The 115343-nt window shown below is 71.3% G+C and carries 95 protein-coding genes, 1 tRNA gene, 1 other RNA gene and 2 pseudogenes (2 of these 99 running past the window's edge); 63 read left to right on the top strand and 36 right to left on the bottom strand.

The features are described 5' to 3' along the window. Positions 1 to 1346: the 3' end of an NAD-glutamate dehydrogenase gene (locus tag ACFQZ6_RS14145; RefSeq protein ID WP_381608265.1), read on the top strand. Its footprint begins 3592 nt before the window's first position; the window shows 1346 of its 4938 coding nt (coding positions 3593-4938); its start codon lies off the left edge, out of view; it ends in the stop codon at positions 1344 to 1346. A 79-nt stretch (positions 1347 to 1425) separates the two neighbouring features. On the opposite strand, the gene ACFQZ6_RS14140 is transcribed toward ACFQZ6_RS14145, so the two are convergent. Together ACFQZ6_RS14140 and ACFQZ6_RS14135 are read right to left on the bottom strand one after the other, a co-directional pair. Then, positions 1426 to 2271, bottom strand: coding sequence for an ABC transporter ATP-binding protein (locus ACFQZ6_RS14140; RefSeq protein WP_381608262.1), 846 nt, complete (start codon positions 2269 to 2271; stop codon positions 1426 to 1428). Beyond that, positions 2264 to 3205, bottom strand: a complete 942-nt coding sequence (locus ACFQZ6_RS14135; RefSeq protein ID WP_381608259.1) for an ABC transporter permease — start codon at positions 3203 to 3205, stop codon at positions 2264 to 2266. Before ACFQZ6_RS14135 ends, ACFQZ6_RS14140 begins: the two co-directional genes overlap by 8 nt. Positions 3206 to 3534: 329 nt before the next feature. Between ACFQZ6_RS14135 and ACFQZ6_RS14130 the strand changes: the two genes are divergently transcribed. Beyond that, entirely contained in the window at positions 3535 to 4161 is a 627-nt protein-coding gene (locus tag ACFQZ6_RS14130; protein WP_381608256.1) for a TetR/AcrR family transcriptional regulator, read from the top strand. Here the strand turns inward: ACFQZ6_RS14130 and galE are convergent. Both galE and ACFQZ6_RS14120 read right to left on the bottom strand, forming a co-directional pair. Beyond that, the gene (gene galE, locus ACFQZ6_RS14125; protein ID WP_381608253.1) at positions 4148 to 5152 is read right to left on the bottom strand and encodes a UDP-glucose 4-epimerase GalE; all 1005 of its coding nucleotides are present in this window, start codon (positions 5150 to 5152) and stop codon (positions 4148 to 4150) included. The two genes, ACFQZ6_RS14130 and galE, sit on opposite strands and share 14 nt — an antisense overlap. Further along, entirely contained in the window at positions 5149 to 5622 is a 474-nt protein-coding gene (locus ACFQZ6_RS14120) for a MarR family winged helix-turn-helix transcriptional regulator (RefSeq protein ID WP_381608250.1), read from the bottom strand. Before ACFQZ6_RS14120 ends, galE begins: the two co-directional genes overlap by 4 nt. A gap of 104 nt (positions 5623 to 5726) precedes the next feature. Between ACFQZ6_RS14120 and ACFQZ6_RS14115 the strand changes: the two genes are divergently transcribed. After that, positions 5727 to 6140, top strand: coding sequence for an organic hydroperoxide resistance protein (locus ACFQZ6_RS14115; RefSeq protein WP_381608247.1), 414 nt, complete (start codon positions 5727 to 5729; stop codon positions 6138 to 6140). A gap of 100 nt (positions 6141 to 6240) precedes the next feature. On the opposite strand, the pseudogene ACFQZ6_RS14110 reads toward ACFQZ6_RS14115, so the two are convergent. The 5 genes and pseudogenes from ACFQZ6_RS14110 to ACFQZ6_RS14090 all read right to left on the bottom strand — a co-directional run. Continuing rightward, positions 6241 to 8202, bottom strand: a pseudogene (locus ACFQZ6_RS14110) (bifunctional glycosyltransferase/CDP-glycerol:glycerophosphate glycerophosphotransferase); the annotation flags it as partial. A 135-nt stretch (positions 8203 to 8337) separates the two neighbouring features. Beyond that, positions 8338 to 9249: a carbohydrate ABC transporter permease gene (locus ACFQZ6_RS14105; protein WP_381608243.1), complete on the bottom strand. Its 912-nt coding sequence runs from the start codon at positions 9247 to 9249 to the stop codon at positions 8338 to 8340. After that, positions 9246 to 10529, bottom strand: coding sequence for a carbohydrate ABC transporter permease (locus ACFQZ6_RS14100; protein WP_381608240.1), 1284 nt, complete (start codon positions 10527 to 10529; stop codon positions 9246 to 9248). Before ACFQZ6_RS14100 ends, ACFQZ6_RS14105 begins: the two co-directional genes overlap by 4 nt. 82 nt (positions 10530 to 10611) lie before the next feature. Next, positions 10612 to 12021: an ABC transporter substrate-binding protein gene (locus tag ACFQZ6_RS14095; protein ID WP_381608236.1), complete on the bottom strand. Its 1410-nt coding sequence runs from the start codon at positions 12019 to 12021 to the stop codon at positions 10612 to 10614. Between the two features lie 154 nt (positions 12022 to 12175). Further along, positions 12176 to 15733, bottom strand: a complete 3558-nt coding sequence (locus ACFQZ6_RS14090) for an FHA domain-containing protein (RefSeq protein ID WP_381608233.1) — start codon at positions 15731 to 15733, stop codon at positions 12176 to 12178. Between the two features lie 348 nt (positions 15734 to 16081). On the opposite strand from ACFQZ6_RS14090, the gene ACFQZ6_RS14085 reads away from it, so the two are divergent. From ACFQZ6_RS14085 to ACFQZ6_RS14070, 4 genes are all read left to right on the top strand, one after another. After that, positions 16082 to 17758: a serine/threonine-protein kinase gene (locus tag ACFQZ6_RS14085; protein WP_381608230.1), complete on the top strand. Its 1677-nt coding sequence runs from the start codon at positions 16082 to 16084 to the stop codon at positions 17756 to 17758. A gap of 112 nt (positions 17759 to 17870) precedes the next feature. Continuing rightward, positions 17871 to 19124, top strand: a complete 1254-nt coding sequence (locus ACFQZ6_RS14080) for a serine/threonine-protein kinase (RefSeq protein WP_381608229.1) — start codon at positions 17871 to 17873, stop codon at positions 19122 to 19124. Positions 19125 to 19194: 70 nt separating this feature from the next. Then, complete coding sequence (gene prfB, locus ACFQZ6_RS14075) at positions 19195 to 20301, top strand: peptide chain release factor 2 (RefSeq protein WP_381608227.1); 1107 nt, start codon at positions 19195 to 19197, stop codon at positions 20299 to 20301. A 273-nt stretch (positions 20302 to 20574) separates the two neighbouring features. Beyond that, on the top strand, positions 20575 to 21195 hold the full coding sequence (locus ACFQZ6_RS14070; RefSeq protein ID WP_381608225.1) for a hypothetical protein: 621 nt from the start codon (positions 20575 to 20577) through the stop codon (positions 21193 to 21195). Positions 21196 to 21267: 72 nt separating this feature from the next. Here the strand turns inward: ACFQZ6_RS14070 and ACFQZ6_RS14065 are convergent, their stop codons facing one another. Continuing rightward, entirely contained in the window at positions 21268 to 21462 is a 195-nt protein-coding gene (locus tag ACFQZ6_RS14065) for a hypothetical protein (RefSeq protein WP_381608223.1), read from the bottom strand. A gap of 223 nt (positions 21463 to 21685) precedes the next feature. Between ACFQZ6_RS14065 and ftsE the strand changes: the two genes are divergently transcribed. From ftsE to ACFQZ6_RS14035, 6 genes are all read left to right on the top strand, one after another. Then, positions 21686 to 22375, top strand: a complete 690-nt coding sequence (gene ftsE / locus ACFQZ6_RS14060; protein WP_360225503.1) for a cell division ATP-binding protein FtsE — start codon at positions 21686 to 21688, stop codon at positions 22373 to 22375. Between the two features lie 84 nt (positions 22376 to 22459). Beyond that, positions 22460 to 23377 (top strand): permease-like cell division protein FtsX, encoded by a 918-nt coding sequence (gene ftsX, locus ACFQZ6_RS14055; protein WP_381608220.1) that lies wholly within the window; start codon positions 22460 to 22462, stop codon positions 23375 to 23377. Between the two features lie 67 nt (positions 23378 to 23444). Continuing rightward, positions 23445 to 24635, top strand: coding sequence for a S41 family peptidase (locus tag ACFQZ6_RS14050; protein WP_381608218.1), 1191 nt, complete (start codon positions 23445 to 23447; stop codon positions 24633 to 24635). A gap of 45 nt (positions 24636 to 24680) precedes the next feature. Then, the gene (gene smpB / locus ACFQZ6_RS14045) at positions 24681 to 25160 is read left to right on the top strand and encodes an SsrA-binding protein SmpB (RefSeq protein WP_381608216.1); all 480 of its coding nucleotides are present in this window, start codon (positions 24681 to 24683) and stop codon (positions 25158 to 25160) included. 115 nt (positions 25161 to 25275) lie between these two features. After that, positions 25276 to 25675, top strand: a transfer-messenger RNA (tmRNA) gene (gene ssrA / locus ACFQZ6_RS14040). A gap of 117 nt (positions 25676 to 25792) precedes the next feature. Beyond that, positions 25793 to 26764 carry an extracellular catalytic domain type 1 short-chain-length polyhydroxyalkanoate depolymerase gene (locus tag ACFQZ6_RS14035; protein ID WP_381608214.1) on the top strand — a complete coding sequence of 324 codons (972 nt, stop codon included), beginning with the start codon at positions 25793 to 25795 and terminating at the stop codon, positions 26762 to 26764. A gap of 6 nt (positions 26765 to 26770) precedes the next feature. Here ACFQZ6_RS14035 and ACFQZ6_RS14030 read toward each other — a convergent pair whose 3' ends face one another. From ACFQZ6_RS14030 to ACFQZ6_RS14005, 6 genes are all read right to left on the bottom strand, one after another. Then, positions 26771 to 27781, bottom strand: a complete 1011-nt coding sequence (locus ACFQZ6_RS14030) for a LacI family DNA-binding transcriptional regulator (protein ID WP_381608212.1) — start codon at positions 27779 to 27781, stop codon at positions 26771 to 26773. After that, complete coding sequence (gene yicI / locus ACFQZ6_RS14025) at positions 27781 to 30030, bottom strand: alpha-xylosidase (RefSeq protein ID WP_381608210.1); 2250 nt, start codon at positions 30028 to 30030, stop codon at positions 27781 to 27783. The genes ACFQZ6_RS14030 and yicI overlap by 1 nt, the downstream gene beginning before the upstream one ends. A gap of 26 nt (positions 30031 to 30056) precedes the next feature. Then, complete coding sequence (locus tag ACFQZ6_RS14020) at positions 30057 to 30881, bottom strand: carbohydrate ABC transporter permease (protein ID WP_381608208.1); 825 nt, start codon at positions 30879 to 30881, stop codon at positions 30057 to 30059. Continuing rightward, positions 30878 to 31843, bottom strand: a complete 966-nt coding sequence (locus tag ACFQZ6_RS14015; protein ID WP_381608206.1) for a carbohydrate ABC transporter permease — start codon at positions 31841 to 31843, stop codon at positions 30878 to 30880. The genes ACFQZ6_RS14020 and ACFQZ6_RS14015 overlap by 4 nt, the downstream gene beginning before the upstream one ends. Beyond that, complete coding sequence (locus ACFQZ6_RS14010) at positions 31840 to 33135, bottom strand: ABC transporter substrate-binding protein (protein WP_381608204.1); 1296 nt, start codon at positions 33133 to 33135, stop codon at positions 31840 to 31842. Before ACFQZ6_RS14010 ends, ACFQZ6_RS14015 begins: the two co-directional genes overlap by 4 nt. A 111-nt stretch (positions 33136 to 33246) precedes the next feature. Then, positions 33247 to 34488 carry an MFS transporter gene (locus tag ACFQZ6_RS14005; protein ID WP_381608202.1) on the bottom strand — a complete coding sequence of 414 codons (1242 nt, stop codon included), beginning with the start codon at positions 34486 to 34488 and terminating at the stop codon, positions 33247 to 33249. Between the two features lie 120 nt (positions 34489 to 34608). Between ACFQZ6_RS14005 and ACFQZ6_RS14000 the strand changes: the two genes are divergently transcribed. The 4 genes from ACFQZ6_RS14000 to ACFQZ6_RS13985 all read left to right on the top strand — a co-directional run bounded on the left by ACFQZ6_RS14000 (position 34609) and on the right by ACFQZ6_RS13985 (position 40240). Further along, entirely contained in the window at positions 34609 to 35574 is a 966-nt protein-coding gene (locus ACFQZ6_RS14000) for a LysR family transcriptional regulator (RefSeq protein WP_381608200.1), read from the top strand. Positions 35575 to 35877: 303 nt separating this feature from the next. After that, positions 35878 to 36783, top strand: a complete 906-nt coding sequence (locus tag ACFQZ6_RS13995) for a hypothetical protein (RefSeq protein ID WP_381608199.1) — start codon at positions 35878 to 35880, stop codon at positions 36781 to 36783. Further along, entirely contained in the window at positions 36783 to 38978 is a 2196-nt protein-coding gene (locus ACFQZ6_RS13990; RefSeq protein ID WP_381608197.1) for a glycosyltransferase, read from the top strand. Before ACFQZ6_RS13995 ends, ACFQZ6_RS13990 begins: the two co-directional genes overlap by 1 nt. Continuing rightward, positions 38975 to 40240: an acyltransferase family protein gene (locus ACFQZ6_RS13985; RefSeq protein WP_381608195.1), complete on the top strand. Its 1266-nt coding sequence runs from the start codon at positions 38975 to 38977 to the stop codon at positions 40238 to 40240. The genes ACFQZ6_RS13990 and ACFQZ6_RS13985 overlap by 4 nt, the downstream gene beginning before the upstream one ends. On the opposite strand, the gene ACFQZ6_RS13980 is transcribed toward ACFQZ6_RS13985, so the two are convergent. Then, positions 40194 to 43661, bottom strand: coding sequence for a DNRLRE domain-containing protein (locus tag ACFQZ6_RS13980; RefSeq protein ID WP_381608193.1), 3468 nt, complete (start codon positions 43659 to 43661; stop codon positions 40194 to 40196). The two genes, ACFQZ6_RS13985 and ACFQZ6_RS13980, sit on opposite strands and share 47 nt — an antisense overlap. Positions 43662 to 44234: 573 nt before the next feature. Between ACFQZ6_RS13980 and ACFQZ6_RS13975 the strand changes: the two genes are divergently transcribed. From ACFQZ6_RS13975 to ACFQZ6_RS13965, 3 genes and pseudogenes are all read left to right on the top strand, one after another. Beyond that, positions 44235 to 51353: a polymorphic toxin-type HINT domain-containing protein gene (locus tag ACFQZ6_RS13975; RefSeq protein WP_381608191.1), complete on the top strand. Its 7119-nt coding sequence runs from the start codon at positions 44235 to 44237 to the stop codon at positions 51351 to 51353. Next, positions 51322 to 51810, top strand: coding sequence for a hypothetical protein (locus ACFQZ6_RS13970; protein WP_381608189.1), 489 nt, complete (start codon positions 51322 to 51324; stop codon positions 51808 to 51810). The genes ACFQZ6_RS13975 and ACFQZ6_RS13970 overlap by 32 nt, the downstream gene beginning before the upstream one ends. Before the next feature lie 318 nt (positions 51811 to 52128). Beyond that, positions 52129 to 52385: pseudogene (locus ACFQZ6_RS13965) on the top strand (XRE family transcriptional regulator); the annotation flags it as partial. 199 nt (positions 52386 to 52584) lie between these two features. Here ACFQZ6_RS13965 and ACFQZ6_RS13960 read toward each other — a convergent pair. Both ACFQZ6_RS13960 and ACFQZ6_RS13955 read right to left on the bottom strand, forming a co-directional pair. Further along, positions 52585 to 52779, bottom strand: a complete 195-nt coding sequence (locus ACFQZ6_RS13960) for a DUF397 domain-containing protein (protein ID WP_381608187.1) — start codon at positions 52777 to 52779, stop codon at positions 52585 to 52587. A gap of 11 nt (positions 52780 to 52790) precedes the next feature. Then, positions 52791 to 53642: a helix-turn-helix domain-containing protein gene (locus ACFQZ6_RS13955; protein WP_381608185.1), complete on the bottom strand. Its 852-nt coding sequence runs from the start codon at positions 53640 to 53642 to the stop codon at positions 52791 to 52793. A 74-nt stretch (positions 53643 to 53716) separates the two neighbouring features. Between ACFQZ6_RS13955 and ACFQZ6_RS13950 the strand changes: the two genes are divergently transcribed. From ACFQZ6_RS13950 to ACFQZ6_RS13910, 9 genes are all read left to right on the top strand, one after another. Beyond that, on the top strand, positions 53717 to 54259 hold the full coding sequence (locus ACFQZ6_RS13950) for an ATP-binding protein (protein WP_381608183.1): 543 nt from the start codon (positions 53717 to 53719) through the stop codon (positions 54257 to 54259). A 268-nt stretch (positions 54260 to 54527) separates the two neighbouring features. After that, entirely contained in the window at positions 54528 to 55913 is a 1386-nt protein-coding gene (locus ACFQZ6_RS13945) for a nitrate/nitrite transporter (protein WP_381608181.1), read from the top strand. Positions 55914 to 56058: 145 nt separating this feature from the next. Continuing rightward, complete coding sequence (locus ACFQZ6_RS13940; RefSeq protein ID WP_381608179.1) at positions 56059 to 57399, top strand: uroporphyrinogen-III synthase; 1341 nt, start codon at positions 56059 to 56061, stop codon at positions 57397 to 57399. Positions 57400 to 57536: 137 nt separating this feature from the next. After that, positions 57537 to 58118: a CGNR zinc finger domain-containing protein gene (locus ACFQZ6_RS13935; RefSeq protein ID WP_381618306.1), complete on the top strand. Its 582-nt coding sequence runs from the start codon at positions 57537 to 57539 to the stop codon at positions 58116 to 58118. Between the two features lie 252 nt (positions 58119 to 58370). Continuing rightward, positions 58371 to 58895 (top strand): sigma-70 family RNA polymerase sigma factor, encoded by a 525-nt coding sequence (locus tag ACFQZ6_RS13930; RefSeq protein WP_360212849.1) that lies wholly within the window; start codon positions 58371 to 58373, stop codon positions 58893 to 58895. A gap of 59 nt (positions 58896 to 58954) precedes the next feature. Continuing rightward, positions 58955 to 59755 carry an anti-sigma factor family protein gene (locus ACFQZ6_RS13925; RefSeq protein WP_381608176.1) on the top strand — a complete coding sequence of 267 codons (801 nt, stop codon included), beginning with the start codon at positions 58955 to 58957 and terminating at the stop codon, positions 59753 to 59755. A gap of 74 nt (positions 59756 to 59829) precedes the next feature. Next, positions 59830 to 62178: a HelD family protein gene (locus ACFQZ6_RS13920; protein ID WP_381608174.1), complete on the top strand. Its 2349-nt coding sequence runs from the start codon at positions 59830 to 59832 to the stop codon at positions 62176 to 62178. Between the two features lie 352 nt (positions 62179 to 62530). Next, positions 62531 to 63955, top strand: coding sequence for an NAD-dependent malic enzyme (locus ACFQZ6_RS13915; protein ID WP_381608172.1), 1425 nt, complete (start codon positions 62531 to 62533; stop codon positions 63953 to 63955). Between the two features lie 367 nt (positions 63956 to 64322). Then, positions 64323 to 64604: an HU family DNA-binding protein gene (locus tag ACFQZ6_RS13910; RefSeq protein ID WP_210925055.1), complete on the top strand. Its 282-nt coding sequence runs from the start codon at positions 64323 to 64325 to the stop codon at positions 64602 to 64604. Positions 64605 to 64721: 117 nt separating this feature from the next. On the opposite strand, the gene murA is transcribed toward ACFQZ6_RS13910, so the two are convergent. Next, on the bottom strand, positions 64722 to 66068 hold the full coding sequence (gene murA, locus ACFQZ6_RS13905) for a UDP-N-acetylglucosamine 1-carboxyvinyltransferase (RefSeq protein ID WP_381608169.1): 1347 nt from the start codon (positions 66066 to 66068) through the stop codon (positions 64722 to 64724). 264 nt (positions 66069 to 66332) lie between these two features. Here murA and ACFQZ6_RS13900 point away from each other — a divergent pair, with 264 nt between their 5' ends. From ACFQZ6_RS13900 to ACFQZ6_RS13835, 14 genes are all read left to right on the top strand, one after another. Next, on the top strand, positions 66333 to 66905 hold the full coding sequence (locus ACFQZ6_RS13900; RefSeq protein ID WP_381608167.1) for a YqgE/AlgH family protein: 573 nt from the start codon (positions 66333 to 66335) through the stop codon (positions 66903 to 66905). Between the two features lie 30 nt (positions 66906 to 66935). Beyond that, positions 66936 to 67220, top strand: a complete 285-nt coding sequence (locus ACFQZ6_RS13895; protein ID WP_381608165.1) for a DUF3039 domain-containing protein — start codon at positions 66936 to 66938, stop codon at positions 67218 to 67220. Between the two features lie 246 nt (positions 67221 to 67466). Then, positions 67467 to 68765 carry an extracellular solute-binding protein gene (locus tag ACFQZ6_RS13890; protein WP_381608163.1) on the top strand — a complete coding sequence of 433 codons (1299 nt, stop codon included), beginning with the start codon at positions 67467 to 67469 and terminating at the stop codon, positions 68763 to 68765. A 4-nt stretch (positions 68766 to 68769) separates the two neighbouring features. After that, positions 68770 to 69651, top strand: a complete 882-nt coding sequence (locus ACFQZ6_RS13885; RefSeq protein ID WP_381608161.1) for a carbohydrate ABC transporter permease — start codon at positions 68770 to 68772, stop codon at positions 69649 to 69651. A gap of 16 nt (positions 69652 to 69667) precedes the next feature. After that, positions 69668 to 70501, top strand: coding sequence for a carbohydrate ABC transporter permease (locus ACFQZ6_RS13880; RefSeq protein WP_381608158.1), 834 nt, complete (start codon positions 69668 to 69670; stop codon positions 70499 to 70501). Between the two features lies 1 nt (position 70502). After that, entirely contained in the window at positions 70503 to 72137 is a 1635-nt protein-coding gene (locus ACFQZ6_RS13875) for a beta-N-acetylhexosaminidase (RefSeq protein WP_381608156.1), read from the top strand. Between the two features lie 299 nt (positions 72138 to 72436). Then, the gene (locus ACFQZ6_RS13870) at positions 72437 to 73330 is read left to right on the top strand and encodes an FAD binding domain-containing protein (protein WP_381608154.1); all 894 of its coding nucleotides are present in this window, start codon (positions 72437 to 72439) and stop codon (positions 73328 to 73330) included. Continuing rightward, entirely contained in the window at positions 73327 to 74931 is a 1605-nt protein-coding gene (locus ACFQZ6_RS13865) for a 2Fe-2S iron-sulfur cluster-binding protein (RefSeq protein WP_381608152.1), read from the top strand. The genes ACFQZ6_RS13870 and ACFQZ6_RS13865 overlap by 4 nt, the downstream gene beginning before the upstream one ends. Then, positions 74928 to 77237, top strand: a complete 2310-nt coding sequence (locus ACFQZ6_RS13860) for a xanthine dehydrogenase family protein molybdopterin-binding subunit (RefSeq protein ID WP_381608150.1) — start codon at positions 74928 to 74930, stop codon at positions 77235 to 77237. Before ACFQZ6_RS13865 ends, ACFQZ6_RS13860 begins: the two co-directional genes overlap by 4 nt. A 131-nt stretch (positions 77238 to 77368) precedes the next feature. Continuing rightward, positions 77369 to 78625 carry an SUKH-4 family immunity protein gene (locus ACFQZ6_RS13855; RefSeq protein ID WP_381608148.1) on the top strand — a complete coding sequence of 419 codons (1257 nt, stop codon included), beginning with the start codon at positions 77369 to 77371 and terminating at the stop codon, positions 78623 to 78625. A gap of 118 nt (positions 78626 to 78743) precedes the next feature. Continuing rightward, positions 78744 to 80204: an MFS transporter gene (locus ACFQZ6_RS13850; RefSeq protein WP_381608146.1), complete on the top strand. Its 1461-nt coding sequence runs from the start codon at positions 78744 to 78746 to the stop codon at positions 80202 to 80204. A gap of 161 nt (positions 80205 to 80365) precedes the next feature. Next, positions 80366 to 82168 carry a DEAD/DEAH box helicase gene (locus ACFQZ6_RS13845; RefSeq protein ID WP_381608144.1) on the top strand — a complete coding sequence of 601 codons (1803 nt, stop codon included), beginning with the start codon at positions 80366 to 80368 and terminating at the stop codon, positions 82166 to 82168. Between the two features lie 368 nt (positions 82169 to 82536). Then, on the top strand, positions 82537 to 83178 hold the full coding sequence (locus ACFQZ6_RS13840) for an IclR family transcriptional regulator (RefSeq protein ID WP_360212879.1): 642 nt from the start codon (positions 82537 to 82539) through the stop codon (positions 83176 to 83178). A gap of 174 nt (positions 83179 to 83352) precedes the next feature. Continuing rightward, on the top strand, positions 83353 to 84144 hold the full coding sequence (locus tag ACFQZ6_RS13835; protein WP_381608141.1) for a S16 family serine protease: 792 nt from the start codon (positions 83353 to 83355) through the stop codon (positions 84142 to 84144). A 29-nt stretch (positions 84145 to 84173) separates the two neighbouring features. Here ACFQZ6_RS13835 and ACFQZ6_RS13830 read toward each other — a convergent pair whose 3' ends face one another. From ACFQZ6_RS13830 to ACFQZ6_RS13810, 5 genes are all read right to left on the bottom strand, one after another. Further along, positions 84174 to 85061, bottom strand: a complete 888-nt coding sequence (locus ACFQZ6_RS13830) for a glycine betaine ABC transporter substrate-binding protein (RefSeq protein ID WP_381618303.1) — start codon at positions 85059 to 85061, stop codon at positions 84174 to 84176. An 89-nt stretch (positions 85062 to 85150) separates the two neighbouring features. Then, positions 85151 to 85960 carry an ABC transporter permease gene (locus ACFQZ6_RS13825; protein WP_381608139.1) on the bottom strand — a complete coding sequence of 270 codons (810 nt, stop codon included), beginning with the start codon at positions 85958 to 85960 and terminating at the stop codon, positions 85151 to 85153. Beyond that, positions 85957 to 87204, bottom strand: a complete 1248-nt coding sequence (locus ACFQZ6_RS13820) for a betaine/proline/choline family ABC transporter ATP-binding protein (RefSeq protein ID WP_381608137.1) — start codon at positions 87202 to 87204, stop codon at positions 85957 to 85959. The genes ACFQZ6_RS13825 and ACFQZ6_RS13820 overlap by 4 nt, the downstream gene beginning before the upstream one ends. After that, positions 87197 to 87844 (bottom strand): ABC transporter permease, encoded by a 648-nt coding sequence (locus ACFQZ6_RS13815; RefSeq protein WP_381608135.1) that lies wholly within the window; start codon positions 87842 to 87844, stop codon positions 87197 to 87199. The genes ACFQZ6_RS13820 and ACFQZ6_RS13815 overlap by 8 nt, the downstream gene beginning before the upstream one ends. A gap of 20 nt (positions 87845 to 87864) precedes the next feature. Next, positions 87865 to 88344 carry an Lrp/AsnC family transcriptional regulator gene (locus ACFQZ6_RS13810; RefSeq protein ID WP_381608133.1) on the bottom strand — a complete coding sequence of 160 codons (480 nt, stop codon included), beginning with the start codon at positions 88342 to 88344 and terminating at the stop codon, positions 87865 to 87867. Between the two features lie 137 nt (positions 88345 to 88481). Here ACFQZ6_RS13810 and hppD point away from each other — a divergent pair, with 137 nt between their 5' ends. After that, a complete protein-coding gene (gene hppD / locus ACFQZ6_RS13805; protein WP_381608131.1) occupies positions 88482 to 89627 on the top strand; it encodes a 4-hydroxyphenylpyruvate dioxygenase in 1146 nt (381 codons plus the stop codon). 36 nt (positions 89628 to 89663) lie between these two features. Here hppD and ACFQZ6_RS13800 read toward each other — a convergent pair whose 3' ends face one another. After that, positions 89664 to 91079 (bottom strand): tetratricopeptide repeat protein, encoded by a 1416-nt coding sequence (locus tag ACFQZ6_RS13800; protein ID WP_381608128.1) that lies wholly within the window; start codon positions 91077 to 91079, stop codon positions 89664 to 89666. Between the two features lie 97 nt (positions 91080 to 91176). On the opposite strand from ACFQZ6_RS13800, the gene ACFQZ6_RS13795 reads away from it, so the two are divergent. Further along, positions 91177 to 92544 carry an FAD-binding oxidoreductase gene (locus tag ACFQZ6_RS13795; RefSeq protein ID WP_381608126.1) on the top strand — a complete coding sequence of 456 codons (1368 nt, stop codon included), beginning with the start codon at positions 91177 to 91179 and terminating at the stop codon, positions 92542 to 92544. Between the two features lie 44 nt (positions 92545 to 92588). Here ACFQZ6_RS13795 and ACFQZ6_RS13790 read toward each other — a convergent pair whose 3' ends face one another. After that, on the bottom strand, positions 92589 to 92999 hold the full coding sequence (locus ACFQZ6_RS13790) for an SsgA family sporulation/cell division regulator (RefSeq protein WP_381608124.1): 411 nt from the start codon (positions 92997 to 92999) through the stop codon (positions 92589 to 92591). 240 nt (positions 93000 to 93239) lie between these two features. Here ACFQZ6_RS13790 and ACFQZ6_RS13785 point away from each other — a divergent pair, with 240 nt between their 5' ends. Then, positions 93240 to 94649, top strand: a complete 1410-nt coding sequence (locus ACFQZ6_RS13785) for an RDD family protein (RefSeq protein WP_381608122.1) — start codon at positions 93240 to 93242, stop codon at positions 94647 to 94649. Positions 94650 to 94738: 89 nt separating this feature from the next. Further along, positions 94739 to 95416: an RDD family protein gene (locus ACFQZ6_RS13780; RefSeq protein WP_381608120.1), complete on the top strand. Its 678-nt coding sequence runs from the start codon at positions 94739 to 94741 to the stop codon at positions 95414 to 95416. Positions 95417 to 95450: 34 nt separating this feature from the next. On the opposite strand, the gene ACFQZ6_RS13775 is transcribed toward ACFQZ6_RS13780, so the two are convergent. Beyond that, a complete protein-coding gene (locus ACFQZ6_RS13775) occupies positions 95451 to 95729 on the bottom strand; it encodes a hypothetical protein (protein ID WP_381608118.1) in 279 nt (92 codons plus the stop codon). Positions 95730 to 96142: 413 nt separating this feature from the next. On the opposite strand from ACFQZ6_RS13775, the gene ACFQZ6_RS13770 reads away from it, so the two are divergent. After that, positions 96143 to 98485: an immune inhibitor A domain-containing protein gene (locus ACFQZ6_RS13770; RefSeq protein ID WP_381608116.1), complete on the top strand. Its 2343-nt coding sequence runs from the start codon at positions 96143 to 96145 to the stop codon at positions 98483 to 98485. Positions 98486 to 98606: 121 nt separating this feature from the next. Next, positions 98607 to 98948 (top strand): hypothetical protein, encoded by a 342-nt coding sequence (locus ACFQZ6_RS13765; protein WP_381608114.1) that lies wholly within the window; start codon positions 98607 to 98609, stop codon positions 98946 to 98948. Positions 98949 to 98979: 31 nt separating this feature from the next. Here ACFQZ6_RS13765 and ACFQZ6_RS13760 read toward each other — a convergent pair whose 3' ends face one another. Next, positions 98980 to 99567, bottom strand: coding sequence for an isochorismatase family protein (locus ACFQZ6_RS13760; protein WP_381608112.1), 588 nt, complete (start codon positions 99565 to 99567; stop codon positions 98980 to 98982). Positions 99568 to 99733: 166 nt separating this feature from the next. Beyond that, positions 99734 to 101080: a nicotinate phosphoribosyltransferase gene (locus ACFQZ6_RS13755; protein WP_381608110.1), complete on the bottom strand. Its 1347-nt coding sequence runs from the start codon at positions 101078 to 101080 to the stop codon at positions 99734 to 99736. An 8-nt stretch (positions 101081 to 101088) separates the two neighbouring features. On the opposite strand from ACFQZ6_RS13755, the gene clpS reads away from it, so the two are divergent. The 7 genes from clpS (at position 101089) to ACFQZ6_RS13720 (ending at position 106026) form a co-directional block, all read left to right on the top strand. Further along, positions 101089 to 101454 (top strand): ATP-dependent Clp protease adapter ClpS, encoded by a 366-nt coding sequence (gene clpS, locus ACFQZ6_RS13750; protein WP_381608107.1) that lies wholly within the window; start codon positions 101089 to 101091, stop codon positions 101452 to 101454. A 31-nt stretch (positions 101455 to 101485) separates the two neighbouring features. Next, positions 101486 to 102091 carry a DUF2017 domain-containing protein gene (locus ACFQZ6_RS13745; RefSeq protein ID WP_381608105.1) on the top strand — a complete coding sequence of 202 codons (606 nt, stop codon included), beginning with the start codon at positions 101486 to 101488 and terminating at the stop codon, positions 102089 to 102091. 371 nt (positions 102092 to 102462) lie between these two features. Continuing rightward, entirely contained in the window at positions 102463 to 104001 is a 1539-nt protein-coding gene (locus tag ACFQZ6_RS13740; protein WP_381608103.1) for an alanine/glycine:cation symporter family protein, read from the top strand. Between the two features lie 81 nt (positions 104002 to 104082). Then, positions 104083 to 104505, top strand: coding sequence for a Mov34/MPN/PAD-1 family protein (locus tag ACFQZ6_RS13735; protein WP_381608101.1), 423 nt, complete (start codon positions 104083 to 104085; stop codon positions 104503 to 104505). An 89-nt stretch (positions 104506 to 104594) separates the two neighbouring features. Beyond that, positions 104595 to 104693 carry a putative leader peptide gene (locus ACFQZ6_RS13730; protein ID WP_360212919.1) on the top strand — a complete coding sequence of 33 codons (99 nt, stop codon included), beginning with the start codon at positions 104595 to 104597 and terminating at the stop codon, positions 104691 to 104693. A gap of 97 nt (positions 104694 to 104790) precedes the next feature. Further along, entirely contained in the window at positions 104791 to 105069 is a 279-nt protein-coding gene (locus ACFQZ6_RS13725) for a MoaD/ThiS family protein (protein WP_381608099.1), read from the top strand. Positions 105070 to 105075: 6 nt separating this feature from the next. Continuing rightward, positions 105076 to 106026, top strand: a complete 951-nt coding sequence (locus tag ACFQZ6_RS13720; RefSeq protein WP_381608097.1) for a PLP-dependent cysteine synthase family protein — start codon at positions 105076 to 105078, stop codon at positions 106024 to 106026. Between the two features lie 25 nt (positions 106027 to 106051). On the opposite strand, the gene ACFQZ6_RS13715 is transcribed toward ACFQZ6_RS13720, so the two are convergent. Further along, positions 106052 to 106498, bottom strand: a complete 447-nt coding sequence (locus tag ACFQZ6_RS13715; RefSeq protein WP_381608095.1) for a type II toxin-antitoxin system PemK/MazF family toxin — start codon at positions 106496 to 106498, stop codon at positions 106052 to 106054. A 205-nt stretch (positions 106499 to 106703) separates the two neighbouring features. On the opposite strand from ACFQZ6_RS13715, the gene ACFQZ6_RS13710 reads away from it, so the two are divergent. Further along, a complete protein-coding gene (locus tag ACFQZ6_RS13710) occupies positions 106704 to 107456 on the top strand; it encodes an MBL fold metallo-hydrolase (RefSeq protein WP_381608093.1) in 753 nt (250 codons plus the stop codon). Between the two features lie 61 nt (positions 107457 to 107517). Here the strand turns inward: ACFQZ6_RS13710 and ACFQZ6_RS13705 are convergent, their stop codons facing one another. Together ACFQZ6_RS13705 and ACFQZ6_RS13700 are read right to left on the bottom strand one after the other, a co-directional pair. Next, positions 107518 to 108765 carry a PTS transporter subunit EIIC gene (locus tag ACFQZ6_RS13705; protein WP_381608091.1) on the bottom strand — a complete coding sequence of 416 codons (1248 nt, stop codon included), beginning with the start codon at positions 108763 to 108765 and terminating at the stop codon, positions 107518 to 107520. 125 nt (positions 108766 to 108890) lie between these two features. Next, positions 108891 to 110180: a PTS transporter subunit EIIC gene (locus ACFQZ6_RS13700; RefSeq protein ID WP_381608089.1), complete on the bottom strand. Its 1290-nt coding sequence runs from the start codon at positions 110178 to 110180 to the stop codon at positions 108891 to 108893. A gap of 173 nt (positions 110181 to 110353) precedes the next feature. Between ACFQZ6_RS13700 and ACFQZ6_RS13695 the strand changes: the two genes are divergently transcribed. The 4 genes from ACFQZ6_RS13695 to rdgB all read left to right on the top strand — a co-directional run bounded on the left by ACFQZ6_RS13695 (position 110354) and on the right by rdgB (position 112619). Beyond that, positions 110354 to 110602, top strand: coding sequence for a glucose PTS transporter subunit EIIB (locus ACFQZ6_RS13695; protein ID WP_381618300.1), 249 nt, complete (start codon positions 110354 to 110356; stop codon positions 110600 to 110602). 83 nt (positions 110603 to 110685) lie between these two features. Further along, on the top strand, positions 110686 to 111423 hold the full coding sequence (gene rph, locus ACFQZ6_RS13690) for a ribonuclease PH (protein WP_381608087.1): 738 nt from the start codon (positions 110686 to 110688) through the stop codon (positions 111421 to 111423). Positions 111424 to 111565: 142 nt separating this feature from the next. Further along, positions 111566 to 111967, top strand: coding sequence for a hypothetical protein (locus ACFQZ6_RS13685; protein WP_381608085.1), 402 nt, complete (start codon positions 111566 to 111568; stop codon positions 111965 to 111967). 49 nt (positions 111968 to 112016) lie between these two features. Then, positions 112017 to 112619, top strand: a complete 603-nt coding sequence (gene rdgB, locus ACFQZ6_RS13680) for an RdgB/HAM1 family non-canonical purine NTP pyrophosphatase (protein WP_381608083.1) — start codon at positions 112017 to 112019, stop codon at positions 112617 to 112619. A gap of 54 nt (positions 112620 to 112673) precedes the next feature. Here rdgB and ACFQZ6_RS13675 read toward each other — a convergent pair. The 3 genes from ACFQZ6_RS13675 to bcp all read right to left on the bottom strand — a co-directional run bounded on the left by ACFQZ6_RS13675 (position 112674) and on the right by bcp (position 114729). Then, a tRNA-Leu gene (locus ACFQZ6_RS13675) sits at positions 112674 to 112757 on the bottom strand. A 684-nt stretch (positions 112758 to 113441) separates the two neighbouring features. Continuing rightward, a complete protein-coding gene (locus tag ACFQZ6_RS13670; RefSeq protein WP_381608081.1) occupies positions 113442 to 114104 on the bottom strand; it encodes an HNH endonuclease signature motif containing protein in 663 nt (220 codons plus the stop codon). 157 nt (positions 114105 to 114261) lie between these two features. After that, positions 114262 to 114729 carry a thioredoxin-dependent thiol peroxidase gene (bcp, locus tag ACFQZ6_RS13665; RefSeq protein WP_381608079.1) on the bottom strand — a complete coding sequence of 156 codons (468 nt, stop codon included), beginning with the start codon at positions 114727 to 114729 and terminating at the stop codon, positions 114262 to 114264. A 101-nt stretch (positions 114730 to 114830) separates the two neighbouring features. Between bcp and ACFQZ6_RS13660 the strand changes: the two genes are divergently transcribed. Both ACFQZ6_RS13660 and ACFQZ6_RS13655 read left to right on the top strand, forming a co-directional pair. Then, a complete protein-coding gene (locus ACFQZ6_RS13660; RefSeq protein WP_381608077.1) occupies positions 114831 to 115163 on the top strand; it encodes a DUF3618 domain-containing protein in 333 nt (110 codons plus the stop codon). A gap of 44 nt (positions 115164 to 115207) precedes the next feature. After that, on the top strand, positions 115208 to 115343 hold the beginning of the coding sequence (locus tag ACFQZ6_RS13655; protein WP_360212947.1) for a GroES family chaperonin. The gene runs 224 nt beyond the window's last position; 136 of the gene's 360 nt are visible here — the first part of the coding sequence; its start codon is at positions 115208 to 115210; the stop codon falls past the right edge of the window.

The following is a 115343-nucleotide window of genomic DNA, read 5'->3' as shown; positions in this document are numbered from 1 at the left end:
GCGCGGGCGTGGACACCTCCGACCACGAGGTGAACATCAAGATCCTGCTCAACGGCCTGGTCACCGACGGCGACATGACCGTCAAGCAGCGCAACAAGCTGCTCGCGGAGATGACCGACGAGGTCGGACGGCTCGTCCTGCGCAACAACTACGCGCAGAACACCGCCATCGCCAACGCCCTCGCCCAGTCCAAGGACATGCTCCACGCCCAGCAGCGCTTCCTGCGCCACCTGGTGCGCGAGGGCCACCTCGACCGGGCGCTTGAGTTCCTGCCGACCGACCGCCAGATCCGCGAACGCCTCGGCACCGGACAGGGCCTGACCGGCCCGGAGACGGCCGTCCTGCTGGCGTACACGAAGATCACGGTCGCGGAGGAGCTGCTGCACACCTCACTCCCCGACGACCCCTACCTGCGCGGGCTGCTGCACACCTACTTCCCGAGCGCGCTGCGCGAACGGTTCGGCGACCGCATCGACAGCCACCCGCTGCGCCGCGAGATCACCACAACCGTGCTGGTCAACGACACGGTCAACACCGGTGGTACGACGTATCTGCACCGGCTGCGCGAGGAGACCGGCGCCTCGCTGGAGGAGATCGTGCGGGCGCAGACCGCGGCCCGGGTGATCTTCCGCGCCGCGGCGGTGTGGGACGGCGTGGAGGCCCTGGACACCAAGGTCGACGCCGCCGTGCAGACCCGCATCCGGCTGCACTCGCGCCGACTGGTGGAGCGCGGCACGCGCTGGCTGCTCAACAACCGGCCGCAGCCGATCCAGCTCGCCGAGACGGTGGACTTCTTCGCGGAGCGGGTCGCCCAGGTCTGGTCCGCGCTGCCCAAGCTGATGCGCGGCGCCGACCTGGAGTGGTGGCAGAAGATCTACGACGAGCTGACCGGCGCCGGTGTCCCCGACGAACTCGCCACCCGCGTCGCCGGGTTCTCCTCCGCCTTCCCGGCGCTCGACATCGTCTCGGTGGCCGACCGCATGGGCAAGGACCCGATGGACGTCGCCGAGGTCTACTACGACCTCGCGAACCGGCTCGGCATCACCCAGCTCATGGACCGCATCATCGAGCTGCCCCGCGCCGACCGCTGGCAGTCCATGGCCCGCGCCGCCATCCGCGAGGACCTGTACGCCGCCCACGCCGCCCTCACCGCGGACGTGCTGGCGGCGGGCAACGGCACCTCGACGCCGGAGCAGCGGTTCAAGGTGTGGGAGCAGAAGAACGCGCCCATCCTGACCCGGGCGCGCACCACGCTGGAGGAGATCCAGGGCTCGGACGCGTTCGACCTGGCGAACCTGTCGGTGGCGATGCGCACGATGCGCACGCTGCTGCGCACGCACTCGTAGTCGTCGGGAGGGCTACGACGACCAGGGCGCCCGAGCCGCTGTCCGGCTCGGGCGCCCTGTCGTGGTCGTGGCGGGCCGGTCAGGGGGCCGCCATCTCCTTGCTCTGCCGCTGCGGCTTCGGCTTGGCGGGCCTGCTGGGCTTGTCGCCGGTGAACGCCTCGTACTCCTTGAGGACCTCGTCGGTGGGGCCGTCCATGCGCAGTTCGCCGCGCTCCAGCCACAGCACCCGGTCACAGGTGTCGCGGATGGACTTGTTGGTGTGGCTGACCAGGAAGACCGTCCCGGCCTCCTTGCGCAGTTCGCGGATGCGGGCCTCGGAGCGCTTGCGGAAGCGGCCGTCGCCGGTGGCGAGCGCCTCGTCGATGAGGAGGACGTCGTGGTCCTTGGCGGCGGCGATGGAGAACCGCAGCCGGGCCGCCATGCCGGAGGAGTAGGTGCGCATCGGCAGGGTGATGAAGTCGCCCTTCTCGTTGATGCCGGAGAAGTCGACGATCTGCTGGTAGCGCTCCCTGACCTGCTCGCGCGACATGCCCATCGCGAGGCCGCCGAGGTGGACGTTGCGCTCGCCGGTGAGGTCGTTCATCAGGGCGGCGTTGACGCCGAGGAGGGAGGGCTGGCCGCCGGTGTAGATCCGGCCGCTCTCCACCGGGAGGAGGCCCGCGATCGCCTTGAGCAGGGTGGACTTGCCGGAGCCGTTGGTGCCGATCAGGCCGATCGCCTCGCCCTTGTAGGCGACGAACGACACCTTCTTGACCGCGTGCACCGTGCGCACACCCGACGCCCGCTCGGTCTGCTTGCGGCGCAGGATGCGGTTGAGGGCGGCGGTCGCGGTGCCCCGGCCGCCGCCGGTGCCGTTGACGCGGTAGACGATGTCGACGGCGTCGGCGATGACGGTGGGGATCTTGTCCTCGGTGTGCTCAGCCACGGCCGTACGTCTCCTCAGCCTTCCAGAAGTAGATGAAGCCGCCGACGCCCGCGAGCACGGCCCAGCCCGTCGCCAGCAGCCAGACGTGGGACGGGAGCTGGGCGGCGGTGAAGCTGTCGATCAGCGCGAAGCGCATCAGGTCGATGTAGATCGCGGCCGGGTTGGCCTGGAGGAGCGGGCCCACCCAGGACGGCAGGTCGTCATGGCTGCTGAGCAGGTGGTCGATGCTCCACATCACCCCCGAGACGTACATCCAGGTGCGCAGCACGAACGGCATGAGCTGGGCGATGTCCGGGGTCTTCGCGCCCAGCCGGGCCATGACCATCGACACGCCCGCGTTGAAGGTGAACTGCAGCACCAGCGCCGGGACCGCCAGCAGCCAGGACGCGGCCACCGGCACGCCGAAGACCAGCAGGATCACCACCAGGGCCGCCATCGAGAACAGCAACTGCTGGAGCTGCTGGAGGCAGAACGAGATCGGCAGCGCGGCCCGCGGGAAGTGCAGGGCCCGCACCAGGCCGAGGTTGCCGGAGATGGCGCGGGTGCCCGCCAGGATCGAACTCTGCGAGAACGTCCAGATGAACACGCCCGTGACCAGGAACGGCACGTAGTCCGGCACGCCCCGCTTGGTCTGCAGCAGCACGCCGAAGATCAGGTAGTACACGGCGGCGTTGAGCAGCGGCGTCAGGACCTGCCAGACCTGGCCCAGCCTGGCCTTGCTGTACTGCGCGGTCAGCTTGGCGGTGGAGAACGCCGTGATGAAGTGGCGGCGCGCCCACAGTTGGCGGATGTACTCGGGCAGGGAGGGCCGGGCGCCGCTGACGGTGAGGCCGTGGCGCGCGGCGAGCGCCGCGAGGTCGTCTTCGGGGGCGAGGGCGGGGGCGGGGGTGACCGGGGCCGGTGGTCGGGGCGGCGCGTCGAGGACCTTGCTCACATCCGCTGCTTTCGGTCGGGGGGTGGGGGGTGCGGACGGGCGGTCGCCGGGCGTGGTGTCTGGCGTTTGCCGGGTCTTCACTTCTCGTTCCCCTACGTCGGGACGGGACCGTATCGTCGCAACGCGAGCGTAGGCCGTACGAGCGTCAGAACGCAACCGTTTCGTCGTCTCCCGGGACGTTGGGACGCGACCGTTTCGTCGCCCCGCTCGTGACATCAGAACGCGACTGTTTCGTCGCCGCGTCCGTCACGTCGCAACGCGACCGTCCCGTCGTCACGCCTTGACGTCGGAACGTAACCGTTTCGTCGCTACGCCCTATGCTGTCCCGCATGACCACGAACGCCGACGGGCCCCAGCCGCGATCCCGCCGCCGGACCCCCGCGGGGGCGGCCGTACTCCGTGAGGATGTGACGGAGGCCATCCGCGCGGCCGTGTTCGAGGAACTCGCGGCGGCGGGATACGCACGCATGTCCATCGAGGGCATCGCCCGCCGCGCGGGCGTCGGCAAGACGGCGGTGTACCGGCGCTGGCGGTCCAAGCTTCACCTGGTCCTCGACGTGGTCTCGGCGCTGGCGGTGCAGGGCCTGCCGGTGCCGGACACCGGCACGCTGGAGGGCGACCTGCGGCTGCTGTTCGAGGTGACCTCGCGGGCGCTGCGGCACCCGGTGGCCTCGCAGATCATCCCGGACCTCCAGGCGGAGGCGGCCCGCAGCCCCGAGATCGCCGAGGCCATGCAGAAGGCCCTGCGGGACGGTCAGGAGGGCGTCGCCCTCAGGATCGTGGCGGCTGCCGAGCGGCGCGGCGAGGTGCGCCGCGGCCTGGACGACGAACTCGCGCTGGACCTGATCTCCGGCCCCCTGTACTGGCGTGCCGTGGTCATCCGCCCCCGCAAGCTGCCCAAGGGCTATCTGCACAACCTGGCGCACGTGACCGCGGAGGCGATCAAGGCGCTGTGACGCCCCGCTCGCGGACCGCCGCGGCCTCCGGGTGCAGCCGCAGCCAGCCCGCCCACGCCGACGTGATCATGTCGTGCACGTCGTGCCGGGCCTTCCAGCCCAGTTCGGCGGCGGCGCGGTCGGCCGAGGCGACCACCCGCGCGGGATCGCCGGGACGGCGCGCGGTGATGGCGGCGGGACGGCGGTGGCCGGTGACGGCGCCGACGTGGTCGATCATCTCCCGGACGGAGACGCCCTCGCCCCGCCCGATGTTGAGGGTGAGGTCGCGCCCCGGGGCGGCGGCCAGCGCGCGGGCGGCGGCGACGTGGGCCTCGGCCAGGTCCACGACGTGGATGTAGTCCCGGACGCAGGTGCCGTCGGGGGTGGGGTAGTCGGCGCCGAAGATGCGCGGGGGAGCGTCCCGCGTGAGCCGCTCGAAGACCATGGGGACCAGGTTGGACACGCCCACGTCGGCCAGTTCCGGGGCCGCCGCGCCCGCGACGTTGAAGTAGCGCAGGCAGGCCGTGGACAGCCCGGCCGCCCGGCCCGCCGCCCGGACCAGCCACTCACCGGCCAGCTTCGTCTCGCCGTACGGGCTCAGCGGCGCGCAGGGGGTCTCCTCGGTGACGAGGTCCACGTCGGGCGTCCCGTACACGGCCGCGGAGGAGGAGAACACGAACGAGCGGACCCCGGCCGCGGTGACCGCGTCCAGCAGGACGCGCAGGCCCTCGACGTTCTCGCGGTAGTAGCGCAAGGGTCGCTCCACTGACTCGCCGACCTGCTTCTTCGCCGCCAGGTGGACGACGCCGGTGACGGCGTGGGCGGTGAGGGTACGGCCCAGGAGGTCCGCGTCCAGCGTGGAGCCGGTGACGAGGGGCACGTCGGCGGGGACGCGCTGAGCGAGGCCGGTGGACAGGTCGTCGTAGACCACGGCCCGCTCGCCCGCCGCGGTCAGCGCGCGGACGACGTGCGCGCCGATGTACCCGGCGCCGCCGGTGATCAGCCAGGTCATGTGCGGTGGGCCTCGGCTTCCGTGGCCGCGTCGAGGGCGGCGGTGAGCTGGTCGAGGCGGGCGCGCAGGTCGTTGATCTCGTCCACGCCGAAGCCGGTGGCGGCGGCGATCCGGCGCGGCACCTCCAGCGCCCTCTCGCGCAGCGCGCCGCCGTCCTCGGTGAGCTGGACCTCCACTGAGCGCTCGTCGCGGGCGCTGCGCTCACGGCGGACCAGACCGGCCGTCTCCAGCCGCTTGAGCAGCGGGGACAGCGTGCCCGAGTCGAGGCGCAGCCGCGCGCCCAGCTCCTTCACCGGTACGGCGCGGTCGTCGTGCTCCCACAGCACGAGCATCACCAGGTACTGCGGGTAGGTGAGGCCGAGGTCCTTGAGGATGACGCGGTAGACGCCGCCGAAGGCGCGGGAGGCGGCGTTCAGGGAGAAGCAGATCTGGTGGTCGAGGCGGAGCCAGTCCGCCGTGGGCGTGCTCATGGGTCCAGGGTAGCTCTCGTCCGTCATTTAGTTGTGCGCAATTTAATTGTGTGCTCTACTTGTGGTCGTTCGGTTCTTGATCCTCTGGAAGGGAAGGTCTCTCCATGGACGCGCTCTACACCGCCGTCGCCACCTCCACCCACGGTCGTGAGGGCCGCTCCGTCTCCTCCGACGGCAAGCTGGACCTCCAGCTCGGCATTCCGGTGGAGATGGGCGGCAGCGGCCAGGGCACCAACCCCGAGCAGCTCTTCGCCGCGGGGTACTCCGCCTGCTTCGCCAGCGCGCTGGGGCTGGTGGGGCGGCAGGCCAAGGTGGACGTCAGCGAGGCCGCCGTCACCGCGGAGGTCGGTATAGGGAAGCAGGGGGAGGGGTTCGGGCTGGCCGTGACGCTGCGGGTCGAGCTGCCGTCTGAGGTGGACGCGGAGACCGGCCGGAAGCTGGTGGAGCAGGCGCACCAGGTGTGCCCGTACTCCAACGCGACTCGGGGCAACATCGAGGTCCGGCTGGTCGTCGAGTAGGCGGGACGCGTGCGGGGGCCGGGCGGGTCGGGTCGTCGGCCAGGTGCCGTACGACCCGCTCGGCGGCCCCGCCGTCCGCGTGGGGGCAGAAGCGCGCGCGGAACGCCAGTCGTAGGTGGGTGGCGTGGGTGCCGTGCCAGTGGTCGCTGGCGAAGATGTCGATCAGTTCGTCCTCGGTACGGGCCACCGCCCCCGGAGGGCAGGCGCGCAGGTCGACGTACGTGCCGTGGGTCGCCTCGAATGCCTCGGGGGTGTCCAGGTGCAGGACGATGGGGCGGTCGAGGACCGCGAAGTCGAACATGACCGGCGAGTAGTCGGTGATCAGGGCGTCCGCCGCCAGGCACAGGGACGCCACGCTGAAGTGGCCGCTCACGTCGATGACCCGGTCACCGTGGCGGTGCGGCCCGAGGGACAGGACGACGTACCTCGGGCCCAGGTGGCGCAGCACGCGGTCGAGGTCCAGGGCGGGACGCTGGGCGCGCTGCGGGCCGCGCCGCTCGGGCGCGTACAGCAGGGCCACGGCGCCCCTGGGCACGCCGAGCGTCTCGCGCAGCCGGGCCACGTCCTCGCGGGTCGCCCGGTGGAAGCAGTCGGCGCGCGGGGAGCCGTACTCCAGGACGGTGTAGCCGCCGGGGTGGACGCGTTCCCAGGTCAGGGTGGAGTGGCGGTTGGCGGACAGCACGTAGTCCCACCGCGCGGTGTCCCTGACCAGCTCGGCGAAGTCCGTGCCGGGCCCGGCGGCCGGTCGGTCGCGCAGGTCGAGGCCCGTGTACGCCAGCGGTGTGCCGCGCTGCGTCTGGACGAGGACCTGGCCGGGCCGCTTGCGCAGACGGCGGTCGAAGCCGGTGTTGTCGACGAGGTACTTGCAGCGGGCCAGCGCCGTCCAGTACGCGGCGCTGTCGGGCGTCACCCGGCGCGTGGCGACCGGCACGGTGTGGTGCAGGCCGGGCGGCGCGACCCACGCCGTGCGGATGTGCGGGGCGTGGACGCGGAACGCCTCCTCCAGCGCGGCCGGTTGGCAGCCGTAGCCCCCGTCGCCCCAGGACGCGGCGAACACCGCGCGGTCGGCGCGGACGGGCAGCCAGCGCTGGACGCGGTAGTGCAGCCGCAGTCCCGCCGCGCGCAGGGCGCGGGCCAGCCGGGCGGCGCCCCGGCCGGTACGGCGGCGCAGGGCGGCGGCCAGCAGCAGCGCGCGAAACGTGCGGTGGGCGCCCGCGCGCACCAGGGCGTGCCGGAACCGGGCGCGCCACGGCACGCGGGCGCCCTTGGCGTGGTGGTGGCGGCAGTGGGCGCGGGCCCGGCGCAGGAAGTCGGGGCGCGCGCCGCGCGGCAGGCGGCCCGGGGTACCGGCGAGCAGCGCCAGGTGCTCGACCATCCGGCGGTACAGCCGCGGCCTGACGTGCTCAAGGGCGGGACGCGCGGCGACGTACGCGAAGACGCGGTCGTACTGCTCGAAGACGTCCGGGTGCGGTGGCTTGACGGTGGCGGTCGGGTGGGGGCCGTACCGCTGGTCCCGTGGGAGCACGCAGACGCGGTCCAGCGTGGCCGTCGACCCGGCGGTCAGCAGCGCGGGGAGCGTCCACGTCAGCTCCCCGTGGCGGCCGGGCGCGAAGCCCAGGTGCCCGCGCTCGGTGAACGTCCGCCGGTAGACCGTGTGCCGGTGGCCGTCCTCGCGGAGGTCGTCCCAGGGGTCGCCGGGACGCTCGCCGTGGACCAGCAGGTCCGGCTCGCCGCCCTCCGCCAGCCGGTCGGCGATGGCGCGCAGGGCGTCGGGGGCGAGGGTGTCGTCGCCGTCCAGGAAGAGGACGTAGTCACCGCTCGCGTGGCACAGCCCGGCGTTGCGGGCCGGGCCGGGACCGAGGGGTTCCGGGAGGTGGACGGCGCGGACGCGCGGGTCGCGGGCCGCGCACTCGTCGACGAGATCACCGCAGGCGTCCGGCGAGCCGTCGTCGACGGCGATCACTTCGAGGTCCGGGAAGGACTGGGCCAGCACCGACTCCAGGCACTCGGTGAGGTACGCCTGGACCCGGTACGCGGGGACGATGACACTGAACCTGGGCACGGCACATCCATGGGTCGGCACGGGCGCTCAACCCGGGAACGGCCCGTACGCCAACCGGGTTACGCCGTGTAGGCCGAACGGGGGACGCCGAGGGGGCGGACCCTCCGGCCCGCCCCCCCACATCCACCGTCGGGACTACTTCACCGCCCCCGCCATCACCCCCGACACGAACTGCCGCTGGAAGGCGAAGAACACCGCCAGCGGGATCACCATCGAGATGAACGCGCCCGGCGCCAGCACGTCGATGTTGTTGCCGAACTGCCGGACCTGTGTCTGGAGGGCGACCGTGATGGGCTGGCTGCCCGCGTCGGAGAAGACCAGCGCGACCAGCATGTCGTTCCACACCCACAGGAACTGGAAGATGCCGAGGCTCGCGACGGCCGGTCCGCCCAGCGGCATCACGACCCGCAGGAACAGCCGCAGCTCGCCCGCGCCGTCCAGCCGGGCGGCCTCCAGCAGCTCGCGCGGGATCTCCGCGAAGAAGTTCCGCAGCAGGAACACCGCGAACGGCAGCCCGAAGCCGACATGGAAGAGGATCACGCCCAGGATCGAGCCGAACAGCCCGATCTCACCGAAGAGTTCCGCGATCGGGATCAGCGCCACCTGCACCGGCACCACCAGCAGCCCGACCACCGCCAGGAACCACCAGTCCCGGCCGGGGAACTCCATCCACGCGAAGGCGTAGCCCGCGAGCGAGCCGATCACCACCACCAGGACGGTCGCCGGGACCGTGATCAGGACGGTGTTCACCAGGGAGGTGGTGATGTCGTCGTTCTCCAGCAGCGTCTGGTAGCTGTCGACGGTGAGCTGGGCGGGCTCGGTGAACACCTTCCACCAGCCGCTGGCGTTCATGTCCTCCGGGGTGCGCAGCGAGGACAGCAGCAGCCCGATCGTCGGCACCAGCCAGAACAGCCCGACGACGAGCAGGAACACCTGCGTCAGCCCGCCGCTGACGCCCCGCGCCAGCCGCGACCCCCACGACTCGCCGGGCGCTGGCCCGCCAGCGGGAGCCGTCTTGTCGACCCCCGGCACGTCCGTCGCCGTCATCGCCTGACCTCCCGCCTGAGCCTGCGGATGTTGAACCACATCACCGGGATCACCAGCAGCAGCAGGAACACCGCGATGGCGCTGGCCACGCCCGGCTGGTCCTCGGAGAAGCCCTTGCGGTACAGCTCCAGCGCCAGCACGTTCGCGTCGTCCTGCGACGAGCCCGGGGCGATGATGTAGACCAGGTCGAAGATCTTCAGGACGTTGATCATCAGGGTGACGGTGACGACCGCGAGGACGGGTGCCAGCAGCGGCACCGTGACCCGTCTGAACACCTGCCACTCGTTGGCGCCGTCGACCCGCGCCGCCTCCAGCAGCTCCCGCGGCACCCCCGCGAGCCCCGCCGCAATCAGCACCATCGCGAAGCCCGCCCACATCCAGATGTACGACCCGATGATGGCCGGGGTCACCAGCGACGGGCCGAGCCAGTCAAGCCCGTTGTACGCCTCCTTGAAGTTGCTCGACGGCAGCCGCAGCAGCGCCCCGTCCGCGGCGGCGGGCAGCGTGAACGTGCCGTCGTCGGCGGCCTTCGTGGAGGCGACGACCTTGCCGTCCTTCACCGCCTCGATCCGCATCCCCGGGTAGCCGAACTCGGCCGGGTCGGGGGCGCCGAGGGTGCCGACGCCCTTGCCGCGGGTGAAGTCCTGCCAGGTGGTGCCGGTGACCTGCTCCGGGTCGGCCTGCGCCCGCTGGGCGGGCTTGGCGCCGTCGGGCATCAGGTCCGGCGCGACACCGACGAGCGGCAGCGTCACCGGCTGGCCCGCGCGGACCGGCTCCCTGGTGACGAAGGCGCCGCCGCCCGCCGCCTTCAGCGGTGACTCCCGGCCCGGGTGCGCCTTCGGGAACGCCGACGCCTCGGCGAACGTGTCGTGCACGCCCACCCACACCGCGTTGGCGACGCCCTTGTCCGGGTCCTGGTCGTAGACCAGGCGGAAGATGATGCCCGCCGCCAGCATGGAGATCGCCATCGGCATGAAGACGACCAGCTTGAACGCCGTGCCCCAGCGGACCCGTTCGGTGAGCACCGCGAAGATCAGACCCAGCGCGGTGGCGACCGTCGGCGCGAACACCACCCAGATGATGTTGTTCTTCAGCGCCGTACGGATGCCGTCGTCCGTGAAGAGCGCCTCGTAGTTGTCGAAACCGGCGAAGCCGTCGCCGGACTGGTCGAAGAAGCTGCGGAAGACCGAGTACCCGATCGGGTAGACCACGAGCGCGCCGAGCAGCACCAGCGCGGGCAGCAGGAACAGCGCCGCGACGGTCCTGCGGGTGCCGGTCACGCTCTTGTTCTTACGGGCGGGGGCCCCGGACTGCTTCGGTCCCGGGACCCCCGCCGTCGGCGCCGACGACGTCATCGTCGGCTCAGTTCCCGTACGCCGCCGCCGCGTCGGCCTCCAGCCGCTGCTGGGTGCCCGCGACGTCCTCGGGGTTCTTCAGGAAGTCCTGCAACGCCTTCCACTCGCCCTTGCCGGGCGTGCCGCCGAACGCCTGCGGCGCCTGGTCGGACATGTCGAAGCGGAAGTCGTCACCGGCCGCGATCAGCGCCTCGGCCATCTTCTTCTGCACGTCGTTCGGGTACGCCGACGCGTCCACGTTCTTGTTCGGCGAGAGGTAGCCGCCCACCGCGTGGATGCTCGCCGCGTCCGGGGAGGCCAGGAACGTCGCCAGGGCCTGCGCCGCCTTGGAGTCCTTCAGGATCACCGCGGCGTCACCGCCGGACACCACCGGCGCCTCGTCACCGACCGCCGGGAACGGGAACACCTTGGCGTCCGTGCCCACTTCGGCCTTGGTCTCACCGATGTTGACCTGCACGAAGTCGCCCTCGTAGACCATGCCCGCCTTGGGCTGGTCGCCGCCGGTGAAGGTCTGGGTGACGGACGCCGGGAACTCCGTCTGGAGGGCGCCCTTCGCGCCGCCCGCCACGTAGTCCGCCTTGCCCCAGATCTCCGCGAGCGTGGTCAGGGCCTCCTTCACCGAGGGGTCCGTCCACTTGATCTCGTGGGCGGCGAGCTGGTCGTACTTCTCCGGGCCCGCCTGCGACAGGTACACGTTCTCGAACCAGTCCGTCAGCGTCCAGCCGTCGGCGCCGCCCACGGAGAACGGGGTGACCCCGGAGTCGTAGACCATCCGGGCGGTGTTGAGCAGTTCGTCCCACGTCTTGGGCTCGGTGGCGCCCGCGTTCTCGAAGACCTGGGTGTTGTACCAGATCAGCGACTTGTTGGCGGCCTTGTAGTAGACGCCGTACGGCTTGCCGTCGACGGAGCCGATGTCCTGCCAGCCCTTCGAGTAGTTCTTGCTGAGCTGCTGCTGCGCCTCGGTGCCGAGCGGCTTGGCCCAGCCCTTCTCCACGGCCTGCTTGATGGCGCCGGGCTGCGGGAGCATCGCCACGTCCGGTGGCTGGCCGCCCGCGATCTTCGAACCGAGGAAGTTGATGATCGGGTCCTGTGCGGGCACGAAGGTGACCTTCGCGCCGGTGCGCTCCTCGAACTCCGACAGGACCGTCTTGAAGTTCTTCTGCTCCGCGCCCGTCCACACGGCGGCGACGGAGATGCTCTCGCCGTCCAGCTTGGGGAGGGTGAGGGAGCTGGTGGTCTCCTTGGCGCCGGTGCTGTCCTTGTCGCCGTCGTCGTCATCGCCGCTGCACGCGGCGAGCGAGAGCGCCAGTGCTCCGGCGGCGAGCGCCGCGGCGGCCCGGCGGGTCCGCCTCCCACGGCTGGCGGTGCGGTCACGGTTGCTGCTGCTCGTACGGATGGTGCTGCTAGTGGTGCGCATCACTGCCCCGTTCTTCGTTCCTCGTCGAACGCCCGAACGCTGTCCCGTGCGCTCTGGTCTACGCCGGGTGACCGAGGTCGGCAAGTGCGCCTGCCGTGTCAACCCGGGGATCGTGACCGCGTCGTGACTCGTCATACCGGGTGCGGGGCCGCCGCTACAGCAGTGAGGGCACCTGCGCCGCCGCGACCTCCCGCGCCGCCCGCTCCAACGCGCTCGCGAGCAGCGCCAGGTCCGTGGGCCCGTTGCCCAACTCCCGCACCGGGCGCCGGGTCGGCGGGTCGCCCATGCGCTGCCACTCCAGGGGGACGACCGTGGGGCGCAGGGTCGCGGTGCGCGGGATACGGCCCGTCACCCGGCCGCCCTGGAACGGCGTCGTCCGCCCGTCGGCCGCCAGCAGGCGGCCACGGCCCGGCGCCGGTTCGTCCGGGCCGGTCGGGGGCGGGTCGAGTATCACGCGCAGGGTGGCGCGGCGGGCCGGTTCCGTCTCCGCCGTACGGGCGCACGGTGCCGTCGCGGCCACCAGGTGCACGCCGAGCCGCTCACCCTCCCGGGCGACGGCCTCCAGGGCCCGCATCACCGAACCGGCGGCGGGGCGGCCCGGGGAGCCGAGGGCGGGGGAGACCAGCGCGTCCAGGTCGTCCACCACGACGACGAGCCGGGGCAGCGGCGGCACCGCGGCCTCGGCCCGCTGCCGGGCGGCGCCGGGCCGCAGCTTCAGGGTGGAACTGGGCGGGGCGTCCAGGTCACCGGCGCCCTGGGGCTCCGGGGCGGGGGCGCCGGTGCCCGTGCCCGGACGGGCGCTGGGCAGGCCGGGGGTGCCGGTGCCGGTTCCGGTTCCGGGGAGGCCGGGGGCGCCCGTGGTGGTCCTGACGGCGCCCGAGATACGGCGTCCCCCGGCCGCCGTGCGCTGGGCGACCACCCGGCCGGACAGCTCTCGGCTCGCGTGCCACTCCGTGAAGTCCAGCCGCCCCAGCAGCTCCGCGCGCCGCTTCAGCTCGGCGGTCAGGGACTGCGCGAACTCCCGCATCCGCACGGGGTCGTTGGCGGTGAGGTGGGTCGTCACGTGCGGGACGTCCGCGCAGACCCGCAGGCCCTCGCCGTGGGCGCCGCCCGCGGTCACGCTGTCCCGGCCGTCCATCAGGACGACGCCGAGCCGGTCGGGGCGCTCGGCCGCGGCGAGCGACGCGACGACCGCCCGCAGCAGCTCCGTACGGCCGCTGCCGGGCGGGCCCTCGACCAGCAGGTGCGGTCCGCCGCCGACGAGGTCCGCGGCGACCGGGCCGCGCGGACCGGCGCCCAGCACCGCCAAGGCCCGGCCGCCGAGGGCCTCCGTGTCGTCGGCCGCGTCCGCCCAACGGGCCATCAGGGACGCCGGGGTGGCGCGGGCCAGCCCCAACTCGTCGAGGAGCCGGGCCGCCTGCGGCAGCGGCACCGACACGCGCGCGTGCCGCTCACCGGCCGTGCCGTCCGGCCGCAGCGGCGCCAGCGCCCGCGCGAACCGCTCCGCCCAGGCCCGGGACACCGCGTCCACCGTGCCGAGGGTGCCGTGCCCCACCGGGCCGGGGAGCGGCGGCGAGTCGGCGGCGGGGCCGGGGGCGGCGGACGGACCTGGAGCGGCCTCCGCCGTCACGCGGGGCACCCGCAGCAGCCGTAGCGCCGTCGCCACGTCGCCGCTGAGCAGGGCGACCGCCCCGCACTCCCGGAAGACGGGCGTCACCGCGCAGGCCGCCTCGTACGTCTCCGTCACCGGCGACGCGGGCGAGGCGGGCGCCGTCTCCGCGAGGCACACGACGTGGATTCCGGCGCCGGGACCGGCCACCGCCAGCCGGGCGACCGCCTCGCGCAGGTCGGCGCCGCCGGGGTCACCGTCGACGACGAGCACCGTGTACGGCCCGGGGGAGCCGGGGCCCGTGTCGTCGCCCTCCTGGGCCCAGGACGGGCGCGGCCGGGCGGGGGCGCCGGACTGGCGGGGGGCGGGCACCTGGGCCGGTGCTGCGGGCGCGTGCTCGTCCAGGCGGCGCAGCAGTTCCTCGGTGCGGGCCGTGGCCTGTTCGCGGTCGTGGGCGAGGAGGAGTCGGCAGTCCTGGCCGTGCCCGGGGCGCAGGTGCGGCAGCCAGCCGAGCCAGGACCACTCGGCGGCGCGCTCCTGCTCGGGGCGCGAGCGGTCCGCGCTGATCAGCACGATCTCCAGGGCGTCGGGCGCGTGCAGCGCGGCGAGCTGGGCCAGCACGGCGCGCGCCAGCCCCGCCAGCCGGGGCCGCGGCCCGGCCAGGCCCAGCGCTCCGGCCTCCCGCAGGTCCGCCGTCACCGGCACCGCGGGCAGCAGCCCCGAGCCGTCCGGCGCGGTGCGGTCGGCGGTGCCGAGGCGCACGGTGAGCGCCTCCGGGTGTCCCGGCCCGCGCTCCCACAGCCGGGGTCCGGGGCCCAGCGCGGTCAGCAGCAGCGCCGCCGGGTCCGGCCAGGTCTCCGGCTGGTGCGGGGCGGTGGCCGAGGGTGCGGTCGGCGGAACGCCCGCGGCACCGTCGTCGTAGCCGCCGCTCGGGCCGGGGCCGTCCTGCTCGCCGCCCCGGGCCCCGGTCAGCCGCCGTGCCCAGGCGCCGAGCCCGCCGCGCCTGCGCACGCCGGGCGGCACGTCGGTGCCGCGCAGGGGGGTGCCCTTGCGGCGGCTCTGGGGTGCGTGGTCGGCCGGGGAGTCCCCGGGGGCGACCAGCGGGCCTATGCCCTGCCGCCCGCCGTGGGTCTCCGCCCCGGACCCGGACCCGGACCCGGCGCCGGGCGGCTGGCCGGTCGGACGGGCCCCCTGCCGCTCGACCCACGGCGCCACCGCCTGCCCCGGCACCACCGGCGGCTCGACGGGACCGTGCTCCTGCGCGCCCGGGACCGCCGCGACGGCGTCCCAGCCAGCCGGGCTATGACTGACGGGCGGCTCACCCGCGACCAGCGAGGCCACACCGGTACCGCCAGCGGTCACACCAGCCGTGCCCGCGCCAGCACCGCCAGCGGTCCCGCCAGCCGCGACCACGCCACCGTCGCCCCCGCTCCCCACGCCACCGTCGCCCCCGCTCCCCACGGCGACCCGCACGCACCCCTCCCCGTCCGGCGTCGTCGCCACCCGCGCCCCCAGCCCCCCGGCGGGCGCCAGCCGCAGCGTCGACTCGCCGATCCGCAGCAGCGCGCCCGGCGTGAACCGCACCGGGCGGGCGGTGACGCGGACGCCGTCCAGGGCGGTGCCGTTGGTGGAGCCGAGGTCGGCGACGGTGACCCGGCCGTCGGCGGAGAGGGTCACGGCGCAGTGCAGCCGGGAGACGTCGGGGTCGTCGAGGGGGACGTCGGCGTCGGCGGAGCGGCCGACGCGGACCTCGCCGCCGTGCAGCAGGTGCACCCCGCCCGCGTCCGGCCCCGCGACCACGTCGAGGCGGGCCGGGGCGTCGGCCAGCTCAGGGTGCGGCTCGGGCTCGGCGGGGGCGCCGACCGACAGCACGGCGCCGTCGACCAGTGGGGGCTCGCCCAGGGTGCAGCGCTGGGCGTCGAGCCGCTCGGCGCCCGCGTACAGCACGGCGGGGCCGTCACCGACCGTCGCGGCGAGCGCGGAGGCCACCGCCGCGAGGGCCGTACCGGCGGGGGCGGTGACCAGCACGTCGCGGCTCGCGGCGCGGCCCCGCGCCTCGGGGGGCGGACCCTGCGGGTCGGTGACGGTCAGCCGGATCTGCATCGCCGTCCGGTCCCTTCTGCGCGGGCGCGGGCACGGACTCCCCCCACCCCGCACGAGCACATCGGCCAGTACTCCCCGCATCCTCGCACCTGCCACTGACAACGCGCCCGCCGCCCACCGGCAAGTGATCTTGATTGGTCGGCTCTGCCCGCAAAAGTGCCTGAACAATGACCCACCCATGACCGCTTGAGATCGCTCACGCCCGGGTCGGGCAACCGGGAGACCGAGGCGAGCGTCTTTCCTTCGAACATGTTCCGCAGGCGGTGGGAACCACGGACCCGTGGGTAGCGGCGGCCACGCCACTACAGTGGGTCGGAACAACCACGCAAGCAGCAGGGAGCGCATGACGTGCGGCCGGTAGGCAGCAAGTACTTCCTCGAGGAGCCGCTCGGCCGCGGGGCCACGGGAACCGTCTGGCGTGCCCGCCAGCGTGAGACCGCCGGTGCCGAGGCAGCCGTTCCCGGACAGCCCGGCGAGACCGTCGCGATCAAGGTCCTCAAGGAGGAGCTGGCGAGCGACCCGGACATCGTGATGCGGTTCCTGCGGGAGCGCTCGGTGCTGCTCCGCCTGACCCATCCGAACATCGTCCGGGTCCGCGACCTGGTCGTCGAGGGCGAGCTGCTGGCGCTGGTCATGGACCTCGTCGACGGCCCCGACCTGCACCGCTACCTCCGCGAGAACGGGCCGCTCACCCCGGTCGCCGCGTCCCTCATGACCGCGCAGATCGCCGACGCGCTCGCCGCCAGCCACGCCGACGGCGTCGTGCACCGCGACCTGAAACCGGCCAACGTCCTGCTCCAGCAGAGCGGCGGCCAGCTCCACCCGCTGCTGACCGACTTCGGCATCGCCCGCCTCGCCGACTCCCCGGGCCTGACCCGCACCCAGGAGTTCGTCGGCACGCCCGCGTACGTCGCGCCGGAGTCCGCCGAGGGCCGCCCGCAGACCTCCGCCGTGGACATCTACGGCGCCGGGATCCTGCTGTACGAGCTGCTCACCGGCCGTCCGCCGTTCTCCGGCGGCTCCGCGCTCGAAGTCCTGCACCAGCACCTCAGCGCCGAGCCGCGCCGCCCCTCCACCGTGCCCGAGCCGCTGTGGACGGTCATCGAGCGCTGCCTGCGCAAGAACCCCGACGACCGGCCCAGCGCCGAGAACCTCGCGCGCGGCCTGCGCGTCGTCGCGGAGGGCGTCGGCGTGCACGCCAACGCCGCGCAGATCGCCGCGGCCGAGGGCGTCGGCGCGCTGCTCGCCCCCGACCCGTCCCCGGCGCCCGTCCCCGGCGCGCCCGGCGACGCCGACCCGACCCAGGTCCTGCCGCACGGCGCGGGCGGCTACGACCCCAACGCCGCCACCAGCGTCCTGCCGCACACCGGCGGCCCCGCGGGCGCCGCCGACCCCACCGCCGTACTCCCGCACACCCCGGGCGGCCCCAACGCGGACCCCACACAGGTGCTGCCGCAGGGCCAGCAGGGCGGTACGCCGGAGCAGCCGCACCCCTGGCAGAACCAGCTACGGGCCGCCCGCGACCGCAACGAGCAGACGCAGATCCAGTACCTCGACCCCAACGAGGACCCGCTGCGCCGCCGCCCCCAACGGCAGGTCGCCCGCCCGCAGCAGCCGCAGCCACGGCCCCAGCAGCCGCAGCAGCGTCCCCAGCAGCGCCCGCCGCAGGGCCCGCCGCCCGGCTACGGCTACCCGCAGCAGCCCCAGCCCCAGCAGTACCAGCCCCAGCCGCAGCAGCCGCAGCGGTACGCCCCGCCGCAACCACAGCAGCCCCAGCAGCCGCAGCGGGAGCCGAGGCAGCCGCGGCAGCGCAGCGCCAACCCGACGCGGATTCCCGGGCTCGGCTGTCTCAAGGGCTGCCTGGTGACGATCGTCATCCTGTTCGTGGCGAGCTGGCTGATCTGGGAGCTGAGCCCGTTGCAGGACTGGATCGGCACCGGCAAGGGCTACTGGGAGCAGCTCAGCGACTGGTTCTCGTCCGTGACGGGCTGGATCGAGGACCTCGGCGGCCCCTCGTCCCCGTAGGCCCTCAGTCTGTGGATTTGTCGACTTCCAGCGGGTGATTTCCGGCTCCGCGGTGAAGGTTGGCTCGTCGGACGCGTAGTTTTAACGACAACACGCGTCTGTAGGAGCAGTCTTGGCACGGAAGATCGGCAGCCGGTACACCGCGAACCAGATCCTGGGACGGGGCAGCGCCGGCACGGTGTGGCTGGGTGAGGGACCCGAGGGGCCCGTCGCCATCAAGCTCCTGCGCGAAGACCTCGCCTCCGACGAGGAGCTGGTCGGCCGGTTCGTCCAGGAGCGCACCGCCCTGCTCGGCCTGGAGCACCCGAACGTCGTCTCCGTCCGCGACCTCGTCGTGGACGGCAACGACCTCGCGCTCGTCATGGACCTGGTCCGCGGCACCGACCTGCGCACCCGCCTGGAGCGGGAGCGGCGGCTCGCGCCCGAGGCGGCGGTGGCGATCACCGCCGACGTGGCCGAGGGGCTCGCGGCGGCGCACGCGGCCGGGGTGGTGCACCGGGACGTCAAGCCGGAGAACATCCTGCTGGACATGCAGGGCCCGCTCGGCCCCGGCGGCTCGCACCGCGCGCTGCTCACCGACTTCGGCGTGGCCAAGCTGATCGACTCCCCGAAGCGCACCCGCGCCACGAAGATCATCGGCACCCCGGACTACCTCGCCCCGGAGATCGTGGAGGGCCTGCCGCCGCGCGCCTCCGTCGACATCTACGCGCTGGCGACGGTCCTGTACGAGCTGCTCGCCGGGTTCACCCCGTTCGGCGGCGGCCACCCCGGCGCCGTACTGCGCCGCCACGTCACCGAGACCGTCGTCCCGCTGCCCGGCATCCCCGAGGAGCTGTGGCAACTGCTCGTGCAGTGCCTGGCCAAGGCCCCCGCGTCCCGGCTGCGCGCCTCCGAGCTGGCGGCCCGGCTGCGCGAGCAGCTCCCGCTGCTGGCCGGGATGCCCCCGCTGGACGTCGACGAGCCGGACTCCGACACCGACACCGCCCCCGACCCCGAGGAGCCCCCCGCCGCGGCGGCCCCCGGCGAGACCCCGGCCCCCGCCCGCGTACGCCGCGGCGCGGTCCCCCTCGTCCCCGGCGCCAAGCCGGACTCCAACCGCGACACCCATACGTCGATGAGGGTGCCGGGACCCGACGAGCTGGCCGGTGGCGCCCGCGGCACGGCCCGCGCCCCCCGCTCCACCGGCGCCCCCCGCCCCGGCTCGGCCCGGCACCGGGTGGCGGCCCGGCGGCGCCGGGTGACGCTGAGCGTGGCCGCGGTGGTCCTCGTCACGGCGGCGGGCGTCGGCACCTGGCTGGCCACGTCGGACGACGAGTCCTCCGCGCCGCCGCGCGAGACCCGGCACTCGGCCCCGGAATCCCCCTGACCACGTCCCCTTTGGACGGGGGCGAGACGTCCGGGCGTGGACCGCCTGACGGAGCCGTTACGCTGGAGGTGTGGCAGTCGTCGATGTATCCGAAGAGCTGAAGTCCCTCTCCTCGACCATGGAGTCGATCGAGGCCGTCCTGGACCTGGACCGGCTGAGGGCAGACATCGCCGTACTCGAAGAGCAGGCGGCGGCGCCGTCCCTGTGGGACAACCCGGACGAGGCGCAGAAGATCACCAGTCGGCTCTCGCACCTCCAGGCCGAGGTCAGGAAGGCCGAGGCGCTGCGCGGACGGATCGACGATCTCGCCGTGCTGTTCGAGATGGCCGAGGAGGAGGACGACCCGGACACCCGCGCCGAGGCGGAGTCCGAGCTGGTCGCCGTCCGCAAGGCGCTGGACGAGATGGAGGTCCGGACCCTGCTCAGCGGTGAGTACGACGCCCGTGAGGCGCTGGTCAACATCCGCGCCGAGGCCGGTGGCGTCGACGCCGCCGACTTCGCCGAGCGGCTCCAGCGCATGTACCTGCGGTGGGCCGAGCAGCACGGCTACAAGACCGAGGTCTACGAGACGTCGTACGCGGAGGAGGCGGGCATCAAGTCCACCACCTTCGCCGTGCAGGTGCCGTACGCCTACGGGACGCTCTCGGTGGAGCAGGGCACGCACCGGCTGGTGCGGATCTCGCCCTTCGACAACCAGGGCCGCCGCCAGACGTCCTTCGCGGGCGTCGAGGTGCTGCCCGTCGTCGAGCAGTCCGACCACGTCGACATCGACGAGTCCGAGCTGCGCATCGACGTCTACCGTTCCTCCGGCCCCGGTGGTCAGGGCGTGAATACCACGGACTCCGCGGTGCGCATCACGCACATCCCCACCGGCATCGTCGTCTCCTGCCAGAACGAGCGCTCGCAGATCCAGAACAAGGCGACCGCGATGAACGTCCTCCAGGCGAAGCTCCTTGAGCGGCGCCGTCAGGAGGAGCAGGCCAAGATGGACGCCCTCAAGGGCGACGGCGGCAACTCCTGGGGCAACCAGATGCGTTCGTACGTCCTGCACCCGTACCAGATGGTGAAGGACCTGCGCACCGACTTCGAGGTCGGCAACCCCGAGGCCGTGTTCAACGGGGAGATCGACGGGTTCCTGGAGGCCGGAATTCGCTGGCGCAAGCAGCAGGAGAAGTAAGCGGGGCGCTTTGTCGACTTGGTAACTGCCGTCCTCTGGGCGGCAGTTGCCTTTTACATCACACCTCCACACTCCAACACCCCGGCAAACGCCCAGTAATGGGACATCGCACGCGCAACGGCCTTGACGCTTCCTTGGAAAATGGGAAGGGTGGGGTGCGGCGTGCGCATGTATGGGGCGCATGTGAACCGGGGGGCTTCGCTACAGCTACCTCCGTCGATCACGGCCCTGGGCGCCGCCTCATTGACGATGAGCTACTGGGGGTAGCAAACGATGACCAATAGGACGCGGATCCGGATCGCGCGTATCGCGGCCGGTGCCGTGATCGCCGCCGGTGCCTCGCTGACCATCGCCAGCGTGGCCGCCGCCGACGAGCTGGACGACTGCACGATCGACATCGGTCTCTGCGAGGAAGACCCCGAGCCGGACCCGGACCCCTCCACCGACGACCCGGGCGACCCGGACCCGGACCCGAGCATCCCGGACACCCCGGACCCGGACCCGAGCGACCCGGAGACCGAGGACCCGGAGCCCACTGAGCCCGAGGACCCGGTCGAGGAGGACCCGACCCCGAGCAACCCCGGCAACGGCGGCGGTAACGAGAACGGCAACGGCGGCAACGGGAACGGCAACAACGGCGGCGGTGGCAACAGCAACACCGACACCGACGGCGGGTCCAACGAGTCCGCGCAGAACGAGGGCTCCTCGGCGCTGACGGACACCGGTTCCGAGTCCTCCGCCGCGCCCTCCGCGCAGGGCGGTGGCGACGAGCTGGCCGAGACCGGTGCCATGGAGACCACCTACCTGGTCATCGGCGCCGCGACGATGATCGCCGGTGGCGTCGGCTTCCGGGTGCTGCCGCGCCTCATGGGCGGCCGGGGCGCCGCTGCCTGACGGTAGCCACACCTAAGCGGTACGTACGCGGAAGGGCCCGGAGCGCACGCTCCGGGCCCTTCCGTAGGTCTGCTACGCGGTCTGGTGCGCCGCCAGCAGCGCCACCGCCGCCACCAGGACCACCAGCAGGGCGATCAGCGCCGCGGGGGTCAGGGCCGCGAAGGGGTTCTCCTGCTGGAGCCGCTCGCGGTTGGCCCGGCACACGGGGCAGCGGCCCTCGCTCACGGGTGCGGCGCAGCTCGCGCACACCAGCCGGTCGTACGTCATGCGCTCGCCCTCCTCGTGCCGGTCACACCCTTACAACGCCCGCGTGGCCGCGAACGTTCCCCTCCCACTGTGCCAGGTTCCCCGGGAAAGGGCGCGGGCGCTCAAGGAGGCGGGCGGGAACAAAAGCGCACATCCCCCTCACAACCCCTACCGGCGCCTGCGCTGGTGCGCCCGGTTCGCGTATGGTCACGCTCATCTACCCCCGGCGACCCGTGGTGCATCCGTGATCCGATTCGACAACGTCTCCAAGGTCTACCCCAAGCAGACCCGCCCCGCCCTCAGGGATGTCTCCCTGGAGGTCGAGAAGGGCGAGTTCGTCTTCCTCGTGGGGTCCTCCGGCTCCGGAAAGTCCACCTTCCTGCGGCTGATCCTCCGCGAGGAGCGGTGCAGCCACGGCCAGGTGCACGTCCTGGGCAAGGACCTCGCCCGCGTCTCCAACTGGAAGGTGCCGCACATCCGCCGCCAGCTCGGGACGGTCTTCCAGGACTTCCGGCTGCTGCCGAACAAGACCGTCGCCGAGAACGTGGCCTTCGCCCAGGAGGTCATCGGCAAGTCCCGTGGCGAGATCCGCAAGTCCGTGCCGCAGGTGCTCGAACTGGTCGGGCTCGGCGGCAAGGAGGACCGGATGCCCGGCGAGCTGTCCGGCGGTGAACAGCAGCGCGTCGCCATCGCGCGGGCCTTCGTCAACCGGCCCAAGCTGCTCATCTGCGACGAGCCCACCGGCAACCTGGACCCGCAGACCTCCGTCGGCATCATGAAGCTGCTGGACCGGATCAACCGGACCGGCACGACCGTGGTGATGGCGACGCACGACCAGAACATCGTGGACCAGATGCGCAAGCGCGTCATCGAGCTGGAGAAGGGCCGCCTCGTCCGCGACCAGGCCCGCGGCGTCTACGGCTACCAGCACTGATGCCGCCCCTGTTCGCAGCCGCCGCGGCCCGAGCCGCCGCGGCAGACATCGCAGACGTCCCCGGAAAGGTCTGAAGAAGACGCCATGCGCGCCCAGTTCGTTCTGTCCGAGATCGGTGTCGGTCTCCGCCGCAACCTGACGATGACGTTCGCGGTCGTCGTCTCCGTGGCCCTGTCGCTCGCCCTGTTCGGCGGGTCGCTCCTGATGAGCGACCAGGTCAACACGATGAAGGGCTACTGGTACGACAAGGTCAACGTCTCGGTGTTCCTGTGCAACAAGAGCGACGCCGAGTCCGACCCCAACTGCGCCAAGGGCGCGGTCACCAAGGACCAGAAGGAGCAGATCCAGGCCGACCTGGAGAAGATGTCGGTCGTGGACTCGGTGACGTACGAGTCGCAGGACGAGGCGTACAAGCACTACAAGGAGCAGTTCGGCGACTCCCCGCTGGCCAGCTCCCTCACCCCGGACCAGATGCAGGAGTCCTACCGGATCAAGCTGACGGACCCGGAGAAGTACCAGGTCATCGCGACCGCCTTCGACGGCCGGGACGGCGTGCAGTCCGTGCAGGACCAGAAGGGCATCCTGGACAACCTCTTCGGGCTGCTGAACGGCATGAACTGGGCGGCGCGCGCGATCATGGCGCTGATGCTGGTGGTCGCGCTGATGCTGATCGTCAACACGGTGCGCGTCTCGGCGTTCAGCCGTCGGCGCGAGACCGGCATCATGCGCCTGGTCGGCGCCTCCGGCTTCTACATCCAGGCGCCGTTCATCATGGAGGCCGCGGTCGCCGGTCTCATCGGTGGCGGGCTCGCGTGTGGATTCCTGCTGGTGGGGCGGTACTTCATCATCGACAACGGGCTCGCGCTCTCCGAGAAGCTGAACCTGATCAACTTCATCGGCTGGGACGCGGTGCTGACGAAACTGCCGCTCATCCTGGCGACCAGTGTGCTCATGCCCGCGCTGGCAGCGTTCTTCGCGCTGCGCAAGTACCTGAAGGTGTGACGTAACCCAAGAGGGCCGTACGGTCAACGGGCCGTGCGGCCCTCCGTGTTGTCCTAGACTCACCGCCATGTCAGGCCGCGACCTGTTCTGTCCGCCCCGCCGCATCCGCCGCGGGGCCGCCCTGACATTGGTCTTCGCCAGCGTCCTGGTGGCCGGTGCCGCGACCGGCGCGCTGCCCGGCTCCGACCGCGGGCAGGAGCCCGACGCCGCGCGCACCGCCACCGCCGCGAGCAGCCGCCCGGAGGAGGTGGCGCGGGCCGCCGAGGAGGCCATGCAGTCGGGGCAGTCCCCCGTGGAGGCCGCCGAGCGCGCCGTCAGCCGCAGCGGGGACCGGTGGGGCGCCGTCTACACCAAGGGCGAGTACGAGGAGTTCGAGGACGCCCTCGACGGCGAGTACACCGGCGTCGGCCTGTGGGCGCGGCGTGAGCGCTCCGGCCGGATCGAGGTGACCAAAGTGCACTCCGGGTCGCCCGCCGCGGACGCCGGGATCCGCGCCGGGGACCGGCTGCGCACCGTCGACGGCGAGAGCGTCGACGGGCGGCCCGTCAGCGAGGTCGTCGCCCTGCTGCGCGGTGACGCCGAGGACACCGACGCGCCCGACGCCTCCGCCGGATCGACGGTCCGGCTCGGCGTGGAACGCGGCACGCGCGCGTGGACGCTCACCCTGCGCCGGGCGCGCCTGTCCACCGACTCGGTGACCGTACGGCGGCTCGCCGACGGCGCCACGGTGATCAAGGTGGCCGCGTTCACCCGGGGTTCCGGTGACGCCGTACGCGACGCGGTGCACCGGGCGCCCGACGGGGACGGCGTCATCCTGGACCTGCGCGGCAACTCCGGTGGCCTGGTCACCGAGGCCGTGACCGCCGCCTCCGCGTTCCTCGACGGCGGCCTGGTCGCCACCTACGACGTCGACGGCGAGCAGCAGGCCCTGCACGCCGAGCCCGGCGGCGACACCGAGCGGCCCCTGGTCACCCTGGTCGACGGGGGCACGATGAGCGCCGCCGAACTGCTCACCGGTGCCCTCCAGGACCGCGGCCGGGCGGTCGTCGTCGGCTCCCGCACCTTCGGCAAGGGCTCCGTGCAGATGCCCAGCGAGCTGCCGGACGGCTCGGTCGCCGAGCTGACCGTCGGCCACTACCGCACCCCCGCGGGCCGCGGCGTCGACGGGCGGGGCATCACCCCCGACCTGGAGGCCGGGCAGGAGTCCCTCAGCCGCGCGGAGACGGTCCTCGACGGCCTCGGCGCGCAGGAGCCGTAAACGGCTTCCCGCGCACCCCCTCCATGGTGCGAAAATGGCCTGACTATGGCTAAGGAAAAAGGGCGCAAGCTGATCGCGCAGAACAAGAAGGCGCGGCACGACTACCTCATCATCGACACCTACGAGGCCGGGATGGTCCTCACCGGCACCGAGGTGAAGTCGCTGCGCCAGGGACGCGCCTCGCTCGTGGACGGGTTCGTGCAGCTCGACGGGCACGAGGCGTGGCTGTACAACGTGCACGTGCCCGAGTACAGCCAGGGCACCTGGACCAACCACAGCGCCCGCCGCAAGCGGAAGCTGCTGCTGCACCGCGAGGAGATCGACAAGCTGGAGTCGAAGTCCCAGGAGACCGGCCACACGATCGTGCCGCTCGCCCTGTACTTCAAGGACGGCCGGGCCAAGGTCGAGATCGCGCTGGCCAAGGGCAAGAAGGAGTACGACAAGCGGCAGACCCTGCGCGAGAAGCAGGACCGGCGCGAGGCGGAGCGGGCGATGTCGGCGGTGCGCCGCAAGCAGCGCGCCTGAACCCGGTCCGGGTGCCCAGGTCCGGGGCGCCGGGAATACGCTGGCATCCGCCCGCGTTGTTCACGTACGATGGCACCCGACCTCGCAGCGGGTCGCCAGATTGAAAAATCAACATGGGGATGATCGGTTTCGACAGCGGCTGTCGAAGCAGGGGAAGCGTGTCGAGGAAGCGGCCATGATCTCGTAAACCACAGGCCGAAACCAATAATCGCCAACTCCAAGCGCGATTCCTCCCAGCAGGCCTTCGCCCTCGCTGCCTGATAGGCAGCGCGAGCGAGCCTCCTACTAAAGGGAGTGTCAGCCCGGGGATGTTCCCGACCCGGATCCTGGCATCGACTAGGGGACTAAACCTCTAAACCCGGTCACGGGGTGTAGAGGGAAACCAAACAGTGACTGAGCCCGTCGGAGACTTGTCCGCGTGATCTCCGGGGCCGAGAAAAGCACAGCGGACTGCACACGGAGAAGCCCTGGTTCCACACCGTTGGACGCGGGTTCGATTCCCGCCATCTCCACAATTCCCATGTGATGCACGACGAGGAGGACCCGGTGGCCGCGCGCCACCGGGTCCTCCTCGCGTTTATGGGGCCTGCCCCCATATCGAGGGCCCTGCGCTCCCTCTACGGTCCCTCCCCATGAAACAGACCAGAGCCGCGACACTCCTGGCCGCCCTGGCGGCCCTCCTCTCCGTGCTGCTCACCCCCACACCCGCCGCGGCGGCCTCCCTCACGGAGGTCACCGGCTTCGGCAGCAACCCCGGCGCGCTGAAGATGTACCGCTACGTCCCCGACGGGCTGCCCGGTGGCCGACCGGTCGTCGTCGCGCTGCACGGCTGCACCCAGAACGCCTCCGGCTACGGCACCGGCTCGGGCTGGCTCCAGCTCGCCGACCGCTACGGCTTCTCCGTGGTGCTGCCGCAGCAGCCAAGCGGCAACAACCTCTCCTCCTGCTTCAACTGGTTCCAGACCGGCGACACCACCCGCGGCCAGGGCGAGGCCGCCTCCGTCGCCCAGATGGTCGACCGGCAGCTCGCCGACACCGGCGCCGACCCCTCCCGCGTCTACGTCACCGGCCTCTCCGCCGGGGGCGGCATGACGTCCGTGATGATGGCGGCGTACCCGGAGAAGTTCGCCGCGGGCGGCGTCGTCGCCGGGCTGCCCTACGGGTGCGCGCAGGCCGCCGGGTCGCCGTACGTGTGCATGTACGTCGGCGCCACCCAGACCCCGGCGCAGTGGGGCGACCGGGTGCGCGCGGCGCGCCCCGGGTACACCGGGCCGTGGCCGACGCTGACCGTGTTCCAGGGCACCGCCGACTACACCGTGAAGCCGGTCAACATGACCGACCTGATGCGCCAGTGGACCAACGTGCACGGCGCCGACCAGAGCGCCGACGCCAGCGACACCGTCGCCGGGTACCCGCACCAGGTCTTCCGGACCCCGGCCGGGCGCACCGTCGTGGAGACGTACGCCCTGACCGGCATGGGCCACGGCCAGCCCGTCGACCCCGGCACCGCCGCCACCCAGTGCGGCACCGCCGGGGCCTACTTCCTGGACGTGAACCTGTGCGCCGCCCACCGCCTGGCCACGACCTGGGGACTCACCGGCTAGGCGCCGTCACGGCAGCTTCCGCGGGGCCGTGCTCGCCCGTCTGGTGAGCCGGGCGGGGAGCAGGGTGGACTCGTCGACGGCGGCGCCGTCGAGCTTGCCCATCAGCAGCTCCACCGCCCGGGCGCCGATCTCCGCGGACGGCAGGGCGACGGAGGTGACGGGCACGCGCAGGGACTCCGCCAGCTCGCGCGGGCAGATCGCGGTGACCGAGAGGTCCTCGGGGACCCGCAGTCCGAGCTGCTCGAAGGCGTCGACGAGCGGTTCGAGGACGGGTTCGTTGTGGACGACGACTCCGGTCAGCGCGGGCTGCTCGCGCAGCAGCCGTTCGGCGGTGGCGCGGGCCGCGGCGGGCGAGGCCGCGCAGGGGTGCACGGCCGACGACAGCCGGTAGCGGTCGGCGGCGGCGGTGAACCCCTGCACCACGCGCTGCGCGAACGCCGTCCGCCGCACGTACACCTCAGGCGCCGAGCCGACCAGCGCCACCACCCGGTGCCCCAGCTCGGCCAGGTGCTCCACGCACAGCTCACCGGCCGCCCGGAAGTCCAGGTCGACGCAGGTCAGCCCGGTCGGCTCGGCCGGGAAGCCGATCAGCACGGACGGCCGTTCCAGGGCGCGCAGCAGCGGCAGCCGGGGGTCGTCGAGCTGGACGTCCATCACGATCAGCGCGTCGACCAGCGCCGTGTCCGCGACCCGGCTCAGCCCTTCCTCGCCCTCCTCCTGGGTGAGCAGGAGCACGTCGTGGTCGTGGGCGCGGGCGGTGGTCACCACGGACACCGCGAACTGCATCACCACGGGTACGTGGATTCCGGCGCGTAACGGCACCACCAGCGCCAGCACGTTGGACTTGCTGCTGGCCAGGGCGCGGGCCCCGGCGTGCGGGCGGTAGCCGAGGGCGCGGATGGACGCCTCGACGCGGCGCCGGGTCTCCTCCGAGATCGGGCGCTTGCCGCTGAGCGCGTAGGACACGGTGCTGGGGGAGACCCCGGCGTGCCGGGCCACATCGGTGATCTTGACCATCAGCCCAGCTCCAGGGTGAGGAACCCGGTCCCGGCCGCCGCCCGCGCCGTCCGCTCCCCGGCCGCCAGCGCCCACGGCGCGGCCGGGTCACCGCACGAGGCCCGCAGCACGTCGCCCTCCCGTACGACGGTGAAGGTGACGTCCCCGACGGGCACCGTCACCTGCGCGCCCCGCTCCAGGCCGTACGCCCGCAGCGTCACCCCGTCGGCGTGCGGGTAGTCGGGCCGGTCGGCGACCGCGCCCACCGGGAGCACCGCGCCCGGCCGCACCAGCAGCGGCACGCTGTCGAAGCCGTGCCGTTCGCGCACCCAGCGCGGCCCGGTCACCGTCTCCCCGGTCACGAAGTGCGTCCAGGTGCCCTCGGGCACGTAGTACGTGACGTCGCCCTCGTCGCTGAAGACCGGCGCGACCAGCAGGTCGGGGCCGAGCATGTACTGCCGCTCCAGGTGCGCGCACCCGGGGTCGTCCGGGAACTCCAGGACCATCGCCCGCATCACCGGCGTGCCCTCGGTGTGGGCGGTCCGGGCGGCCTCGTACAGGTACGGCATGAGCCGGAGCTTCAGGGCCGTGAAGTGGCGCAGCACGTCCACCGACTCCTCGTCGAACAGCCACGGCACCCGGTAGGAGGAGCTGCCGTGCAGCCTGCTGTGCGAGGACAGCATCCCGAAGGCCAGCCACCGCTTGAACAGCGCGGGCGTCGGGGTGCCCTCGAAGCCGCCGATGTCATGGCTCCAGTAGCCGAACCCGGACAGGCCCAGCGACAGTCCGCCGCGCAGCGACTCCGCCATGGACTCGTACGTCGCCTCGCAGTCGCCGCCCCAGTGCACCGGGAACTTCTGGCTGCCCGCGGTCGCGGACCGGGCGAAGACGACCGCCTCGCCCTCGCCGCGGTGCTTGCGCAGCACGTCGAAGACGGTCCGGTTGTAGAGGTACGTGTAGTAGTTGTGCATCCGCTCCGGGTCGGAGCCGTCCGCCCACACCACGTCGGTGGGCACCCGCTCGCCGAAGTCGGTCTTGAAGCAGTCCACGCCCTGCGCGAGCACCGCCTCCAGCTTCGCCGCGTACCAGTCGCGGGCGGCCGGGCTGGTGAAGTCGACCAGCGCCATCCCCGGCTGCCACAGGTCCCACTGCCACACGCTGCCGTCCGGGCGCCGCAGCAGGTGCCCGAGTGCCTTGCCCTCCGCGAACAGCGGAGAGCGCTGCGCGATGTACGGGTTGATCCACACCGACACGCGCAGCCCGCGCTCCTTCAGCCGGGCCAGCATCCCCTCCGGGTCGGGGAACACCCGAGGGTCCCACTGGAAGTCGCACCAGTGGAACTCCCGCATCCAGAAGCAGTCGAAGTGGAAGACGGACAGCGGCAGTTCCCGCTCCCGCATCCCCTCGATGAACGACGTGACGGTCTCCTCGTCGTACGACGTGGTGAACGACGTCGACAGCCACAGCCCGAACGACCAGGCGGGCGGCAGCGCCGGACGCCCGGTCAGGGCCGTGTACTTGCGCAGGATCTCCTTCGGACTCGGCCCGTGGATGACGTAGTACGTCAGCTCCTGCGCCTCCACGCTGAACTGCACCCGGGAGACGGTCTCCGAGCCGACCTCGAAGGACACCTTGCCCGGGTGGTCGACGAAGACGCCGTAGCCCGCGTCCGTCAGGTAGAACGGCACGTTCTTGTACGCCTGCTCCGTCGCCGTGCCGCCGTCGGCGTTCCAGATGTCGACGACCTGCCCGTTCTTCACCAGCGGCCCGAACCGCTCCCCGAGGCCGTACACGCAGGTGCCGACGCCGAGGCCGAGCTGTTCGCGCAGGTAGTGGGCGCCGGTCGCGTCCCGCATGATGCCGATGCCCTTGGGGCCGCTGCTGGTGAGGGTGCGGCCGCTGGCGAGGAAGTCCACGTGCCAGGGCCCGCCCCGGGCGATCCGCACCGACAGCGCGCCGGAGGTGAGGGTGGCGTGCTCGTCGTCGTACGACAGCTGCGGGGTGAAGTCGGTGCGGTGCAGGTCGAACTCGGGGCCGCGGGGCTGCTCGCCCTCGAAGTGGGTGACGGTGACGCCGATGACGTCCGGCATCGGGGCGTGCGCGGTGATCGTCACGACCGGTCCCTTCAGCAGGTCGCCGCGGTGGCGGATGGGCTGGGTCGGCGCGTGGACCGCCAGGGCCCCGTCCTGCTCGGCGACGTCGAGCACCTCGACCGGGTGCGCCGCGGTGACGCCCTCGCGGAGCAGCCAGTAGCCGTCGGTGAACTTCACGTGGGGGATCCCCCTTCAGTTGGAGGTCACTTGACCGCACCGACGGCGATGCCACGGGTGAGGGTCCGTTGGAAGACGAGGAAGAACACGATCGCGGGCAGTACGCCGAGCAGGGCGGCGGCGTTGGTCATGGTGGCGTCCATCAGCCGCTGGCCCTGGAGGACGCCGAGCGCCACCGACACCGTCTGGTTGTCGTTGGAGATCAGCATCACCAGCGGCAGCAGGAACTCGTTCCAGGTCCAGATGAAGAAGAACACCAGCAGCACCCCGAGGGTGGGACGGCTGACCGGGACGACGATCCGCCACAGCACCTGCCACTTGTTCGCCCCGTCGATCCGGGCCGCCTCGATCACCTCGCGCGGGAACTGCCCGAGCACGCTGGCCAGCAGATACGTCCCGAACGCCGCCTGGATCACCGTGAAGACGATGATCACGCTCAGCCTGGTGTCGTACAGGCCGACCTCCTTGCTGAGGTAGTACACCGGGTAGACCAGCGCCTCCTGCGGCAGCATGTTCGCCAGCACGAAGAACGCCAGCACCCAGGTGCGGCCCCGCACCCGGCCGATGCCGATGGCGTACGCGTTCAGCACGGAGACGACCGCCGCGAGCACCGCCACCGAGCCGCTGATCAGCACGGAGTTGACCAGCTTCTGCCCGTAGTCGACGCGCTCCCAGAAGTCCCGCAGACCGTCCAGGTACAGCCCCTCGGGGAGGCTGAGCGGGCCGTTCTGTGAGTACTCCGCCGGGGACTTCACCGCGTTCACGGTGACGACCAGGAACGGCACGACCATGAAGAGGGCCGCGATGACCAGCGCGACCAGCACCGGGTAGCGGCGCAGCACCTTGCTCATGTCCGCACTCCTTCCTCGGCGTCCTCGGCGCGGGTCTGGAGCTTCAGCCCGAGCAGTGACAGGGCGAGGATCACGACGGTCAGCACGGTCGAGATCGCCGCGCCGTACCCGACCTGGGTCTTCTCGAAGAACGTGGTGAAGGAGAAGTACGACGGCACGTTGGTGGCGCCGCCCGGACCGCCCTTCGTCAGCACGTACACCGCGCCGAACACCTTCAGGGCGGCGATCGAGCACCACGTCAGCACGACGTACGTCTCCGGCCGGATCTGCGGCAGCGTGATGTGCCAGAACCGGCGCCACCAGCCCGCCCCGTCCAGCTCGGCCGCCTCGTACAGTTGCGGGTCGACGCGCTGGAGCCCGGCCATGAACACCACCAGCGGGAACCCGAGCTGCACCCACACCAGCACGCCCATCACGGTGTACAGCGCGAGGTCCGGGTCACCGAGCCAGTCCTGCTGCCAGGAACCGAGCCCGACCGCGTCGAGGAACGCGTTGAGGGAGCCGTTCTCCGGGTCGAGGATCCAGCTCCACACGATGCCCGCGACCGCGATCGGCAGCACCTGCGGCAGGTAGAAGCAGGCCCGCAGCACGGCCACCGTCCGCGTCCCGAAGTGCTTGCCGACGTAGTCGAACAGCGCGGCGGCGAGGACCAGCCCGAGCACCGTCGGGAGAGCCGCCATCGCCACCACCATGAACAGGCTGTGCCGGAACGACGCCCAGAACTCGCTGTCGTCCAGCAGCTCCCGGTAGTTCTCCAGACCCGTCCAGTCGTCCGCGCCCGGCGCGCCCACGCCCTGCCAGTCGGTGAAGCTGACGCCCGTGTTCATTGCGAACGGCAGCACGATCACGGCGAGGAAGGCGAGGGCGCCGGGCAGCAGGAACAGGGCGTAGGAGTCCCGGGGGCGGGCCTTGGCGACCTGCCGCTGGGGCGCCGCCCGCCGCTTCTCGACGGTGACCGTCATCGCTTCGGTACGCCCTTGTCGTACGCCTCCTGCAACGCGTCCAGGTAGGCGTCCGTGGACGCGCTGCCGGTGATCAGCTTCTGGGTCTCGGAGACGAGGACGTCGTAGAAGCCGGGAGCGGGCCAGTCCGGGTAGAAGGCGAGTCCGTCGCGGTCGGAGAGGGTGTTGAAGTCCTCGATGAGCTTCTTCGACCGCGGGTCGGTGATGGCCCCGGCGTCCGCCGCGACCGGCACGCCGCCCTTGTTGCCGAGCAGGTTCTGTATCCCCTTGCTCAGGGTGATGTCGATGAAGTCGTAGGCGAGTTCCTTGTTCGAGGCGTTCTTCGGGACCACCCACAGGTTCCCGCCCGAGCCCAGGGTCAGGTCGGAGCCCGGCCACAGGAAGGTGCTCCAGTCGAACTCCGCCTCGTCCTGGAACCGGCCGTACCACCAGGACCCGGAGAACAGGATCGGCGCGTCGCCCCGGATGAACGACACCCCCGCCGCCTCCGCCTTCGTGCCGCTGGACGTCTTGGCGATGTACCCCTTGTCGACCCAGTCGGCGAAGGTGTCGGCGGCGTACGTCCAGGCCGCGTCGTGGAAGTCGGTCTCGCCCTGGTACAGCTCGTAGGCGTCCACCCAGGAGCGGTCGGCCCGGGAGAGGGCGAGCTGGTAGAGGTACTGGTGGGCGATGTACTCGGCGCCCGCGTTGGCGAGCGGGGTGACGCCCTTGGCGACGAACGCGTCCATCGCGGCGGTCAGTTCGTCGAACGAGGTGGGCTCCGCGATGCCGTACTTCTCGAAGAGGTCCTTGTTGTAGAAGACCATCGTGTACTCGGCGTAGTTCGGGACGCCGTACCAGTTGCCGGAGCCCATCACGCCGTTCTCGTCGTACGTGCTGGTGGTGCGGACGCCCGCGCCGAGCTTGTCGTCCCAGCCGCGCTTGTCGGCCTCCGCGCTCAGGTCGGTGAGCAGGCCCTGCTTGGAGAGCAGGCCCGCCGTCGCGTTGCCCTTGTTGTACTCCATGAGGTCGGGGGCGTCGGAGGAGTTCAGGACCATGGGCGCGGTCTTCTGGATCTGCTCGAAGCTCTTCTCCTCGAACTTCACCTCCACGCCCGGGTGCTTCGCCTCGAACTCCTTGATCGCCTCCGTCCAGGCCACGCCCATCGCGCTGTTCGGGGCCTCGTAGTGCCAGAGGCGGAGCGTCTTCCCGTCGCCGCCCGAGCCGCTGTCCGAATCACCGCAGGAGGTCAGCAGCAGTGATCCGGCAAGGATCACCGCCGTCGCCACCACACGCCGTCGTGCCGTCAACATCCAGTGCCTCCAGGGGAGTCGGATGGGGAACAGGGCATCGCCGTCGAACCCTGTTCGACGGCGATGTCGAAGCGCTTCGACGGCCGAAGGTAGAGGTGGGGCCTGGCGGCGTCAATGGGTCGGGCGTCGGTTGGTGAAGCGATTCGATCCCGCGAACGCGGCGAGGGAGATCAGCAGCGCGGTCCCCGCCGCCGTCACGGGCACCCCGTAACCCGCCGTCGGCGAGACGTGTTCGACGACCCACCCGCCGCTCGCGCTGCCGCACGCGATCCCGCCCAGCAGCCCGGTCACCGCCAGGGTCATGCCCTCGTTCAGACGGCCCTCGGGGGTGAAGCGCTGGACCAGCGTCATGTTGGTGACCATGGTCGGCGCCGTCGCCATCCCCGCGAGCAGCAGCGCGCCCCCGAGGAGGACCAGCGAGCCGGTGAGCGCGGCGGCCAGCAGCGGCAGCGTCATCAGCGCGGTCATCGCCGCGATGCACCACGACAGCCGCGCCGTCACCTCCCCCCGCGGCTTCAGCGCGCCGTACGCCAGCCCCGCCACGCAGGACCCCGCCGCCTGGAGGGCGAGCACCACGCCCGCCGCCGACCGGTGCCCCCGCTCGTCCGCGAACGCGATCGTGACGACCTCCATCGCCCCGAACACCGCGCCCGTCGCCAGGCACACCACGAGCAGGGGCCGCATCCCGGGCGCCCGCAGCGGCGTCCCGCCCTGGGGGCGTGCGCCCGGGGTGACCGGCGGCTCGGTCGACCGCTGCGCCGCGAACAGCAGCACCCCGCCGACCAGCAGGACGACGCCGGTGAGCGTGCCCGCCTCCGGGAAGAACGTCCCGCACAGGAACGCCGCGAGCACCGGACCCAGCATGAAGCACAGCTCGTCGGCGGCCTGCTCGAAGGCGTTGGCGGTGTGCAGCGCCTCGCTGTCGCCGCGCAGCAGGTGGTTCCAGCGGGCCCGGGACATGCCGCCGGTGTTCGGGGTGGTCGCGGTCGCGGCGTACGCGGCGAACAGGGTCCAGTCGGGGGCGCCGTAGCGCACGCACACCACCAGGGCGAGGCTGCCGAGCGCCGCGCAGAGCGTCGCCGGTACGGCGACCCGGGCCTGCCCGTACCGGTCGACGAGCCGCGCGACCCAGGGGGCGACCAGCGCGGTCGCGGCGAGGCCGGTCGCGGTGACGGCACCGGCGAGGGCGTACGAGCCCCGGGACCCGGCGATCATCACGACCGCGCTGACGCTGAACATGCCCATGGGGAGGCGGGCTATGAGGTTGCCGGTGGTGAAGGCGCGGGTGCCGGGGTGGGTGAAGAGGCGGCGGTAGGGGTTGGTGGTCTGCTTGACGGGGGTCGGCTGCGGCATGTGCTCACCGTCACCCGGCGGTGATCAAGGGGTCCAACACCTGGTGGGCGGGGATTCACGCACTGGCGTTGTCAATCGTGGTGAGGGCCGTTTCACGCACCCCTGTTGTAAATTCACCGGATGCCCGCCCACATAGACCCCCGCCTGCTACGCGCCTTCGTCGCCGTGGCGGAGGAGCTGCACTTCACCCGGGCCGCCGCCCGCCTGTTCATCGCCCAGCAGGCGCTCAGCAGGGACGTACGGCGGCTGGAGCGGGAGCTGCGTGCCGAGCTGTTCCTGCGCACCACCCGGCAGGTGACGCTGACCGCCGACGGTGAGCGGCTGCTGCCGTACGCGCGCCGGGCGCTCCAGGCGCAGGACGACCTGGTGGCGGCGTTCGGGCAGGCCCGCCCGCTGCTGGTCGACCTGAACTCGCCCGGCCTGCACACCCACCGCCGGGTGCTGCACCTGGCCCGCGAACTCGCCCCCGAGGTGGAGCTGATGGCCCGCTTCGAGAGCGGCCTGACCGGCGCGGCGGGGGAGCTGATCGCCGGGCGCCTGGACGCGTCGTTCGGCCGGTACGCGGGGCTCGACCCGGCGCTGCGGGCGCAGCTCGACCAGGTGCCGGTCCGCCTGGAGCCGATGGCGGTCATGCTGCCCGAGGGGCACCGGCTGGCGGCGCGTGCGGCGGTGCCGCTGGCGGCGCTGGCGGGCGAGGTGGTGTACGCCGGGGCGGGAAATCCGCGCACCCCGGAGTGGACCGACCTCGCTCATCACCTGTTCGAGGGACGGGGCATCGAGGTGGCGCCACCCTTTCCGCTGGCGGTCGGCGAGGAGGAGTTCCAGCGGCTGATGGCCAAGACGCGGACGCCCGTGCTCGCCGTGGTGGGCTTTCCGGCCATGCCCGGCACCGTGGTGCGGCCCCTGGTCGATCCGGTGCCGCTGTCGCCGGTCTCGTTGGTCTGGCGGAAGGGGCTGGTCCACCCCGGATTGGACGCCCTGCGCCGGGCGGCGGCCCAGCTCGCGGCGGGGGAGGGGTGGCTGCGGAGGCCGACCGATGGATGGATTCCAGCCAAGGACGACGATGTGATGAGCGGCTTTATGTAAGGACCTGGCGAATACCCAACCACGCGTGCGCTACATTCGTGGCCTGAGCACGGTGTGGTAAACGGGGCGCTCGGGCCAGGTTGGGGGCTGGTTCGGCCGACGGGTGCTCGGAGTCGTATGCGCTTCCGTACCCGTCCCGTGGGGGGAAGTACGCGCGTGAACGAATGGCGAGAAGACGCCCAACCTGAGTGGCCCCGGGCCACGTCCCCTACGGGTTCGGGCCGGACCGGTGCCGATGCGACGAGGGCCGTTCCCCAGACGTCCGGGTTCGACGCGTTCGCCGTCCGCGAGCGCGCACCGCGCGTGACGCCCGGCGCGGTCGAGGCCCCGGAGACGGAACTGCTCCGCGGGGCGGAGGCCGGGAAGACGGAACTGCTCCCGTACGTCGTCACCCCACCTGACGAGACCACCCTGGCCCTGCGCGACCCCTGGGCCGACCCGACGACCGCCCTCCCTCCCACCCCCGCCGACGACGCGGCGACCCACGACCCGCACGAGGTCACCGTCCAGCTGGACGCCGTACAGATAGGCGACGGACGGCTGAGCGCCGCCGTCGGCGTACCGGCCCCCGTCGACCAGGACGCCGCCGGTCCGGTCTTCGTCGACGAGACGGGCCGCCGCAGCCGCCGCTTCCGCCGCATAGGGATGCTCGTCGGACTCGCCTGCGCGGTGTACGCCGTCGTCATCGTCGCCACCCTGATGTCCGGCAGCTCCGACGCGCCCTCGCTGCCCGTGCCGGAGCAGCGGGACCAGCCCGCCAGCCAGGTCGACACCTCCGACCGGCCCACGGACTCCGCCCCGGCCTCCGGCTCCGGCGACGCCGACTCCGGCGCCAGCCCGGACGGCAGCGCCGACACCGCGGTGTCGCCGGACGCCGCCGCGACCGGCCCCGGCGCCAACGAGGAGCCGGGCGGCCCCGCCGTCACCGGCCCGGACCCGACGGTCACGATCACTAGGCCGGGCGGCACGGCGACCCGGCCGGGCGGCGGCTCGACGGCCACCGAGGACCCGACGGCCACCGACGACCCCGCCGACCCGGACCCCACGGACACCGCCCCCGACCCCGACCCGACCGGCACCTCGGGCGAGGACACGGGCGGCGGCGACACGACGGGCACGGCGGCGGACGCGCTGAGGGCCGCGCCCGTGACTCTGATCCCCTCGATCCCCTCCCCCCACTTCTCGTCATCCCCGGAGTACGTCCTCTGATGGCAACCCGCTCCCGCCATCGGAGGGCCGCACGCACCGTGGCGACACCCGACGGCCCCCGCCGGCGCGTACCCCTGCGCTTCGTCCTGCCCCTGCTCGTCCTGCTCGCCCTGATGGCGATGCTGATGCTGCGCGGCTACGTCCACAGCGAGATCCTCGCCGACCACCGCGTCCGTCCCCCCGCCGCCAACGACAAGGTCCCCGCCGAGATCCTCAACGGCGGCCCCGTGCTCGACGCCCGCGGCGGACGCACCGACAGCCTGACGGTCCCCGACCGCCGCCTCGTCCTGACCTTCGACGACGGCCCCGACCCGAAGTGGACGCCCAAGGTCCTGGACGTGCTGCGCGAACACGACGCGCACGCCGTCTTCTTCGTCACCGGCACGATGGCCTCGCGCTACCCGGACCTGGTCCGGCGGATGGTGGCGGAGGGCCACGAGATCGGCCTGCACACCTTCAACCACCCCGACCTGTCCTACCAGTCCAAGCGGCGCATCGACTGGGAGCTGTCGCAGAACCAGCTCGCGATATCCGGGGCGGCCGGAATCCGCACGTCGCTGTTCCGGCCGCCGTACTCGTCGTTCTCGGGCGCGATGGACAACAAGTCGTGGCCGGTCACCGCGTACATCGGCGCGCGCGGGTACATCACCGTCGTCAACAACACCGACAGTGAGGACTGGCGCAGGCCGGGCGTCGACGAGATCATCGAGCGGGCCACCCCGGAGAACGGCCAGGGCGCCATCGTCCTGATGCACGACTCCGGCGGCGACCGCTCCCAGACCGTCGCGGCGCTGGACCGGATGCTGCCCGACCTGAAGGCCGAGGGCTACCGCTTCCAGAACCTCACCGAGGCCCTCGACGCGCCCAGCGCGCACAGCCCCGTCACCGGCCTCGACCTGTGGAAGGGCAAGGCGTGGATCCTCCTGGTCCAGGCCTCGGAGAAGATCACCGGTGTGCTGGTGGTGGGCCTGGCGGTCATCGGCTCGCTGGTGATCGGCCGCTTCGTCCTCATGCTCCTCCTCTCGGCCCTGCACGCCCGCCGCGTCCGCCGCCGTGACTTCCGCTGGGGCCCACCGGTCACGGAACCGGTGTCGGTGCTGGTCCCCGCCTACAACGAGGCCAAGTGCATCGAGAACACCGTCCGTTCCCTGATGGCGAGCGAGCACCCGGTCGAGATCATCGTCATCGACGACGGCTCCACGGACGGCACCGCCCGCATCGTCGAGGCGATGGGCGTCCCCAACGTGCGGGTGGTCCGCCAGTTGAACGCGGGCAAGCCCGCCGCCCTCAACCGGGGCCTCGCCAACGCCAGCCACGACATCGTCGTCATGATGGACGGCGACACCGTCTTCGAACCGGCCACCGTCCGCGAACTCGTCCAGCCCTTCGGTGACCCGCGCGTCGGCGCGGTCGCGGGCAACGCCAAGGTCGGCAACCGGGACTCCCTGATCGGCGCCTGGCAGCACATCGAGTACGTGATGGGCTTCAACCTCGACCGCCGCATGTACGACGTCCTGCGCTGTATGCCGACGATCCCCGGCGCGGTGGGCGCCTTTCGCAAGAGTGCCCTGCACCGCGTCGGCGGCATGAGCGACGACACCCTCGCCGAGGACACCGACATCACCATGGCCCTGCACCGCGACGGCTGGCGCGTCGTCTACGCGGAGAACGCCCGCGCCTGGACCGAGGCCCCCGAGACGGTCCAGCAACTCTGGTCCCAGCGCTACCGCTGGTCCTACGGCACCATGCAGGCGATCTGGAAACACCGCAGGGCCCTGGTCGACCGGGGCCCGTCGGGCCGCTTCGGCCGAGTGGGCCTCCCCCTGGTCTCCCTCTTCATGGTCCTGGCCCCCCTCCTGGCCCCGCTGATCGACGTCTTCCTCCTCTACGGCGTGGTCTTCGGCCCCACACAGAAGACGATCGTGGCCTGGCTGGGCGTCCTCCTCATCCAGGCGACCTGCGCGGCGTACGCCTTCCGCCTGGACCGCGAGAAGATGACCCACCTGATCTCGCTCCCCCTCCAGCAGGTCCTCTACCGCCAGCTCATGTACGTGGTCCTCCTCCAGTCCTGGATCACGGCCCTGACCGGTGGCCGCCTGCGCTGGCAGAAGCTGCGACGCACGGGAGTGGTGGGGGCACCACCGCCGGGCTCGGCGACCCATGAACCCGCGTTGGACGGAAGGCCGGTGGCATGACGCAGGGCTATACGACGGGGGCGTACGGCTACCCGGCTCCACAGCCGGTCCCCACCCCGGAACCGGCACAGGCGCAGGAACCGGCCTCGAAGGCCCGGCCCCGCGACCGCTACCTCGACCTGCTGCGCTCGATCGCCCTGGTCCGAGTCGTCGCGTACCACATCTTCGGCTGGGCGTGGCTGACGATCCTGTTCCCGTCGATGGGCGTCATGTTCGCGCTGGCGGGCTCGCTGATGGCGCGCTCCCTGAGCCGACCCGCCCTGGGTGTGATCAAGGCCCGCGTCCGCCGCCTCCTGCCCCCGCTGTGGGCGTTCAGCGCGGTGGCGCTGGCGCTGCTGTTCCTGGGCGGCTGGAACGGTACGGACGACACGGGCGACGGCGCGACCTGGTCCCTGCTGAAACTGTTCAACTACGTCGTCCCGTTCGGGGAGCCGTCCTACCCGGCGTCGATCGGCTCGGACTCCGGCCTCCTGGAACCGACGTGGGCGGACCAGGCGGTGGGCGTCCTGTGGTACCTGCGCGCGTACCTGTGGTTCGTGCTCGCCTCACCCCTGCTGCTCTGGGCGTTCCGCAGGTTCCCCTGGCCCACCCTCCTGATGCCGCTGGCGCTGACGGCCGTCGTCGGCACCGGCGTGGTGGAGATCCCCGGCGAGACCGGCAACGCCGTCACCGACTTCGCGGTCTACGGCAGTTGCTGGATCCTGGGCTTCGCCCACCAGGACGGCCTGCTGCGGCGGATTCCCCGCTACCTGACGGTGTCCCTCGCCACCCTGGTCATGACGTTCGGCCTGTGGTGGGCCTCCGGCCACCAGGGCGCGGAAGGCTGGGACCTGAACGAGATCCCGCTGGCCCAGGCCACCTGGTCCTTCGGCTTCGTCGCGATCCTGCTCGCGTACTCCCCGTCCTGGCGGGAACTCCCGGGCCGCCTGGTCCACTGGGACAGGATGGTGACCCTCTCCAACAACCGCGCGGTCACCATCTACCTCTGGCACAACCTGCTCATCATGGCCGCGGAACTCCTCCTGGAGCAGGCCTACGACCTCCCCTTCCTCCAGACCGACAGCGCCACGGCGGCCCTGGACACCGCCTACAACGTCTGGATCTTCTGCCTCATCTGGCCCCTCATCGGCCTCGCCGTCCTGACCTTCGGCTGGCTTGAGGACCTGGCCGCCAGACGAAGGCCACGGCTCTGGCCGAACGGGGCGCGGCGTACCCTCACCCGATCGCGATCCGCGTCAGCCAGTAGCTCTTGGGACCGATGATCTGGATCCCGGTCCCGGAGAGGACGGTCCTGCTGCCCACGTGGAACCGCACCGAACCGTCGGAGCGGACGGACCAGATGTCCGGGATCCCGTCGGAGTTGGCGTCCGGCGTTCCCATGAGCAGGGGGACGTTGGTCTTGAGCCAGACGGGCTCGTCGTACTCGTTGTCGACGCCTCCGGCCGCGGTGGTGGCCGTGGACAGCGAGTACAGGTCGACTCCGCCGCCCGGCGCGGCAACGCCCTTGCGCAGGACCATCCGGCCGGAGAGGTCGGTGCGGAACAGCAGGTCCGCGACTCCGTCGCCGGAGACATCCGTCACGGACACGATGTCGCGGTCCTGCCAGGCGGAGGAGACGAACAGACGGATCGCCTGGTCGACCGTGGCACCGTGGTAGCCGGTGAACGCCCACAGCTCGCTGCCGACCGTGGCGAAGAAGTCGGCGCGGCCGTCCCCGGTGATGTCACCCGTCGCCAGGATCTGCGTCATCTGCGCTGGGTCGGGTGCGCCCGCGGGCAGGAGGATCTCACGGCGCCGGTCGATGTTGACCGCGCCGTAGCCGTCCCCGGGATAGACCCAGAGCTTGCCCTCGACCCGCACGACCAGGTCCTGGAGGCCGTCGCCGCCGTAGATGTCGCCGTTGTGGGTGATGAGGGCGCCCTTGAAGTGACCGCTCGGCGCGGCCACGTACGGTGGCAGGTCATCCCCGTTGGGATCCTTGTCGGGGTTCTCCCGGTACGCCCCCGGCATGGAGAGGTCCAGGTCCCCGCTGCCCTTGGTCACGTCGGAGTTGGCCTGGGAGGGGTAGAGCGCCAGATTGCCCGCCGAGGTGACGGTCATGAGGTCGGGGAGCCCGTCGCCGGTGAAGTCCCCGGCCTTGTCCGCCTGGTCGCGAGGCGTGACGTAGAAGAAGTACCGCGCCGGTTCGGAGACGTTGCCCGCGCCGTCGACGACCCGTACATAGAGGACGTTGGGTCCGGCGGTCGGCGGTTTGGCGTTGCTGATGGTGGCGGTGACGCTCGTATTGGTGCCCATGGTCCGGTTCACGGAACCCGAGTAGCTGGGCGAGTTGAAGGCGTACTCGTACCGCACGACGTCGGAGTTGCGGGCCTGCACGGTGAAGGAACCGGGTGTGCCGAACTTCTTCGTGCTCCACTTGGAGTCCTCGGCCTCGCTGCCGAAGCCGTTCTCGTTGAGGTCGGCGTTCGGGAAGTCGGTGGAAGTGATCTTCGGCGGCCGGGGCGCGGTGGTGTCCAGGACGAAGCGGCAGGGGCTCGCGGACGGCGCCCAGGGTGACGTGGTGCGCGCGTCGTCGACGGCTCGGACACGCCACGAGTACGGGGTGCCGTTGGTGAGCTTGCTGGTGGAGAAGTTGTCGGTTGTCTTCAGGGCCGCGTCCCTGTCACCTCCCGCCGACACGAATCCGGTGGAGCCCAGCAGGTCGCCCGTGGTGCTCAGCTTGCCGGTCGGCCAGAGGTCGAAGTTGAAGTAGTCGAGGTTCTTGTCCTTGTCCGTGGCCTTGGCGGTGAACGTCACACTGCCCGCACCCATCCGCGCGTACGGCTCCGAGGTCGTGCACTTGCCGTCGGGACCCAGGTCCAGTGAGCCCGGGACGATGGCGGGCGGACGGTTGTAGTACAAGTCGAGAAGCGGCCCGTGCTCGCCGTTGGCCTGGAACTTCTTCCAGGCGTACTGGGAGTGCTCGTCGCGGGCGCGCAGCCCGAAGGTGATCGTGTCGTCCCCCCGGTCAGCGGCCTTCTGCGCCCCGCTCTTGACGTCGAACGTCTCGTAGTCGTCCCGGCACCCCGACTTGTAGCCGTGCGCGAAGCTCTTGGTGGCCAGCTTGTTGCCGTCGTGGAGCTGGGGGGCGTTCTTCCAGTTGGTGTGGGAGTTGATGCGCCCGGTGAGGTGCACGCTCATCGAACGGGCGCTGCACGACCAGGAGTAGGTCTCCAACATGCGCAGCTTCGCACTGATTACCTTCGTTCCCTTGAGGGACGAGTCGAAGTCGATGTTGAAGAAGGACCGCGAGGTCCCCCAGGTGTCGGACTCGAAGCCGACGCGGGCCTCGTGCGTGCCGCCCGCGTTGAAGCCACGGCCGTTGTAGAAGGTGGCGTTGGGGTGCCGGTTGTAGGCGGTGGTCCAGTTCTGGATGTGCCCCTTGAAGGGCGGGTCGATGAAGACCGGGTAGGTGGTCGCGGGGTCCTGGAGGAACTCCTGGTCGGGAGTGAGCAGCCACTGTCCCCCCACCAGGTCGGGCTCGACCAGTTCGCCCCGTGAGTCGGGCGAGGGGCCGTCGAGCGAGGGCAGTCCCAGGGTGGCCGCCGGTCCGGTCGGCGAGGTGGAGGGGGTCGGCTCGGCGGGCACGGGTGGCAGGGGCGACTCGGAGATCGAGGGCTCGGGTCCGTCGGTGGCCGGGGGCAGGACCTCCACGTCGGTGCCGCCCTGCTCGTCGGTCTCCGCCGCGGTCTCCGTCGGGCTGGGACTCGCCCCCTCGTCCGGGGAGGGGGTGACCGTGTCCTCGGGGGAGGGGGTCTCCGACGTCGTCGGCTGCGCGGTCGCGCCCACCGTGCCGTCGGTCACGGCGGGGGCGCCGCTGCTGTCCCACATCAGCGGCGTGGGCGACATGGCCACCTCATCGCCGTCCGAGTCCTCGGCGGAGACGATGCCGGAGACCGGGTCGAGGCGGAAGGTGAGCGTGGACGACTGGATGCCGTACACGAGCTGCTGGGCGATCGGGTTGGAGGCCGCCTGGCGGTCCTTCAGCACGACCAGTTGCGCGAAGCCGTCGTCCTCCGCGGTGAGCACGAGGTCCGCGCCGGGGAAGATCTCCGGGTACAGCGCGCGGTTGCCCTCGATGATCGGGGCGGGGACCGGGCCCGGCCAGGTGAGCTGGATGGCGTGTGCGCCGCCGTCGACATAGAGGGTGACCAGGGGCGTTCCGCTGTCCTCCGCCGCCGCGCCCCGCACCAGGGAGGCCCGCCGCACCGTGCCTCGGGAGGCCCGCTCCTCAGCCCTGCCGGAACCGGTGGAGAAGACCACGCGGGTGTTGGTGGCCGTCGGCTCCCAACCGGCATTCGTAAGCCGTAGAGTCGGGTCGATCTTCTTCCACTCGCCGTCCACCTTGGCCCGGATCGGAGAGGAGTGCAGCCGCTTCATCATCAGACCGTCGGGACGGGCCCAGGTGGTGGACTCGGCGGTGCGCGCGGCGGTCACCTCCACGGCCTTGCCCGTACGAGCGGCTCGGGTGAGGGCGGCGGCCTCGGTGACGGGTTGGCCGTTTCGCCCGCGGGCGGTCTCCTGGCCCCCGGCATCGTCGTCGAGGCGGAACCCGGCGTAGACGATGCCGGTCGCGGCGACGGCCGTGGCGATCAGCGTGGCGATGGCCCGGCGGCCGGGCCCGCGGCGCCAGTTGCGCGTCATCGGGCGAGTTCCCCTTCCCCCAGTGGACCGACGACAGGTCAGGATGTGCCGGTCGCCGGTGCTGTCGGCCAGCCATGACGAGGGCATGGCGAGGCGAGCTGATGATGTCCCATGAAGGGGCTGTCGTCATCCTGTGCGGATTGTGTGCCGATGGGTCGGAGGTCCTTGCCGTGCCCCGTGATGCGGGAGTTCGGCGCCTTGCGGGGCGTGGGACTTGCTCGGTGCTCGGATCCTCAAAAGGTGTCCTTATGGGGCAAGTCAGACTGTTGTGGGTGAGGTAATGGGTTGATTACTCCTCGTGTGTGTCTGGTGTGCGGAAAGTGGTGTTCGATCTTCCGTGGGGCAGGCTTCCGGCTTTCGCCGCTTCGGTGCGTAACAAGCCGTAACGCACCGTGACGCTCATCACATGCCTCTGGCGCCTCTGGTGTTTCTTCACAGATCGGTCACAGAATCTTCGGCATCTGGTAAGTCAACAGGCGTGGTCCTTCACCGGTCCCGCTCCGAGTGGTCCGGGGGGACCCCGCCGTGTTCGGCCGACTTTCGCACGCCCGTCGTAGCCTCACGCGTATCGCCGTGCCCACCACGGCCGCCGCGCTGCTGGTGGGACTGCTTCCCACCGCGTCACTGGCGGTGCCACCGGACCCGGCGCAGGCCGAGGTCGGCCGCGAGACGCTGACGCTTGAGGAACTGGACCAGGAAGAACCCATACCTGGCGAGGCGCTCTCGCGCGACCTGGAGACCCTCCGCGCGGACATTCCGGATGACCTGCTTCAGGCGCCGTCGGACACGGTGAGCCCGCCGTCCGGCGTGACGGGTACGGTCACCTTCGGATCGACGGTGAGCACGGCTTCCCTGAGCGCCGCGGACACCGTCGCCGACGCGACCACACCGTCCCCAGTGGGCGCCCTCCCTGTCAGCCTCGGGCAGGCCCCCGACCAACCGGTGCCGACGGGCACGTGGCAGGTCTCCATTCCGGACCGTGCCGCCGCGGTCAGCCAAGGCGTGGACGGCACCGTCATGGTGGTGCAGGGCCCGGACACCGGCTCGGTACCGGTCGCGGTCAGGCTGGACTACTCCAAGTTCAAGAGCCTCTACGGCGCCGACTGGGCCTCCCGCCTAAGGCTCGTCCAGTTCCCCGACTGCTACCTGACCACGCCGGACGACGAGGCGTGCCAGACGTACGAGGAGCTGGAGACCGTCAACGACCCGGCCTCCGCGTCCGTCACCGCGACGGTCGACCCGGCGGCTGACGGGGGCGTGACCACGGCGTCCTCGACGGCCAGCGGTGACCCGGGTGTCGTCCAGGCGTCGTACCGGACGTCGTCGTCGACGGCCACCGCGGCAGCCGCGGGCTCCACGGCCGTCCTCGGCGCCGTCGACTCCGGCGCCGGAGCGGGCGGTACCTTCAAGGCGACGCCGCTCGCCTCGGACGGCAAGTGGGAGGCGGGCGGTTCGTCCGGCGCCTTCACCTGGTCGTACCCCCTCGTCGTCCCCCCGCCGCCCGCGGGCCCCGCCCCGGCGATCACCTTCGGGTACAACTCCCAGACCGTCGACGGCCGCACCGGCGTCGCCTCCCCCCAGGGCTCCTGGATCGGCGAGGGCTGGAACTACGACCCCGGCTACATCGAGCGCCGCTACCGCCCCTGCCAGGACGACCGCAAGACGCTCGGCGCGGGCACGCCCAACAACACGGCCAAGTCCGACAAGACGTCCGACTTCTGCTGGGTCTCGTACAACGCCGTGATGTCCCTCAACGGCAAGACCACGGAACTGGTCCGTGACGCCCCCTCCGGCAGCGACCCCGAGACCCAGACGGAGGTCTACCGCCCGCAGCAGGACGACGGCACACGCGTCGAGCACCGCGTCGGCGGCACCAACGACGACAACAACGGGGAGTACTGGGTCGTCACGACCCGGGACGGCATCAAGTACTACTACGGCCTGAACAAGGTGGACGGCGGCCACGCCAACACCAACTCCGTCTCGACGGTCCCGGTCTTCGGCAACCACCCGGGCGAGCCCTGCCACGCCAGCACCTTCGCCGCCTCCCGGTGCGGCACCGGCCAGCAGCAGGCGTGGCGGTGGGGCCTGGACAAGGTCGTCGACCTCCACGGCAACACCATGGTCGTCAACTGGAAGCAGGAGACGAACTACTACGCCGTCCGGAAGAAGTTCAAGTCCCCCGAGCAGTACGACCGTTACGCGTACCCGACGTCCATCGAGTACGGGATGCGCTCCACTGACCTGACCAAGCCGTCCGCGACGGTCACCTTCGGCGTCGAGCAGCGCTGCCTCAAGTCCGGGACGGCGTGCACGGAGACCAACTTCGCCAAGACGGACGACCCGGGCGCCTACCGGCCCTGGTGGGACACCCCCGGCAACCTCAACTGCAAGTCCACGTCCAAGCTCTGCCCGGCCTTCCCGTCCTTCTGGACGCAGATGCGCCTGGACAGGGTGACGACGAAGGCCGCACGCGCGGGCCAGCCCGGCCTGGGCCTGGTCGACAAGTACACGCTGCACCAGTCCTTCCCCGCCGACTGGTACGACACCTCCCCGGGCCTGTGGCTCAACTCCATCACCCGCACCGGATACGGACCGGGTGACACCACCGGCACCCTCCAGTCCAAGGACGGCATCAGCTTCGCCCACTACACCGTGGGGTCCACCTCACCGCTGCACGACCGTCTGCGGGACCACCAGTTGCCGAACCTGGTGACCACCGGAGCCGGTGACCAGCGACCTGGCTTCACCCGACCCCGCATCGGCACCGTCTCCACGGAACTGGGCGGTGACATCGAGGTGGAGTACGAGGGCGGCTGCGCGACCGTGCCCACGACGGACAAGGGCAAGAGCAACGGCACCTGCTACCCGGTCCGCTGGTCCCCCGACGGGGACGAACGGACACCCGCGAAGGCGTGGTTCAACAAGTACGTCGTCAGCTCGGTGACGGAGATCGACGAGGTCACCTCGCAGAGCCGTCCGATCACCACCAGGTACGTGTACGGCGGAGCGGCCTGGTCCAAGAGCGACGACGAGTTCACCCGCCCCGCCCTGCGCACCTACAGCGACTGGCGCGGGTTCCGCCAGGTCAAGGCGTACAAGGGCAGCAAGACCGTATCCGCGTTGAACCTGCAGAACCCCCAGTCGTACTCCAAGACCCGGTACTTCCAGGGCATCGGCGGCGTGGTGAAGGACTCCACGGGGAAGCACACCCTGCTCTCGGACGACGCTCCGCAGTACGCGGGGATGACCGCCGAGACCATCGTCTACAAGAACTCCGACAAGGAGGACCCCGAGCAACCCGAGAAGAACGTCCAGGAGCGGACGCTCAACTTCCCCTGGTCCAAGCAGACGGCGTCCCGCCCCCGGGAGAACGAGGACGGCACCACCGCCGATCCCCTGCTCGCCCACCGCACCGGCATCTCCCGGTCGGACCAGATCAAGGCGAACGACGGTAGCTGGCGTGCGATCCGCACGCTCACGGAGTTCGACGACACCTACGGCCTGCCGACCCAGGTGGAGACGGCGGTCGTCAAGCCCGACGGCACCGGCGAGACCTTTTCCGACCGGACGTGCACGAAGACGACGTACGTGCACAACACCTCCGCCTGGCTGATCGGCCTGCTAAAGGAGCAGCGCACCACCGGCACGTCCTGCGCCAACCACGCCACCGCGGACCCGGCCACGCAACTGAAGTCGGCGGTCCGGCACTCCTACGACGACCAGGCGTACGGAGCCGCCCCGACCAGGGGCCTGCTCACCTCGCAGGCGCAGATCAACGGCGAGGGCGCGTCGTACTCCCTGGTCACCACGACGACGTACGACCCGCTCGGCCGCCCCCGCAAGGTCACGGCCCCGGGCATGGACGGCCCCACGGAGACGCAGTACACGCCAGCGGACAGCGGTGGACCTGTCACGTCGATCAAGGTGATCAACGCGCTGGGGCACACCACCACCACGACGTACGACCCGGGCCGCGTGCTGCCGCTGACCGTCACGGACCCCAACAACCGTGTCAGCCGTAACGAGTACGACGCCCTCGGCCGCCTGGTGAAGGGCTGGTCCCCGTCACGCTCCGACGGCAAGTCGCCCAACGTGAAGTTCACGTACCACCAGGCACTCGCGACGGGCAGCACCACCCGTCCCGCCGCGGTGACCACCGAGACCCTGAAGGACGACGGCGGTTACTCCCGTCAGGTCACGGTCTACGACGGTCTGGCCCGCGAGGTCCAGACCCAGAGCCAGGCGCACGGTCCGGGCCGGATCGTCGTGGACACGCGCTACGACGACCACGGCCTGGTCTACGAGAAGACCGGCGCGTACCTGGCGCAGGGCGAGCCCACGGCGGAACTCTTCACGCCGAAGTCGCAGACGCTCGTCCCCACCTGGACCAGGTACCGCTACGACGGCCTGGAGCGCGCCTACAAGGAGTCGGTCTTCCAGGCTGGCCGCTACAAGTACGCCACGGAAACCACCTACAGCGACACGAGCACGCTGGTGAACCCGCCCGGCGCCACGACCCCCACGACCCGGACGTCCTACGACGCGCTGGGCCGGGTCACGGCGCTGAAGCACTACACCACGGAGGCGTCGACCGCGACGGCCGGGCGCACCACGGCGTACGCGTACGACGCCCGCGGCAACCTCGCCAAGGTCACCGACCCGGCGGGCAACGCGTGGACGTACACCTATGACGCCCGTGGCAGGGTCACCTCCGCCGTCGACCCGGACGTGGGCGAGACGAAGACCTGGTACGACGACGCCGACCGGCCGAACCGCGTGCAGAACGCCCGCGCGCAGCAGACGTACACGGAGTACGACACGCTCGGCCGCGTCCTGAAGGTGCGGCGCGGGTCGGCGACGGCGAGCCCCGAGAAGGAGTACACCTACGACACCGTGCCTGGCGGCATCGGCAAGCCCGTCGCCTCCATCCGGCACACGGACACGGGCGACTACACCAACACCGTCACGGGCTACGACGCCGAATACCAGGTCACGAGCAGCGAGAGGGTCATCCCCGCCAACTCGATGACGGCGGGCCTGTCCGGCACGTACGCGTACGCGTACACCTACACACCCACCGGAAAGCCCCTCTCGGTCACGTTGCCCGCCAAGGGCGGCCTGGCGAAGGAGAAGGTGGTCACCCGCTACAACGGCGACGGTCTGCCGGAATCCACCTCGGGCGCGACCTGGTACACCTCCGACGTCACCTACTCCCCGTACGGCGAGGTGCTGCGCACGGTCTCCGCCGCCCAGCCGTACCGCGTCTGGATGACCAACTTCGTCGACCCTTACACCGGCCGCCTCCAGCGCACGGTGTCGGACCGCGAGACGGCGGGCCCGCACCGCATCACCGACAGCTACTACTCCTACGACGTCTCGGGCCTGATCACCTCCAACGCCCGCCAGTTCGGTGACAACAGCTGGGACAACCAGTGCTTCACCTACGACGTGATGGGCGAGCTGGTGCACGCCTGGACGTCGAACATCACCCCGACGGGTGGCGGCACGGGCTGCAAGTCCGCGAACAACACGACCTGGGGCTACCGCACCACCTACGCCCCCTCCTCCGGCCCGGTCGCGGAGGCCCCGGACGCGGAGACGGACCACACGAGCCCCGACGCCACCCTCGCCTCGACGCTCGCCGCGGCGGCCCCCGCCGCGTCGACGGTGTCCACCAGCGGCGCCGCCTACCGCCAGTCGTTCACCTTCGACTGGCTGGCGAACCGCGCCAAGATGACCGACACCGACGCGGCGGACCCGACGAAGACCACCACGTTCACCTACGGCTACGGCAAGACGGTCACCGGCAACGGCACCACCCCGTCCTACCAGACCCAGCCGCACACGAACACGTCGATCACCTCGTCCCCGTCCGGCAAGGGCAGCACGTACACGTACGACGCCACCGGCAACACCGAGGCCCGCAACCTCTCGAACACCACCCAGGGCCTCGTCTGGTCCCCCGACAACAAGCTCGACTCGATCACGGACAACGGCGTCAAGACGACCTACGTCTACGACGCCGACGGCAACCGCCTCCTGGAGCACTCGCCCTCCGGCTCGACCCTCTACCTGGGCGAGACGGAACTGACGACGAACACCACGGGCACGATCACCGAGGCAACCCGCTCCTACGCCCACGCGGGCGCCCCCACGGTCGTCCGCACCACCAAGAACGGCGCGACCACCGGCCACAAACTGAGCGTCCTGATAGCCGACCACCTGGGCACGGCCAACACCTCGGTAGACGCAGCCACCAACCAACTCATCACCCGCCGAGCCTTCAAGCCGTACGGCGAGCTACGCGGCACAAAGCCCACCGTCTGGCCCAACAGACACAGCTACCTGGGCGTCGGCATCGACGACACGGCGACCGGCCTGACGCACATCGGGGCACGGGAGTACGACCAGAACACAGGTCGCTTCATCTCAGCCGACCCGATCTTCAATATCTCGGACCCGCTTCAGATGAACGGGTACGCCTACTCCAACAACAGCCCCATCAGCCGCTCCGATCCGATGGGCCTCGAATCCTGCTACCCGAACTACTGCTCTGGCAGTAATGGGACATACGAACCGTATGAGCCCAAGAAGGATCCTGTGGCTAAATGCCACAACACAACGACCGGATGTGGGTCGGCTCAGGGGAGTAAGAACTCCGCTAATACCCCCACGGTAAGCAAAGACCCTAACGCCTTGCGTCTGGGTGTCACTTTCTGTGAACGTGACGGTAAGTGCATCAACAGGCCACCGGAGCACGGTGTCTGGTCGGTTGTCAAGCAATTCGTGATGCCTGACGTTTCCGAGTGGGCGGCGTGTGCGGATGACGTGGGCTTCAACTCGCACTGCGGTTGGGCTGCAACTGATCTCTTGGCGATTGGTAAGCTGAAAAAGTTCAAAAAAATAGAAGAACTGCTGTCGAATTGTAAGTGCTTCCTTGCCGGCACCGCTGTCCTGATGGCGGATGGGACTTCAAAAGCCATTGAAGACGTCAAAGCCGGGGACAAGGTCTTGGCAACCGACCCGGAATCTGGCGAATCCGGACCCAGAGCTGTCACTCAATTGATTGTCACAAAGAGTGACAAGCACTTCAATGAGCTGTCCATCGTGACAAGCGACGGCCTCCAAAAACTGACAGCGACTTTCGAGCACCCCTTCTGGTCCCCATCGGAGGGTGACTGGGTCAAGGCGGCAGATCTTGTCCCGGGTATGACCCTGCTCACCGATCAGGGTGACACTGTCCTAGTTGCAGGCAACCGTCCGTTTAGCAAGCGCGCGCGAACGTACAACCTTACGGTTGAGGATCTACACACCTATTATGTGCTGGCGGGGGCCACGCCGGTACTCGTTCACAACAGCAGCTGTGACCTTCCGGAGGGGTATACCTCTTCCCCTGCGCTCAACGGTGACCCCTACCATCCGGACTCGGTGGCTGAGCGTAGTCGGCGGAACCGAGAGCTGTACGCCGGGACCGTGGCCGATCGGGCAGGTGCACTTGGGTACAGGACAAGAATTCCCGCGCAGAAGGCACCGTTCAATTCGCATGGTCAGGTCGTATTTTTCAACGGAAAGAACTACATTACACCTGATGTCGATGGTCATAACGTGACGGACGGCTGGAAGATGTTCAACCGCAGAGGGCAACGGATCGGAACCTATGACCCAGATCTCAACTACCTCAAGGAATGATGGATTCTCAATCGAGGTGATCAGCGATCCGGTTTCGGAGGGTGCGACCCCGTCATCCTCCGCTGCTGTCGCCAGGATCAGAGTCGGCAGCTTCGCGGAGACGTTCCAGATGGATCTGAGCTTCTGGTCGGTGGATGAATACCGCCGAAGCTGGGAGAGTGCCCTGAGGGAAATTGAGTGCTCCGAGAAGGTGACCTCTTGTCTCATTGCTTCGATCACTGATCCGGAAGCAAGTAACTTCGTCTCATGCTGGCCTATGTATCGAGAGGGGGATGTGGTCTACGTCCAGAATTCGATTATCTTCCTGGATGAGCTCGACGAACCGTTCGACCCGCAAGAGCCGTGGCGGTACGTAGAGCCTCACCGTGAAGTCGACGAGGATGGGATTCGCATCTCCGAGTGGGTGACGAGCGCGTCCGAAGTGCGGCAGTTCCGCGAGTCTGCCTGGGGCTTGTGAGAGCACGTAACCGCAAATCTGACGCCCCGCCAGATCATTTCTAGCGGGGCTTCTGCACGTCGTGACGGCAGTAGTTGACGGCAACGTCAGTGGACGGTGGCTCTGCACGGCGGCGGGTTTTCGCCGTCGTCGCGGGTCGACTCGTCGTTGGCGGGGTCGTCAAGGGCGGTGCTGAGGGTGTTGATGGCGTCTCGCTGGAGGCGGAGTCGGACAGGGGCGTAGATGGTGGAGGTGACGCCGATGTGGGCGTGGCTGAGGAGCGACTTCGACCTGCTGGGCGAGTGCGGCGTACGTCCAGCCTCCCGCCTCCATGACGGGCGCTGGGTGAACCTCGGGCGCCCACGTCGTACCACCGCCCTCCAGGCGGCCAAGGCCCTGGGAGAAGATGTGTACGCACTCTGGCCGGCGCTCCGCCAGGCCCGCCCCGCCCGCGCCATCAGCTCTGAGTTGGTGGCGCTCTAGAGCAGTGGGCCGACCTCCCCGTCTCGGCGTTCACCGACCTGGTGGTTCAGGCCCAGGAACGGATCGACATCCTCGTCTACGCGGCCGTCTTCCTCCACGAGGCGTACCGGAGAGGCATGGCGAGTGGTGCCTTTGGCTCAGCCCAGATCCTTCCAGCGTCGGGAAGTCGGGGCTTTGCCTCTCCCTGCCCGGCAGAGGTGGGTCAAAAGGGCCAATAACCAGCGGGGTGGGGCTGGTGCGGAACCCTGTGAGGGTGGGACACCTGGCCGCCCTCACCCCGGCTCACTGCTCGGCGGCCCCACGGTCACGTCATCAGTGGGCGGTCGGGTTGCCTACCTCGGGGAGGGCCTGGATGAACGGGGCCCAGGAACACAGGGCCACGGTGAGGTGAGGGCCCTTGGTGTGTTTTGAGTCGCGGATGTGGATGGAAGTGGTGGTGGTCGCCATCTCGACGCAGTTTGAGGCGTCGCCGCTGTAGGTGGACTTCTTCCAGGTGAGGGAGGACATTCGGGTGCCTTTCACAGTTCGTGTGCGATGCGGTGGATCAGGTCGCGTGAAGCTCGGGCGTCGAGGGCGTTGGCCTCCATGTGGTTGATCACGGCTCGGTACTTGGCCAACTGGGCATCGGCGTCGAGGAACTCGCACCCGTGGTGCGTGTCCAACTGGATCGTGTCCAGTTGGGGGACCGCTCCGGCGACGTAGTCGATGCCCTGGCCGGTGCCGTGGAAGCTCTGTCTCCCGAACGGGACGATCCGGACGGTGACGTGGGGGTGTTCGCTCATGTCGAGGATGTGGCGGAGTTGCTCAGCGGCCACCTCGCGCCCACCGAAGCCCATTCTCAGGGCGGCCTCGTGGATGGTGGCCGTGTAGGGAGTGGGGACGTCCCTGTGCAGGATGCTCTGCCGCTTGATGCGGTGGCTGAGCCGGTGCTCGATCTCGTACTGCTGAAGGGGTGGGAAGACCCCCCGGAAGAGGGCGCGGGCGTGCTCGGTCGTCTGGAGCAGGGCGGGGATGTGGATGACGAGAGCAACGCGCAACTCCGTCGCGTAGTGCTCCAGTTCGGCGAGGTCGATCAGGCTGACCGGCAGGTGTTCGCGGTACCCGTCCCACCAGCCGCGGGTGCGTCCGCCGGTCATCGCGGCGAGGGCGTCGATCAGGGCCTGGTCCGCACAACTGTAGATGCGGGCGAAGGTGCGGACGCGGTCGGCGCTGACGGCGTAGCGGCCCGCCTCGATGCTGCTGATCTGTGCTTGCTTGACGCCGAGCACCGCTGCGGCGGCGCTGGAGGTCAGCCCCGCGTGCTCCCGTAGTTTGCGCAGCTCAGCGCCCAGGCGTCGCTGGCGCAGGGTGGGGGTGTTGCTGGGCGGCACTCGGGTCTCTCTCGTCGTGAAGTGGTCTCCTGGGTCACCCACAGGAGCGAATTGTGAACTCTAGCCTTCGTTTGATGTTAATTCTTACATCCTTCGCCTCTATGGTGGTTCCACGTTGCCCAACTCCCCACCCCCACAACCCGGAACCGCCCCACCGGAGGCACCCCATGACCACCGTAGCCCCGCCCCACCCCTGGACCTACGCCCTCCGACTCCCGCATGACCCTCGCGCTGCACGTGTCGCACGTATGACCGTGCGCGCCGTGCTCACGGGGTATGAGCGGCGGGAGGCCCTCGACGTCGTCGAGTTGTTGACGTCCGAGCTCGTCGCCAACGCCTACCGGCACACCAAGGGCCCCGCCTCCCTGCGGCTGACCGGGCTCGGGGACGGGCGGCTGAGGGTCGGGGTCTGGGACACCAGCCCGCACATCCCCGCCCCCTTCGACCGGCCGCCCGGCGAGTGGCCCCCGGTCGCCCCGCTGGACGCCGTCGGTGGGCGGGGGCTGCTGCTCGTGCGGGCGTACGCGGACTCGTGGGGTGGGTGGTCGCTCGGGGCGGGGACGCTGGGGCGGAGAGGGGCGGGGAAGGTCCTGTGGTTCGAGGTGGGGAGCGGGTGACGGAAGCAGAGGTGGCGGCGCCGCTGCGGGGGTGGGTCGTCACCTCGGTCCGGCTAGCCCAAACGCAGTTAGGCTGATCGCGTTTTGGTTAGCCGTCGCCCTGCCTGCCCGCGCGACCTCTCACCCACCCCCCACCCAGCGTGAGAGCAACGTTCCCTTCCGGTCACCCACAGCCACAGGCAGGAAACGCGTCCTCCCTACCTTCGGGACTCAGCCACTCAGCGAGGCAGGACCACCCGAGCCCGGAGCACGAAACCGTGGAGGCGTCATGACAGCCCCGAGCAGTACGCCCGCACCCCCGAGCAGGGGCGGCCGTTGGATCGCCCACTGGGACCCCGAGGACGAGACCTTCTGGCGGGAGACCGGTGAGAAGGTCGCCAAGCGGAACCTCTACTTCTCCGTGCTCTCGGAGCACATCGGGTTCTCGATCTGGACCCTGTGGTCCGTGCTGGTCCTCTTCATGGGGCCGGAGTACGGCCTCACCCCGGCCGACAAGTTCATGCTGACGTCGATGGTGACGCTGGTCGGCGCCGTCGTGCGGGTGCCGTACACCTTCGCGGTCGCGATCTTCGGTGGGCGGAACTGGACGATCGTGTCCGCCTCGCTCCTGCTCATCCCGTCCATCGCCGCGTTCGTGGTGATGGAGCCGGGGACCTCCTTCTCGACCTTCCTCCTCGTCGGGCTGCTCGCCGGGGTCGGCGGCGGGAACTTCGCCTCCTCCATGACCAACATCAACGCCTTCTTCCCGTTGAAGAAGAAGGGGTGGGCGCTGGGGCTGAACGCGGGTGGGGGCAACATCGGGGTGCCTGTTATTCAGCTCGTCGCCCTCGCCATCATCGGGGCCAGTGGGGGGCCGCGCGTCCTGCTCGGGATCTACATTCCGCTCATCGTCGTCGCCGCCGTGCTCGCCGCGTTGTTCATGGACAACATCGAGAACGTCCGGAACGACACCGGGGCCGCCAAGGACGCCGCACGTGACGCGCACACCTGGATCATGGCCTTCCTCTACATCGGCACGTTCGGGTCGTTCATCGGGTACAGCTTCGCCTTCGGGCAGGTGCTGACCAACCAGTTCGGCCGTACGCCGCTCCAGGCCGCGTACGTCACCTTCCTCGGTCCGCTGCTCGGCTCGCTGATCCGGCCCGTCGGCGGCAGGCTCGCCGACCGGTACGGCGGCGCGAAGATCACGCTCTACAACTTCGTCGGGATGGGGGTCGCCACGGCCGTGCTCATCGTGGCCGCCATGCAGGAGTCCCTCGCCCTGTTCACCGTCGCCTTCGTGGTGCTGTTCGTACTCACCGGGCTCGGCAACGGGTCCACCTTCAAGATGATTCCGGGGATCTTCCAGAACAAGGCCCTCGCCCGAGGGCTGGAGGGCGAGGCCGCAGCCGCCTACGGGCGTCGGCTCTCCGGGGCCTCCATGGGGCTCATCGGGGCCGTCGGGGCGCTCGGTGGCGTGGGTATCAACCTGGCCTTCCGGCAGTCCTTCATCTCCTACGGCTCCGGCACCGGCGCCTTCGTCGCCTTCCTCGCCTTCTACGTCGTCTGCTTCGTGGTGACCTGGGCCGTATACCTTCGTCGCACCACCCAGCCGACCCAGGCCGCCACCGCCGCGTCGGAGGCGAAGCCGCAGCTCAGCTACGCCGAGGTGTGATCGGGTACCTGCCGTAACACCAGCGACATGAAGCGGAACCGAGCCTGTCACGCGCCGTTGACAGGCTCGGCCGCATGTAGGTGGCAGACGAAACGAAGAGTGTCAGACGACCAGGGTCAGACAACTGGAGTGCGGGACGAGAGTTATGTACGACGAACAGCAGCGACCGGACCGACGCTCACCCAACGCCGCCGAGCCGCGGCCCCAGGACGCACCGGCCGACGCCGTGCCGCGGCTCCAGGACGCACCGGCCGACGCCGAGCCGCGGCCCCAGGACGCACCGGCCGACGCCGTGCCGCGGCTCCAGGACGCACCGGCCGACGCCGAGCCGCGGTCCCGGGAAGCACCGGCGCGGACCGACCACGGACCCCTCGCCGGGTTCACCGTCGGCGTCACCGCCGCGCGCCGGGCCGAGGAACTCGGCGCCCTGCTCCAGCGGCGCGGCGCCACCGTGCTGCACGCCCCCGCCCTGCGGATCGTGCCGCTCTCCGACGACGGTGAGCTGCTCGCCGCCACCAAGGAACTGCTCGACCAGGTGCCGGACGTCGTGGTCGCCACGACCGCCATCGGGTTCCGTGGATGGGTCGAGGCCGCCGACGGGTGGGGGCTCGGCGAGGCCCTGCTCGACCGGCTCCGCCATGTCGAGCTGCTCGCCCGCGGGCCCAAGGTGAAGGGCGCCATCCGGGCCGCCGGGCTGACCGAGCACTGGTCGCCGTCGTCGGAGTCCATGGCGGAGGTGCTCGACCGGCTGCTGGAGGAGGGGATCGACGGGCGGCGGATCGCCGTACAACTGCACGGCGAGCCCCTGCCCGGGTTCGTGGAGTCGCTGCGGGCGGGTGGGGCCGAGGTCGTGGGCGTGCCCGTGTACCGGTGGATGCCGCCCGAGGACCTCTCCCCGCTCGACCGGCTGCTGGACGCCGCCGTCTCGCGCGGGCTGGACGCGCTCACCTTCACCAGCGCCCCCGCCGCCGCGTCCCTGCTGAACCGGGCCGAGGAGCGCGGGCTGCTGCCCGAACTGCTCGCCGCCCTCAGCCACGACGTGCTGCCCGCCTGCGTCGGCCCGGTCACCGCGCTGCCGCTCCAGGCGCGCGGCGTGGACACCGTCCAGCCGGAGCGGTACCGGCTGGGACCGCTGGTGCAGTTGCTGTGCCAGGAACTGCCGTTGCGGGCCCGCGCGTTGCCGATCGCCGGGCACAAGGTCGAGATCCGCGGGCACGCGGTGCTGGTGGACGGCGCCCTGAAGCCCGTACCGCCCGCCGGGATGGCCCTGCTGCGGGCGCTGTCGCGGCGGCCCGGCTGGGTGGTCGCCCGCGCCGAGCTGCTGCGGGCGCTGCCCGGCGCCGGGCGGGACGAGCACGCCGTGGAGACCGCGATGGCCCGGCTGCGCACCGCGCTCGGCGCGCCCAAGCTGATCCAGACCGTCGTCAAGCGCGGCTACCGGCTCGCCCTCGACCCGGCCGCCGACGCCAAGTACGCCGACGTGTGAACGGCCGCGCGCAACCAGCGCGCGGTACGGGGGGTTCCGGTCCGGAAAGCGGGCAGGCACTGTGAGAGGAGCGCCTCGCGGCGCGCCTTGCCTGCTTTCCTGCGACCGACCCCTGGGCGGTGACGCACGTGGCCTCCATGCCCTCGTCCTCGTACGAGTTGCGGTTCGACGCCGGGCGCGTCTGCCTGGACCTGCTCGCCACCACCCACCCCGTCGAACGGCTCGACTCGGTCGAGGTGCTGTGCGCCTGGATCACCGGCGCCGGACTCGTCCCGCCCGGCACCCCGCTGACCCACGCCAACGCCTCCTGGCTGGTCGCCTTCCGTGAACTGCGCGGCCGGGTCGCCCCGTTGGTGTACGGCCGTCACACCCCGACCGGACCGGCGTACGACCTCGCCCTCGCCCGCGTGAACGACCTCGCCCGCGCCGCCCCGCCCGCCCCGCGCGCCCTGCGCGGCCCCGACGGGGCGCTGGTGCGGGAGCTGGCCGGGCCACCGGAGTGCGCGGCGCTGCTCGGCGCCGTCGCGCGGGACGCCGTAGATCTGCTCACCGATCCCGCCGCCCGCGCGAGCCTGCGGCAGTGCGCGGGGGACAACTGCCCCATCGTGTACGTCGACACCTCGCGCGGGCACCGCAGACGCTGGTGCTCCAGCGAGGTGTGCGGGAACCGGGAGCGGGTGGCCCGGCACCGGCGGCGCGCCCAGCCCGCCAGCGCCTGACCCACCGACTGACACGCCGTCAATAGTCGTCGCCGTGATGGAATCGTGAAGAGTTTGCGGCGGGAATGTGCCCCGATGTCCCTCCGGTCACGCCAATCTCTCAGAAAACTGTCCCGCCCCTTTGAACACGCCACGCCCCGCCTCCGTACCCGTCGTTGAGCGACCGGCTGGGGGAACCCCCGGACATCGGAGGTGGGCGTGCGCAAGGATTCCGTCGTGGCCAATGAACGTGGTGCGAGGGCCCGACATCGCATGTCGTCCGCGTCCTCGGAACCCGACGAGGAGCTGATGCGCGCCCTCTACCGGGAGCACGCCGGGCCCCTGCTCGCCTATGTGCTGCGCCTGGTCGCCGGAGACCGGCAGCGCGCCGAGGACGTGGTGCAGGAGACGCTCATCCGTGCCTGGAAGAACGCCGGTCAGCTCAACCGAGCGACCGGATCGGTACGCCCCTGGCTGGTGACGGTCGCCCGGCGCATCGTCATCGACGGCCACCGCAGCCGGCAGGCCCGGCCGCAGGAGGTCGACCCGTCGCCGCTGGAGGTCATCCCCGCGGAGGACGAGATCGACAAGGCGCTGTGGCTGATGACACTGTCCGACGCGCTCGACGACCTGACCCCGGCCCACCGGGAGGTGCTCGTCGAGACGTACTTCAAGGGGCGTACCGTCAATGAGGCGGCCGAGACGCTCGGCATACCGAGTGGCACCGTGCGCTCGCGGGTGTTCTACGCCCTGCGTTCGATGAAGCTGGCACTGGAGGAGCGGGGGGTGACGGCGTGACGAGCGGGTACGGGGGGTTTCCGGGATTCGGAGCGGGTGGTCCGGGTATGGCTGGTCCCATGCAGGGGACACCGGGCGGCGGTTCGCTGGGCCCGAACGAGCACGAGGCCGTCGGCGCCTACGCCCTCGGCATCCTCGACGACGCCGAGGCAACCGCTTTCGAGGCGCACCTCGCGGGCTGCGACTGGTGCGCGCAGCAACTGGACGAACTGGCCGGGATGGAGCCGATGCTGGCCGCCCTCGCCGACCTGCCCGGCACCGGCGGCACGCCCGCGCTCGGCGAGTCGCTGTCCGCGCGGCCCAGCCCACGGCTCGCGGAGAAGCTGGTCGACGAGGTCGCCGAGCGCCGCGCCGCCAAGCGCCGCAAGGGCTTCTACCTGGTGGCCGCGGCCGCCGCGCTGATCGTCGCCGGGCCGATCGCCGCCGTGGCGACCACCGACGACGGTGGCGGGGGCGGCGGCACCAAGAACCCCGGCGTCGAGGCCGGACCCACCGCCGGGCCCGCCGAGGAAGCCTTCGAGACCATGTCCGACAAGCTCACCGCGACCGACCCGGAGACCCAGGTCAGCGCCACCGTCGGAATGGAGGAGAAGGGCTGGGGCACCCACACCGTCCTGGAGCTGAAGAACGTCAAGGGACCGCAGAAGTGCGCCCTGATCGCCGTGGGCAAGAACGGCGAGCGCGAGACGGTCGCCTCCTGGTCCGTCCCCGACTGGGGCTACGGCCTGCCCGACGCCACCACCGACAAGGCGAAGAAACCGCTCTACGTCCACGGCGGCGCCGCCTTCACCCCGAACGAGATCGACCACTTCGAGGTCGTGACCTTCGACGGGAAGCGGTTGGTGGAGGTCGACGCCTGAGCCCGAGACCGTAGCCTTACGGGTCCCCCTTCGCGTACGGTGGACGGCTGCCCAGCACGTCAGAAGGGGGCTCGGTGGCCGCTCAGGCTCATCAGGAGACCGCGCTCGACCCGAACCGGGGCCCGGATCGGGACCGGGACCGCGGCTCCAGCCAACACCGCCCGGACCAGGACTCCGTACGCGACCGTGAGATCGCCGGAGAGCAGCACCACCTGGACCGGGTGTACCGCCGCCTTGAGGAGAAGATCCACGAGGCGGAGTTCCTCATGCACGACGCCGTCCAGCGCGGTCAGGTCGGCACGCCCGGCGCGCTGGCCGAGCGGGACGCGCAGGTGTTCCGCGCGGGCGTGCACCTGAACCGGCTGAACAACGAGTTCGAGGACTTCCTCTTCGGCCGCATCGACCTGCTGCGCGGCAAGGACGGCAAGAAGGGCCCGGACGGCGCCTACACCGCCGTGGAACCGGCCGAGGGCGCGGTACGGCCCGACAACACCGCCGACATCGCCGAGACCCTGCACATCGGGCGCCTCGGCGTCCTCGACGAGGACTACGCGCCGCTCGTCATCGACTGGCGGGCGCCCGCCGCCGCGCCCTTCTACCGGGCCACCCCCGTCGACCCGGGCCGGGTCGTGCGCCGCCGCGTCATCCGCTCCAAGGGGCGGCGCGTCCTCGGCGTCGAGGACGACCTGATGCGGCCCGAGCTGACGGCGTACCTGGACGGCCGTGAACTGCCCGCCATCGGGGACGGCGCCCTGATGGCCGCCCTCGGGCGGGCCCGCAGCCACACCATGCGGGACATCGTCTCCTCCATCCAGGCCGAGCAGGACAAGGTCATCCGCGCCCCCGCCGCCTCCGTGACGTACGTCGAGGGCGGCCCCGGCACCGGCAAGACCGCCGTCGCCCTGCACCGCGCCGCCTACCTGCTCTACCAGGACCGCCGCCGGTACGCGGGCGGCATCCTCATCGTCTCCCCTACGCCGCTCCTTGTGGCGTACACCGAGGGCGTGCTGCCGTCCCTTGGTGAGGAGGGCCAGGTCGCCATCCGGGCCATCGGCTCGCTCGTCGACGGCGTGGAGGCGACGCTGTACGACTCCCCGGCCACCGCCCGCGCCAAGGGCTCGTACCGGATGCTGAAGGTGCTGCGGAAGGCCGCCCGGGGCGCCCTGGAGCTGAACGGTTCCCCCGAGGTCCTCAGGGTCGTCGCCTTCGGACGGCGCCTGGAGCTGACCGCCGCCGAACTGGCCGACATCCGCCACACCGCCCTCGGCGGCACCGCCCCCGTCAACCTGCTGCGCCCCCGCGCCCGCCGCCTCCTCCTGGACGCCCTGTGGGAGCGCTCGGGCGCCGCCACCCGGCACACCGACCCGGAGCTCGCCGCCGAGCTGCGCTCCTCCTTCGACGAGGACGTCACCGCCGAGGACCCCTTCGTGGAGTTCCTGGACGCCTGGTGGCCGGAGCTGACCCCGGACGCCGTGCTGCGCGCCATGGCCGACGAACGGCGCCTCGGCCGCTGGGCCCGCCGGATCCTCAACCCCGGCGAGGTCCGCAAGGTCGCCCGCTCGCTGCGCCGGGAGGGCCGCACCGTCCACGACATCGCCCTGCTCGACGAGCTCCACGCCGTCCTCGGCGCCCCCGCCCGCCCGCGCAGGCGCCGCGAACTCGACCCGCTCGACCAGCTCACCGGCCTGGAGGAGCTGATGCCGGTGCGCGAGGAGTCCCGGCGCGAGCGCGCCGAGCGGCTGGCGCAGGAGCGCACCGAGTACGCGCACGTCATCGTCGACGAGGCGCAGGACCTCACGCCGATGCAGTGGCGCATGGTCGGCCGCCGCGGACGGCACGCCACCTGGACGGTCGTCGGTGACCCGGCCCAGTCGTCGTGGTCCGAGCCGGACGAGGCCGCCCAGGCCCGCGACGAGGCCCTCGGCACCCGGCCCCGCCGCCGCTTCACCCTCACCGTGAACTACCGCAACCCCGCGGAGATCGCCGAGCTGGCCGCGAGGGTGCTGGCGCTGGCGATGCCGGGCGCCGACTCCCCGTCGGCCGTGCGGTCCACAGGCGTACGGCCGCGCTTCGCCGTCGCCGGGGAGTCCCTCGGCCGTACCGTCCGCGAGGAGGCCGCCCGGCTGCTCGGCCAGGTCGACGGCACCGTGGGCGTCGTCGTCGCCATGAACCGGCGCGAGGAGGCGGCGCGCTGGCTCGCCGGGCTCGGTGACCGGGTGGTGGCGCTCGGCAGCCTGGAGGCCAAGGGCCTGGAGTACGACGCCACCGTGGTCGTCTCCCCGGCGGAGATCGCGGACGAGTCGCCCGCGGGCCTGCGGGTGCTGTACGTGGCGCTGACCCGGGCCACCCAGCAGCTCACCATCGTCTCGGGCGAGCGGGACGAGCCGGACACGGCCGGGGTGCCGGATCTGCTGCGGGACTGAGCGGCGGGCCGGGGTGCCCGATCCGCCGCGGGGTCGATCGGGAGATCCCGGGGTATGCCTCCGGTACGGGAATGGCCTTCTGGGATCCGTTTGTTAGCCTGGGTGATGGCACCGGCTCGATCCAAGCCCCCGGGCCCAACCTTCGTCGCCACGAGCGACCACTTGCCGCGAGGCGAGCATGGCGGGTCGGTGCCACTCAGCAGAGGCGACAGCCCCACGTCACCGCGTGACGTGGGGCTGTCGCGTGTGGTGAACAAAACGTTCGCAATCCCACCCGGCTCCCTCCTACCCGGCGGTAGGTGCGACGATCGGACGGCATACCAGCGTCACACGGTGAAAGAGGAAGTCGGCCATGGCAACGGCGCCCAGCGTCTCCTACTCGATGACGGTCCGGCTGGAGGTGCCCGCGAGCGGAACCGCGGTCTCCCAGCTCACCACGGCCGTGGAGTCCTCCGGAGGCTCGGTGACCGGCCTCGACGTCACCGCGTCCGGCCACGAGAAGCTCCGCATCGACGTCACCATCGCGGCCAGCTCCACCGCGCACGCCGACGAGATCGTCGAGAAGCTCCGCGGCATCGAGGGCGTCACCCTCGGCAAGGTCTCCGACCGTACGTTCCTGATGCACCTCGGCGGCAAGATCGAGATGGCGTCGAAGCACCCCATCCGCAACCGTGACGACCTGTCCATGGTCTACACGCCGGGCGTCGCCCGGGTCTGCATGGCGATCGCGGAGAACCCCGAGGACGCCCGCCGCCTCACCATCAAGCGCAACTCCGTCGCGGTCGTCACGGACGGCTCCGCGGTGCTCGGCCTCGGCAACATCGGGCCGAAGGCCGCGCTGCCGGTGATGGAGGGCAAGGCGGCCCTGTTCAAGCGGTTCGCGGGCATCGACGCCTGGCCGATCTGCCTGGACACCCAGGACACCGACGCGATCGTGGAGATCGTCAAGGCGATCGCGCCGGGCTTCGCCGGGATCAACCTGGAGGACATCTCCGCGCCGCGCTGCTTCGAGATCGAGGCGCGGCTGCGCGAGGCCCTCGACATCCCCGTCTTCCACGACGACCAGCACGGCACCGCCATCGTCGTCCTCGCCGCGCTGACCAACGCGCTGCGCGTGGTCGGCAAGTCCACCGGTGACGTGCGGGTGGTGATGTCCGGCGCGGGCGCCGCCGGTACGGCCATCCTGAAGCTGCTGCTCGCCGCGGGCGTCAAGCACGCCGTCGTCGCGGACATCCACGGCGTGGTGCACGCCGACCGGGACGACCTGGTCGACGCCGCGCCCGGCTCGGCGCTGCGCTGGATCGCCGACAACACCAACCCGGAGGGCGTCACCGGCACCCTGAAGGAGGCGGTGCGCGGCGCGGACGTCTTCATCGGCGTCTCCGCCCCGAACGTCCTCGACGGGGACGACGTGGCCGCGATGGCGGACGGCGCGATCGTGTTTGCGCTCGCGAACCCGGATCCCGAGGTGGACCCGGCGATCGCCCGGCAGACCGCGGCGGTGGTGGCCACCGGGCGCTCCGACTTCCCCAACCAGATCAACAACGTGCTGGTCTTCCCGGGTGTCTTCCGCGGTCTGCTGGACGCGCAGTCCCGCACCGTCAACACGGAGATGATGCTCGCCGCCGCGAAGGCGCTGGCCGACGTGGTCACCGAGGACGAGCTGAACCCGAACTACATCGTCCCCAGCGTCTTCAACGACAAGGTCGCGGGCGCGGTCGCCGGGGCGGTCCGGGACGCGGCGAAGGCGGCGGGGGCGTCGGCGACGGGCGCCTGAGGGCTGCCGGGGCGGGGCGGTCGTAGGCTGGCGGGGCGGTCGTGGGAACGGCTGTGACGATGGCCACGGTCGCCCCGTACACCGGCGCGTCGTGGAACCGGGGGCGGTGCACCGGCATCTATGGTGGGCGGCCAGTCAGTGGCGCTTTCCGTGTGACTCCCTAGGGTGTTCTCACGACTCCTACGGGTGCCGGATTGGCTTTCCCGCCGCAGGTAGGGGCAGGATGCCTCCCTGGGCGCGAGCGTCTGACGACCGACCCGGGTCCGGGGACCGTCCGAGGACCCTGGCAGCATCGGCTTCGCTGTGCCCGACATGCGGCTCCGCCGCGGGGCACGCCTCAACGCAAGAAGAACACGGGAGTAACAACATGAACCGCAGTGAGCTGGTGGCCGCGCTGGCCGAACGCGCCGAGGTGACCCGCAAGGACGCCGACGCCGTGCTGGCCGCGTTCGCCGACGTCGTCGGCGATGTCGTCGCCAAGGGCGACGAGAAGGTCACCATCCCCGGCTTCCTGACCTTCGAGCGCACCCACCGTGCCGCTCGCACCGCCCGCAACCCGCAGACCGGCGAGCCGATCCAGATTCCGGCCGGTTACAGCGTGAAGGTGTCCGCGGGCTCCAAGCTCAAGGAAGCCGCCAAGGGCAAGTAAGTCAACCGGGCCCCCGCTGGGGCCCCAGTGACGCCGAATGGGGCGGCCCCCACGTGGGGGCCGCCCCATTCGGCGTTGCGACAACCGGCGAACTCAGCCGAGCACCTTGCCGGGGAGTCAGCCGAGCACCTTGCCGGGGAGTTCCACCTTCGCGCCCAGCTCCACCAGCTTCTCCATGAAGTTCTCGTAGCCCCGGTTGATCAGGTCGATGCCGTGGACGCGGGACGTGCCCTGGGCCGCGAGGGCGGCGATGAGGTAGGAGAAGCCGCCGCGGAGGTCGGGGATGACCAGGTCGGCGCCCTGGAGGCGGGTGGGCCCGGAGACGACGGCGGAGTGCAGGAAGTTGCGCTGGCCGAAGCGGCAGTGGGAGCCGCCGAGGCACTCGCGGTAGAGCTGGATGTGGGCGCCCATCTGGTTGAGGGCGGAGGTGAAGCCGAGCCGGGACTCGTACACCGTCTCGTGGATGATCGACAGGCCCGTGGCCTGGGTGAGGGCGACGACCAGCGGCTGCTGCCAGTCCGTCTGGAAGCCGGGGTGGACGTCCGTCTCCAGCGCGATGGACTTGAGCTGGCCGCCGGGGTGCCAGAAGCGGATGCCCTCGTCGTCGATCTCGAACGCGCCGCCGACCTTGCGGTAGGTGTTGAGGAACGTCATCATCGACCGCTGCTGCGCGCCCCGGACGTAGATGTCGCCCTCGGTCGCGAGCGCCGCGGACGCCCAGGAGGCGGCCTCCAGCCGGTCCGAGAGGGCGCGGTGGGTGTAGCCGCCGAGCTTGTCCACACCGGTGATGCGGATGGTGCGGTCGGTGTCCATCGCGATGATGGCGCCCATCTTCTGCAGGACGCAGATCAGGTCCTCGATTTCCGGCTCCACCGCGGCGTTGGACAGCTCCGTGACGCCCTCCGCGAGCACCGCCGTCAACAGCACCTGCTCGGTCGCGCCCACGGACGGGTACGGCAGCCGGATCTTGGTGCCGCGCAGCCGCTGCGGCGCCTCCAGGTACTGCCCGTCGGCCCGCTTCTCGATGGTCGCGCCGAACTGCCGCAGCACGTCGAAGTGGAAGTCGATGGGCCGCCCGCCGATGTCGCAGCCGCCGAGGCCGGGGATGAAGGCGTGCCCGAGGCGGTGCAGCAGCGGCCCGCAGAACAGGATCGGGATGCGCGAGGAACCCGCGTGGGCATCGATGTCAGCGACGTTCGCGCTCTCCACGTGCGTCGGGTCGAGCACCAGCTCGCCCGGCTCCTCACCCGGACGGACCGTCACCCCGTGCAACTGGAGCAGCCCGCGTACGACGCGTACGTCACGGATGTCCGGAACGTTGCGCAGCCGACTCGGCGCGCCGCCCAGCAGGGCGGCGACCATGGCCTTCGGCACGAGGTTCTTCGCACCGCGGACCCGGATCTCGCCCTCCAGCGGGGTTCCGCCGTGGACAAGCAGTACGTCATCAGCGCCGTTGACGGTCATGAATCTCGCGTTCCGTTGCAGTGGGGCAGGGGCCGGAGAGACAGAGTAATCGCCGCCGACCCCCCTCCCGTAAGCCTGAGCGAGACCCAGCCACGTCATAGGTCTGTCACAGTCGGCGACCCGGCACGCAGCGCTCCCGGCCGGGCACGCGCGGTCACCGCGGCGGGTGTGCGCGTGGGACGCTCCCGTGCGCCCTGAGCTGCGTTCACCGGCGTTGCCCGATTGGTTCCCCAGACCCGGGGAAGATGCGGGATCATGTCAGGCATGACCGAGGTGTCCTCGCTCACAGGGCGGCTGCTCGTGGCCACGCCCGCCCTGGCGGACCCGAACTTCGACCGCGCGGTGGTGCTGCTCCTCGACCACGACGAGGAGGGCTCGCTCGGTGTCGTCCTCAACCGTCCGACGCCGGTCGACGTGGGCGACATCCTGGAGGGCTGGGCGGACCTCACCGGCGAGCCCGGCGTGGTCTTCCAGGGCGGCCCGGTGCAGCTCGACTCGGCCCTCGGGGTCGCCGTCATCCCGGGCGAGGCGTCCGGGGAGCGGGCGCCGCTGGGCTGGCGCCGGGTGCACGGCGCGATCGGCCTGGTCGACCTGGAGGCGCCGCCGGAGCTGCTGGCCTCGGCGGTCGGCAGCCTGCGGATCTTCGCCGGGTACGCGGGCTGGGGCCCGGGCCAACTGGAGGACGAACTGGTGGACGGCGCCTGGTACGTCGTCGAGTCCGAACCCGGCGACGTGTCGTCCCCGTGGCCGGAGCGGCTGTGGCGCGAGGTGCTGCGGCGGCAGCGCAGCGAACTGGCGATGGTGGCCACGTATCCGGACGACCCATCGCTCAACTGAACCGGGCTGCCTTCAGTACCCTAGGTTCCTATGAGCACTCTCGAGCCCGAGCGCGGGACTGGTACGGGGACCCTCGTCGAACCGACGCCGCAGACCTCTCACGGCGACGGCGACCACGAGCGCTTCGCCCACTACGTCCAGAAGGACAAGATCATGGCGAGCGCGCTGGACGGCACGCCCGTCGTGGCGCTGTGCGGCAAGGTCTGGGTGCCGGGCCGTGACCCGAAGAAGTACCCCGTGTGCCCCATGTGCAAGGAGATCTACGAGTCCATGGGCGCCGGTGGCGACGACGGCAAGGGCGGCGACAAGAAGTAGGGCTCGGCTGACCTGAGGGCAGGCCCCCGGCAGGCGCGTGGACGCGCGCCTCCCGGGGGCCTGCGCGCGTTTTGGCGCCGTATGCGGGGTGTGGCGTTGCACGGAGTGCGTCCGCCGGTCACAGAGTGGTTGAGACCTCTTGTCGGCGTGTTCATGAAGTCCATAGCCTCCCAGTGTTGTGCACAGCGAAACCCCCGTTGCACATGCTGCAACGCCTTGCCTGCACTCTCCTCGGAGGAGCACCGCATGAAGCTGTCCGTCCGACTCGCCGCCCTCCTCACCCCCGCCCTCCTGCTCGCCGCCGCCTGCGCCCCGCAGACCTCCGACAACTCCGCCTCCGACAAGGACGAGCAGACCGGCACCCTGCGCGTCTGGCTCTTCCAGGAGGTCAACAACGCGCCCAAGGAGAAGGTTGTCGACGCCGTCCTCGCCGAGTTCGAGGAGGCGCACGACGACACCGAGGTCAGCGTCGAGTACATCCCCGTGGAGACCCGCGCCCAGCGCATCAAAGCCGCCTTCAACGACCCCCAGAGCGCGCCCGACCTGATCGAGTACGGCAACACCGACACCGCCGGTTACGTCAAGGACGGCGGACTCGCGGACGTCACCGCCGAGTTCACCGACTGGGACGCGGCCAAGGACACCGACCCCACCGCGAAGCAGTCGGTCACCGTCGACGGCAAGGTCTACGGCGTCCCGTACTTCGTCGGCGTACGGGCGCTGTACTACCGCACCGACGTCTTCGACGAACTCGGCCTCAAGCCGCCGACCTCACAGGCCGAGCTGATCGCCACCGCCAAGGAGATCCGGGCCGCCAGGCCCGAGCTGTACGGCCTCGCGGTCGGCGGCGCCTACACCTACGGCGCCATGCCGTTCATCTGGGCGCACGGCGGCGAACTCGCCACCGGCAAGGGCGGCTCGTACGCCTCCGCCATCGACAGCGCCGCCGCCCGCGAGGGCATCGAGGCGTACACCTCGCTCTTCGGCGACGACAACTGCCCCGCCGCCAAGTGCGCGGGCTGGGGCGGCAACGACACCGTCACGGCGTTCGCCTCCGGCAAGGCGGGCATGGCGATCGGCGGCGACTTCAGCCACCAGGCCGTGGAGGCGGGCGAGGTCAAGGGCAGGTACGCCGTCGTACCGCTGCCGGGCGTCGAGTCCGGGTCGATCGCCCCGGCGTTCGCGGGCGGCAACAACCTCGGGGTGCTGAGGAGCACCTCGCACCGCACCCTCGCCGTCGACCTGATGAAGCGGCTGGCGTCCAAGGAGGCCCAGGGGCAGCTCTTCCAGGAGATGGGCTTCCTGCCGACCTTCACCGACGTACGGCAGGAGGCGGTGGCGAAGGACCCGTTCGTCGAGCCGTTCGTCGAGACGCTGGCCGCCGGGACCGAGTTCGTGCCCGCCTCGCCCGCGTGGGCGCAGATCGACGCCTCCCTCGTGCTGCCGACGATGTTCCAGGAGGTCGTCAGCGGCAAGAAGGACGTGGCGACCGCGTCCAAGGACGCCGCGAAGAAGATGAACGACGCCTTCGGGTCCATGGGTTGAGCCGGTGGCCCAGCACAGCACGAAGACCCCCTGGCTCTATCTGGCCCCGGCGCTCGTCGTCGTCGCCGGGCTGCTGGTCTACCCCGTCTACCAACTCGGCCTGATCTCCTTCCTGGAGTACACCCAGGCCCAGGTCAGCGGCGGCGAACCGACCAGCTTCCGGGGCCTGGACAACTACGCCGAACTCTTCGGCGACGAACAGTTCTGGCAGGTCCTGCTGGCCACCGTGGTCTTCGCGGCGGCCTGCGTGGTCTCCACCCTGGCCGTCGGCTGCGCGCTCGCCGTGCTGCTCACACGGGTGCGCGCCCTGCCCCGGCTGGCGCTGACGCTGGCCGCGCTGGGTGCCTGGGCGACCCCGGCGGTCACCGGCTCCACGGTGTGGCTGTTCCTGTTCGACCCCGACTTCGGGCCCGTCAACCGGGTCCTCGGACTGGGCGACCACTCCTGGACGTACGGCCGGATCAGCGCGTTCTTCCTCGTCCTGCTGGAAGTCGTCTGGTGCTCCTTCCCGTTCGTGATGGTCACCGTCTACGCCGGTATCCGCGCCGTCCCGTCCGAGGTGCTGGAGGCCGCCGCGCTCGACGGGGCCTCGCAGTGGCGGATCTGGCGCTCGGTGCTGGCGCCGATGCTCCGGCCGATCCTGGTGATCGTCACCATCCAGTCGGTGATCTGGGACTTCAAGGTCTTCACCCAGATCTACGTGATGACGGGCGGCGGCGGCATCGCGGGCCAGAACCTCGTCCTGAACGTCTACGCCTACCAGAAGGCCTTCGCGTCCTCGCAGTACAGCCTGGGCTCGGCGATCGGCGTGGTGATGCTGCTCGTGCTGCTCGCGGTGACGCTGGTGTACCTGCGGCTGCTGCGCCGACAAGGGGAGGAACTGTGAGCCAGGGGGACATGCCGTGAATCTCGTACGCCGTCCCTGGCGGCTGCTGGCCGAGACGACCGCGCTGCTGGTCGCCGCGGTGGTCGCCTTCCCGCTGTACTGGATGGTCCTCGGCGCGTTCAGACCGACCGGGGAGATCGAGTCGACCGAGCCGCGGCCGTGGACGCTCGCGCCCTCCCTGGATTCCTTCCGGCGCGTCTTCGGACAGCAGGAATTCGGCCGGTACTTCCTCAACAGCGTCATCGTCGCGGGGACCGTGGTGATCGCCTCCGCGCTCATCGCGTTTCTCGCCGCGACCGCCGTGACACGATTCCGCTTCCGCTTCCGGACCACCCTGCTGATCATGTTTCTGGTGGCCCAGATGGTGCCGGTGGAGGCGCTGACGATCCCGCTGTTCTTCCTCATGCGGGACTTCGGCCAGCTGAACACCCTGGGCTCGCTGATCCTGCCGCACATCGCCTTCTCGCTGCCCTTCGCGATCTGGATGCTGCGGGGGTTCGTGAAAGCCGTCCCGGAGGCGCTGGAGGAGGCCGCGTACATCGACGGGGCGAGCCGGTCGCGATTCCTGTGGCAGATCCTTTTCCCGCTGGTCTTCCCCGGGTTGGTGGCCACCAGCGTGTTTTCCTTCATCTCGGCCTGGAACGACTTCCTGTTCGCCAAGTCGTTCATCATCAGTGACACCTCGCAGTCGACGCTGCCGATGGCCCTGCTCGTCTTCTACAAGCCCGACGAGCCGGACTGGGGCGGGGTCATGGCGGCCTCCACGGTGATGACGATTCCCGTACTGATCTTCTTCGTGCTCGTGCAGCGACGACTGGTGTCGGGGCTGGGCGGAGCGGTTAAGGACTGACGTGACCTCATCGACTGAACTCCTCCCGGTGCCCCGCGGCGTCGTCGCCGGTTCCGGCGAGGTACGGCTGACAGAGCACTCCCAGCTCTACGCCGACACCGCCACGCGCGGCGTCGGCCACTGGCTCCGCACCGCCCTGTGGCAGGCCACCGGCCTGCCGTTGCCGGAAGGACGGGAGCTGGACGACACCGAGGCCGACGGCATCGGGCTCCAGCTCGACCCCGCGCTCGGCCCCGAGGAGTACCGCCTCGTCAGCGACCACAGCGGCGTCCTCATCGAGGGCGGCAGCGCCGCCGGGGTCTTCTGGGGCGCCCAGACGCTGCGCCAACTCCTGGGCCCCGACGCCTACCGCAGGGCGCCGCTCGACGCCGACCGCGCCTGGACGGTGCCGCACGTCACCATCGAGGACGCCCCCCGCTTCCGCTGGCGCGGCCTCATGCTCGACGTCGCCCGGCACTTCATGCCGAAGGAAGGCGTCCTGCGCTACCTGGACCTGATGGCCGCGCACAAACTCAACGTCTTCCACTTCCATCTGACCGACGACCAGGGCTGGCGGATCGAGATCCGGAAGTACCCCCGGCTGACCGAGGTCGGCTCCTGGCGGACGCGGACGAAATTCGGTCACCGGGCCTCACCGCTGTGGGACGAGAAGCCACACGGTGGCTACTACACCCAGGACGACATCCGGGAGATCGTCGCCTACGCCGCCGCCCGGCATATCACCGTCGTCCCGGAAATCGACGTACCCGGGCACTCGCAGGCCGCCATCGCCGCGTATCCGGAACTCGGCAACACCGACGTCATTGACACCACCGCCCTCTCCGTCTGGGACAACTGGGGGATCTCTCCCAACGTACTGGCCCCCACTGACAACACCCTGCGCTTCTACGAGGGGGTGTTCGAGGAAGTCCTCGACCTGTTCCCCTCGCGGTTCGTCCACGTCGGCGGCGACGAATGCCCGAAAGACCAGTGGAAGGCGTCCCCGGCGGCGCGGGCGCGCATCGCGGAACTCGGCCTGGGGGACGAGGACGGGCTCCAGTCCTGGTTCATCGCCCACTTCGACAAGTGGTTCTCCGCGCGCGGGCGTCGGCTCATCGGCTGGGACGAGATCCTGGAGGGCGGGCTCGCGCCCGGCGCCACGGTGTCGTCCTGGCGCGGCTACGCGGGCGGGATCGCCGCCGCGCGGGCCGGGCACGACGTGGTGATGTGCCCCGAGCAGCAGGTCTACCTCGACCACCGGCAGGCCCCCGGCGACGACGAACCCGTCCCGATCGGCTTCGTGCGCACCCTGGAGGACGTCTACCGCTTCGAACCCGTCCCGCCGCAGCTCGACGCGGAGCAGGCCCGCCATGTGCTGGGCACCCAGGCCAACCTCTGGACGGAGGTGATGGAGGACCACGCGCGCGTGGACTACCAGGCGTTCCCGCGGCTCGCCGCCTTCGCCGAGGTCGCCTGGAGCGCGCTGCCCGCCCCCGCGGAACGGGACTTCGCCGGGTTCGAGCGGCGGATGGCCGGGCACTACCGGCGACTTGACGCGCTCGGCGTCGCCTACCGGCCGCCCACCGGACCACGGCCGTGGCAGCGGCGGCCGGGCGTGCTCGGGCGCCCGATCGACGGGCCGCCGCCGAACCGGTGACGGCGTGGAACGTCCGTAGCGCGACCGGAGAACGTCCGGAGAACGTCCGGAGAACGCCCGGAGAAAGGAAAAATCCGTCAGGGTCACCGAAGAGTGGGCAATTCGAGCGGACCGGTGATGCCCGTCCAAAACGGACCATCTCCCTGGTGAGGTGGGCGAATGCCTCCTAGCGGACCCCCGTCTTCGGCACTCACGAAGATGTGCCAGAGTTGCCACGTCCGCCCTGTCAGCACGTACCGTACGGCAGCACAGGCGGGACCAGCTGGGACCAGGTGGGGCAGCGGGAAGGGGCAGCCGGTTTGACCACGCACGCACCGCAGGCGGCGCAGGCCGTCACGCTGCCGACGACGCTGGACGAGGCCGTGGCGGCGCTCACCGCGACGCCCGCCGCCGTGCCCGTGGCCGGTGGCACCGACCTCATGACCGCCGTGAACTCCGGGCGGCTGCGCCCGGCCGCGCTGGTCGGCCTCGGCCGGATCAGCGAGATCCGCGGCTGGCAATACCAGGACGGACACGCGCTGCTCGGCGCGGGCCTCACGCACGCGCGGATGGGCCGCCCCGACTTCGCCGCGCTCATCCCGGCGCTCGCCGCCGCCGCCCGCGCCGCGGGCCCCCCGCACATCCGCAACGCGGGCACCCTCGGCGGCAACATCGCCTCCGCCGCGCCCACCGGCGACGCGCTGCCGGTGCTGGCCGCCCTGGAGGCGACGCTGATCATCGCCGGGCCCGGCGGGACGCGCCGGGAGATCCCGGTGTCGCACCTGCTGGCCGGGGTGGACATGCTCCGCGCGGGCGAACTCATCGGCTACGTGCGCGTGCCGCTGCTGCACGCCCCGCAGGTCTTCGTGAAGGCCACCGGACGCACCGGCCCCGGCCGCGCGGTCGGCTCCGTCGCGCTCGTCCTCGACCCGGCCCGGCGCGGGGTGCGCTGCGCGGTGGGCGCCATAGCGCCGATGCCGCTGCGCCCCCTGGACGCCGAGCAGTGGGTCGCCCAGCTCATCGACTGGGACAACAACCGCGCGCTCGTCCCCGACGCCCTCAGCGCCTTCGGCGAGTACGTCGCCGCGGCCTGCATCCCCGACCCGGCCCCCGCCGAGGACGGCACCGTGGAGCCGCTGCCGCCCGCCGTACTGCACCTGCGGCGCACCGTCGCCGCGCTGGCCCGACGAGCACTGGGGAGGGCACTGTCGTGACCGACGACCAGCACGGAGACGACCGGCACGCCGGGGGCGCCCCCCAGGGCGGCGGTCGCTGGGACCCGCTGCCCCAGGGCGAGTACGACGACGGCGCCACCGCCTTCGTGCAGCTCCCCGAGGGCGGCGTCGACGCGCTCCTCGCCGCCCACGCGGCCAACCCCTCCGACACCCCGCTCGCCGCGCCCGGCCACGGCTACGTGCCCCCGCCGATCACGGTGACGCCCACCGACCCCGCCGCCACCGACCCGTCGGCCACCGGCCACTGGGCGGTGCCGGGGGCGCCCACGGGCGGCGCGCGGTGGCCCGAAGCGGGCGCGGAGCGGCCGGAGGGCGCTCCCTACGGCACGGCCGGGGACGACCGGTTCACCCACCAGCCCCAGGCGACCGGGCAGTGGACCTATGACGGGGCCCCCGAGGCGGCTGCCGCCGCGCCGGGCCAGGACGTCACCGGGCAGTGGTCGATCCCCGTCGCGGGCGGTGACCTGCCGGACGAGTCGGGCGAGTTCGCCTCGTCCGCGCTGGTCGAGCAGTGGGGCGGCGGCGCCCCACCGGCCACCCTTCCGGGCGGCGCCGCCGCGCCCTGGGCGAACCCCGACGACACCTACGGCGGTCAGCCGCCGACCGAGCCCGCGTACGAGTCCGGGCAGCCCTTCGCCCCCGAGCCCGCCGGTGGGACGGCTGAGGCGTCGGCCGCGGGGCCCGCTCCCGGGGCCGAGGAGGGGCCTGAGGCGGCTCCTGGGCCCGCCGGGGCCGAGCCGGGCGCCGGAGCCGCGGAAGAGCCGGAGAACGCCGCTGAGGCGCCTGTGGAGCCCGCGCCGGAGGCGGCCGACGGCGACCAGGGCGACCAGGGCGACCAGGAGAGCGAGCCGGGCCAGGACACCACCCCCGGGACGCCCGACGCCGCCGCCCGGGACAGCGCGCCCACGCTCCCCCACGAGGAGCACCCCCTCGCCTCGTACACCCTCCGCGTCAACGGCGCCGAACGGCCCGTGAGGGACGCCTGGATCGGTGAGTCGCTGCTGTACGTGCTGCGCGAGCGGCTCGGCCTCGCGGGCGCCAAGGACGGCTGCTCGCAGGGCGAGTGCGGCGCCTGCAACGTCCAGGTCGACGGACGGCTCGTCGCCTCCTGCCTGGTGCCCGCGGTCACCGCGGCGGGCAGCGAGGTGCGCACCGTGGAGGGTCTCGCCGTCGACGGGCAGCCCTCGGACGTGCAGCGGGCCCTCGCCCGGTGCGGCGCCGTGCAGTGCGGCTTCTGCGTGCCGGGCATGGCGATGACCGTGCACGACCTGCTGGAGGGCAACCCGGCGCCGACCGAGCTGGAGACCCGGCAGGCGCTCTGCGGCAACCTGTGCCGCTGCTCGGGCTACCGGGGCGTCCTGGACGCCGTCAAGGAGGTCGTCGCCGAGCGGGAGGCGCACGCGTCCGACGCCGAGGGGCACGACGGCCACGACGGGCACGACGCCGAGGAGGCCCGTATCCCGCACCAGGCGGGTCCGGGCGCCGGAGGCGTGCACCCGGCCGCGTTCGACTCGCCGGGCGGGCCCGGCCCCCATGACCAGCAGCCGTACGGAAACGGACAGGACGGAGGCCAGGCGTGAGCAACGAAGCCGCCACCGCGACCGCCGCCGCGCAGACCGCCCCCGCGCCGGAGCCGATCCCGCACGGCCTCGGCGCCTCCCTGCCGCCCGCCGACGCCCGCGCCAAGACCGAGGGCACCTTCCCGTACGCGGCCGACCTGTGGGCCGAGGGCCTGCTGTGGGCGGCGGTGCTGCGCTCACCGCACCCGCACGCGCGCATCACGTCCATCGACACCACCCACGCGCGCGAGATGCCCGGCGTACGCGCCGTCGTCACCCACGAGGACGTGCCCGGCACCCCGCTGTACGGGCGCGGCCGGGCCGACCGCCCCGTCTTCGCCTCCGACGTCGTACGCCACCACGGCGAGCCCATCGCCGCCGTCGCCGCCGACCACCCGGACACCGCGCGGATGGCCGCCGCCGCCGTCATCGTCGAGTACGAGGTGCTCGACCCGGTGACCGACCCCGAGCAGGCGTTCGAGGCGGAGCCGCTGCACCCGGACGGCAACCTGATCCGGCACATCCCGCTGCGGCACGGCGACCCGGAGGCGGCCGGTGAGGTCGTCGTCGAGGGCCTGTACCGCATCGGCCGCCAGGACCCCGCCCCCATCGGCGCCGAGGCCGGTCTCGCGGTGCCCCGCCCGGACGGCGGCGTGGAGCTGTACCTGGCCTCCACCGACCCGCACACCGACCGGGACACGGCCGCCGCCGCCTTCGGCCTGGAACCCGAGCGCGTCAAGATCGTCGTCACCGGGGTGCCAGGCGCCACCGCCGACCGCGAGGACCAGGGCTTCCAGCTCCCGCTCGGCCTGCTCGCGCTGAAGACCGGCTGCCCGGTCAAACTGACCGCCACGCGCGAGGAGTCCTTCCTCGGCCACGTGCACCGCCACCCCACCCTGCTGCGCTACCGCCACCACGCGGACGCCGAGGGCAGGCTGGTGAAGGTGGAGGCACAGATCCTGCTGGACGCGGGCGCCTACGCCGACACGTCGTCGGACGCGCTGGCCGCCGCGGTCGCCTTCGCCTGCGGCCCGTACGTCGTCCCGAACGCGTTCATCGAGGGCTGGGCGGTCCGCACCAACAACCCGCCGTCGGGCCATGTGCGCGGCGAGGGCGCGATGCAGGTCTGCGCCGCCTACGAGGCGCAGATGGACAAGCTCGCCAAGAAGCTCGGCGTCGACCCGGCGGAGCTGCGGCTGCGCAACGTCATGGCGACCGGCGACCTGCTGCCCACCGGGCAGACGGTGACCTGCCCCGCACCGGTCGCCGAACTCCTCCAGGCGGTCCGTGACTTCCCGCTCCCGCCGCTGCCGAAGGACACCCCCGAGGACGAGTGGCTGCTGCCCGGCGGCCCCGAGGGCGCCGGTGACCCGGGCGCGGTGCGGCGGGGCGTGGGCTACGGCGTCGGGATGGTGCACATGCTCGGCGCGGAGGGCGCCGACGAGGTGTCGACGGCGACCGTGAAGGTCCAGGACGGCGTGGCGACCGTGCTGTGCGCCGCCGTGGAGACCGGCCAGGGCTTCACCACCCTCGCCCGGCAGATCGTGCAGGAGACCCTCGGCGTCGACGAGGTGCACGTGGCGCCCGTCGACACCGACCAGCCCCCGGCCGGGGCGGGCTGCCGTGGCCGTCACACCTGGGTGTCGGGCGGGGCGGTGGAGCGCGCGGCGAAGATGGTCCGCACCCAGCTCCTCCAGCCGCTGGCCCACAAGTTCGGCATGTCCACGGAGCTGCTCCAGATCACCGACGGCAAGATCACCTCGTACGACGGCGTCCTGTCGACGACCGTCGCCGAGGAACTCGCGGGCAAGGAGCTGTGGGCGACCGCGCAGTGCCGTCCGCACCCGACCGAGCCGCTGGACGCGACGGGACAGGGTGACGCCTTCGTCGGGATGGCGTACTGCGCGATCCGCGCCGTGGTGGACGTGGACATCGAGATCGGCTCGGTACGGGTCGTGGAGCTGGCCGTCGCCCAGGACGTCGGCCGGGTGCTCAACCCGGCGCAGCTCGCGGCGCGGATCGAGGCGGGCGTCACCCAGGGCGTGGGCATCGCGCTCACCGAGAACCTGCGCACGCCGCGGGGCGTGGTCCGGCACCCGGACCTCACCGGGTACGCGCTGCCGACGGCGCTGGACGCCCCGGACATCAGGATCGTGAAGCTGGTCGAGGAGCGGGACGTGGTCGCGCCGTTCGGCGCCAAGGCGGTCAGCGCGGTGCCGGTGGTGGCGTCCCCGGCGGCGGTCGCCTCGGCGGTGCGGGCGGCGACCGGGCGGCCGGTGAACCGGCTCCCGATCCGGCCGCAGGCGGCGGTGGTGACGGACCGCTAGCGGCCAAGGACCCGGCTGTTTTCGCAGGTCGGGGCCGTTGTCAGTGGGGCCGCGTAGTGTTCTGGGCAGTGGGGCGAGGCGGTGCGACGGGCCGCCGGATGACCGCTGGACCGACCATGCGCGGGGGAGCCATGAGCACGACTGACACCGATGTCGCGACGATCACCTTCACCGAGGCCGACCTCGACCGGTACGCCGCGTACCTCACGCACGCGCCGACGCGCCGCTGGCTGACCGGACCCGGACTGCCGGGCGGCGGTGACCTGTTCACCTTCGAGGCGCTGCGCCGCGACGGGCTGCGCACGGTGGCGGACTCCACGGACGACACCGGCGACGGGCTGGCGGCGGAGCTGCGGGACCAGTTGGTCATAGGGGCGGTCCGCGGCGTCGGCGGCCTGGAGGGGGAGTCGGTCCTGCTCGACGGCGCGACGGGCGAGGTCTCGACGACGTACTTCCTGCACGACCGCCCCGACCTGATGGAGGCCAGCCCGCTGGCGCCGTCGCTGCGACTGCTGGTCCGCTTCGCGGCGGCGACGGACGAACTGGCGGCACTGCGCGGCCAGTTCGCCTCCTACGCGGGCCGGTACGGCCAGCAGGTGGCGGCGGACGCGGCCCGGCGACTGCTGACGGTGTTCGAGGAGGGAATGCGGGAGGCGGCCGGGGCGGACGCGGAGACCGGGGAAGACGAGGAGATCACGCCGCTGTTCTGGCGGATCGCGGCGGTGATCCGCCCGCTGGCCCTGGTCGCGGGCCGGAGCACCAGGTCGGGGCTCGCGGTGGACCTGCCCGCCCGGCTGCTGGAGGAGGAGTTCGGCGCCGGAGGGGTGGTCCGCTTCGAGGACGTGGACTTCCCGGCCGCGCTGGTCCACGAGCCGACCCGCCGCTTCCTGCGCGAGGTGGGGCTGCCGGAGGACGGCGTCTGGTTCGGCCTGGACACCGACGTGCCGCTGCCCACGCTGGCCCAGCACTGCGCGGACGAACGGGAGAGCGTCTTCCGCACGGCCGACGCGCCCGCCCGCGACCGCCTCCCCGAGGGCGCCCACCGGCTGATACGCCTCGGTCACCTCCTGGAGGACACCAGCCTGGTCGTCGACGGCGCCACGGGCGCGGTGTGCGCGTGGAGCGAGGCCGAGACGGTACTGCGCCCGCTGAACACGGACGTCTCCACGCTCGCGTTCACCCTGTGGCTGATCCACCGCGCGAGGTCCCTCGACGCCGAGTACGACCTGACCGACGCCTACGAGCACCTCGCCACCGCCATGTCCCGCACCCTGGCCGCGGTCGACCCGCTCGCCGTCGACCCGACCCCGCGGACCCCGGACGACGACGGCTGGCGCTACTGGCCGGAGATGTTCGAGGACGAGGCGGGGGGTGGCCTGTGCGCATAGCCGGGGCGCGAGGGGCTCGGGGGGTGCGAGGGCCCGGAGGGTCGTAGGACCAAGGTCGGGGTCCCACCCCGACTCCTGACAGCAGTCAAACGGCACTGTGACCCTTACGCTGTCCGCCATGACCAAGCTGGAGCCGCGCGACGACGCCGTCACCGACGCCTCAAGGGGCAGCCTCCCCGGCGGGCCCGATACCGCGACCGCGACCGTGCTGGGGCGGTCCTTCCGGGCGCTGAGCGTCGGGATCGTGTCCGTGGTGCTGCTGATCGCCTTCGAGGCGACGGCGGTGGGGACGGCGATGCCGGTGGCGGCCCGCGAGCTGGACGGGGTGTCGCTGTACGCCTTCGCGTTCTCGGCGTACTTCACCACCAGTCTGTTCGGGATGGTGCTCGCCGGTCAGTGGTCGGACCTGCGGGGCCCGCTCGCGCCGCTGACCTGCGGTATCGGCGCCTTCGCGGCCGGGCTGCTGCTGTCCGGCACGGCCGGTGCGATGTGGCAGTTCATCGTCGGGCGGGCGGTGCAGGGCCTCGGCGGCGGGCTGGTGATCGTCGCGCTGTACGTGGTCGTCAGCCGCGCCTACCCGGAGCGGCTGCGGCCCGCGATCATGGCGGGGTTCGCCGCGGCGTGGGTGCTGCCGTCCGTGCTGGGTCCGCTCGCCGCGGGCACGGTGACCGAACACCTCGGCTGGCGGTGGGTGTTCACCGGCATCCCGGTGCTGGTCGTGCTGCCGCTGGCGCTCGCCCTGCCGCAGATACGGCGCCGGGCGGCGGGCCCGGTCGACGGCACCGCACCGGGCTCCGGTGACCGGCGGCGGCGCATCCGGCTGGCGTTCGGCATCTCGGCGGGCGCGGGGCTGCTCCAGTACGCGGCGCAGGACCTGCGGTGGGCGTCCCTGCTCCCCGGCGCCCTCGGGCTGGCGCTGCTGGTGCCCGCGGCGCTGGGGCTGCTGCCGCGCGGCACCTGGCGGGCGGCGCGGGGGCTGCCGTCCGTGGTGCTGCTGCGCGGGGTCGCCGCCGGGTCGTTCATCGCGGCGGAGTCCTTCGTGCCGCTGATGCTGGTCACCCAGCGGGGGCTGACGCCGACGCTGGCGGGGCTGTCGCTGGCGGCGGGCGGGGCGACGTGGGCGCTGGGCTCCTGGGTGCAGTCCCGGCCTCGCCTTGAGCCGTACCGGGAGCGGCTGATGGTGTCCGGGATGGTGCTGGTGGCCGCCGCGATCGCCACGGCGCCGAGCGTGCTGATCGACGCCGTGCCGGTCTGGACGGTCGCCGTCGCCTGGGCCTTCGGCTGCCTCGGCATGGGCCTGGTGATCTCCTCGACCAGCGTCCTCCTGCTGAGCCTCTCCGCCCCCGAGGAGGCGGGCAGCAACTCCGCCGCCCTCCAGATCTCCGACGGCCTCTCCAACGTCCTCCTCCTGGCGACCGGCGGCGCCGCCTTCGCCACCCTGGGCGGCGGCACGGTGGCCCACACGACCACGGAAGCGGGCGGCACCTCCCACCCGACGGCCTTCGCGGCGGTCTTCCTGCCGATGGCGGCGGTGGCCCTGGCGGGGGCGTGGGTGGCGGGGAGGGTGCGGGGGCGGTGACCGCGGCGCCCCCACGCCTCCCCGGTACCTCCCGCGCCTCTGTGACCTCAGTCCCACCTGTCGGTGGTGTGGCGGCGTCCCCGGGTGGGGGGCGGTGCGGCGCCGGTAGGGTGGCCCGGTTGTCATACGTAGCCGAGCCGTTCGACCCCACCACGGAGACCGTGACTACCACCGCCGCCTCGACCTCCTCGCACTCCCACCATCTGTCGCCCGCCTTTCCGGGGCGTGCGCCCTGGGGTACCGCAAGCAAGCTGCGGGCCTGGCAGCAGGGGGCGATGGAGAAGTACCTCCAGGAGCAGCCGCGTGACTTCCTCGCGGTCGCCACGCCCGGCGCCGGGAAGACGACGTTCGCGCTGACGCTGGCGTCCTGGCTGCTGCACCACCACGTCGTGCAGCAGGTGACCGTGGTCGCGCCGACCGAGCACCTGAAGAAGCAGTGGGCGGAGGCGGCGGCCCGGATAGGGATCAGGCTCGACCCCGAGTACAGCGCGGGGCCGCTCGGCCGGGAGTACCACGGCGTCGCCGTCACCTACGCCGGTGTCGGCGTCCGCCCCATGCTGCACCGCAACCGCGTCGAGCAGCGCAAGACCCTCGTCATCCTCGACGAGATCCACCACGCCGGTGACAGCAAGTCCTGGGGCGAGGCGTGCCTGGAGGCGTTCGAGCCCGCCACCCGGCGCCTCGCCCTCACCGGTACGCCGTTCCGCTCCGACACCAACCCCATCCCCTTCGTCACCTACGAGGAGGGCGGCGACGGCATCCGGCGGTCCGCCGCCGACTACACCTACGGCTACGGCTCCGCCCTCGCCGACGGCGTCGTGCGGCCGGTCATCTTCATGTCCTACAGCGGCAACATGCGCTGGCGGACCAAGGCCGGGGACGAGATCGCCGCCCGGCTCGGCGAGCCCATGACCAAGGACGCCGTCAGCCAGGCCTGGCGCACCGCCCTCGACCCGCGCGGCGAGTGGATGCCCGCCGTGCTGCGCGCCGCCGACCAGCGGCTGACCGAGGTCCGCAAGGCCATCCCCGACGCGGGCGCCCTCGTCATCGCCTCCGACCAGGACTCCGCCCGCGCCTACGCCAAGCTGATCCGCGAGATCACCGGGCACGGGGCGACCGTCGTCCTCTCCGACGACACCGGCGCGTCCAAGCGGATCGACGAGTTCAGCGAGGGCGACGACCGGTGGATGGTCGCCGTCCGCATGGTGTCCGAGGGTGTCGACGTGCCCCGCCTCGCGGTCGGCGTGTACGCCACCACCATCTCCACGCCGCTGTTCTTCGCCCAGGCCGTCGGGCGTTTCGTACGGTCCCGGCGGCGCGGCGAGACCGCGTCCGTCTTCCTGCCGACCGTGCCCGACCTGCTGTCGTTCGCGGGCGAGATGGAGCGCGAGCGCGACCACGTCCTCGACAAGCCCAAGAAGGGCGGCGAGGAGGACCCGTACGCCGAGGAGGAGCGGCTCCTCAAGGAGGCCGAGCAGCAGAAGGACGAGGACACCGGCGACCAGGACATGCTGCCCTTCGAGGCGCTGGAGTCCGACGCCGTCTTCGACCGGGTGATGTACAACGGCGCCGAGTTCGGGATGCAGGCCCACCCCGGCAGCGAGGAGGAGCAGGACTACCTCGGCATCCCCGGACTGCTGGAGCCCGACCAGGTGCAGATGCTGCTCCAGAAGCGGCAGGCCCGGCAGATCGCGCACAGCCGCAAGAAGCCCGACAGCGAGGCCGACCTCGTCGAACTCCCCGCCGAGCGGCGGCCGGTGGTCACCCACAAGGAGCTGATGGAGCTGCGCCGCCAGCTCAACACCATGGTCGGGGCGTACGTCCACCAGAGCGGCAAGCCGCACGGCGTCATCCACACCGAGCTGCGCCGGGTCTGCGGGGGGCCGCCGAGCGCGGAGGCGACGGCCGGGCAACTGCGGCAGCGGATCGCCAAGGTGCAGGAGTGGGCCACGCGGATGCGGTGACGGCGGTTGCCGTGACGCCGGTTGCCGTGGCGCCGGACGTGGTGACTGCGGATGCCGTGGCCAGGGGTGTGCGTGGGGCGTCGTGCGCCGTGCGTATGCGGGCAAAAGGAAGGCAAAGGGATGCGGGTCGGGCGGGTATGTGCCCGGATTCTGGACGGAGCCTTCCGCTCAGCGAACCGCCTTCGCTAATGTCCCGCTACGCACACGCCCCGTGGCAGCGCCGCCGCGGAGCGCAGCCGTGAAGCGACTGGGCCCGGACCGGCCGGGCCGTCCGCCGATCGGCAGCCTCTGAAGCGCGTCGCCCACGGGACTCGGCGACGCATCCGCCGCGAGGGGCTGCCGACCTCACCACTGAAGGAGTGGGCGTCGTGACCGCGGAGACCTCCCAGACGCTCGATCGAGGACTGCGGGTCCTCAAGCTGCTGGCCGACACGGATCATGGGCTGACCGTCACCGAGCTGTCCAACAAACTCGGAGTGAACCGGACCGTCGTCTACCGGCTCCTCGCCACGCTGGAACAGCACGCGCTGGTACGGCGTGACCTGGGCGGGCGGGCGCGGGTGGGCCTCGGGGTGCTGGGGCTCGGGCGCCAGGTGCACCCGCTGGTACGGGAAGCCGCGTTGCCCGCGCTGCGGTCGCTGGCGGAGGACATCGGGGCGACCGCGCACCTGACGCTGGTGGACGGCTCCGACGCGTTGGCCGTCGCGGTCGTGGAGCCCACGTGGACGGACTACCACGTGGCGTACCGGGCCGGGTTCCGGCACGCGTTGGACCGGGGGGCGGCGGGGAAGGCGATCCTGTCGGCCCGGCAGAAGCCGTTCGGGGACCCGGGGTACACGTTGACGCACGGGGAGTTGGAGGCGGGGGCGAGCGGGGCCGCGGCGCCGTTGCTCGGGGTGACGGGGGTCGAGGGGAGTGTGGGGGTCGTGATGCTGGCGGACGCGGTGCCGGAGCGGGTGGGGCCGCGGGTGGTGGACGCGGCCAGGGAGGTCGCGGAGGCGTTGCGCTAGCCACGGCTGGGTGGCGCCGGGCTCCTGGTGCTGGCCGGGGGGCGTTCGCGCGGCCCGGCGCTGACGGGGTGCCGCTTCTTTGGGTCGGGAGCCGCCCTGCGGCACGACTGCCCGCAGCTAAGTAGCACGACTGCCCGCAGCTAAGTAGTAAGTCGCGCACGTTAGATTGAACCCGTGTTCTCTCGTCTCTCCCGGCCCTGGGCCGTCGTCGTCTGTGGTGTGCCGGTCGTGGGGTTGTTGGTGACCGTGCTGGCCGCGCCGTTGCCGTTCGCCGTGGCGCAGCCGGGGATGACCGCCGATGTGCTCGGTGCGAACAAGGGGACGCCGGTGATCACGATCTCCGGGGCGGACGTCCGGGACACCCGCGGTGAGCTGCGGATGACGACGATCGAGGCGACGAGCCCGGACACCCGGGTGAGGCTCGGCGACGTACTCGACGGGTGGTGGAGCACCGACCAGGCGGTCATGCCGAAGGACTCGGTGTACCCCAGCGGCGACAGCGTCAAGGAGATCGAGCGGCACAACACCGAGCAGATGCGGCAGTCGCAGGACGCGGCGACCGAGGCGGCTCTCTCCTACCTCAAGCTCACCGACGACGACGTCAAGGTCACCCTCAGGCTCGCCGACGTCGGCGGCCCCAGCGCCGGGCTGCTGTTCTCGCTCGGCATCGTCGACAAGCTGGACGGCGACGGCCACGGCGGCGACCTCACCGGCGGCCGGGTCATCGCCGGGACCGGCACCATCACCCCGGACGGCACCGTCGGCGCCGTGGGCGGTGTGGCGCTGAAGACGCAGGCCGCCCGCCGCGACGGCGCCACCGTCTTCCTGGTGCCGAAGGCCGAGTGCGCCGACGCGAAGTCGGAGCTGCCGAAGGGGCTGCGGCTGATCCCGGTGACCAGCCTTGAGGGCGCCGTGGAGTCACTCGCCGCCCTGGCGAACGGAAAGGGCTCCGTGCCGAGCTGCTGACCTCAGCGCATACGAGACCCCCGCCCCCCTCAGCCCTTCTTCACCAGCCCCTCCTCCACCATCCAGTCCAGCGCCACCTGGTGCGGGTCCTCCCCGTCCACGTCCACCTTGGCGTTCAGCTCCTGTGCCACGTCGTTGTTGAGGCGGGCCGTGACCGGGTTCAGTACGTTCGCGATGGCGGGCCACTTCTTCAGCGTCCTGGTGTTGATCTCCGGGGCCGCGTTGTAGTTCGGGAAGAACCTCTTGTCGTCCTCCATCACCACCAGGTTCATCGACCGGATGCGCCCGTCCGTCGTGAACACCTCCCCGTACGTGCAGGCGCCCTTCGCGGCCTGGGTGTAGATGATCCCGGTGTCCATCTGCGTGATGTCGGCGGCCGGGACGTCCATGCCGTACTTCCTGCTCATGCCCGGCAGCCCGTCCGCGCGGTTGCGGAACTCGCCCTCGACGCAGAGCGTCACCGCGCCGGGGTCGGAGTCCGCCAGTTCCGCCACGTCGGAGAGGGTCCTGGTGCCGTACTTCTTGAAGTTGGACTGGTTCATGGCCAGGGCGTACGTGTTGTTCAGCTCGGCCGGGGGCAGCCAGGTCAGGCCCTCCTTCAGGTCCGCCTCGCGGACGGCCTCCCACTGCTCCCGCGGGTCGGGGATCGGCTCGCTGTTGCCGAGGTAGGTGATCCACGCCGTACCCGTGTACTCGTAGTTGGCGTCGGCGTCGCCGCTCTTGACGGCCTCCCGGGTGCCGACGGAGCCCTGGATGCCCGTGCGGTCCAGCACCTCCGCCCCGGCCGCCTGGAAGGCGATGCCCATGATCGCGCCGAGGATGAGCTGCTCGGTGAACTCCTTGGAGGTGACCGTCAGTTCGGCGCCCTCCAACGGCCGCCCCTGCCCGATCGATCCCGGCGAGACGTCGTCGACCATGGGGGAGCCGCTGGTCAGCCCGCACCCGGCGGCGGCCGTCAGCGCGGACGCCGCCACCGCCCCGGCGAGCAGACCCCGGGTACGCCACCTCACGTCCCCACCTCCAGCCCCCGGGGCCGCAGCAGCAGCTCCGCCAGCGACGCCAGCCAGTCGACCAGCAGGGCGAGGGCGATCGTGAGGACCGAGCCCAGCATCAGCACCGGCATCCGCTGGCTGGTGATACCCGTGGTGATCAGTGTGCCGAGGCCGCCGCCCCCGCCGAAGGTCGCCAGGGTCGCCGTACCGACGTTGAGGACGAGCGCGGTGCGCACGCCCGCGAGGATCAGGGGGACGGCGAGGGGCAGTTCGACGCGGGTCAGCACGCCGAGGGGGGACATGCCGATGCCGCGGGCCGCCTCCAGCAGGGTGGGGTCGTTGGCACGCAGGCCCGCCATGGTGTTGGAGAGGACCGGCAGGACGGCGTAGATGATGATGCCGATCAGGGCCGCCCGGCGGCCGATGCCGAGCCAGATCACCAGCAGGGCGAGCAGACCGATCGCCGGGGTCGCCTGGCCCGTGTTGGCCAGCGCCATCGCCACCGGGGTCGCCCTGCGGAACGCCTTGCGGGTGAGCAGCACGCCCAGGGGGATGGCGATGACCAGGACGAAGAAGGTGGAGATCACCGTCAGTTGGACGTGCTGCCACAGCGCCTTGGAGACCGCGCCGTCCGACAGCGCGTTCTCGGAGAGCGCGTCAAGGTCGGCCTGCGCGAACCACAGCCAGGTCGCCAGCAGCACCGCGACCAGCACGGCGGGCAGGAACACCAGCTTCTGCCAGGTGACCCGGCGCCCGGTCTCCTCGGGCGGCGGCGGGGCCTCGTCCTCGTCGGGTTCCGCACGAGAGGTCAGATCCGCGGTCACGCCTTCGGCACCCCCTCCCCGTCGCCCTCCTGCTCGGCGTGGGTCACCGCGGCCCGGGTCTCCGCCAGGTCGTGCTGGTGCTCCAGGGCGTCCAGCCGGTCGGCCTCAAGGAGTTCGTGGACGGAGTTCATCAGCGTCTCCATGTCGACGACGCCCTCGTACGCGCCCCGCCCCCCGGTGACCGCCACCCGGCCCGCGTTGTCGGTGAGGACCGCCTCCAGCGCGTCCCGCAGGGTGGCGTCCCGGGTCACCGTGTCGCTCACCAGCGTGCCCGCGCGGGCGAGGGAGCCGCGGGCCCGCATGAGGTCGCCGCGGCGCAGCCACTTGTAGGGGCGGCGGCGCTTGTCCAGGAGCAGGATCTCGTTGGTGCCGCTGGAGCGCAGCCGGTTGAAGATCTCCTGCAGGGGGTCGTCGACGGTCACCGTCGGGTAGTCGGTGATCTCCACGTCGCGGACGCGGGTCAGGTTCAGCCGCTTCAGGGCCGCCCCGGCGCCGACGAACCCGGAGACGAAGTCGTCGGCCGGGTTGGTGAGGATCGCCTCCGGGGTGTCGAACTGGGCGATGTGCGAGCGTTCCCGCAGCACGGCGATGCGGTCGCCCAGCTTGATCGCCTCGTCGAAGTCGTGGGTGACGAACACGATGGTCTTGTGCAGCTCGCGCTGGAGCCGGATCAGCTCGTCCTGGAGGTGGTCGCGGGTGATCGGGTCGACGGCGCCGAACGGCTCGTCCATCAGCAGCACCGGCGGATCGGCGGCCAGCGCCCGCGCCACGCCGACGCGCTGCTGCTGCCCGCCGGACAACTGGCGCGGGTAGCGGCCCCGGAACTCGCCGGGGTCCAGGCCGACCAGGTCGAGCAGTTCCTCCACGCGCGCCTTGATGCGGGTTTTGGACCAGCCGACCATCCCCGGTACGAGGCCGATGTTCTGGGCGACGGTCATGTGCGGGAACAGTCCGGCCGACTGGATGGCGTAGCCGACCTTGCGGCGCAGCCTGACCGGGTCCATGTCGGTGACGTCCTCGCCGTTGATGCGGATGCGCCCGCCGGACGGCTCGATCAGCCGGTTGATCATCTTCAGGGTCGTCGACTTACCGCAGCCGGACGGGCCGACGAAGATGACGGTCTCGCCCGCCTTGATCTCCATGGAGACGTTGTCGACGGCGGGCTGCGCGCTTCCCGGGTACCGCTTGGTCAGGTTCTCCAGCTCGATGGTCGCGCCGGTCCCCCGCGCGCTCGTCTCAGACACGGATCCCCCTGGGAATGGTCAGCCGCCCGATCAGCACGTACGCGGCGTCGAACAGCAGGGCCAGCACGATGATCCCGAGCGTCCCCGCGAGCACCTGGTTGAGCGCGTTCTTGCTGCCCAGGGAGGCGATCCCGCGGAAGATGAGGTTGCCGAGGCCGGGCCCGGAGGCGTACGCGGCGATGGCGGCGATGCCCATCAGCATCTGCGTGGAGACCCGGATGCCGGTCAGGATCGGCGGCCAGGCCAGCGGCAGCTCCACCCGCAGCAGCCGGGCGAGGCGGGACATGCCGATGCCGGTGGCGGCGTCCACCAGCGAAGGGTCGACGCCGCGCAGCCCGACGATGGCGTTGCGCACGATCGGCAGCAGCCCGTACAGCGTCAGCGCGATCACCGTCGGCGGCACGCCCAGGCCGACGATCGGGATCAGCAGGCCGATCATGGCGAGGGACGGGATGGTCAGGATGGTCGAGGTCGCCAGCGTGGCGAGGTTCCCGGCCCACTCGGAACGGTAGGTGGCGACGCCGATGAGCACGCCGATCAGCGTCGCCACGACCATGCACTGGAAGACGGCGCTCGCGTGTTGGTAGGCGTCCGTGAGCAGTTGCTGGTGGCGGCTGCCCAGGTACTCCCAGAAGTTCACGCGCGGGCACCCCCTGAAGGTCAGGTCTTCTCCGGGTCCTCCGCGGCCTGCTCCACGAGCGGGATGATCCGCAGCGGAACGGGGTTCTCCATCACGATCGCGGTGGCGGCCCGGACGATGCCATCAAAACCGACAACCCGGTCGATCACCCGCTGGAGATCGGCGTTGGAGCGGGCCACCAGACGGCACAGCATGTCCCCGGTGCCGGTGGTCGTGTGCAGCTCCAGCACCTCCGGCACCCCCGCCAAGTGCGCCCGTACGTCGGCCCCTTGGCCCTGCCGGATCTGGAGCGTGGCGAACGCGGTGACGGGGTAGCCGAGGGCCGCCGGGTCGACCTCGGGGCCGAAGCCGCGGATGACTCCGTTCGACTGAAGCCGGTCCAGGCGCGCCTGCGCCGTGCCGCGCGCCACGCCGAGCCGCCGGGACATCTCCAGCACCCCGATCCGCGGCTCCCGCGCGAGCAGCGCGATGATCCGTCCGTCGAGCTGGTCGATCGCCATGACGCACACCTCCGGGGCAGCCGTCCTGTGGTCATCCTGTACAGAAGGTCGGCCATTACGGGCCATTCACTGGCCAGATTGCCCAGTGAAGACGCAAACTATTGCGCACCTTGCTGGGTGGGGGAGACCCTGCGGCTATGACGCAGACCACACATCACACTCCCGACACCGCCCGGCAGGCCGACCCCTTCCCGGTCAAGGGAATGGACGCGGTCGTCTTCGCCGTGGGCAACGCCAAGCAGGCGGCGCACTACTACTCCACCGCCTTCGGCATGAGGCTCGTCGCGTACTCCGGACCGGAGAACGGCAGCCGCGAGACCGCCAGCTACGTGCTGGAGAACGGCTCCGCCCGGTTCGTGTTCACCTCGGTGATCAAGCCCGCCACGCCCTGGGGCCACTTCCTCGCCCAGCACGTGGCCGAGCACGGCGACGGCGTGGTCGACCTCGCCATCGAGGTCCCGGACGCCCGCGCCGCGTACGCGTACGCCGTCGAGCACGGCGCCCGCTCGGTGGCCGAGCCCTACGAGGTGAAGGACGAGCACGGCACCGTCGTCCTCGCCGCGATCGCCACCTACGGCGAGACCCGCCACACCCTCGTCGAGCGCTCCGGCTACGACGGCCCCTACCTGCCCGGCTACACCGCCGCCGCCCCGATCGTCGAGCCGCCCGCGCAGCGCACCTTCCAGGCGATCGACCACTGCGTCGGCAACGTGGAACTCGGCCGGATGAACGAGTGGGTCGGCTTCTACAACAAGGTCATGGGCTTCACGAACATGAAGGAGTTCGTGGGCGACGACATCGCCACCGAGTACAGCGCGCTGATGTCGAAGGTGGTCGCGGACGGCACCCTGAAGGTGAAGTTCCCGATCAACGAGCCCGCCATCGCCAAGAAGAAGTCCCAGATCGACGAGTACCTGGAGTTCTACGGCGGCGCGGGCGTCCAGCACATCGCCCTCAACACCAACGACATCGTCGCCACCGTCCGCACGATGCGCGCGGCCGGGGTCCAGTTCCTCGACACCCCGGACTCGTACTACGACACCCTCGGCGAGTGGGTCGGCGACACCCGCGTCCCGGTGGACACCCTGCGCGAGCTGAAGATCCTCGCCGACCGCGACGAGGACGGCTATCTGCTCCAGATCTTCACCAAGCCGGTCCAGGACCGCCCGACCGTCTTCTTCGAGATCATCGAGCGGCACGGCTCGATGGGCTTCGGCAAGGGCAACTTCAAGGCCCTGTTCGAGGCGATCGAGCGCGAGCAGGAGAAGCGCGGCAACCTCTGAGGCACCAGTACGGGGTGACCCGCGGCCGTCCGCGGGTCACTCCGGCACCTCCTCGTCCACCGGCACCTCCCCCAGCTCCGCCAGCGCCTTACGCGCCGACGGCACGGCGAGCGGGGAGAAGTACGGGTTGATCCGGAGCGCCTCCCGCAGGTGCCGCCGCGCGGGCGCGTCCCGCCCCAGCGCCCTCTCGATCATCCCCCGGTGGTAGGCGTACGGCGCACTGCGCACCCCGCCCCCGCGCTCCGGGTCCATCGCCCGCACCGCGAACCGCAGCGCCTCCTCGTCGTCCCCCGCCCGGTGCAGCGCCCACGCCAGCGCGTCGGCCACCTCCGTGCCCGGCTGCCGCCGCCACTCCGCCCGCAACCGGCGCACCGCCGCGTCCGCGTCCCCGTGGTCGGCCTCGAACCGGCCCAGCACCAGGTCCTCGTCCACCCCGCCCGCCGCCGCGCCCCGCACCCGCTCCCGCAGCAGGTCGTACTGGACCCGGGCGGCGTGGTCGAGGCCCAGCGACTCGTACAGCTCGCCCAGTTCGAGGGCGTACCCCGGCAGCGGCTGCTTGGCCAGCGCGATCCGGTACGCGCTCAGCGCCTCCGAGGTCCGCCCCAGCGCCGCCAGCGCCCTGCCCTGCCCCGCCTGCGCGGCCCGCTGGTCCGGATCGACGCGCACCGCCTCCTGGAAGTACCGCAGCGCGCCCTCCCGGTCCCCGCGCTCCCAGGCGAGCTGCCCGGCCCGCTCCAGCCACGCCGCGCGCTCGGCGGGCGCCCGCGCCCCGGCCGCCGCGTCCGCCAGCGCCGCCGCCGCGTCCTCCCGGCGCCCCTGGTCCCGGAACCCGCCCGCCGCCCGCGCCCGCGCCGCCGGGGACCCGTCCAGCTCCAGCATCCGCTCCAGGGCGCGCCCCGCCCCCTCGTGGTCCCCGAGCCCGGTACAGGCGTCGACGAGCAGCGCGTACGACGTCCAGCGGGCGCCGTCCGCCGCGCTGGCCGCCCGCGCCCACGTCCGCCCCGCCCGGAAGTCCCGGCGGGCGTTCGCCAGCGCCGCCAGCCCCTCCAGCGCCGCCGCGTTGCCGTGGGCCCGCGCCCTCAGTGACCTGCGCAGCGCCTCCTCGGCCTTCGGGTAGTGGGCGGCGGGGTCCCCGGTACGGCGGCCCTGCTCGACGTACGCCGCCCCGAGCACCGCCCACGCCCCCGCGTCCCGGGGGTGCTGGCGCAGGTACGCCTGCCGGTCGTCGATCAGCGCCGCGAGGTCGCCCAGCGCGGCCGGGACGCCCCCGGTGACCGCGGCGCGGGCCTGCGCCGCCGCCGGGCCCGGCGCGGGCCGCGGGCCGGTGGGCCGTTCGGGCGGCAGCAGCATCAGCGCCCCGCCGAGGACGAGACACCCCACGAGCGAGCCGCCCAGCACCCAGGTCCGCCGTGCTCTGTTCTCCATGCCGCTCATGCCGATCACGCCGCTCATGCCGATCACTGTGCGTCAGTACGCCGACCCGGTCCCGGTGGCGACCGGGCGCCGCAGACGGGTTCACACCGATGGCCCCGGATGACACGCTGTGATCATGAGCCTCCTCGTCGACCGGTTGCTCGGCGGCCTGCCCGCCGAGGCCGTCCTGACCGACCCCGACGTCACCGCCTCCTACGCCCACGACATGGCCAGCTTCTGCCCGGCCGGAACCCCGGCCGCGGTCGTGCTGCCCCGCACCGTCGAACAGGTCCAGCACGTCATGCGCACCGCCACCGAGCTGCGCGTGCCGGTCGTCCCGCAGGGCGCCCGCACCGGACTGTCCGGCGCGGCCAACGCCTCCGACGGCTGCGTGGTGCTGTCCCTGACCAAGATGGACCGCATCCTGGAGATCAGCCCTGTCGACCGGATCGCCGTCGTCGAACCGGGCGTCGTCAACGCCGACCTCTCCCGTGCCGTCGGCGAACACGGCCTCTATTACCCGCCGGACCCCTCCAGCTGGGAGACCTGCACCATCGGCGGCAACATCGGCACCGCCTCCGGCGGGCTGTGCTGCGTCAAGTACGGCGTCACCGCCGAGTACGTCCTCGGACTCGACGTCGTCCTCGCCGACGGACGGCTGATGTCCACCGGCCGCCGCACCGCCAAGGGCGTCGCCGGGTACGACCTGACCCGGCTGTTCGTCGGCTCCGAGGGCTCCCTCGGCGTCGTCGTCCGCGCCGTCCTCGGCCTGCGCCCCAAGCCGCCCCAGCAGCTCGTGCTGGCCGCCGAGTTCGCCTCCGGCGCCGCCGCCTGCGACGCCGTCTGCCGGATCATGGCGGGCGGCCACGTGCCCTCCCTGCTGGAGCTGATGGACCGTACGACCGTCAAGGCCGTCAACGACCTGGCGCACATGGGGCTGCCGGAAACCACCGAGGCGCTGCTGCTCGCCGCCTTCGACACCCCCGACCCGGCCGCCGACCTCGCCGCGCTCGGCGCGCTGTGCGAGGCCGCGGGCGCCACCGAGGTCGTCCCGGCCGACGACGCCGCCGAGTCCGAACTGCTCCTCAAGGCGCGGCGGTTGTCGCTGACCGCCCTTGAGGCCGTGCGGGGCACGACGATGATCGACGACGTGTGCGTGCCGCGCTCGCGGCTCGGCGACCTGATCGACGGGGTGGCCCGCATCGCCGAGAAGTACCAGCTCACCATCGGCGTCGTCGCCCACGCGGGGGACGGCAACACCCACCCCACCGTCTGCTTCGACGCCGCCGACCCCGAGGAGTCGCGGCGCGCCCGGGAGTCGTTCGACGAGATCATGGCCCTCGGCCTCGAACTCGGCGGCACGATCACCGGGGAGCACGGGGTCGGCGTACTGAAGAAGGAGTGGCTGGCCCGCGAGATCGGCCCGGTGGGCCTGGAGATGCAGCGGGCCGTGAAACAGGTCTTCGACCCGCTGGGCATCCTGAACCCCGGCAAGCTGTTCTGACCGACGCCCGCCGGGTCCCGGGGCTCACTGGGGCTCACTGGGGCTCACTGGGCGAGCAGCTCGTCGAGCGCGGCGTCGATGCCGAGCTGCGCGCCCTCGGTCCCCGGGGGCACCGCCCGCAACGTCCGCTCCAGCCACGCCGACACCTGCGCCGTGGGCGCTTCCAGCAGGGCCTCGCCGTCCGGCGAACTCAGCGCCATCAGCACGACGCCGCGCCCCTCCGCCCGCGACGGCCACACCCGCACGTCCCCGCCGCCACACGGCCGGAACACGCCCTCCACCAGCAGGTCCCGGGCGAACGTCCAGTGCACGGGCACGTCCGAGTTGATGTGGAAGGTGATGTGGACGGCGTAGGGGTCGTCCGAGCGGTAGCCCAGCCGGGCCGGTACCGGCACGCTCTCCTCCGGGGAGAGGACCAGCTTCAGTTCCAGTTCGCGTTCCACGACGGTGTGCATGTCTGATGTTCCTCTTCCCTGCCGGTTTCGTATGCGCCCGCTGCGCACCCGTACGAGGGGAGAGGGGCCTGGGCGCCAGGCATTACGCGGGTTCGGGAAGAATTTCTCCGGCGGCGTTCGGACACGGGGCACAACCGTGCCCGAAAGGGGCGGGTCCGGCGGGACGGGCGGTATGTTCCGTGCCGTTCTGATAGATGTGGAGGCCCCCCTCCACCCCCGAGCAGATACGGGACGACGGACATGAGCGCCCCAACCCCGGCACCCGGCGACGACAGGCCCCGCGAAGGCTATTACCCGGACCCCTCCATCCCCGGCTACGTCCGGTACTGGAACGGCGCCTCCTGGGTACCGGGCACCAGCCGCCCGGCCCCCGCCGACGGCGAGCCGCTCGCCCCGCCGCCCGGCGCGCAGCCCGCGCCGCCCTCGGTCGAGGAGACCGGCCCGCACTTCTTCGACGAGGACCCGGCGCCGTCCGCCGCCTCCCGGGACGCGGCCCCGCCCCAGCGCCCCGACCCGCGCGTGCCGCACGCCCCCACCCCGCCGGACGGCGCCGCCACCCGCACCGACGGCACGGCGACGATCCCGCCCGCCGACCCGGGCGCGGCCCCCACCACCGACGGCACCTTCGTGTTCCGCCGCCCCACACCGGGCGCGGCACGCGAACCGGGCGCGGACGAGGGGACGATGACGTTCCGGGCGGTGAAGCCCCGGCCGGGCGAGCGACCGGGGACGGGTGCGGGACCGGGTCCGGCGGCGGCACCGGCCGCGACACCGCCCGCCTCGCCGGGCCCCGCGCCCGCGTCTCCGGGTCCCGCGCAGGCGCCCCCGGGCTTCGGCGCGGGCAAGGCCGCCGCCGACCGCGCGGCGTCCCAGTCCCCGGCGTCCCCTGCGGCACCCGCAACTTCCGCACCCCCGGCCGCGTCCGTCCCCTCCGCCCCCTCCGTCCCCTCCGCCCCCGCCGGTCCGCAGCAGCAGCCCGGTGTCGCCGCGAGCGTGCCGCAGCAGGCGTCCGCGCCCGCCCCGGTCACCTCGGGGGTCGGCGGCGGGCAGGCGTCCTGGGCACAGCAGGTGCACCGGCTGGCGGGCGTCCCGGCCGAGGAACCGCCGGTGGTGCCCTGGAAGCCCCCGGTGGACGACGTCTTCCAGGCGGCGGCCCGGCGCCAGGCGGCGGCGCGCCCCGCCCCGTTGGGCAGGCGGCTGGCCGCGCGGCTGATCGACACCCTCGTCGTCGGCGGCCTCACCGCCGTGGCCGCCGTCCCCCTCGGCACCCGGGCCGCCGACCACATCCAGGGCAAGATCGACGAGGCCAAGCTCTCCGGCGAGACCGTCACCGTCTGGCTGCTGGACGGCACGACCTCGGTCCACCTCGGCATCGTGCTCGCCGTGCTGCTCGTCGCGGGCGTCCTCTTCGAGGCGCTGCCCACCGCCAAGTGGGGCCGCACCCTGGGCAAGCGGCTGCTCCGCATCGAGGTGCGGGACATCGAGGCACACGAACCCCCCTCGTTCGGGGCGGCGCTGCGCCGCTGGCTCGTCTACAGCGTGCCCGGTCTGCTCGCCTTCGGGCTGATCGGCGTCGTATGGGGACTGTTCGACCGGCCGTGGCGGCAGTGCTGGCACGACAAGGCCGCGCATACGTTCGTCGCGGGATGAGCGGGTACGCCGTCCGGCCCGGATGATCCGGTACTCCGGACGGCCGCGCGCCGGATGCGGGGCGTCGGGGTTCGCGGTGCACTCGGGCCATGAGTACCGAACCGCCTCCCGGCCCCGGACAGCCACCGGACGACGACCCGTTCAGGAAGCAGCCCCCGCCGCCCGGCCCGGGGTCAGGTTCGCCGTACGACACCCCGCCCCCGGGCGGCCCCGGCAGCCAGCCCCCGCCGTACGGAGGCGGCCAGCCGCCGCCCTACGGCGGTGGCGGTCAACCCCCGCCCTACGGTGGCGGTCCCTACCCGGCCGATCCGCTCGCCGGGATGCCGCCGCTCGCGGACAGCGGCAGGCGTGTGCTCGCCCGGCTCATCGACATGGTCCTCGTCGGCCTCGTCGTCTGGCTGGTCACCTGGCCGCTGGGCATCGGCGAGTACAACGTGGACACGGACGAGTTCGAGACCGCGAGCACCTTCGGGCAGTCGATCGTCGCCGCCGTCCTCTACATCGCGTACGACACCCTGATGACCGCCAGGACGGGGCAGACGCTCGGCAAGAAGTGGCTGAAACTCCGCGTGGCCAACCTCGACAACGGCAACACGCCCTCCACCCAGACCTCCCTGATGCGGGCGGCCGTGCTGTGGATCCCGTTCGCGTTCTGCTGCGCCTGCCTGTGGACGGCGGTCGCGGGCGGCTGGAGCTTCTTCGACCGGCCCTACAAGCAGGGCCTGCACGACAAGGCGGCCAAGACCGTGGTGGTCAGCACCCGCTGACCGCCACGGCCTTGGCCGGAGGTGGAGCCGTGGTTCAGGACGCCGTGGGCTCCCGCACGGGCTCAGGCGTGGTCGCTGACGCGCCCACCCGGTGCCGTATGACGTCGCGGCGGGGCGTGGCGGCGGGAACCGCCACCGTCCGCTTCGGCGTCGGAAGGGTCAGGGCGACCAGCAGCCCCAGCGCGAGGGCCGCCACGGCGATGATCGCGATCACCACGGCCGAACTCGTCTGGGACAGCAGCAGCATGGCGAGCGTCGACAGGATCACGGTGGACGAACCGTAGGCGAGCTGTGCGGCGGTCGGACGAGGCATGGCAATCGAGTCCTCGGGGGTGGGCCTCCCCCCGTGCCTCTCGCTGTGGGGGAGGTGCGGATGCAATTGGGGGGTGGGACAAGGATGTCGGCCTGGCTTTCCGCCGACTTCCGGGCGTTCCGCCACGCGACTCTAATCGGCTGTGTGCCCGAGTGGAACGAAGAGTAAGCGTGACCTGACCAACAGTGCCGGTGCACGGGGGGCGCATCGAGTCATCACCCCCGCACGGCGTCCGCTGAGCGAGGAGTGCACTCCGCATAGTGCAATTGACTTGTTCAAGTCAAGGTCTGTCTTTTCCGCGTAACCTCTAGTCCAATGTCGTCACTTGACTACACGCGTCAACCACGCGCGCGCGGAATCCTCGACTCTCCAGGACCCCCGGCCGCGCCCGCGGACGCGGGGGAGGATCTCAAGTGACCAGTAGACCCTGGACGTTCAGAGCGACCGCGACCGCGGTGGCCTTCGCGGCGGCGACCGCGACCTTCTCGGCCGCCACCGTGGCCCACGCGGACCCGGCGGGCAGCCCCGCCGCCGTCGACCGGCAGGACCCGGCGTCGGGCAAGTCCGCCAAGGAGCACGACTTCGACGGGCCGCTCAGCAAGACCCAGGAGGCCCAGCGCGAGGAAGCCCTCAAGCAGGTCATATCCGGCAAGGCCGAGGTCAAGGAGCGCAACGGCTCCAAGGTCGTCCGGCTGGACGGCAAGCGGGGCGACAGCAAGTACGTGGAGCTGGGCCGCGAGAAGACCGACAAGATCTTCACGATCCTCGTCGAGTTCGGCGACCAGACCGACCCGCGCTACGGCGGCACGCCCGGCCCGCTGCACAACCAGATAGCCGAGCCGGACCGCACCAAGGACAACAGCACGGCCTGGCAGGCGGACTACAACCGCGAGCACTTCCAGGACCTGTACTTCGGTGACGGCGTCGGCTCGATGAAGACGTACTACGAGAAGCAGTCCTCGGGCCGCTACTCCGTGGACGGCGAGGTCTCCGACTGGGTCAAGGTGCCCTACAACGAGGCCCGCTACGGCTCCAACGCCTGCGACCCCGACAACTGCGCCTGGTACGCGGTGCAGGACGGCGTCAACGCCTGGGTCGACGACCAGAAGGCGGCCGGGAAGACCACCGCCGAGATCAGCGCCCAGCTCGCCGAGTACGACCAGTGGGACCGCTACGACCACGACGGCGACGGCGACTTCAACGAGGCCGACGGCTACATCGACCACTTCCAGATCGTGCACGCCGGTGAGGACGAGTCCGCGGGCGGCGGCGCGCAGGGCGAGGACGCCATCTGGGCGCACCGCTGGTACGCGTTCGGCACCGACGCGGGTGCCACCGGCCCCGAGGGCAACAAGCTCGGCGGCACCCAGATCGGCGACAGCGGCATCTGGGTCGGCGACTACACCATCCAGCCGGAGAACGGCGGACTCGGCGTCTTCGCCCACGAGTACGGCCACGACCTCGGTCTGCCGGACCACTACGACACCGCGGGCGGCGAGAACTCCACCGGCTTCTGGACGCTGATGTCGTCCGGCTCGTGGCTGGGCACCGGCCAGGACACCATCGGTGACATGCCCGGCGACATGACCGCCTGGGACAAGCTCCAGCTCGGCTGGCTCGACTACGACGTGGCGAAGGCCGCGACCACCTCCCTGCACAAGCTGGGCGTGGCGGAGTACAACACCAAGAACCCGCAGGCGCTGGTGGTGGAGCTGCCGCAGAAGGCGGTCACCACCGAGATCGTCGCCCCGGCCGAGGGCGCCTCGCAGTGGTGGAGCGGCAGCAGCAACGACCGCCGCGCCACGCTGGCCCGCTCCGTCGACCTCACCGGCAAGACGTCGGCCGCGCTGACGCTCGACGGCTGGTGGGAGATCGAGAAGGACTACGACTACCTCTACACCGAGGTCTCGACGGACGGCGGCACCAACTGGACGCCGATCGACGGCACCGCCGACGGCCAGCCGATCGCCCGTGACGGCAGCGGTCAGCCCGCCCTCAGCGGTGTCTCCGGCACCCACAAGGCGCTGTCGTACCCGCTGGACGCGTACGCCGGTCAGAAGATCGACGTCCGCTTCCGCTACGCCACCGACGGCGGCGTGTCCCTGAAGGGCTTCACCGCCGACCGCATCACGCTCACCGCGGACGGCCAGGCGCTGTTCACCGACAACGCGGAGAGCGCGGACGCGGCCTGGACCGCCAACGGCTTCTCGCGGGTGGGCGGTTCCTTCACCAAGGACTACGCGCAGTACTACATCGCCGAGAACCGCCAGTACGTGTCGTACGACAAGACCCTCAAGGTCGGCCCGTACAACTTCGGCTTCTCGACCACCCGTCCGGACTGGGTGGAGCACTTCCCGTACCAGGACGGTCTGCTGATCTGGAAGTGGGACACCTCGCAGCAGGACAACAACACCAGCCAGCACCCCGGCACCGGTCTGGTCCTGCCGGTCGACTCCCACCCGACCGCGCTGAAGTGGTCCGACGGCACGCTGATGCGCAACCGCATCCAGACGTACGACTCGCCCTTCAGCTGGTACCGCACGGACGGTTTGACGCTGCACAAGGCGGACGTGGCGACCACCGTGAAGTCGCAGCCCGGTGTTCCGGTCTTCAACGACCACAAGAGCACCTACTACGACGCGTCCAACCCGCGTGCCGGTGTCAAGATCACTGACACCAACACCAAGATCATGATCGTGGACCAGCCGCTGAGCGGCTCGACGATCACGGTGATGGTGGGCGCGGCCACCAAGTAGTCGGCGTTTTCGCAGGTCAGGCACGTATCGGCGGCAGCCCCTTGGCGGGTTGCCGCCGATCGTGTTTAGGTGCGTCCTGTGACTGACTTATTGACACCGGCTCGCACGGGGGTGTGACTGTATGGCCGCAGGAGGTTTCTGCAAGCTGCCGAACGGCACGGTGGTGGTGGCGCTGAACCTGCCCAGCCCCACCGCCGACGGCCCGACCGCCCCGGGCGGGGTACGGGTCCTCGTTCACGCCCAGAACAGGGCGCGCGCCCTGACCAGGCTGCGCAACCTGGGGCTGCGCGCCGTCTACCTGCGGGGCAACGCCGCCCCGCCGACGCCGGACGAGATCACCGCCGTCCTGCACCATCCCGACGGCCTGATATGGCGCACGGCCCCCGCGGCCAGCGGCCTCGGCCCGATGGAACTGTGGCACCCCATCCGCGCCCTGCTACGCCGCCCGGCGGCACCGGCGTAGGCCGGGGGCGGGGCGGCGCCTGCCCCGCCGCTCAGGCGACGACCGGCTTGCCGGAGAGTTCCACGCCCGCGTCCCGTAGTTCCTCCAGGGCGCGGTCCGTGGTCTCCGCGGCCACGCCCGCGGTGAGGTCGAGCAGGACGTGGGTGCGGAAGCCCTCGCGGGCGGCGTCCAGGGCGGTGGCGCGCACGCAGTGGTCGGTGGCGATGCCGACCACGTCGACCTCGTCGACCTCGCGGGCGCGCAGCCAGTCGGCGAGCGGCACGCCGTTCTCGTCGACGCCCTCGAAGCCGCTGTACGCGGCGGCGTAGGCGCCCTTGTCGAAGACGGCGTCGACCGCGCCGGAGGCGACCGCCGGGGCGAAGTTGGGGTGGAAGCCCACCCCTTCCGTCCCGGCGACGCAGTGCGCGGGCCAGGAGTGCACGAAGTCGGGCCGGTCGGCGAAGTGGCCGCCGGGCGCGATGTGGTGGTCCCGGGTGGCCACGACGTGCCGGTACCCGGCGGGGGCCTGCCCGATCAGCTCGGTGATCGCGGCGGCCACGTCGGCTCCCCCGGCCACGGGGAGGCTGCCCCCCTCGCAGAAGTCGTTCTGCACATCGACGACGATCAAGGCGCGGCGCATGGTCGGTGTCCTTCGGCTATGGGGTCGGGGGAGGGGGCTGTGGGGTGCGGGCCCGGGGCCGGTGGTGAACCTCCGAGCCTAGAGACTTCCCGGTGACGGCGGGAGGGGGCGCGGCAGGGCGCACTGGTCGTACGCCCCGGGTACCCCACCGCCGCGTTCTCGCCGGTCATGCCCCGGTGAGCCCCGGGACGTACTCCGTCGGGATGACCGGTTCGCCGCGCGAGAGCTGGGTCGCGGACAGCGGCAGGCCCGCGCGGGCGGCGATGTGGCGCTCGCGCGGGGCGTCCAGCGGCTCCCGGGCGACGACCTCGCCGCCCTTGACCAGCTCCACCAGCAGCGCCCGGTCGGCCAGCTCGTCCGGCACCGCGCCGGTCCCGATCACCTCGGCCTCCGCGACCCCGTCGGCGTCCACCCGCCGCGCGGCCCACTTGCGGCCGCCGATGGACGTCTTGCCGCCGGTGGTCTTCTTCGCGACCGGCACCAGCGGCGCGGCCGGGTCGGCGGACTCGGCGCGGGCGACCAGCTTGTACACCATCGAGCAGGTCGGGTGCCCGGAGCCGGTCACCAGTTGGGTGCCGACGCCGTACGCGTCCACCGGCGCCGCCGCCAGCGAGGCGATGGCGTACTCGTCGAGGTCGGAGGTGACGATGATCCTCGTACCGGTGGCGCCCAGCTCGTCGAGCTGCTGCCGTACCCGGTGCGCCACCAGCAGCAGGTCGCCGGAGTCGATGCGCACCGCGCCCAGGCCGGGCCCGGCGACCTCCACCGCCGTACGGACGGCCTCGGTGACGTCGTAGGTGTCGACGAGCAGGGTGGTGCCCCGGCCCATGGACTCCACCTGGGCGCGGAAGGCGTCCCGCTCCCGGTCGTGCAGCAGGGTGAAGGCGTGCGCGGAGGTGCCGACGGTGGGGATGCCGTAGCGGAAGCCCGCGGCGAGGTCGGAGGTGGAGGCGAAGCCGCCGACGTAGGCGGCGCGGGCGGCGGCGACCGCGGCGAGTTCGTGGGTGCGCCGGGCGCCCATCTCGATCAGCGGCCGGTCCCCGGCGGCGGACGCCATCCGGGAGGCCGCGGCGGCGATCGCGGAGTCGTGGTTGAGGATGGACAGGATCACCGTCTCCAGCAGCACGCACTCGGCGAAGCTGCCCTCCACCCGCAGGATCGGCGAGCCGGGAAAGTACACCTCGCCCTCGGGGTAGCCCCAGACGTCGCCGGAGAAGCGGTAGTCGGCGAGCCAGGCGAGGGTCTCCTCGTCGACGACGCCGCGCTCGCGCAGGAAGGCCAGCACGTCCGCGTCGAAGCGGAAGTTCTCCACGGCGTCCAGGACCCGGCCGGTGCCCGCGACGACGCCGTAGCGGCGCCCGCTGGGCAGGCGGCGGGTGAAGACCTCGAAGACCGAGCGCCGCCCGGCGGTGCCCGCCTTCATGGCGGCCTGGAGCATCGTCAGCTCGTACTGGTCGGTGAACAGGGCCGTCGAGGGGACGTCCACCGGCAAACCAAGGTCCGCTGTGTTCATGGCAAGCGATGGTACCCCCATTTCGTCAGTGTGACGATTTATGGCGGGCGTGGCAGCATGGTCATGTGACGTCAGCCGCTCCCATCGAGATCGAACGCACCGAGTCGGCGGAGCAGGTCTCCGCCGTGCCCGAGCCGGACGTCCCCTGGGTCACCATCGTGCACAACGACCCGGTCAACCTCATGAGCTATGTGACGTACGTCTTCCAGACGTACTTCGGCTACTCCAAGGACAAGGCCACCAAGCTCATGCTGGACGTCCACCACAAGGGCCGCGCGGTCGTCTCCAGCGGCACCCGCGAGGAGATGGAACGCGACGTCCAGGCCATGCACGGCTACGGCCTGTGGGCCACGCTCCAGCACGACCGCAAGTAGCCAGCGCCCACCGCCACCGACGAAGAGACCCATGCCCGGACACTTCGAACCGCTTCCCGGCGGCGGCGCGGCCGTCGCGCTCGACGACGTCGAGATCTCCATCATCCGCTCGCTCGCGGTGCAGTTGCTGGAGCTGATCGGCCCAGGCCCCGCCGAGGACGCCTCCGACGACCCGCTCGCCGAACTCTTCGCCGAGGGGCCCAGCGAGCCGCCCGCCGACCCGGTGCTCAGAAGGCTCTTCCCGGACGCCTACGACGACCCGGAGGGCGCCGCGGAGTCGGCCGAGCGCACCGAGGAGCTGCGGGCGTACTCCTCGGAGTTCCGCCGCTACACCGAGAACGACCTCAGGGCGGGCAAGCGCGACAACGCCCTCGCGGTCATCCACTCCCTGGACGAGCTGTCCGCCGCCGGGGAGGGCGGGGCGGTCCTCAAGCTGACCGCCGACGACTCCCGGCAGTGGCTCGGCGCGCTGAACGACCTGCGCCTGGCGATCGGCTCCCGGCTCGACATCACCGACGAGGAGGACACCGACCTCCTGTACCGGCTCCCGGACGAGGACCCGCGCAAGCCGATGGTGATGGCGTACCTGTGGCTCGGGGGCCTCCAGGAGACCCTGGTGAACACCCTCATGCCGTAGCCACAACGTTACGCCCGGTTTGTACCAGGAAGTGTTCGCTCAGCGGACGCTCAAATCCGCATAACGATCCAGTCACCGCCCCTGGGGTTTTGTGCCCCGGGGGCGGTTTTGTGTGACATGCGCCACGTAAGCGTGGGTTAACGGCGTGGTAAGAATCTGCAACTCCGTTTCGGCCCCACCCCTCGCCGCGACGGACGGCCGGTCACCACACCGGCGCGCACGACAGGAGTAGTACCGGCCCGGGTCCGCGGGCTCAGACACCACTCCACCGTCGCCGAACGGACAACGGCGTTCGCTTCACAGACCGCTCACACCGCCGCTGCTGCGCGTACACCCCGCCAGCACGTCCCCTGCGCCACCGAGGTAACTCGATGTCACTCGATTCCATCACCACGTCCATCGACGACGCCGTCAGCGACTTCTTCGAACCCGTCGCCGACCATGTCGCGGACGTCGTCTTCTACACCGTCCCCGTCGGCGACACCGACCTCCCGCTGATCGTCGCCTGGCTGGTGATCGCCGGTCTGGTCTTCACGAGCTGGTTCGGCCTGCTCCAGTTCCGCAAGTTCAAGCTCGCCCTCGACACCGTCCGCGGGAAGTACGACGAGGAGGGCGCAGCCGGTGAGGTCAACCACTTCCAGGCGCTCACCGCCGCCGTCTCCGGCACCGTCGGCCTCGGCAACATCGCCGGTGTGGCGGTCGCCGTCTCCATCGGCGGCGCCGGTGCCACCTTCTGGATGATCCTGTGCGGCCTGCTCGGCATGGCCACCAAGTTCGTCGAGGTCACCCTCGGTGTGAAGTACCGCGAGGAGCACGCCGACGGCACCGTCTCCGGCGGCCCGATGCACTACCTGCCCAAGGGCCTCGCCGAGCGCTTCGGCGCGAACGGCGCCAAGCTCGGCAAGGTGCTCGCCGTGCTCGCCTCGATCATGATCCTGTTCTTCGGCCTGTTCGGCGGCAACCTGCTCCAGGCCAACCAGTCCTACGCGCAGCTCTCCTCCCAGTTCGGCGGCGAGGACGGCTTCCTGGCCTCCTCCGCCGGTGCCGTGCTCTTCGGCCTGGTCGTCGCCGCGCTGGTCGGCCTGGTGCTGCTCGGCGGCATCCGCTCCATCGCCTCCGTCACCAGCCGCCTGGTCCCGGCCATGGCCGCCCTCTACATCGTGGCCTGCCTGGTCGTCATCCTGACCAACGTCACCGCCGTGCCGGACGCCTTCCAGACCATCCTCTCCGGCGCCTTCGAGGCGGACGGCGTCGCGGGCGGTGTGATCGGTGCCCTGATCGTCGGCTTCCAGCGCGCCGCGTTCTCCAACGAGGCCGGTCTCGGCTCCGCGCCGATCGCGCACTCCGCGGTGAAGACCAAGCACCCCGCCTCCGAGGGCCTGGTCGCCCTGCTGGAGCCGTTCATCGACACGGTCGTCATCTGCACCATGACCGCGCTGACCATCGTCATCGCCAACCCGGCGAGCTGGGCCGAGGCCCGCGCGGGCGAGAGCATCGGCGGTGTCACCATCACCTCCGACGCCTTCGAGACCGTGCTGCCCTGGTTCCCGAACCTGCTGACCATCGCGGTGCTGCTGTTCGCCTTCTCCACGATCCTGACCTGGGGCTACTACGGCCTCAAGGCATGGTCGTACCTGTTCGGCAAGAGCAAGACCAGCGAGACCGTCTTCAAGGCCACCTGGAGCGTGTTCGTCATCGCGGGCTCGCTGCTCACCCTGGACTCGCTGATCAGCCTCGCCGACTCGGCGCTGTTCCTGCTGTCGGTGTTCAACATCATCGGCCTCTACCTGCTGGCCCCCGTCGTCAAGCGCGAGCTGAAGTCCTTCCTGGACTGGGTCCGCGACCGCAAGGCCGGTCTGACCGCCGCCGACCGCGGCGACGAGGACCTGGAGACCGCCAAGACGCTCTGATCCCAGGAGTCTTGTCCGGCATCCGGGCCGCCCCGTACCACCCTTCGGTACGGGGCGGCCCTACTGCTTATCCTGGCCACCATGCTGACCATCACCCAGGCCCTGCACGACCAGATCGTCGCCCACGCCCGCGCGGACCACCCCGACGAGGCGTGCGGCGTGGTCGCCGGACCCGTGGGCGAGGGCCGCCCCGAGCGCTTCATCCCCATGCTGAACGCCGCCCGCTCGCCCACGTTCTACGAGTTCGACTCCCAGGACCTGCTCAAGCTCTACCGCGAGCTGGACGACCGCGACGAGGAGCCGGTGATCATCTACCACTCCCACACCGCGACCGAGGCGTACCCCTCCCGCACGGACATCTCCTACGCCAACGAGCCCGGCGCCCACTACGTCCTGGTCTCCACCGCCGACACCGACGGCCTCGGCGACTTCCAGTTCCGCTCGTTCCGGATCGTCGAGGGCGAGGTCACGGAGGAGGAAGTGAAGATCGTGGACGCCTACTGACGGCAGAGGTGCCCGCGATGCGGGCGGAAACCATCCACGATGCGAGATCACATTCCAGGACCCGGACCGGGAATCGATACGATGAGCCCATGGTTCTCTTCGACGTGAGCGACAAGACGCCGGGCACCCCGCTGCTCGTGGCGCGGCTGCACGTCGATCTGTGCAGGCTCGCCAGCGCCATCTGTTGAAACTGCGCTTCCGCCGTACGGCCGTGTGCCGCGGCGCGCGCCCCTGTGTGCGTGCGCCCTCCCACCAGACCCCTTCCTTCGACAGGAGCCCTTTGACATGGCCATCGAGGTCCGCATCCCGACCATCCTCCGCCCGTACACCGACGGCCAGAAGGCGGTGGAGGGGTCCGGGGACACCCTCGCCGACCTGTTCACCGACCTGGAGTCCCGGCACGCGGGCATCCAGGACCGCCTGGTGGACGGCGGAGAGCTGCGCCGCTTCGTCAACGTCTACCTGAACGACGAGGACGTCCGCTTCCTCGACGGCATCAACACCAAGCTCACCGACGGCGACAACGTCACGATCCTGCCGGCCGTCGCCGGTGGCATGGCCTGACCCGCGATGCGCTACGACTCCCCGCTGGCCGCGGTCGGCAACACCCCCCTGGTGCGCCTGCCGCGGCTGTCGCCGTCCGCCGACGTCCGGATCTGGGCCAAGCTGGAGGACCGCAACCCCACCGGCTCGGTCAAGGACCGCCCCGCCCTGCACATGATCGAACAGGCGGAGAAGGACGGCCGCCTCACCCCCGGCTGCACGATCCTCGAACCCACCAGCGGCAACACCGGCATCTCGCTGGCCATGGCCGCCAAGCTCAAGGGCTACCGGATCGTCTGCGTGATGCCGGAGAACACCTCGCAGGAACGGCGTGACCTGCTCGCCATGTGGGGCGCCGAGATCATCTCGTCCCCGGCGGCGGGCGGCTCCAACACCGCCGTACGCGTCGCCAAGGAGCTGTCCGCGGAGCACCCGGACTGGGTGATGCTCTACCAGTACGGCAACCCGGACAACGCGGGCGCCCACTACGCCACCACCGGCCCCGAGATCCTCGCCGACCTGCCCTCCATCACCCACTTCGTCGCGGGCCTCGGCACCACGGGCACCCTGATGGGCGTCGGCCGCTTCCTGCGCGAGCAGAAGCCGGACGTCAAGATCGTCGCCGCCGAACCGCGCTACGACGACCTCGTGTACGGCCTGCGCAACCTCGACGAGGGCTTCGTCCCCGAGCTGTACGACGCCTCCGTCCTCACCACCCGCTTCTCGGTCGGCTCCGCCGACGCGGTCACCCGCACCCGGGAACTCCTCCAGCAGGAGGGCATCTTCGCGGGCGTCTCCACCGGTGCCGCGCTGCACGCCGCGATCGGCGTCGGCAAGAAGGCCGTCAAGGCGGGCGAGAGCGCCGACATCGTGTTCGTCGTGGCGGACGGCGGCTGGAAGTACCTCTCCACCGGCGTCTACACCGCGGCCACCACGGAGGAGGCCATCGAGACGCTCCAGGGCCAGCTCTGGGCGTGACGCGGCCAGCTCTGGGCGTGACGCCTCACGTCGCGAGGTGACGGACCTGGTCCCACAGGACCGGGTCCACGACCCCCGCCCGGCGCCGGAAGTCACCCACCGGCACCTTCCGCAGCTCGTCCGTCTCCAGGAAGCTCGGCCGCCCCCGGGTGTCCCCGACGGTGCCCGGCGGCAGCGGGATCACCCCGGCCCGTTCGTCGTGGTACCGGCTGGTGATCTTGACGACGGTGGCGTGCCGCCCCCGCACGCTCAGCACCAGACAGGGCCGGTCCTTCGCGCCCGGCCCGTCCTCGTAGGGCACGTTCGCCCACCAGATCTCCGCGGGCCGCGGCAGCGTCTTGGGTGCCTCTCCGGTACGCCGGTCCCTGCGGGTCGTCCGCGGCGCGTGCCCGCGCCCCCACCCGTCGACGAGCGTGGCGACCAGCGCGAGCAGCACCACCGCCGCGAGCGCCAGCCACCAGGACGTGTCCATACCGCAGACGGTACCGGCGTACGACTCTCCTCGCGCGCCCCTTGCTCCGTCTCACACGCCCCACGTCCAGCCGAACCGGTGACACCACAGGTGAGTTCGCCCACAACAGCCCTTGGCGGAGGAGCGACCGGACGTTTTGCGCCTTACGCTCGACGGACCGCACGACCCCCGTTTCTCTCCATCCGCCAGCGGAGGTTTCTGCTTCATGAAGCTCACCGTCGTCGGCTGCTCGGGGTCGTTCCCGTCCGCGGAATCGGCCTGTTCGAGCTACCTCGTCGAGGCCGACGGCTTCCGGCTGCTCCTCGACATGGGCAACGGCGCCCTGGGCGAGTTGCAGCGCCACTGCGGTCTCTACGACCTCGACGCGATCTTCCTGAGCCATCTGCACGCCGACCACTGCATCGACATGTGCGCGTACTTCGTGGCGCGTTACTACCGGCACGACGGCGGACGCTGCGCTCCGATCCCGGTCTACGGCCCCGAGGGCACCGAACACCGCCTGACCACCGCCTACGCCGACACCCCCACCGCCTCGTCGATGAGCGAGGTCTTCGACTTCCACACGGTCAAGCCCTCCACCTTCGACATCGGCCCTTTCACCGTGCACACCGAGCGCGTCGCCCACCCCGTCGAGGCGTACGGCATCCGCGTCGAGCACGCGGGCAGGTCCCTGACGTACTCCGGCGACACGGGCGTCACCCCGGCCCTGGACGACCTGGCCCGGGACACCGACCTGTTCCTCTGCGAGGCCGCCTTCACCCACGGCAAGGAGGACATCCCCGACCTCCACCTCAACGGCCGGGAGGCGGGCGAGACGGCGTCCCGCGCGGGCGCCCGCCGCCTGCTCCTCACCCACATCCCCCCGTGGACCGACCCCCAGCTCAACCTGACCGACGCCCGCGCGGTGTACGACGGTCCGGTGGAACTGGCGGCGGCTGGGGTGTCGTACGAGATCTGACGGACGAAGGCCCCGGTACCGATGCGGTACCGGGGCCTTCGTCATGCCGTGCGGCCGGGACTCACGCCTTCGTGATGTCCTCGACCTCCTCCTCGGGCTCGCGGCCCGGGGTGGGGAGGTTGAACTTGACGATGGCGAAGCGGAAGACCACGTAGTAGATCGCCGCGAAGACCAGACCGATCGGGATGATCAGCCAGGGCTTCGTCGCGAGGTTCCAGTTGAGGCCGTAGTCGATGGCACCCGCGGAGAAGGTGAAGCCCGCGTGGACCCCGAGCGCCCAGGTGATCGCCATGGACAGGGCGGTGAGCACCGCGTGGATCACGTACAGCAGCGGGGCGATGAACATGAACGAGAACTCGATCGGCTCGGTCACACCGGTCACGAAGGAGGTCAGCGCCAGCGAGATCATCATGCCCATCACGGCCTTGCGGCGCTCCGGGCGGGCGGCGTGCGCGATGGCGATGGCGGCGGCGGGGAGGCCGAACATCATGATCGGGAAGAAGCCCGACATGAACTGACCGGCGTCCGGGTCACCGGCGAAGAAGCGGTTCAGGTCACCGTGCACGACCTCGCCCGCGGCGTTGGTGAAGTCACCGATCTGGAACCAGGAGACGGTGTTGACGAACTGGTGCATACCGATCGGGATCAGCGCGCGGTTGATCAGGCCGAACAGACCGGCGCCCGCGGCGCCCAGGCCGGTGATCCACTCGCCGACGTCCGAGATGCCCTCACCGATCGGCTCCCAGACCAGGCCGAAGAAGACGCCCATGGCGGTGCCCACGAAGGCCATGATGATCGGCACCAGACGGCGGCCGTTGAAGAAGCCCAGCCAGTCCACCAGCTTCTTGCGGTGGTACCGCTGCCACAGGACCGCCGAGAGCAGACCCATGATGATGCCGCCGAGGACACCGGGGTTGTTGTAGGTCGCGGCTATGTCCGCGCCCTTCTGGACCTGGGCCTCGGTGACCGGGAACGCCTTCAGCACGTTGCTGTAGACCAGGAACCCGACCAGGGCGGCCAGCGCCGTGGAGCCGTCGGCCTTCTTGGCGAAGCCGATGGCGACACCGATGCAGAACAGCATCGGCAGGTTGTCGAAGATCGCGCCGCCCGCCGTGGCGAACACCGCGGTGACCTTGTCGGGGAGGTTCAGCTTGTCCTGGACGTCGGTCTGACCGAGGCGCAGCAGGATGCCCGCCGCCGGGAGGACGGCGATCGGGAGCTGAAGGCTGCGGCCGACCTTCTGCAAGCCCTGGAAAAGACCGGATCCCCGCTTCTTTGCGGGGGCCGCCGAATCGGTGGCGGTGCTCATACTTCCTCCATCGGGTGGTGGTCTACACCACTCAGTGGTGTAGACCTGTTCTAGCACGATGAAGGAGAGATAAGGAACCCGTGATTCCCGTACGTTATGTGTGATGTAGGTGATGCGCCGGTGGGTCAGACCTTGGTGACGTCCTCCACCTCCTCCTCCGGCTCCCTGCCCGGTGTCTTGAGGTCGAACCGCGTGATCGCGAAGCGGAAGACCGCGTAGTAGACGACGGCGAAGCACAGCCCGATCGGGATGATCGCCCACGGTCTCGTCGCCAGGTTCCAGTTGATGATGTAGTCGATGAGCCCGGCGGAGAAGCTGAACCCGTCGTGCACCCCGAGCCCCCAGGTCACCGCCATCGACACCCCGGTCAGCAGCGCGTGCACCGCGTACAGCAGCGGGGCGATGAACAGGAACGAGTACTCGATCGGCTCGGTGATGCCGGTGACGAACGACGTCAGCGCCACCGACAGCATCAGACCGCCGACCTCCTTGCGCCGGTGCGGCTTGGCGCAGTGCGTGATGGCGAGCGCGGCGGCGGGCAGCGCGAACATCATGATCGGGAAGAACCCGGAGGTGAACTGGCCCGCGTCCGGGTCCCCGGCGAGGAACATGTTGATGTCGCCGTGCACCACGTCGCCGTCCGGCGTGGTGTACGTGCCGAACTGGAACCAGATGGGCACGTTGAGGAACTGGTGCAGCCCGATCACCAGCAGCGCCCGGTTGGCGACGCCGAAGACGCCCGCGCCCCAGGCACCCAGGTCGCTCATCCAGTCGCTGAAGCTCTCCAGCGCGTCACCGATCGGCGGCCAGATCCACAGGCAGAGCGCGGCGAACGCGATCGCCACGAACGCCATGATGATCGGCACCAGGCGGCGGCCGTTGAAGAAGCCCAGCCAGTCCACCAGCTTGGTGCGGTGGAAGCGGGCCCAGAAGTAGGCCGCCAGCAGCCCCATCACGATGCCGCCGAACACCCCGGGGTTCTGGTACGTGAACGCCGACACCGTGCCGTCCGCCGCCTGGCACCCCGCGTCCACCACCTTCGCGCCCACCGGACAGTCCTCCGGGAACTGCCGCAGCACGTTGTAGTAGACGAGGAACCCCGCCACCGCCGCCAGCGCCGTGGAACCGTCGGCCTTCTTCGCCATGCCGATCGCCACGCCGACGCAGAACAGCAGCGGCAGCCCCAGTGAACTGTCGAGCAGCGCGCCGCCCGCGCCCGCCATCACCTTGGAGACATCGGTCCAGCCCAGCCCGTCGTCCCCGAACACGTCGGGCTGTCCGAGCCGGTTGAGGATGCCCGCGGCGGGCAGCACGGCGATGGGTAGTTGGAGCGAGCGGCCCATCTTCTGCAGGCCCTGGAACAGTCTGCTCCAGCGGGCGCGGGCGGGGCTGGGGGCGGCGGCGTCGGCACTCATGGGCGTGGGGCGTCCTTCCGAGCGGTTTGGCGACCGTCTCCGAGGTGGTGTAGACCAGTCGGTGGACGAGGATGTCGCCGTGACGTCATCCTGCGGTCCCCACGGCCCGAACGCTCGCGAAGCTGGGCCAACTGTGGGTTACTGCGGCTACCGCGACCAACAGCGCGGTTCGGATCAGGGAGAAGGACATGGCCAGCAAGGCTGAGAAGATCGTTGCCGGGCTCGGTGGCATCGACAACATCGAAGAGGTCGAGGGCTGCATCACGCGGCTGCGCGTCGAGGTGGGCGACGCCGCGCTGGTCGACGACACCGCGCTGAAGGCCGCCGGGGCGCACGGCGTCGTCAAGATGGGCACCGCCATCCAGGTCGTCATCGGCACCGACGCCGACCCGATCGCCGCGGACATCGAAGACATGATGTGACCGTTCCGGTCACCCGGTGAGGGGCCCCTCCCGTCGCGTCCGCCGCGGGAGGGGCCCCTCCCGTCTGCGGCTAGGCTCAGCCCATGTCACGAATCGACGGCCGCACCCCCGAACAACTCCGCCCCGTCACCATCGAACGCGGCTGGAGCAAGCACGCCGAGGGCTCCGTCCTCGTCTCCTTCGGCGACACCAAGGTGCTGTGCACCGCCTCCGTCACCGAGGGCGTCCCGCGCTGGCGCAAGGGCAGCGGCGAGGGCTGGGTCACCGCCGAGTACGCGATGCTGCCCCGCTCCACCAACACCCGCGGCGACCGCGAGTCCGTCAAGGGCCGCATCGGCGGCCGTACGCACGAGATCAGCCGCCTCATCGGGCGCTCGCTGCGCGCCGTCATCGACTACAAGGCGCTCGGCGAGAACACCATCGTCCTCGACTGCGACGTCCTCCAGGCCGACGGCGGCACCCGCACCGCCGCCATCACCGGCTCCTACGTCGCCCTCGCCGACGCCGTGTCCTGGGCCCAGGGCAAGAAGATCATCAAGCCCGCACGGCAGCCCCTGACCGGCACCGTCAGCGCCATCTCGGTCGGCATCGTCGGCGGCGTCCCGCTCCTCGACCTCTGCTACGAGGAGGACGTCAAGGCCGAGACCGACATGAACGTCGTCTGCACGGGCGACGGCCGCTTCGTCGAGGTGCAGGGCACCGCCGAGGCCGAGCCCTTCGCCCGCTCCGAACTCGACGCCCTGCTGGACCTCGCGGTCGCCGGGTGCGCGGACCTGGCGGCGGCGCAGCGGGCGGCCCTTGGTACCGTCCCGGAAAAGTAAAGGGCGTACCAAGGCAGGTGGTCGGCGCGGGCAACCGCGCCGCCCGCCGTCGCGTCCGTAGAGATACGGGCGCACGGCTCATCCCTGTGCGCCCGGCCAGGAGTTCAGGGCCCGCCGGGTCCGTACGAGGGAGGACCGTTCCATGGCCGTGAGCCGTCGTCGGCGCAGCCGCACCGTCATCGCCGCCACCGTGGCCGCCGCCGCGCTCACGGTGGGGCTGACCACCGGCTGCGACGCCGTCAACAAGGCGCTCGACTGCGTCGAGACGGCCGACGCCGTGGCCGACGCGGTCACCGACCTCCAGCAGGCGGTGGACAGCGCGGCCGACGACCCCGGGCAGACCCGGGAGGCAGTCGACGCGGTCGGGGACAGCCTGGACCGGATAGACAGCGAGACCGGCGACGCGGACCTCGACAAGGCCACCCAGGACATGCGGGAGGCCCTGGTCGAGGTCACCAACGCGGTGGAGAACGGCGACCCGACGCCGGACATCAGCGGGGTGACGGACGCGGCGGGCGAACTGACGAAGGTCTGCACGCCGTAGGGCCGGGTCGGCCGGGGGCGCCGGTCGGCGCCCCCGTAATACTGGGCCCATGACCCGCCTCATCCTCGCCACCCGCAACGCCGGCAAGATCACGGAGCTGAGGGCGATCCTCGCGGACGCCGGACTGCCCCACGAACTCGTCGGCGCGGACGCCTACCCCGAGATCCCCGACGTCAAGGAGACCGGCGTCACCTTCGCCGAGAACGCGCTGCTGAAGGCGCACGCCCTCGCCCAGGCCACCGGTCTGCCCGCCGTCGCCGACGACTCCGGGCTCTGCGTGGACGTCCTGAACGGCGCCCCCGGCATCTTCTCCGCCCGCTGGGCGGGCCGCCACGGCGACGACGAGGCCAACCTGAACCTGCTGCTGGCCCAGCTCTCCGACATCGCGGAGGAGCACCGCGGCGCCCACTTCGCCTGCGCCGCCGCCCTCGCCCTGCCGGACGGCACCGAGCGGGTGGTCGAGGGACAGTTGCGGGGCGTCCTGCGCCACGAGCCCAAGGGCACGGGCGGCTTCGGCTACGACCCGATCCTCCAGCCCGAGGGGGAGAGGCGCACCTGCGCGGAACTGACCCCCGAGGAGAAGAACGCGATCAGCCACCGCGGCAAGGCGTTCCGCGCACTGGTGCCGGTGGTACGGGAGCTGTTGGGCTGAGGCTGACACGGGAACGACCTGCGGATCGAGTCTCCGGTCCGCAGGTCGTCCATGTGCGGCGGAAGGGATTCGAACCCTCAAGCCCTATCAGGGCCACAGGACCTAAACCTGCTGTGTCAACCGTTGCACCACCGCCGCTCGCTGCCTGCCATCGTACCGGGAGGCGCTTGCTGTCTCTTCCCTCCTCTGCACCGGTACTCGTGATGGCATGACAGTTCGGGCACAGCAACCGCAGGTTCTCCCGCCGGTCGTCGTGCCAGTTCCCGTTGATGTGATCGACCTCCAGCGTCATCGGTCGACCGAGCCATACCGGACCGGTGCCGCACCTGGCGCACTGTTCGGGTACGCCGATCTCGCGGAGCGCCCTACGGAGCTGCGGAGTACCCGTCCGGCGCTTGCCGTCGTGCCGGATCAGGATGTCTTCCGGCCGCTTGACGGGGTTCGTGCTCGGCTTCCCACGCCGATGCGCCTGACCCAGAAAGTGCGCCGTGTGGAGGTTCTCCTCAGCGATCCACTCACGCACCATCGCGCGCTGGCTGCCGTTGTCGGGGCGGCCGAGGCGGTCCAACACCTCAGCGATGGAGACCGACTGCGCGACTGCCGTGCTCAGCTCCTCGCCGGGGGGTCTTGTGCGACGCCTGGTAAGCCTTCCGCGATGGTGGAAGTGTGAGACATCCATGCCGAACCGCTCAAAGCGCCGGTACAGGTATCGCCGGAGGTTCTCGTACGGCCGGGTGCCGAAGAAGGCGATGACCTCGTCGATATCGGAGCAGTGAGCGGCGGCTTCGGCCATGCGCTCGCGGGTGTACCGAACCGTGCCGCTCATCGGGCGCCAGCCTGCGGGCGCATCAGACCACGGCCGCGGTAGGTGTCCGTCGTGGAGTGGCAGTTGGGGCACAGCAACCGCAGGTTCTGGATCCGGTTGTTCCGCCAGTTGCCGTCGATGTGGTCGACCTCAAGCGGCAGTGGTTCTCCCAGCCAGACTGCCCGAATGCCGCACAGGGCACACTGTTCCTCGACGCCGAGTTCGAGTATCGCCCTCTTGAGCCGGTTGCTTGGTGTGCGCCGTGCGTGCGCCGACGGGTTCTCCTTGAGGATCTCTTCCGGGCTGCGACGGCGCCGGTTGTCCCGCATGTTCGCGGTGCGGACCGTGGTGGTGAAGTGCGAGGTGTCGATGCCGTAAGCCTGGATTCGGCGGCTGATGTGCGTGTGCTGACCACCTACGACGTCCACCCCGAGGCTGCGCAACACCTCACACATGTTCGTCGAGGCCGACACCGCGGCTTGAAGGATCTCCCTCGTCCACTTGACCCCCTCGCGCTCGAAGTGGGAGACGTCCACGCCGAGCTTCGTCATCCGCACTCGGACGTAGTGCCGCGTCGGACTCTCCGGATCCACCCCCAACTCCCTCAGCGCCTCCGACAACGTCCGAGCGCCCCGCGCCGCCTCTTCCAGCCGCTCCCTGGTGTACGCGCTGGTCTTCACCGTGCCCCCAGTTCCCCTCACTCCGTCTCGGCCATGTGTTCGTGACCCGCAAGGATCAACGAACGGGGCGTGGGGCGGTCACGCGCGGGAAGTGGAGTGGCCCGTACCGGGTGGTGTGCCGGTCACGGGCCGCCTCCGGTGAGCTGGGGCAGGCGGCTCAGATCCCCAGGTCCTTGATGATCTTGGCGACGTGGCCGGTGGCCTTGACGTTGTAGAGGGCGCGTTCGACCTTGCCCTCCTCGTCGACGATCACCGTGGAGCGGATCACGCCGACGACCGTCTTGCCGTACAGCTTCTTCTCGCCGTAGGCGCCGTACGCCTCCAGGACCTTCTTCTCCGGGTCGCCGACGAGGGTGACCTTCAGGGACTCCTTGTCGCGGAACTTCGCCAGCTTCTCGGGCTTGTCCGGGGAGACGCCGATCACGTCGTACCCGGCGCTCGCCAGGACGTCGAGGTTGTCCGTGAAGTCGCACGCCTGCTTGGTGCATCCGGGCGTCAGGGCGGCCGGGTAGAAGTACACGATGACCTTGCGGCCCTTGTGGTCGGCCAGGGACACCTCGGTGCCGTCGGCGTCGGGGAGGGTGAAGGCGGGGGCCACGTCCCCCGGCTGGAGTCGCTCGCTCATCGGACCAGCGTAACCGGGGGTGCTGACAACGCGGTCGGCACCGGAACTGACAGACTGTCCGCAGCACAACGGCAGACACAGCTGACTTCGGAGGCGGCACGGTGGCGGAGACGTCGGACACCAGAACCCCGGCCCAGATCGAGGCGGACATCAAGCGCCGCCGCGCGGTACTGGCCGAGACGCTCGACGAGATCGGGGTGCGGGTGCATCCGAAGACCCTCGTGGGCGACGCGAAGGCGAAGGTCGCCTCCGACATCGACCGCACCCTCGGCCGGGCCTACGTCCAGGTCAACCGGGTGGTGAGCGAGGTGCGCGCGCAGTTCGTCGACGAGGACGGCGCCCCCCGCATGGAGCGGGTGCTGCCCGTCGCGCTGGTCGCCGTGGGCGTCGTCGGACTGCTCGTCGTCGGCGGCTCCCGGCGCCGCAAGCGCTGACCCCGACCGGTACGAACGCGGCTCAGGCAGGTAGGTTCGAAGGCGTGAGCGCCAAGAGAAACGACTCCAGCACCCCCCAGCACGACAAGCTGCCCATCCGGATGCTGCACGACCGCGTGCTCGTGCGGCAGGACACCAGCGAGGGCGAGCGGCGTTCCGGCGGCGGCATCCTGATCCCCG

The sequence above is a fragment of the Streptomyces flavalbus genome, assembly GCF_042674625.1.
GTDB lineage: Bacteria > Actinomycetota > Actinomycetes > Streptomycetales > Streptomycetaceae > Streptomyces > Streptomyces flavalbus.
This window is presented reverse-complemented; position numbering and strand designations above follow the sequence as displayed.

What these genes read in the sequence shown, in the direction of transcription:
- ACFQZ6_RS13890 (WP_381608163.1), top strand. Translation starts at nt 67,467, where the DNA reads ATGAAGCTGTCCGTCCGACTCGCCGCCCTCCTCACCCCCGCCCTCCTG.
- ACFQZ6_RS13735 (WP_381608101.1), top strand. Translation starts at nt 104,083, where the DNA reads ATGCTGACCATCACCCAGGCCCTGCACGACCAGATCGTCGCCCACGCC.
- ACFQZ6_RS13925 (WP_381608176.1), top strand. Translation starts at nt 58,955, where the DNA reads ATGCAGGGGACACCGGGCGGCGGTTCGCTGGGCCCGAACGAGCACGAG.
- ACFQZ6_RS13910 (WP_210925055.1), top strand. Translation starts at nt 64,323, where the DNA reads ATGAACCGCAGTGAGCTGGTGGCCGCGCTGGCCGAACGCGCCGAGGTG.
- ACFQZ6_RS13745 (WP_381608105.1), top strand. Translation starts at nt 101,486, where the DNA reads ATGCCCGGACACTTCGAACCGCTTCCCGGCGGCGGCGCGGCCGTCGCG.
- ACFQZ6_RS13850 (WP_381608146.1), top strand. Translation starts at nt 78,744, where the DNA reads ATGACCAAGCTGGAGCCGCGCGACGACGCCGTCACCGACGCCTCAAGG.
- ACFQZ6_RS13915 (WP_381608172.1), top strand. Translation starts at nt 62,531, where the DNA reads ATGGCAACGGCGCCCAGCGTCTCCTACTCGATGACGGTCCGGCTGGAG.
- ACFQZ6_RS13705 (WP_381608091.1), bottom strand. Translation starts at nt 108,765, where the DNA reads ATGAGCACCGCCACCGATTCGGCGGCCCCCGCAAAGAAGCGGGGATCC.
- ACFQZ6_RS13900 (WP_381608167.1), top strand. Translation starts at nt 66,333, where the DNA reads ATGACCGAGGTGTCCTCGCTCACAGGGCGGCTGCTCGTGGCCACGCCC.
- ACFQZ6_RS13935 (WP_381618306.1), top strand. Translation starts at nt 57,537, where the DNA reads ATGCCCTCGTCCTCGTACGAGTTGCGGTTCGACGCCGGGCGCGTCTGC.
- bcp (WP_381608079.1), bottom strand. Translation starts at nt 114,729, where the DNA reads ATGAGCGAGCGACTCCAGCCGGGGGACGTGGCCCCCGCCTTCACCCTC.
- ACFQZ6_RS14015 (WP_381608206.1), bottom strand. Translation starts at nt 31,843, where the DNA reads ATGACGGTCACCGTCGAGAAGCGGCGGGCGGCGCCCCAGCGGCAGGTC.
- ACFQZ6_RS13715 (WP_381608095.1), bottom strand. Translation starts at nt 106,498, where the DNA reads ATGGACACGTCCTGGTGGCTGGCGCTCGCGGCGGTGGTGCTGCTCGCG.
- clpS (WP_381608107.1), top strand. Translation starts at nt 101,089, where the DNA reads ATGGTACCCCCATTTCGTCAGTGTGACGATTTATGGCGGGCGTGGCAG.
- ACFQZ6_RS13895 (WP_381608165.1), top strand. Translation starts at nt 66,936, where the DNA reads ATGAGCACTCTCGAGCCCGAGCGCGGGACTGGTACGGGGACCCTCGTC.
- smpB (WP_381608216.1), top strand. Translation starts at nt 24,681, where the DNA reads ATGGCTAAGGAAAAAGGGCGCAAGCTGATCGCGCAGAACAAGAAGGCG.
- ACFQZ6_RS13730 (WP_360212919.1), top strand. Translation starts at nt 104,595, where the DNA reads ATGGTTCTCTTCGACGTGAGCGACAAGACGCCGGGCACCCCGCTGCTC.
- ACFQZ6_RS13810 (WP_381608133.1), bottom strand. Translation starts at nt 88,344, where the DNA reads ATGGCGATCGACCAGCTCGACGGACGGATCATCGCGCTGCTCGCGCGG.
- ACFQZ6_RS14035 (WP_381608214.1), top strand. Translation starts at nt 25,793, where the DNA reads ATGAAACAGACCAGAGCCGCGACACTCCTGGCCGCCCTGGCGGCCCTC.
- ftsX (WP_381608220.1), top strand. Translation starts at nt 22,460, where the DNA reads ATGCGCGCCCAGTTCGTTCTGTCCGAGATCGGTGTCGGTCTCCGCCGC.
- ACFQZ6_RS13985 (WP_381608195.1), top strand. Translation starts at nt 38,975, where the DNA reads ATGACGCAGGGCTATACGACGGGGGCGTACGGCTACCCGGCTCCACAG.
- ACFQZ6_RS13970 (WP_381608189.1), top strand. Translation starts at nt 51,322, where the DNA reads ATGACCCAGATCTCAACTACCTCAAGGAATGATGGATTCTCAATCGAG.
- rph (WP_381608087.1), top strand. Translation starts at nt 110,686, where the DNA reads ATGTCACGAATCGACGGCCGCACCCCCGAACAACTCCGCCCCGTCACC.
- ACFQZ6_RS13790 (WP_381608124.1), bottom strand. Translation starts at nt 92,999, where the DNA reads ATGCACACCGTCGTGGAACGCGAACTGGAACTGAAGCTGGTCCTCTCC.
- ACFQZ6_RS13990 (WP_381608197.1), top strand. Translation starts at nt 36,783, where the DNA reads ATGGCAACCCGCTCCCGCCATCGGAGGGCCGCACGCACCGTGGCGACA.
- ACFQZ6_RS14070 (WP_381608225.1), top strand. Translation starts at nt 20,575, where the DNA reads ATGACCAATAGGACGCGGATCCGGATCGCGCGTATCGCGGCCGGTGCC.
- ACFQZ6_RS14130 (WP_381608256.1), top strand. Translation starts at nt 3,535, where the DNA reads ATGACCACGAACGCCGACGGGCCCCAGCCGCGATCCCGCCGCCGGACC.
- galE (WP_381608253.1), bottom strand. Translation starts at nt 5,152, where the DNA reads ATGACCTGGCTGATCACCGGCGGCGCCGGGTACATCGGCGCGCACGTC.
- ACFQZ6_RS13720 (WP_381608097.1), top strand. Translation starts at nt 105,076, where the DNA reads ATGCGCTACGACTCCCCGCTGGCCGCGGTCGGCAACACCCCCCTGGTG.
- ACFQZ6_RS13950 (WP_381608183.1), top strand. Translation starts at nt 53,717, where the DNA reads ATGTTAATTCTTACATCCTTCGCCTCTATGGTGGTTCCACGTTGCCCA.
- ACFQZ6_RS14000 (WP_381608200.1), top strand. Translation starts at nt 34,609, where the DNA reads ATGCCCGCCCACATAGACCCCCGCCTGCTACGCGCCTTCGTCGCCGTG.
- ACFQZ6_RS13725 (WP_381608099.1), top strand. Translation starts at nt 104,791, where the DNA reads ATGGCCATCGAGGTCCGCATCCCGACCATCCTCCGCCCGTACACCGAC.
- ACFQZ6_RS13710 (WP_381608093.1), top strand. Translation starts at nt 106,704, where the DNA reads ATGAAGCTCACCGTCGTCGGCTGCTCGGGGTCGTTCCCGTCCGCGGAA.
- ACFQZ6_RS13800 (WP_381608128.1), bottom strand. Translation starts at nt 91,079, where the DNA reads ATGAGCGGCGTGATCGGCATGAGCGGCATGGAGAACAGAGCACGGCGG.
- ACFQZ6_RS13765 (WP_381608114.1), top strand. Translation starts at nt 98,607, where the DNA reads ATGGCCGCAGGAGGTTTCTGCAAGCTGCCGAACGGCACGGTGGTGGTG.
- ACFQZ6_RS14065 (WP_381608223.1), bottom strand. Translation starts at nt 21,462, where the DNA reads ATGACGTACGACCGGCTGGTGTGCGCGAGCTGCGCCGCACCCGTGAGC.
- ACFQZ6_RS13830 (WP_381618303.1), bottom strand. Translation starts at nt 85,061, where the DNA reads ATGGTCGACGACGTCTCGCCGGGATCGATCGGGCAGGGGCGGCCGTTG.
- ACFQZ6_RS14090 (WP_381608233.1), bottom strand. Translation starts at nt 15,733, where the DNA reads ATGCAGATCCGGCTGACCGTCACCGACCCGCAGGGTCCGCCCCCCGAG.
- ACFQZ6_RS13960 (WP_381608187.1), bottom strand. Translation starts at nt 52,779, where the DNA reads ATGTCCTCCCTCACCTGGAAGAAGTCCACCTACAGCGGCGACGCCTCA.
- ACFQZ6_RS13700 (WP_381608089.1), bottom strand. Translation starts at nt 110,180, where the DNA reads ATGAGTGCCGACGCCGCCGCCCCCAGCCCCGCCCGCGCCCGCTGGAGC.
- ACFQZ6_RS13940 (WP_381608179.1), top strand. Translation starts at nt 56,059, where the DNA reads ATGTACGACGAACAGCAGCGACCGGACCGACGCTCACCCAACGCCGCC.
- ACFQZ6_RS13685 (WP_381608085.1), top strand. Translation starts at nt 111,566, where the DNA reads ATGGCCGTGAGCCGTCGTCGGCGCAGCCGCACCGTCATCGCCGCCACC.
- ACFQZ6_RS13775 (WP_381608118.1), bottom strand. Translation starts at nt 95,729, where the DNA reads ATGCCTCGTCCGACCGCCGCACAGCTCGCCTACGGTTCGTCCACCGTG.
- ACFQZ6_RS14115 (WP_381608247.1), top strand. Translation starts at nt 5,727, where the DNA reads ATGGACGCGCTCTACACCGCCGTCGCCACCTCCACCCACGGTCGTGAG.
- ACFQZ6_RS13855 (WP_381608148.1), top strand. Translation starts at nt 77,369, where the DNA reads ATGAGCACGACTGACACCGATGTCGCGACGATCACCTTCACCGAGGCC.
- ACFQZ6_RS13795 (WP_381608126.1), top strand. Translation starts at nt 91,177, where the DNA reads ATGAGCCTCCTCGTCGACCGGTTGCTCGGCGGCCTGCCCGCCGAGGCC.
- ACFQZ6_RS13785 (WP_381608122.1), top strand. Translation starts at nt 93,240, where the DNA reads ATGAGCGCCCCAACCCCGGCACCCGGCGACGACAGGCCCCGCGAAGGC.
- ACFQZ6_RS14095 (WP_381608236.1), bottom strand. Translation starts at nt 12,021, where the DNA reads ATGCGCACCACTAGCAGCACCATCCGTACGAGCAGCAGCAACCGTGAC.
- ACFQZ6_RS14120 (WP_381608250.1), bottom strand. Translation starts at nt 5,622, where the DNA reads ATGAGCACGCCCACGGCGGACTGGCTCCGCCTCGACCACCAGATCTGC.
- hppD (WP_381608131.1), top strand. Translation starts at nt 88,482, where the DNA reads ATGACGCAGACCACACATCACACTCCCGACACCGCCCGGCAGGCCGAC.
- ACFQZ6_RS14105 (WP_381608243.1), bottom strand. Translation starts at nt 9,249, where the DNA reads ATGACGGCGACGGACGTGCCGGGGGTCGACAAGACGGCTCCCGCTGGC.
- ACFQZ6_RS13930 (WP_360212849.1), top strand. Translation starts at nt 58,371, where the DNA reads ATGTCGTCCGCGTCCTCGGAACCCGACGAGGAGCTGATGCGCGCCCTC.
- ACFQZ6_RS14020 (WP_381608208.1), bottom strand. Translation starts at nt 30,881, where the DNA reads ATGAGCAAGGTGCTGCGCCGCTACCCGGTGCTGGTCGCGCTGGTCATC.
- rdgB (WP_381608083.1), top strand. Translation starts at nt 112,017, where the DNA reads ATGACCCGCCTCATCCTCGCCACCCGCAACGCCGGCAAGATCACGGAG.
- ACFQZ6_RS14030 (WP_381608212.1), bottom strand. Translation starts at nt 27,781, where the DNA reads ATGGTCAAGATCACCGATGTGGCCCGGCACGCCGGGGTCTCCCCCAGC.
- ACFQZ6_RS13755 (WP_381608110.1), bottom strand. Translation starts at nt 101,080, where the DNA reads ATGAACACAGCGGACCTTGGTTTGCCGGTGGACGTCCCCTCGACGGCC.
- ACFQZ6_RS13740 (WP_381608103.1), top strand. Translation starts at nt 102,463, where the DNA reads ATGTCACTCGATTCCATCACCACGTCCATCGACGACGCCGTCAGCGAC.
- ACFQZ6_RS14050 (WP_381608218.1), top strand. Translation starts at nt 23,445, where the DNA reads ATGTCAGGCCGCGACCTGTTCTGTCCGCCCCGCCGCATCCGCCGCGGG.
- ACFQZ6_RS13780 (WP_381608120.1), top strand. Translation starts at nt 94,739, where the DNA reads ATGAGTACCGAACCGCCTCCCGGCCCCGGACAGCCACCGGACGACGAC.
- ACFQZ6_RS13760 (WP_381608112.1), bottom strand. Translation starts at nt 99,567, where the DNA reads ATGCGCCGCGCCTTGATCGTCGTCGATGTGCAGAACGACTTCTGCGAG.
- ACFQZ6_RS14005 (WP_381608202.1), bottom strand. Translation starts at nt 34,488, where the DNA reads ATGCCGCAGCCGACCCCCGTCAAGCAGACCACCAACCCCTACCGCCGC.
- ACFQZ6_RS13945 (WP_381608181.1), top strand. Translation starts at nt 54,528, where the DNA reads ATGACAGCCCCGAGCAGTACGCCCGCACCCCCGAGCAGGGGCGGCCGT.
- murA (WP_381608169.1), bottom strand. Translation starts at nt 66,068, where the DNA reads ATGACCGTCAACGGCGCTGATGACGTACTGCTTGTCCACGGCGGAACC.
- ACFQZ6_RS13980 (WP_381608193.1), bottom strand. Translation starts at nt 43,661, where the DNA reads ATGACGCGCAACTGGCGCCGCGGGCCCGGCCGCCGGGCCATCGCCACG.
- ACFQZ6_RS14010 (WP_381608204.1), bottom strand. Translation starts at nt 33,135, where the DNA reads ATGTTGACGGCACGACGGCGTGTGGTGGCGACGGCGGTGATCCTTGCC.